The sequence below is a fragment of the Luteimicrobium subarcticum genome (assembly GCF_002798015.1).
In the GTDB taxonomy this organism is placed as follows: Bacteria; Actinomycetota; Actinomycetes; order Actinomycetales; family Cellulomonadaceae; genus Luteimicrobium; species Luteimicrobium subarcticum.
Genome location: NZ_PGTZ01000011.1, coordinates 1 through 115,343, shown reverse-complemented (window position 1 = coordinate 115,343; position 115,343 = coordinate 1). Strand labels below are relative to the sequence as shown.

The 115,343-nt window shown below is 73.0% G+C and carries 108 protein-coding genes, 1 tRNA gene, 2 pseudogenes and 1 riboswitch (1 of these 112 running past the window's edge); of the genes and pseudogenes, 78 read left to right on the top strand and 33 right to left on the bottom strand.

Features of this window, described 5'->3' with window-relative positions:
- Window positions 1-1,047 carry the beginning of an MMPL family transporter gene (locus CLV34_RS13980; protein WP_100350921.1) on the bottom strand. 1,215 nt of this gene lie to the left of the window's left edge, so the window shows 1,047 of its 2,262 coding nt (coding positions 1-1,047); its start codon is at window positions 1,045-1,047; its stop codon lies beyond the left edge, outside the window.
- A gap of 78 nt (window positions 1,048-1,125) precedes the next feature.
- On the opposite strand from CLV34_RS13980, the gene CLV34_RS13975 reads away from it, so the two are divergent.
- The 8 genes from CLV34_RS13975 to CLV34_RS13940 all read left to right on the top strand — a co-directional run bounded on the left by CLV34_RS13975 (window position 1,126) and on the right by CLV34_RS13940 (window position 9,619).
- A complete protein-coding gene (locus CLV34_RS13975; RefSeq protein ID WP_100351026.1) occupies window positions 1,126-2,544 on the top strand; it encodes a replication-associated recombination protein A in 1,419 nt (472 codons plus the stop codon).
- A 229-nt stretch (window positions 2,545-2,773) separates the two neighbouring features.
- Window positions 2,774-3,400 (top strand): 30S ribosomal protein S4, encoded by a 627-nt coding sequence (gene rpsD / locus CLV34_RS13970; RefSeq protein WP_100350920.1) that lies wholly within the window; start codon window positions 2,774-2,776, stop codon window positions 3,398-3,400.
- A 141-nt stretch (window positions 3,401-3,541) separates the two neighbouring features.
- Entirely contained in the window at window positions 3,542-3,943 is a 402-nt protein-coding gene (locus CLV34_RS13965; protein ID WP_100350919.1) for a DUF948 domain-containing protein, read from the top strand.
- Between the two features lie 32 nt (window positions 3,944-3,975).
- Complete coding sequence (locus tag CLV34_RS13960) at window positions 3,976-4,305, top strand: hypothetical protein (protein WP_157803863.1); 330 nt, start codon at window positions 3,976-3,978, stop codon at window positions 4,303-4,305.
- 72 nt (window positions 4,306-4,377) lie between these two features.
- Entirely contained in the window at window positions 4,378-7,086 is a 2,709-nt protein-coding gene (gene alaS, locus CLV34_RS13955; protein ID WP_100350917.1) for an alanine--tRNA ligase, read from the top strand.
- Entirely contained in the window at window positions 7,083-7,556 is a 474-nt protein-coding gene (gene ruvX, locus CLV34_RS13950) for a Holliday junction resolvase RuvX (RefSeq protein WP_100350916.1), read from the top strand. The genes alaS and ruvX overlap by 4 nt, the downstream gene beginning before the upstream one ends.
- A 36-nt stretch (window positions 7,557-7,592) precedes the next feature.
- Complete coding sequence (mltG, locus tag CLV34_RS13945) at window positions 7,593-8,753, top strand: endolytic transglycosylase MltG (protein ID WP_100350915.1); 1,161 nt, start codon at window positions 7,593-7,595, stop codon at window positions 8,751-8,753.
- The gene (locus CLV34_RS13940) at window positions 8,753-9,619 is read left to right on the top strand and encodes a shikimate dehydrogenase (RefSeq protein ID WP_100350914.1); all 867 of its coding nucleotides are present in this window, start codon (window positions 8,753-8,755) and stop codon (window positions 9,617-9,619) included. The genes mltG and CLV34_RS13940 overlap by 1 nt, the downstream gene beginning before the upstream one ends.
- 52 nt (window positions 9,620-9,671) lie before the next feature.
- On the opposite strand, the gene CLV34_RS13935 is transcribed toward CLV34_RS13940, so the two are convergent.
- Entirely contained in the window at window positions 9,672-10,262 is a 591-nt protein-coding gene (locus CLV34_RS13935) for a prepilin peptidase (protein ID WP_100350913.1), read from the bottom strand.
- A gap of 201 nt (window positions 10,263-10,463) precedes the next feature.
- On the opposite strand from CLV34_RS13935, the gene CLV34_RS13930 reads away from it, so the two are divergent.
- The 8 genes and pseudogenes from CLV34_RS13930 (at window position 10,464) to CLV34_RS13900 (ending at window position 17,913) form a co-directional block, all read left to right on the top strand.
- Complete coding sequence (locus tag CLV34_RS13930) at window positions 10,464-10,895, top strand: peptidoglycan-binding domain-containing protein (protein WP_157803862.1); 432 nt, start codon at window positions 10,464-10,466, stop codon at window positions 10,893-10,895.
- Between the two features lie 165 nt (window positions 10,896-11,060).
- The gene (locus tag CLV34_RS13925; RefSeq protein ID WP_157803861.1) at window positions 11,061-11,477 is read left to right on the top strand and encodes a peptidoglycan-binding domain-containing protein; all 417 of its coding nucleotides are present in this window, start codon (window positions 11,061-11,063) and stop codon (window positions 11,475-11,477) included.
- A 113-nt stretch (window positions 11,478-11,590) separates the two neighbouring features.
- Complete coding sequence (gene aroC / locus CLV34_RS13920; protein ID WP_100350910.1) at window positions 11,591-12,808, top strand: chorismate synthase; 1,218 nt, start codon at window positions 11,591-11,593, stop codon at window positions 12,806-12,808.
- Window position 12,809: 1 nt separating this feature from the next.
- A pseudogene (locus CLV34_RS17095) lies at window positions 12,810-13,310 on the top strand (shikimate kinase); the annotation flags it as partial.
- 156 nt (window positions 13,311-13,466) lie between these two features.
- Window positions 13,467-14,588 carry a 3-dehydroquinate synthase gene (gene aroB, locus CLV34_RS17090; protein WP_245859263.1) on the top strand — a complete coding sequence of 374 codons (1,122 nt, stop codon included), beginning with the start codon at window positions 13,467-13,469 and terminating at the stop codon, window positions 14,586-14,588.
- Between the two features lie 121 nt (window positions 14,589-14,709).
- Complete coding sequence (locus tag CLV34_RS13910; protein WP_100350908.1) at window positions 14,710-15,711, top strand: ABC transporter ATP-binding protein; 1,002 nt, start codon at window positions 14,710-14,712, stop codon at window positions 15,709-15,711.
- Window positions 15,708-16,502 carry an ABC transporter permease gene (locus CLV34_RS13905; protein ID WP_100350907.1) on the top strand — a complete coding sequence of 265 codons (795 nt, stop codon included), beginning with the start codon at window positions 15,708-15,710 and terminating at the stop codon, window positions 16,500-16,502. The genes CLV34_RS13910 and CLV34_RS13905 overlap by 4 nt, the downstream gene beginning before the upstream one ends.
- A gap of 13 nt (window positions 16,503-16,515) precedes the next feature.
- Window positions 16,516-17,913, top strand: a complete 1,398-nt coding sequence (locus tag CLV34_RS13900) for a sensor histidine kinase (RefSeq protein WP_100350906.1) — start codon at window positions 16,516-16,518, stop codon at window positions 17,911-17,913.
- Here the strand turns inward: CLV34_RS13900 and CLV34_RS13895 are convergent.
- The 3 genes from CLV34_RS13895 to CLV34_RS13885 are packed head-to-tail and all read right to left on the bottom strand — an operon-like array spanning window position 17,828 to window position 21,185.
- Window positions 17,828-18,622 carry a glycerophosphodiester phosphodiesterase family protein gene (locus CLV34_RS13895; protein ID WP_245859244.1) on the bottom strand — a complete coding sequence of 265 codons (795 nt, stop codon included), beginning with the start codon at window positions 18,620-18,622 and terminating at the stop codon, window positions 17,828-17,830. The two genes, CLV34_RS13900 and CLV34_RS13895, sit on opposite strands and share 86 nt — an antisense overlap.
- Window positions 18,619-19,668: an alpha/beta fold hydrolase gene (locus CLV34_RS13890; RefSeq protein ID WP_245859243.1), complete on the bottom strand. Its 1,050-nt coding sequence runs from the start codon at window positions 19,666-19,668 to the stop codon at window positions 18,619-18,621. The genes CLV34_RS13895 and CLV34_RS13890 overlap by 4 nt, the downstream gene beginning before the upstream one ends.
- Window positions 19,665-21,185, bottom strand: coding sequence for an MFS transporter (locus tag CLV34_RS13885; protein WP_245859242.1), 1,521 nt, complete (start codon window positions 21,183-21,185; stop codon window positions 19,665-19,667). The genes CLV34_RS13890 and CLV34_RS13885 overlap by 4 nt, the downstream gene beginning before the upstream one ends.
- A gap of 91 nt (window positions 21,186-21,276) precedes the next feature.
- Between CLV34_RS13885 and CLV34_RS13880 the strand changes: the two genes are divergently transcribed.
- The 29 genes from CLV34_RS13880 (at window position 21,277) to CLV34_RS13740 (ending at window position 50,601) form a co-directional block, all read left to right on the top strand.
- A complete protein-coding gene (locus CLV34_RS13880) occupies window positions 21,277-21,741 on the top strand; it encodes a type II 3-dehydroquinate dehydratase (RefSeq protein ID WP_100350904.1) in 465 nt (154 codons plus the stop codon).
- A gap of 57 nt (window positions 21,742-21,798) precedes the next feature.
- Window positions 21,799-22,446, top strand: coding sequence for a hypothetical protein (locus CLV34_RS13875; protein WP_100350903.1), 648 nt, complete (start codon window positions 21,799-21,801; stop codon window positions 22,444-22,446).
- Window positions 22,447-22,456: 10 nt separating this feature from the next.
- Complete coding sequence (locus tag CLV34_RS13870; RefSeq protein ID WP_100350902.1) at window positions 22,457-22,933, top strand: hypothetical protein; 477 nt, start codon at window positions 22,457-22,459, stop codon at window positions 22,931-22,933.
- A 54-nt stretch (window positions 22,934-22,987) separates the two neighbouring features.
- Window positions 22,988-23,551: an elongation factor P gene (gene efp / locus CLV34_RS13865; protein WP_100350901.1), complete on the top strand. Its 564-nt coding sequence runs from the start codon at window positions 22,988-22,990 to the stop codon at window positions 23,549-23,551.
- 1 nt (window position 23,552) lies between these two features.
- A complete protein-coding gene (nusB, locus tag CLV34_RS13860) occupies window positions 23,553-24,002 on the top strand; it encodes a transcription antitermination factor NusB (RefSeq protein WP_100350900.1) in 450 nt (149 codons plus the stop codon).
- Window positions 24,003-24,350: 348 nt separating this feature from the next.
- Entirely contained in the window at window positions 24,351-24,953 is a 603-nt protein-coding gene (gene pyrR, locus CLV34_RS13855; RefSeq protein WP_100350899.1) for a bifunctional pyr operon transcriptional regulator/uracil phosphoribosyltransferase PyrR, read from the top strand.
- Window positions 24,950-25,915: an aspartate carbamoyltransferase catalytic subunit gene (locus CLV34_RS13850; RefSeq protein WP_100350898.1), complete on the top strand. Its 966-nt coding sequence runs from the start codon at window positions 24,950-24,952 to the stop codon at window positions 25,913-25,915. Before pyrR ends, CLV34_RS13850 begins: the two co-directional genes overlap by 4 nt.
- Window positions 25,912-27,246: a dihydroorotase gene (locus CLV34_RS13845; protein ID WP_100350897.1), complete on the top strand. Its 1,335-nt coding sequence runs from the start codon at window positions 25,912-25,914 to the stop codon at window positions 27,244-27,246. Before CLV34_RS13850 ends, CLV34_RS13845 begins: the two co-directional genes overlap by 4 nt.
- The gene (locus CLV34_RS13840) at window positions 27,243-27,776 is read left to right on the top strand and encodes a PH-like domain-containing protein (RefSeq protein WP_245859241.1); all 534 of its coding nucleotides are present in this window, start codon (window positions 27,243-27,245) and stop codon (window positions 27,774-27,776) included. The genes CLV34_RS13845 and CLV34_RS13840 overlap by 4 nt, the downstream gene beginning before the upstream one ends.
- A 23-nt stretch (window positions 27,777-27,799) precedes the next feature.
- A complete protein-coding gene (carA, locus tag CLV34_RS13835) occupies window positions 27,800-29,047 on the top strand; it encodes a glutamine-hydrolyzing carbamoyl-phosphate synthase small subunit (RefSeq protein ID WP_170044703.1) in 1,248 nt (415 codons plus the stop codon).
- A gap of 4 nt (window positions 29,048-29,051) precedes the next feature.
- The gene (carB, locus tag CLV34_RS13830) at window positions 29,052-32,381 is read left to right on the top strand and encodes a carbamoyl-phosphate synthase large subunit (RefSeq protein WP_100350896.1); all 3,330 of its coding nucleotides are present in this window, start codon (window positions 29,052-29,054) and stop codon (window positions 32,379-32,381) included.
- On the top strand, window positions 32,378-33,250 hold the full coding sequence (pyrF, locus tag CLV34_RS13825; RefSeq protein WP_281255202.1) for an orotidine-5'-phosphate decarboxylase: 873 nt from the start codon (window positions 32,378-32,380) through the stop codon (window positions 33,248-33,250). Before carB ends, pyrF begins: the two co-directional genes overlap by 4 nt.
- Window positions 33,251-33,372: 122 nt before the next feature.
- Window positions 33,373-33,684 carry an integration host factor, actinobacterial type gene (gene mihF / locus CLV34_RS13820; RefSeq protein WP_100351020.1) on the top strand — a complete coding sequence of 104 codons (312 nt, stop codon included), beginning with the start codon at window positions 33,373-33,375 and terminating at the stop codon, window positions 33,682-33,684.
- Window positions 33,685-33,724: 40 nt separating this feature from the next.
- Window positions 33,725-34,279: a guanylate kinase gene (gene gmk / locus CLV34_RS13815; RefSeq protein WP_425436253.1), complete on the top strand. Its 555-nt coding sequence runs from the start codon at window positions 33,725-33,727 to the stop codon at window positions 34,277-34,279.
- A 77-nt stretch (window positions 34,280-34,356) separates the two neighbouring features.
- Window positions 34,357-34,647: a DNA-directed RNA polymerase subunit omega gene (gene rpoZ, locus CLV34_RS13810; protein ID WP_100350894.1), complete on the top strand. Its 291-nt coding sequence runs from the start codon at window positions 34,357-34,359 to the stop codon at window positions 34,645-34,647.
- A 44-nt stretch (window positions 34,648-34,691) separates the two neighbouring features.
- Window positions 34,692-35,948: a bifunctional phosphopantothenoylcysteine decarboxylase/phosphopantothenate synthase gene (locus CLV34_RS13805; protein WP_100350893.1), complete on the top strand. Its 1,257-nt coding sequence runs from the start codon at window positions 34,692-34,694 to the stop codon at window positions 35,946-35,948.
- Window positions 35,949-36,005: 57 nt separating this feature from the next.
- Window positions 36,006-37,238: a methionine adenosyltransferase gene (metK, locus tag CLV34_RS13800; protein WP_100350892.1), complete on the top strand. Its 1,233-nt coding sequence runs from the start codon at window positions 36,006-36,008 to the stop codon at window positions 37,236-37,238.
- Window positions 37,239-37,318: 80 nt separating this feature from the next.
- Entirely contained in the window at window positions 37,319-39,451 is a 2,133-nt protein-coding gene (locus CLV34_RS13795) for a primosomal protein N' family DNA-binding protein (protein ID WP_170044693.1), read from the top strand.
- A complete protein-coding gene (locus tag CLV34_RS17085) occupies window positions 39,448-41,328 on the top strand; it encodes a benzoate/H(+) symporter BenE family transporter (RefSeq protein ID WP_100350891.1) in 1,881 nt (626 codons plus the stop codon). The genes CLV34_RS13795 and CLV34_RS17085 overlap by 4 nt, the downstream gene beginning before the upstream one ends.
- A 195-nt stretch (window positions 41,329-41,523) precedes the next feature.
- On the top strand, window positions 41,524-42,480 hold the full coding sequence (fmt, locus tag CLV34_RS13785; RefSeq protein ID WP_100350890.1) for a methionyl-tRNA formyltransferase: 957 nt from the start codon (window positions 41,524-41,526) through the stop codon (window positions 42,478-42,480).
- Window positions 42,477-44,075 (top strand): RsmB/NOP family class I SAM-dependent RNA methyltransferase, encoded by a 1,599-nt coding sequence (locus CLV34_RS13780; protein WP_100350889.1) that lies wholly within the window; start codon window positions 42,477-42,479, stop codon window positions 44,073-44,075. The genes fmt and CLV34_RS13780 overlap by 4 nt, the downstream gene beginning before the upstream one ends.
- Before the next feature lie 25 nt (window positions 44,076-44,100).
- A complete protein-coding gene (gene rpe, locus CLV34_RS13775) occupies window positions 44,101-44,769 on the top strand; it encodes a ribulose-phosphate 3-epimerase (RefSeq protein ID WP_100350888.1) in 669 nt (222 codons plus the stop codon).
- An 86-nt stretch (window positions 44,770-44,855) separates the two neighbouring features.
- Window positions 44,856-44,996, top strand: a riboswitch (FMN riboswitch).
- Between the two features lie 98 nt (window positions 44,997-45,094).
- Window positions 45,095-46,270 carry a bifunctional diaminohydroxyphosphoribosylaminopyrimidine deaminase/5-amino-6-(5-phosphoribosylamino)uracil reductase RibD gene (ribD, locus tag CLV34_RS13770; RefSeq protein WP_100351018.1) on the top strand — a complete coding sequence of 392 codons (1,176 nt, stop codon included), beginning with the start codon at window positions 45,095-45,097 and terminating at the stop codon, window positions 46,268-46,270.
- Between the two features lies 1 nt (window position 46,271).
- A complete protein-coding gene (locus tag CLV34_RS13765) occupies window positions 46,272-46,979 on the top strand; it encodes a riboflavin synthase (RefSeq protein WP_100350887.1) in 708 nt (235 codons plus the stop codon).
- Complete coding sequence (ribA, locus tag CLV34_RS13760; protein ID WP_100350886.1) at window positions 46,976-48,304, top strand: GTP cyclohydrolase II; 1,329 nt, start codon at window positions 46,976-46,978, stop codon at window positions 48,302-48,304. Before CLV34_RS13765 ends, ribA begins: the two co-directional genes overlap by 4 nt.
- The gene (ribH, locus tag CLV34_RS13755; RefSeq protein WP_100350885.1) at window positions 48,301-48,765 is read left to right on the top strand and encodes a 6,7-dimethyl-8-ribityllumazine synthase; all 465 of its coding nucleotides are present in this window, start codon (window positions 48,301-48,303) and stop codon (window positions 48,763-48,765) included. The genes ribA and ribH overlap by 4 nt, the downstream gene beginning before the upstream one ends.
- A gap of 73 nt (window positions 48,766-48,838) precedes the next feature.
- Complete coding sequence (locus CLV34_RS13750; protein ID WP_100350884.1) at window positions 48,839-49,102, top strand: phosphoribosyl-ATP diphosphatase; 264 nt, start codon at window positions 48,839-48,841, stop codon at window positions 49,100-49,102.
- Between the two features lie 80 nt (window positions 49,103-49,182).
- Window positions 49,183-50,031, top strand: coding sequence for an ATP phosphoribosyltransferase (gene hisG, locus CLV34_RS13745; protein ID WP_100351017.1), 849 nt, complete (start codon window positions 49,183-49,185; stop codon window positions 50,029-50,031).
- A 93-nt stretch (window positions 50,032-50,124) separates the two neighbouring features.
- Entirely contained in the window at window positions 50,125-50,601 is a 477-nt protein-coding gene (locus CLV34_RS13740; protein ID WP_245859239.1) for a PH domain-containing protein, read from the top strand.
- An 81-nt stretch (window positions 50,602-50,682) separates the two neighbouring features.
- Here the strand turns inward: CLV34_RS13740 and CLV34_RS13735 are convergent, their stop codons facing one another.
- Entirely contained in the window at window positions 50,683-52,536 is a 1,854-nt protein-coding gene (locus CLV34_RS13735; RefSeq protein WP_425436252.1) for a DEAD/DEAH box helicase, read from the bottom strand.
- A gap of 267 nt (window positions 52,537-52,803) precedes the next feature.
- Here CLV34_RS13735 and clsA point away from each other — a divergent pair, with 267 nt between their 5' ends.
- The 10 genes from clsA (at window position 52,804) to phoA (ending at window position 60,835) form a co-directional block, all read left to right on the top strand.
- Window positions 52,804-53,400 (top strand): cardiolipin synthase ClsA, encoded by a 597-nt coding sequence (gene clsA, locus CLV34_RS13730; RefSeq protein WP_100350882.1) that lies wholly within the window; start codon window positions 52,804-52,806, stop codon window positions 53,398-53,400.
- On the top strand, window positions 53,397-54,239 hold the full coding sequence (locus CLV34_RS13725) for a DUF881 domain-containing protein (RefSeq protein WP_157803860.1): 843 nt from the start codon (window positions 53,397-53,399) through the stop codon (window positions 54,237-54,239). Before clsA ends, CLV34_RS13725 begins: the two co-directional genes overlap by 4 nt.
- Window positions 54,240-54,259: 20 nt before the next feature.
- Window positions 54,260-54,592, top strand: coding sequence for a small basic family protein (locus tag CLV34_RS13720; protein WP_100350880.1), 333 nt, complete (start codon window positions 54,260-54,262; stop codon window positions 54,590-54,592).
- 5 nt (window positions 54,593-54,597) lie between these two features.
- Window positions 54,598-55,482, top strand: a complete 885-nt coding sequence (locus CLV34_RS13715; RefSeq protein WP_100350879.1) for a DUF881 domain-containing protein — start codon at window positions 54,598-54,600, stop codon at window positions 55,480-55,482.
- 133 nt (window positions 55,483-55,615) lie between these two features.
- A complete protein-coding gene (locus CLV34_RS13710; RefSeq protein ID WP_100350878.1) occupies window positions 55,616-56,095 on the top strand; it encodes an FHA domain-containing protein in 480 nt (159 codons plus the stop codon).
- Window positions 56,092-56,841, top strand: coding sequence for a transcriptional regulator FtsR (ftsR, locus tag CLV34_RS13705; RefSeq protein ID WP_245859238.1), 750 nt, complete (start codon window positions 56,092-56,094; stop codon window positions 56,839-56,841). The genes CLV34_RS13710 and ftsR overlap by 4 nt, the downstream gene beginning before the upstream one ends.
- Window positions 56,842-56,857: 16 nt before the next feature.
- The gene (locus tag CLV34_RS13700; RefSeq protein ID WP_342747232.1) at window positions 56,858-57,337 is read left to right on the top strand and encodes a bifunctional nuclease family protein; all 480 of its coding nucleotides are present in this window, start codon (window positions 56,858-56,860) and stop codon (window positions 57,335-57,337) included.
- A gap of 141 nt (window positions 57,338-57,478) precedes the next feature.
- Window positions 57,479-58,060, top strand: coding sequence for a MerR family transcriptional regulator (locus CLV34_RS13695; RefSeq protein WP_100350876.1), 582 nt, complete (start codon window positions 57,479-57,481; stop codon window positions 58,058-58,060).
- Between the two features lie 62 nt (window positions 58,061-58,122).
- Entirely contained in the window at window positions 58,123-58,944 is an 822-nt protein-coding gene (locus tag CLV34_RS13690; protein ID WP_100350875.1) for an MBL fold metallo-hydrolase, read from the top strand.
- A gap of 157 nt (window positions 58,945-59,101) precedes the next feature.
- The gene (gene phoA, locus CLV34_RS13685; protein ID WP_100350874.1) at window positions 59,102-60,835 is read left to right on the top strand and encodes an alkaline phosphatase; all 1,734 of its coding nucleotides are present in this window, start codon (window positions 59,102-59,104) and stop codon (window positions 60,833-60,835) included.
- A 94-nt stretch (window positions 60,836-60,929) separates the two neighbouring features.
- On the opposite strand, the gene CLV34_RS13680 is transcribed toward phoA, so the two are convergent.
- The gene (locus CLV34_RS13680; protein WP_100350873.1) at window positions 60,930-61,199 is read right to left on the bottom strand and encodes a DUF7218 family protein; all 270 of its coding nucleotides are present in this window, start codon (window positions 61,197-61,199) and stop codon (window positions 60,930-60,932) included.
- A 164-nt stretch (window positions 61,200-61,363) separates the two neighbouring features.
- On the opposite strand from CLV34_RS13680, the gene CLV34_RS17360 reads away from it, so the two are divergent.
- Window positions 61,364-61,708 carry an Imm10 family immunity protein gene (locus CLV34_RS17360; protein WP_100350872.1) on the top strand — a complete coding sequence of 115 codons (345 nt, stop codon included), beginning with the start codon at window positions 61,364-61,366 and terminating at the stop codon, window positions 61,706-61,708.
- Between the two features lie 48 nt (window positions 61,709-61,756).
- On the opposite strand, the pseudogene CLV34_RS13670 reads toward CLV34_RS17360, so the two are convergent.
- Window positions 61,757-63,075, bottom strand: a pseudogene (locus CLV34_RS13670) (ISL3 family transposase).
- A 162-nt stretch (window positions 63,076-63,237) separates the two neighbouring features.
- Window positions 63,238-64,174, bottom strand: a protein-coding gene (locus CLV34_RS13665; protein ID WP_100350871.1) for an IS5 family transposase whose coding sequence is annotated in 2 segments (ribosomal slippage) — window positions 63,238-63,804 and window positions 63,806-64,174 — 936 coding nt in all. Because the reading frame shifts where the segments join, the coding sequence is not laid out codon by codon here.
- Between the two features lie 59 nt (window positions 64,175-64,233).
- Between CLV34_RS13665 and CLV34_RS13660 the strand changes: the two genes are divergently transcribed.
- Window positions 64,234-64,785 carry a DUF6328 family protein gene (locus CLV34_RS13660; RefSeq protein WP_245859236.1) on the top strand — a complete coding sequence of 184 codons (552 nt, stop codon included), beginning with the start codon at window positions 64,234-64,236 and terminating at the stop codon, window positions 64,783-64,785.
- Window positions 64,786-64,866: 81 nt separating this feature from the next.
- Here the strand turns inward: CLV34_RS13660 and CLV34_RS13655 are convergent, their stop codons facing one another.
- A complete protein-coding gene (locus CLV34_RS13655; RefSeq protein ID WP_100351013.1) occupies window positions 64,867-65,934 on the bottom strand; it encodes a tyrosine-type recombinase/integrase in 1,068 nt (355 codons plus the stop codon).
- 350 nt (window positions 65,935-66,284) lie between these two features.
- On the opposite strand from CLV34_RS13655, the gene CLV34_RS13650 reads away from it, so the two are divergent.
- Together CLV34_RS13650 and CLV34_RS13645 are read left to right on the top strand one after the other, a co-directional pair.
- Window positions 66,285-66,845, top strand: coding sequence for an isochorismatase family protein (locus CLV34_RS13650; RefSeq protein WP_100350870.1), 561 nt, complete (start codon window positions 66,285-66,287; stop codon window positions 66,843-66,845).
- Window positions 66,846-67,011: 166 nt separating this feature from the next.
- The gene (locus CLV34_RS13645; RefSeq protein WP_100350869.1) at window positions 67,012-67,305 is read left to right on the top strand and encodes a hypothetical protein; all 294 of its coding nucleotides are present in this window, start codon (window positions 67,012-67,014) and stop codon (window positions 67,303-67,305) included.
- 6 nt (window positions 67,306-67,311) lie between these two features.
- Here CLV34_RS13645 and CLV34_RS13640 read toward each other — a convergent pair whose 3' ends face one another.
- Window positions 67,312-69,711, bottom strand: coding sequence for an ATP-binding cassette domain-containing protein (locus tag CLV34_RS13640; RefSeq protein WP_100350868.1), 2,400 nt, complete (start codon window positions 69,709-69,711; stop codon window positions 67,312-67,314).
- A 283-nt stretch (window positions 69,712-69,994) separates the two neighbouring features.
- Here CLV34_RS13640 and CLV34_RS13635 point away from each other — a divergent pair, with 283 nt between their 5' ends.
- On the top strand, window positions 69,995-70,339 hold the full coding sequence (locus CLV34_RS13635; protein WP_100350867.1) for an RNA polymerase-binding protein RbpA: 345 nt from the start codon (window positions 69,995-69,997) through the stop codon (window positions 70,337-70,339).
- 90 nt (window positions 70,340-70,429) lie between these two features.
- Here the strand turns inward: CLV34_RS13635 and CLV34_RS13630 are convergent, their stop codons facing one another.
- The 10 genes from CLV34_RS13630 to CLV34_RS13585 all read right to left on the bottom strand — a co-directional run bounded on the left by CLV34_RS13630 (window position 70,430) and on the right by CLV34_RS13585 (window position 82,221).
- Complete coding sequence (locus CLV34_RS13630; protein ID WP_425436245.1) at window positions 70,430-71,209, bottom strand: polyprenol monophosphomannose synthase; 780 nt, start codon at window positions 71,207-71,209, stop codon at window positions 70,430-70,432.
- Window positions 71,206-72,777, bottom strand: coding sequence for an apolipoprotein N-acyltransferase (lnt, locus tag CLV34_RS13625; RefSeq protein WP_100350865.1), 1,572 nt, complete (start codon window positions 72,775-72,777; stop codon window positions 71,206-71,208). Before lnt ends, CLV34_RS13630 begins: the two co-directional genes overlap by 4 nt.
- 267 nt (window positions 72,778-73,044) lie before the next feature.
- Window positions 73,045-74,679 carry an amidohydrolase gene (locus tag CLV34_RS13620; protein WP_100350864.1) on the bottom strand — a complete coding sequence of 545 codons (1,635 nt, stop codon included), beginning with the start codon at window positions 74,677-74,679 and terminating at the stop codon, window positions 73,045-73,047.
- A 49-nt stretch (window positions 74,680-74,728) separates the two neighbouring features.
- Entirely contained in the window at window positions 74,729-77,614 is a 2,886-nt protein-coding gene (locus CLV34_RS13615; protein WP_100350863.1) for a DEAD/DEAH box helicase, read from the bottom strand.
- Between the two features lie 62 nt (window positions 77,615-77,676).
- Window positions 77,677-78,612 (bottom strand): diacylglycerol/lipid kinase family protein, encoded by a 936-nt coding sequence (locus tag CLV34_RS13610; protein WP_100350862.1) that lies wholly within the window; start codon window positions 78,610-78,612, stop codon window positions 77,677-77,679.
- Window positions 78,609-79,352 (bottom strand): twin-arginine translocase subunit TatC, encoded by a 744-nt coding sequence (gene tatC, locus CLV34_RS13605; protein WP_100350861.1) that lies wholly within the window; start codon window positions 79,350-79,352, stop codon window positions 78,609-78,611. The genes CLV34_RS13610 and tatC overlap by 4 nt, the downstream gene beginning before the upstream one ends.
- A 41-nt stretch (window positions 79,353-79,393) precedes the next feature.
- Complete coding sequence (gene tatA / locus CLV34_RS17080) at window positions 79,394-79,771, bottom strand: Sec-independent protein translocase subunit TatA (protein WP_100350860.1); 378 nt, start codon at window positions 79,769-79,771, stop codon at window positions 79,394-79,396.
- A 42-nt stretch (window positions 79,772-79,813) separates the two neighbouring features.
- Entirely contained in the window at window positions 79,814-80,152 is a 339-nt protein-coding gene (locus tag CLV34_RS13595) for a hypothetical protein (protein WP_100350859.1), read from the bottom strand.
- A 52-nt stretch (window positions 80,153-80,204) separates the two neighbouring features.
- The gene (locus CLV34_RS13590; protein ID WP_100350858.1) at window positions 80,205-81,200 is read right to left on the bottom strand and encodes a helix-turn-helix transcriptional regulator; all 996 of its coding nucleotides are present in this window, start codon (window positions 81,198-81,200) and stop codon (window positions 80,205-80,207) included.
- Window positions 81,193-82,221 carry a helix-turn-helix transcriptional regulator gene (locus tag CLV34_RS13585; RefSeq protein WP_100351012.1) on the bottom strand — a complete coding sequence of 343 codons (1,029 nt, stop codon included), beginning with the start codon at window positions 82,219-82,221 and terminating at the stop codon, window positions 81,193-81,195. Before CLV34_RS13585 ends, CLV34_RS13590 begins: the two co-directional genes overlap by 8 nt.
- Before the next feature lie 34 nt (window positions 82,222-82,255).
- On the opposite strand from CLV34_RS13585, the gene CLV34_RS13580 reads away from it, so the two are divergent.
- The 3 genes from CLV34_RS13580 to CLV34_RS13570 all read left to right on the top strand — a co-directional run bounded on the left by CLV34_RS13580 (window position 82,256) and on the right by CLV34_RS13570 (window position 85,873).
- On the top strand, window positions 82,256-83,419 hold the full coding sequence (locus CLV34_RS13580) for a DUF3866 family protein (protein WP_100351011.1): 1,164 nt from the start codon (window positions 82,256-82,258) through the stop codon (window positions 83,417-83,419).
- Window positions 83,420-83,486: 67 nt separating this feature from the next.
- Window positions 83,487-84,116, top strand: a complete 630-nt coding sequence (locus CLV34_RS13575; protein WP_157803859.1) for a TetR/AcrR family transcriptional regulator — start codon at window positions 83,487-83,489, stop codon at window positions 84,114-84,116.
- Between the two features lie 38 nt (window positions 84,117-84,154).
- The gene (locus tag CLV34_RS13570) at window positions 84,155-85,873 is read left to right on the top strand and encodes an MDR family MFS transporter (protein ID WP_100350856.1); all 1,719 of its coding nucleotides are present in this window, start codon (window positions 84,155-84,157) and stop codon (window positions 85,871-85,873) included.
- A gap of 65 nt (window positions 85,874-85,938) precedes the next feature.
- Here the strand turns inward: CLV34_RS13570 and CLV34_RS13565 are convergent, their stop codons facing one another.
- A complete protein-coding gene (locus tag CLV34_RS13565) occupies window positions 85,939-87,474 on the bottom strand; it encodes a UTP--glucose-1-phosphate uridylyltransferase (RefSeq protein ID WP_100350855.1) in 1,536 nt (511 codons plus the stop codon).
- 160 nt (window positions 87,475-87,634) lie between these two features.
- On the opposite strand from CLV34_RS13565, the gene CLV34_RS13560 reads away from it, so the two are divergent.
- The 3 genes from CLV34_RS13560 (at window position 87,635) to CLV34_RS13550 (ending at window position 92,345) form a co-directional block, all read left to right on the top strand.
- Window positions 87,635-90,136, top strand: a complete 2,502-nt coding sequence (locus tag CLV34_RS13560; protein WP_157803858.1) for a glycogen/starch/alpha-glucan phosphorylase — start codon at window positions 87,635-87,637, stop codon at window positions 90,134-90,136.
- A 97-nt stretch (window positions 90,137-90,233) separates the two neighbouring features.
- Window positions 90,234-91,631 (top strand): lipase maturation factor family protein, encoded by a 1,398-nt coding sequence (locus tag CLV34_RS13555; RefSeq protein ID WP_245859234.1) that lies wholly within the window; start codon window positions 90,234-90,236, stop codon window positions 91,629-91,631.
- A gap of 141 nt (window positions 91,632-91,772) precedes the next feature.
- The gene (locus tag CLV34_RS13550) at window positions 91,773-92,345 is read left to right on the top strand and encodes a Dps family protein (RefSeq protein ID WP_100350852.1); all 573 of its coding nucleotides are present in this window, start codon (window positions 91,773-91,775) and stop codon (window positions 92,343-92,345) included.
- Between the two features lie 45 nt (window positions 92,346-92,390).
- On the opposite strand, the gene CLV34_RS13545 is transcribed toward CLV34_RS13550, so the two are convergent.
- Entirely contained in the window at window positions 92,391-93,014 is a 624-nt protein-coding gene (locus CLV34_RS13545) for an L-threonylcarbamoyladenylate synthase (protein WP_100350851.1), read from the bottom strand.
- Window positions 93,015-93,166: 152 nt separating this feature from the next.
- On the opposite strand from CLV34_RS13545, the gene CLV34_RS13540 reads away from it, so the two are divergent.
- From CLV34_RS13540 to CLV34_RS13530, 3 genes are all read left to right on the top strand, one after another.
- Window positions 93,167-94,372, top strand: coding sequence for a Fic family protein (locus tag CLV34_RS13540; protein ID WP_100350850.1), 1,206 nt, complete (start codon window positions 93,167-93,169; stop codon window positions 94,370-94,372).
- A 130-nt stretch (window positions 94,373-94,502) separates the two neighbouring features.
- Window positions 94,503-95,693, top strand: a complete 1,191-nt coding sequence (locus CLV34_RS13535) for an LLM class flavin-dependent oxidoreductase (protein WP_100350849.1) — start codon at window positions 94,503-94,505, stop codon at window positions 95,691-95,693.
- Window positions 95,694-95,743: 50 nt separating this feature from the next.
- Window positions 95,744-96,400: a CE1759 family FMN reductase gene (locus CLV34_RS13530; RefSeq protein ID WP_211289466.1), complete on the top strand. Its 657-nt coding sequence runs from the start codon at window positions 95,744-95,746 to the stop codon at window positions 96,398-96,400.
- 20 nt (window positions 96,401-96,420) lie between these two features.
- Here the strand turns inward: CLV34_RS13530 and CLV34_RS13525 are convergent, their stop codons facing one another.
- Window positions 96,421-96,798 (bottom strand): DUF6804 family protein, encoded by a 378-nt coding sequence (locus CLV34_RS13525; protein ID WP_100350848.1) that lies wholly within the window; start codon window positions 96,796-96,798, stop codon window positions 96,421-96,423.
- Between the two features lie 129 nt (window positions 96,799-96,927).
- Between CLV34_RS13525 and CLV34_RS13520 the strand changes: the two genes are divergently transcribed.
- Window positions 96,928-97,001: transfer RNA gene (locus CLV34_RS13520), tRNA-Pro, on the top strand.
- Window positions 97,002-97,152: 151 nt separating this feature from the next.
- Here CLV34_RS13520 and CLV34_RS13515 read toward each other — a convergent pair.
- The 4 genes from CLV34_RS13515 to CLV34_RS13505 all read right to left on the bottom strand — a co-directional run bounded on the left by CLV34_RS13515 (window position 97,153) and on the right by CLV34_RS13505 (window position 100,599).
- Window positions 97,153-97,569: a DUF2510 domain-containing protein gene (locus CLV34_RS13515; RefSeq protein WP_211289462.1), complete on the bottom strand. Its 417-nt coding sequence runs from the start codon at window positions 97,567-97,569 to the stop codon at window positions 97,153-97,155.
- Window positions 97,570-97,795: 226 nt separating this feature from the next.
- On the bottom strand, window positions 97,796-98,626 hold the full coding sequence (locus tag CLV34_RS16485; RefSeq protein WP_157803857.1) for a DUF2510 domain-containing protein: 831 nt from the start codon (window positions 98,624-98,626) through the stop codon (window positions 97,796-97,798).
- Window positions 98,627-98,876: 250 nt separating this feature from the next.
- Window positions 98,877-99,458 carry a hypothetical protein gene (locus CLV34_RS16480; RefSeq protein ID WP_157803856.1) on the bottom strand — a complete coding sequence of 194 codons (582 nt, stop codon included), beginning with the start codon at window positions 99,456-99,458 and terminating at the stop codon, window positions 98,877-98,879.
- Window positions 99,459-99,771: 313 nt separating this feature from the next.
- Complete coding sequence (locus CLV34_RS13505; protein WP_100350846.1) at window positions 99,772-100,599, bottom strand: hypothetical protein; 828 nt, start codon at window positions 100,597-100,599, stop codon at window positions 99,772-99,774.
- A gap of 141 nt (window positions 100,600-100,740) precedes the next feature.
- Between CLV34_RS13505 and CLV34_RS13500 the strand changes: the two genes are divergently transcribed.
- The gene (locus CLV34_RS13500; protein ID WP_245859233.1) at window positions 100,741-102,030 is read left to right on the top strand and encodes an NAD(P)/FAD-dependent oxidoreductase; all 1,290 of its coding nucleotides are present in this window, start codon (window positions 100,741-100,743) and stop codon (window positions 102,028-102,030) included.
- Window positions 102,031-102,168: 138 nt separating this feature from the next.
- On the opposite strand, the gene der is transcribed toward CLV34_RS13500, so the two are convergent.
- From der to cmk, 3 genes are all read right to left on the bottom strand, one after another.
- Window positions 102,169-103,731: a ribosome biogenesis GTPase Der gene (der, locus tag CLV34_RS13495; protein WP_100350845.1), complete on the bottom strand. Its 1,563-nt coding sequence runs from the start codon at window positions 103,729-103,731 to the stop codon at window positions 102,169-102,171.
- A 101-nt stretch (window positions 103,732-103,832) separates the two neighbouring features.
- Window positions 103,833-104,510 carry a lysophospholipid acyltransferase family protein gene (locus CLV34_RS13490; RefSeq protein ID WP_100350844.1) on the bottom strand — a complete coding sequence of 226 codons (678 nt, stop codon included), beginning with the start codon at window positions 104,508-104,510 and terminating at the stop codon, window positions 103,833-103,835.
- Window positions 104,507-105,253: a (d)CMP kinase gene (cmk, locus tag CLV34_RS13485; RefSeq protein ID WP_100350843.1), complete on the bottom strand. Its 747-nt coding sequence runs from the start codon at window positions 105,251-105,253 to the stop codon at window positions 104,507-104,509. The genes CLV34_RS13490 and cmk overlap by 4 nt, the downstream gene beginning before the upstream one ends.
- A gap of 27 nt (window positions 105,254-105,280) precedes the next feature.
- On the opposite strand from cmk, the gene CLV34_RS13480 reads away from it, so the two are divergent.
- The 5 genes from CLV34_RS13480 to CLV34_RS13460 all read left to right on the top strand — a co-directional run bounded on the left by CLV34_RS13480 (window position 105,281) and on the right by CLV34_RS13460 (window position 109,170).
- The gene (locus CLV34_RS13480; RefSeq protein ID WP_157803855.1) at window positions 105,281-106,585 is read left to right on the top strand and encodes a hypothetical protein; all 1,305 of its coding nucleotides are present in this window, start codon (window positions 105,281-105,283) and stop codon (window positions 106,583-106,585) included.
- A gap of 64 nt (window positions 106,586-106,649) precedes the next feature.
- Window positions 106,650-107,093 (top strand): hypothetical protein, encoded by a 444-nt coding sequence (locus CLV34_RS13475; protein ID WP_100350841.1) that lies wholly within the window; start codon window positions 106,650-106,652, stop codon window positions 107,091-107,093.
- Window positions 107,094-107,262: 169 nt separating this feature from the next.
- Window positions 107,263-107,898 carry a zeta toxin family protein gene (locus tag CLV34_RS13470; RefSeq protein ID WP_100350840.1) on the top strand — a complete coding sequence of 212 codons (636 nt, stop codon included), beginning with the start codon at window positions 107,263-107,265 and terminating at the stop codon, window positions 107,896-107,898.
- Window positions 107,899-107,985: 87 nt separating this feature from the next.
- Window positions 107,986-108,273 carry a hypothetical protein gene (locus CLV34_RS13465; RefSeq protein ID WP_100350839.1) on the top strand — a complete coding sequence of 96 codons (288 nt, stop codon included), beginning with the start codon at window positions 107,986-107,988 and terminating at the stop codon, window positions 108,271-108,273.
- A 51-nt stretch (window positions 108,274-108,324) separates the two neighbouring features.
- On the top strand, window positions 108,325-109,170 hold the full coding sequence (locus tag CLV34_RS13460) for a hypothetical protein (RefSeq protein ID WP_100350838.1): 846 nt from the start codon (window positions 108,325-108,327) through the stop codon (window positions 109,168-109,170).
- A 273-nt stretch (window positions 109,171-109,443) separates the two neighbouring features.
- On the opposite strand, the gene CLV34_RS13455 is transcribed toward CLV34_RS13460, so the two are convergent.
- Both CLV34_RS13455 and CLV34_RS13450 read right to left on the bottom strand, forming a co-directional pair.
- Window positions 109,444-112,968: an RHS repeat-associated core domain-containing protein gene (locus CLV34_RS13455; RefSeq protein WP_170044690.1), complete on the bottom strand. Its 3,525-nt coding sequence runs from the start codon at window positions 112,966-112,968 to the stop codon at window positions 109,444-109,446.
- 153 nt (window positions 112,969-113,121) lie between these two features.
- Window positions 113,122-113,682: a recombinase family protein gene (locus CLV34_RS13450; RefSeq protein ID WP_100350836.1), complete on the bottom strand. Its 561-nt coding sequence runs from the start codon at window positions 113,680-113,682 to the stop codon at window positions 113,122-113,124.
- A gap of 340 nt (window positions 113,683-114,022) precedes the next feature.
- Here CLV34_RS13450 and CLV34_RS16475 point away from each other — a divergent pair, with 340 nt between their 5' ends.
- Both CLV34_RS16475 and CLV34_RS16470 read left to right on the top strand, forming a co-directional pair.
- Window positions 114,023-114,625, top strand: a complete 603-nt coding sequence (locus tag CLV34_RS16475; RefSeq protein WP_157803854.1) for a hypothetical protein — start codon at window positions 114,023-114,025, stop codon at window positions 114,623-114,625.
- Between the two features lie 391 nt (window positions 114,626-115,016).
- Window positions 115,017-115,193, top strand: a complete 177-nt coding sequence (locus CLV34_RS16470) for a hypothetical protein (protein ID WP_157803853.1) — start codon at window positions 115,017-115,019, stop codon at window positions 115,191-115,193.
- Window positions 115,194-115,343 lie beyond the last annotated feature (150 nt).

The following is a 115,343-nucleotide window of genomic DNA, read 5'->3' as shown; positions in this document are numbered from 1 at the left end:
CACGGCGGTCCCCGCGATGCCGATCGCGCGCATGAGCTCCGGCTTGAACACGGCGAGCGACGCGACCGAGATCGCGACCGTCACGGCGGAGAAGGCGACGGTCTTCCCGGCGGTCTCGAGGGTCGCGACGAGCGCGTCGCGCACCGGGCTCGCGCGGCGGCGCGTGCGGGGGGTGTCGTCGTCGGCGAGCCGCCGCGCGATCTCCTCGCGGAACCGGGAGACGACGAGCAGCCCGTAGTCGATCGAGAGGCCGATCCCGAGCACGGTGACGACGTTGATGACGGTCGCGTCGACGTCCATGAACGTCGTCATGGCGTACAGCACGCCGAAGCCGGTGCCGATGGACGCGAGCGCCCCCACGATCGGCATCGACGCGGCGAGGAAGCCGCCGAAGACCAGCACCATGATGACGAGCGCGACGGGCAGCGCGACGGCCTCGCCGGTGCGCAGGTCGTCCTCGAGCTGCTGCGTGATGGCGCTGACCGTCAGGTTGTCGTTGCCGACGAGCAGGGTCGCGTCCGGGGCGACGTCCGCGAGGTCCGTGCCGGTGTCGCGCAGCCGGTCGACGACGGCGTCGCGGGCCGCCGCACGCTCGTCCGGGGTGAGCCCGTCGGCGAGGTCGACCACGACGATGAAGCCGTCCTTGTCGCGCGCGATGAGCGGTCTGGCGGCGGGCGACGACGCGCCGTCGGGCAGCACGAACGGGTCGATGACGCTGTCGACGCCGGGGATGGCCTGCAGGTCGTCGTGCAGGCCCGACAGGGCGGTGCCCATGCCCTTGGTCGTGGGTGGGGCGTTGCCGACGAGGAGCGTGACGGAACCGCCGTCGGCGCTGTGCTCGTTCAGCAGCGCGGCGCCCTGCGCGCTCTCGGACCCGGCGACCTCGGGCGCACCGGAGTCGACGCGGTCGAACAGCGCCCCACCGCCGCCCACGCCGAGCGTCGCGAGGAGGTAGCACCCCACGGCGACGACGAGCCAGACGAACAGGGTGCGCCGGGGGCGGCGGGCGACGAGACGGCCGAGTCTTGCGAACACGAGGGTCAGCATCCCAGATCCGCGGGGGCGGGCGGGACCCCGCGGCGGTGCGGGGATGTCGTCCGCGGTGCGTACGCTCGAGGCGTGGACGTGCTCGGTGACCTCTTCGACGCGTCGGCGCGCGACACGTCGGGGCTCCCGGCGGTGCCGGCGTCGGCGCCCCTCGCAGTGCGCATGCGCCCCCGTGACCTGGGCGAGGTCGTCGGACAGGCGCACCTGCTGCGCCCCGGGTCGCCGTTGCGGCGCCTGGTCGAGCCCGCGGACGCGTCCCGCGCGGCGCCGTCGTCCGTCGTGCTGTGGGGACCGCCCGGAACGGGCAAGACGACGCTCGCCTACCTGGTGGCCCGGTCGTCCGGGCGCCGGTTCGTGGAGCTGTCGGCGGTGACGGCAGGCGTCAAGGAGGTGCGGACGGTCGTCGAGGACGCGCGCCGGCGGCTGGTCGCGGGCGGCGAGGAGACCGTCCTGTTCGTGGACGAGGTGCACCGGTTCTCGAAGACGCAGCAGGACGCGCTCCTGCCGAGCGTCGAGAACCGGTGGGTGACGCTCGTCGCGGCGACGACGGAGAACCCGAGCTTCTCGGTGAACGCGCCGCTGCTGTCCCGCTCGCTTCTGCTGACGCTCGAGCCGCTCACCGGCGACGACGTGCGGGCGCTCGTCGAACGGGCCGTGGTGGACGAGCGCGGCCTGGGGGCAGCGGTGACGCTCGACGACGACGCGCTCGACCACCTGCTGCGGGTCGCGGGCGGTGACGCGCGCAAGGCGCTCACGGTCCTCGAGGCGGCGGCGGGCGCCGCACTGTCGGACGACGGGTCGCGCGCGTCCTCGGGGGCCACCGGCGACGTCCCGATGGTGGACGTCCCCACGATGGAGCGGGCGATCGACGTCGCGGCGGTCCGGTACGACCGGGACGGCGACCAGCACTACGACGTCGTGTCGGCGTTCATCAAGTCGATCCGTGGCTCCGACGTCGACGCCGCGCTGCACTACCTGGCACGCATGGTCGCGGCGGGCGAGGACCCGCGCTTCATCGCGCGCCGCCTGGTGATCTCGGCGGCCGAGGACGTCGGCATGGCCGACCCGTCGGCGCTGCAGACCGCTGTCGCGGCCGCCCAGGCGGTCCAGCTCATCGGCATGCCGGAAGGACGAATCGTCCTCGCGGAGGCCGTCGTGCACCTGGCGACGGCGCCGAAGTCGAACGCCGCGTACCTGAGCGTGGACGCCGCGCTGGCGGACGTCCGGGCGGGGCGCATCGGTGTCGTGCCCGCGCACCTGCGCGACGCGCACTACGCCGGCGCCGAGAAGCTCGGGCACGGCGGCGGGTACGTGTACGCGCACGACGCCCCGCACGCGGTGGCGGCGCAGCAGTACCTTCCCGACGAGCTGGCCGGCCGGCGCTACTACACGCCCACCGACCGGGGATACGAGCGGGCCGTGGGGGAGCGGGTCGAGCGCGTGCGGCAGATCCTGCGGGGTGCGGGCGGGGCCGGGGAGACCGGCTCGCGGGACTGAGGAGAGACCTCGCTCTGGTAGGCTAGGGGGGTTGTCCCGCGTGGACGACCGATGCATGATCCTTTGCATCAACCCTGGGACCTCGGCCCTGCGGCACCTGCCAGAACCTCTCTCTCGCCCGGCGTGAGCAGCGGTCTGGAGCGGGAGCCCGTCGGCTGGTCCAGCACCGGGCGCGTGACGTGCCCGGCTGCGACGTTCAGATTCCACGACAGGAAGAGAAGGAACCACCGTGTCCTCTGTGACCCGTTCGCGCCGTCAGGTGCGTCTGAGCCGTGCGCTCGGCATCGCCCTGACCCCGAAGGCCGTCAAGCACTTCGAGAAGCGCCCCTACCCGCCCGGCGAGCACGGCCGCGCCCGCCGCCGCACCGAGTCCGACTACGCGGTCCGTCTGCGCGAGAAGCAGCGTCTGCGTGCGCAGTACGCGCTCCGCGAGAAGCAGATGGCTCGTGCGTACGAGGAGGCCCGCAAGGACAAGGGTCTGACCGGTGAGGCGCTCGTCGAGAACCTCGAGACCCGTCTCGACGCCCTCGTGCTGCGCTCCGGCTTCGCCCGCACCATCCTGCAGGCGCGCCAGGCCGTGACCCACCGTCACATCCTCGTCGACGGCAAGATCGTCGACCGCCCCTCCTTCAAGGTGAAGCCGGGCCAGACCCTCCAGGTCAAGCCGAAGAGCCAGGCCACCACGCCGTTCCAGGTCGCCGCTGCCGGTGCCCACCGCGACGTGCTCCCGGCGGTCCCGGGCTACCTCGAGGTCCAGCTCGAGAAGCTGTCGTCGCAGCTGGTGCGCCGCCCCAAGCGCGCCGAGGTCCCCGTGACCTGCGAGGTCCAGCTGGTCGTCGAGTACTACGCCCGCTGACGTCCTCGTCGCCCGCGACGGACGCCCCGCCGCAGCCTGCCGTCCTGGTGGTGCTGCGCGGGGCGTTCGTGCGTCCGGGTAAGGTTCCGCAAGGGTCCGTGCGGCTGCTCGGAGCCCGGCCACGCAGAGATGAGGGAGCACATGTCCGTCGGTGACGTCGCAGGGTTGATCGCCGCGATCGCGTTCGTCCTGCTGGTCGGTGTGCTCGCGCTGCCGCTGCTCAAGCTCGGCAAGGTCTTCGACGAGACCCGGTCGTCGGTCAAGCAGCTCACCGACCACTCCCTGCCGATCCTCGACGAGGCCGCCACGGCGCTCACGTCCGCCAACGGCCAGCTCGAGAAGGTCGACGTCGTCACGACGGCCGCCGCGCAGGTCTCCGAGAACGTCTCCGCGCTCACCGCGCTGTATGCGGCGACGGTCGGCCGACCCCTCGTCAAGGTCGCGGCGTTCAGCTACGGCGTGCGGCGTGCCTTCGCAACGGCCTCGGGTCGGCGTACGGCGTCGGCGTCGACCACGTCCGAGCGTGCCGGCGGCGTGCGGTGAGGCGCCTCTTCTGGGTGGGCGTGGGAGTCGTCGTGACCGTGGTCGTCGTGCGCGAGGGCCGCAAGGTCGTGCGGCGCTACGCCCCGACGCACCTCGTCGACCAGGCGGGCGACCGGCTCGGCGACGCCCAGGAGCGGGCGCGCGGCTTCGTCGCCACGTTCGCCGACGAGTTCCGTGTCGCACGCGCCGAACGGGAGGCCGAGCTCGAGGCGATGCTCCTCGCCGACGGCCAGCCCGACCCCGCCGCGGTCCGTGCTGCCCAGGCCCGGGGAGCGCGTCCCGGAGCTGCCTTCCACGCGCCCGACGAGGCCGACCTGCCGCAGGACCCGGACGACCCCGACAGCGGTTACGCGTTCTTCTGAGCGCGACCCGCCCCTGACTGCCAGAGCACTGAACTCCTGAACTCCTGAACTCCTGAACTCCTGAAGGACACCATGCGCACCGCCGAGATCCGCAAGCGTTGGCTCGACTACTTCGAGTCGAAGGACCACGCCATCGTGCCCAGCGTCCCGCTGGTGTCGCCGGACCCCTCGATCCTGTTCACGATCGCGGGCATGGTCCCGTTCATCCCGTACATCCTGGGGTCGCAGGAGGCGCCCTGGCCGCGCGCCGCGAGCGTGCAGAAGTGCATCCGGACGAACGACATCGACAACGTCGGGCGCACGACGCGCCACGGCACGTTCTTCCAGATGAACGGGAACTTCTCGTTCGGCGACTACTTCAAGCAGGAGGCCATCGCCTTCGCGTGGGAGCTCCTGACGACCTCGCAGGCCGAGGGCGGGTACGGCTTCGACGGGTCGCGCCTCTGGGTCACGATCTGGGACCAGGACGACGAGTCGTACGACGCGCTCACGAAGGGCATCGGCTTCGACCCGTCGCGGATCGTCCGCCTGCCCCGCGGCGAGATCTTCTGGGACACGGGCCAGCCGGGCCCGGCCGGCCCGTGCGCGGAGTGGCACTACGACCGCGGCCCGGAGTTCGGCCCCGAGGCGCTGCGCGGCGCGGTGCCCGAGTGGCCGGGCGACCCGCGCGCCGAGGACCGCTACATCGAGATCTGGAACCTGGTGTTCGACCAGTTCCTGCGCGGCGAGGGCACGGGCAAGGACTACCCGCTCCTCGGCGAGCTCGAGCACAAGAGCATCGACACGGGTGCGGGCCTCGAGCGCGTCGCCTACCTCCTGCAGGACAAGCAGAACCTGTACGAGATCGACGAGGTCTTCCCCGTCATCGAGCGCGTGCAGGAGCTCAGCGGACGCCGCTACGGCGCGGACCACGAGGACGACGTGCGCATGCGCGTCATCGCGGACCACGTCCGCTCGGCCCTCATGGTGATCGGCGACGGCGTCCGGCCGTCGAACGAGGGCCGCGGGTACGTGCTGCGCCGGCTGATCCGCCGTGCCGTGCGGTCCGTGCGCCTGCTGGGCGTCGACGAGGTGGCGCTGCCGTCGCTGCTGCCCGTCTCCATGGAGGCGATGAAGGCGTCCTACCCCGAGGTCGAGACCGACTTCCGTCGCATCAGCGACGTCGCGTACGCGGAGGAGGAGGCGTTCCGGCGCACGCTCGCGCAGGGCACGACGATCCTCGACACCGCGGTCCGTCGCGCGAAGAGCTCCGCGGGCGCCGGAGGTGCGCTGCTCGGCGGCTCGGAGGCGTTCGCGCTGCACGACACGTACGGCTTCCCGATCGACCTGACGCTGGAGATGGCGGCCGAGCAGGGTGTCGCGGTCGACGAGAAGGCGTTCCGCGACCTCATGGCCGAGCAGAAGCGCCGCGCGCGCGCCGACGCGCTCGCCAAGAAGACGGGCCACGCCGACCTGCGTGCCTACGAGGCGATCGACAAGGAGCTCACAGCTCCCGTCGAGTTCCTCGGGTACACCGACTTGACGGCCCCGGTGCGCGTCGTGGGTCTGCTCGTCGACGGCGTGCCCGCGCCCACGGCGAACGCGCCCGCGGACGTCGAGGTCGTGCTGGACCGCACCCCGTTCTACGCCGAGGCCGGCGGTCAGCTCGCCGACCAGGGCACGATCGTCCTCGACGGCGGCGCGACGGTCGAGGTCGACGACGTCCAGCGGCCGGTGAAGGGACTGTCGGTGCACCGCGGTCGCCTGGTCGAGGGCACCGTGACGCTCGAGGACTGCGGCACCGCGGAGATCGACAGGGCCCGCCGCAAGGCGATCAGCCGCGCCCACTCGGCGACGCACATGATCCACAAGGCGCTCCACGAGATCGTCGGCCCGGACCGCACGCAGGCGGGGTCGGAGAACGCGCCGAGCCGCGTGCGCTTCGACTTCCGCTCGCCGGGTGCGGTGCCTTCGTCCGCCCTCGCCGAGATCGAGGAGCGCGTCAACGAGCAGCTCGCCGAGAACCTCGACGTCACCGACCAGGTCATGCCGATCGCGGAGGCCCGCGAGCTCGGTGCCATGGCCCTGTTCGGCGAGAAGTACGGCGACCGTGTGCGCGTGGTCTCCATCGGCGGCGACTGGTCGCGCGAGCTGTGCGCCGGCACGCACGTCCAGCAGTCGGGGCAGATCGGCCGTGTCGCACTGCTCGGTGAGGCGTCCGTCGGGTCGGGTGTCCGGCGTGTCGAGGCGCTCGTCGGCGACGGCGCGTACGGCTTCCAGGCCAAGGAGCACGCGCTCGTCGGGCAGCTGACCCAGATCCTGGGCGCGCGCCCGGACGAGCTGGGGGAGCGGGTGTCCTCGCTCGTCTCGCGCCTCAAGGACGTCGAGAAGGAGCTCGCCGGCGTGCGCCAGGCGCAGCTGCTCGCTGCGGCCGGCACGCTCGCCGGTTCCGCGGTGGACGCGGAGGGCGTCCGGGTCGTGACGCACGACGCCGGTGACGTGGCGTCCGCGGACGACCTGCGAGCCCTCGTGCTCGACGTGCGGTCCCGCCTGGGCGACTCCGCGCCGGCCGCCGTCGCGGTCGCGGGGACGAGCAAGGGTCGACCGGTCGTCGTGGTCGCGACCAACGCGGGCGCCCGTGACGCCGGCGTGAAGGCGGGTGCGCTCGTGCGCGCCGCGTCGGGCGTGCTCGGCGGCGGCGGGGGCGGCAAGGACGACCTGGCCCAGGGCGGCGGCACCGACGCGGGCGCCGTGCCTGCCGCGCTGCAGGCCGTCGTGGACGCGGTGGCGACCCGGTCGTGACGGACGGCATCGAACGCGGACCGCGGCTGGCGCTCGACGTCGGCTCGGTGCGCGTCGGGGTCGCGGTGAGCGACCCCGACGGGCTCGTCGCGACACCCGTCGAGACGCTCGCACGCGACATGGCCGGCGCGACCGACGTCGCGCGTGTCGTGGACGAGGTACGCGAGCGCGGTGCACGTGTTGTGTACGTCGGGCTGCCGCGGCACCTGTCGGGGGCCGAGGGTGCCGCCGCCGCCTCGGCCCGCGAGTACGCTGTCCAGGTTGCCCGCGCGGTCGCGCCGGTCCCGGTGCACCTCGTCGACGAACGGATGTCGACGGTCAGCGCGCACCGGTCCATGCAGGCCGCGGGTCGACCCGGCCGCAAGCAGCGGTCTGTGGTCGACCAGGTGGCGGCGGTTATCATCCTCCAAGGTGCCCTCGACGCGGAGCGTCGTGCCGGTGCCCGCACGGGGGAGCTCGTCACGACATAGCGTCCCGACGCCGGACGCCCGACAAGGCAGGAGAGCATGACGGACCTCTTCTCGGCCCCCGCGCCGACGCAGACGCCGCAGCCCCCTCGGTCGCGCAGCGCGCAGCGCCGCACCCAGCGGGTCACCGCGGCGCAGCGTCGCCGTCGTCGGCGCCGTCGGACCGCGGTCCTGTTCCTCGCGCTCCTCGTCGTGGGCGGCGCCGGCTGGTTCGTCTACGACAAGGTCCTGCCGGGCGTCGACGGCTTCCACCTCGGGTCCGAGGCGAAGGACTACGCGGGGCCGGGCACCGGGTCGGTCGACGTGACGATCGAGAAGGGTGACACGGGCGCTGCGATCGCCCGGACCCTCGTCGCCGACGACGTCGTCGCCAGCACCAAGGCGTTCACCGACGCGTACAAGGCGAACCCGGCAGCCGCCGGCATCCAGCCCGGCGTGTACACGCTGCGCACGCAGATGAAGGCGTCGGACGTCGTCGCGCTGCTCGCCGCGCAGACCGGCCGCGTGTCGACCGTCCTCACCATCCCCGAGGGCTTCACCGTCGACCAGATCCTCGACCGCGCGAGCACCGTCGCGGGGATTCCCCGGTCGGACTTCACCAAGGCGATGAAGAACACGAAGGCCACCGGGCTCCCTGCCGTCGCGAAGAAGAACTACGAGGGCTGGCTCTACCCGGCCACGTACTCGTTCGACCCCGGTGTCACGGCGACCGACATCCTCAGCCAGATGGTGGCGCAGACGAAGACGGAGCTGAAGGACCTCAAGGTCCCGGCCTCGGAGCAGCAGGACGTACTGATCAAGGCATCCATGATCGAGCGCGAGGCCAAGGTTCCGGCCGATCAACCGAAGATGGCAGAGGTGATCAACAATCGTCTCAAGCAGGGCTGGACGCTCGGGATCGATGCCGCGGTGGCCTACGGCGCGGGCAAGTCCGGCACCGAGCTGACGAACGCCGACAAGGCGGATGCCAACAACAAGTACAACCTTTACGTGCTCACCGGCCTGCCGCCGGGGCCGATCGCCTCGCCGGGACGGTCCGCCGTCGAGGCTGTCGTCAAGCCGGCGACCGGTGACCTGATGTTCTGGACTGCGGTCAACCTCGACACCGGCAAGACCTTGTTCGCATCCAACAAGCACGATCACGATCTGAACGTCGCCAAGCTTCGTGCCTGGCAGGCTGCCAACCCGGGGAAGGGCTGATGCCCCGAGCGTGCCGTCGGGCGGCAGTTGTCGGACACCCCGTGGAGCACTCGCTGTCGCCTCTGCTGCACGCTGCGGCGTACCAGGCGCTCGGACTGGACGGGTGGAGCTACGGGCGTCAGGACGTGACGTCCGAGCAGCTCTACTACCTCTTGCGTGACCTGGACGACGACTTCGCCGGCCTGAGCCTCACCATGCCGCTCAAGCAGACGGTGATCGGGCTGCTCGACGAGGTGGAGCCGCTCGCCGCCGACCTGCGCTCGGTCAACACGGTGGTGTTCACGCGGGAGAAGAAGAAGCGCGTCTCCTGGGGCTTCAACACGGACGTCCACGGCGTGGTCGAGGCGCTGCGCGAGGGCTTCCGTGACGCCGGTGTCGACGGAGGCACCGAGGTCTCCGACGCCGCGGTGCTCGGCGCCGGGGCGACCGCCGCGTCGACCCTCGCGGCCCTGCAGCGGCTCGGGTGCGAGGCCCCGACGGTGTACGCGCGGTCGATCGCCAGGACGGCGGACCTCGCCGCCGTGGCGGAGCGGCTCGGCGTGCAGCCGTCGTTCGTGCCGCTGGACGAGGCGCCCAGCACGCTCGCCGGGCACGCGGTCCTCGTCTCGACGCTTCCGCCCGGCGCCGCTGACTTCTTGGTCCCCGCTCTCGCCGACCGCGCAGTCGCGGGGGTGCTGCTCGACGTGGCGTACGACCCGCGCCGCAGCCCGCTCTCGGACGCGTGGGCGGCCGCGGGCGGGGTGGCGGTCGACGGCGAGCGCATGCTGCTGCACCAGGCTTCCGAGCAGGTTCGGCTCATGACGGGCCGTCCCGGCCCCCTCGACGCCATGGACGCGGCCCTGGGCGAGTCGCTCGCCGCCCGCTGAGTCACGGTCCTGAGCTGCCGGTAGATCCCCGGCGAGCCGCCGTCGCGCTCGCTCAGGTCGACAGCGTCGCGACGAACCACCCCGCGACGAGGAACGGACCGAAGGGGATCGTCGCGCGCATGCCGGCGCGGCGCGTGACGACCAGGCCGACGGCCCAGAGCCCGCCGAGCAGGTAGCCGACGAACAGCCCGCCGAGCAGGGTCGACCATCCGTACCACGCCAGCGGCAGGCCGAGGAGCGCGACGAGCTTCACGTCGCCGAGGCCGATCCCCGCGCCGACGTACCAGAGCACGAGATGCAGCCCGGCAGCGGCCGCCGCACCCACGAGGGCGCGGACGGCCGCTGCCTGCTGCCCCGCGACGAGGCTCGGGACGACCACCAGGATCGCGGTCAGGGCGATCGACGGCAGGGTGATCGTGTCGGGGAGCCGGCGGGTGCGCGCGTCGACCACCGCCAGCGGACCGCTCACGAACGCCACCAGCACCACGGCTCCGACGACCGGCGCCGACCACGTCGCCCGACCGGTGACGACCGCTGCGAGCACGCCCAGCGTGACGCCGACGACGCCGCCTCGGTGCAGCTCGCCGAGGGCGCGGGCCAGCAGCCCGGCACGCTCTGGGAGCAGGGCGCGAGTCACGGTCACGCGGCCAACCTAACGGCTCCGGGGCGTCGTCGTGAGGATCGGCTCGCCTGCCTGTGGACACCGACGCACGGAGCTCCCCGCGACCGGGTTGTCCTGCCGCAAATCACCCACTAGGTTCGTAAAGCCTCGTTCAACCCTCATCGGATGAAACGGGGATCTCGGCCCGTCGACGAGGACGGGCTCCGAACCAGGGGAGTACCGATGAACATGTCTTCGATCCGGTCCGTGCGGCGTCTGGCCGCCGTCCTCACCGCCATGGTGGCCCTGCTCGCGGCCGGTCTGCTGACCGCGACACCGGCGTCCGCCGTGGGCTACTCGTGCGACTCGGTCGTCGCGGCGTCCGACGGCAGCCACCCGCAGCCCACCTACGACAGGCGCACGTACGCGTGCTACATGTCCTCGACGCGGGGAGAGCCTGTCGCGATCAAGCGCCTGCAGGCGGCCCTCGCGATCTGCTACGACCAGGACGACCTTGTCATCGACGGGGTCTACGGGCCCAAGACCGCCGCGGCGCTCAAGGTCGCGCAGCGCAAGCTCAAGGTCGACGACGACGGCCTCTATGGCCCGGAGACCGCCGTGCGGATCCTCTTCCCGCTCTTCCCGTGGCTCGTCAAGGGCCAAGCCTGCCTCTGACGGACCGGCACGGGGAGCCGACGTCGCTCGCGCACGACACACGCGGACCGCTTGATTGTTCGCGGGGCTGCGATATACGTTACGTAACGTGCATCAGGCACATCACGGATGATTTGTGACATCCAGCTCGTCACCGGTGACGAGCTCGAGCAAAGGGGAACACGCATGAAGCACTCCGTCCGTCGGCTCGTCACCGTCCTCGCCACGACGGCCGCGCTCGCCGCTCCGGGCGTGGCGGCAGCCACCTCGGCATCCGCCGCGACCTACACCTGCAACGACTCGTACGGCGGTGCGGTCGGGCAGGCGATCAAGCCCGCGTACCACTCGGGGTCGAGCTACATCACGTCGTGCTACATGGCCCCGGGCGCTGACAACGACGGCGTCTACGCGCTCCAGCTCGCGCTCGTGCTCTGCTACGACCGTGACATTGCGACCGACGGGTCGTACGGCCCGGCCACGAAGGCAGCCCTCAAGTACGCCCAGGGCAAGGAGCACGTCACGGCCGACGGCTTCTACGGACCTGCGACCGCCTCGGTGCTGCACTTCGCCACCCACGACGGCGTCCGTCGCGTCGTCTGCTGACGACCGGCTCGTCCACGACGGGGTGCTCCGCGACACATCGCGGGGTGCCCCGTCGCCGTTTCATCTCGCGGAACGCGCGCGGGCGCTCGGCGGGCCCGTGGGAGGATTGCAGCATGCTGCGTTGGTTGACCGCTGGTGAGTCGCACGGCCCCGCTCTCGTGGGCGTGATCGAAGGCCTCCCGGCCGGTGTCGAGATCGTCAGCGACGACTTCCGTTCTGCGCTCGCGCGCCGCCGCCTCGGCTACGGCCGGGGTTCGCGCCAGAAGTTCGAGCAGGACGAGCTGACCGTCCTCGCAGGACTGCGCCACGGCGTCACGCAGGGTGGCCCGCTGGCCGTCCAGATCGGCAACACCGAGTGGCCCAAGTGGGTCGACGTCATGTCGGCCGACCCGGTCGAGGCCGAGGCGCTGCAGGTCGACGCCGGTACGGGCGACGTGCGGGAGATCGCCCGCAACAAGCCGCTGACGCGCCCCCGCCCGGGGCACGCTGACCTCATCGGCATGCGCAAGTACGGCTTCGACGACGCGCGCCCCGTGCTCGAGCGGGCGTCCGCGCGCGAGACCGCGACCCGCGTGGTCCTCGGGACGGTCGCCGCCAAGCTCCTCGAGCAGGCGCTCGGCGTGCGGCTCGTGTCGCACGTCGTCGCGATCGGCTCGACCGACGTCCCCGACGACGCCGCGCTGCCCACCCCGGACGACGTGGCAGCGCTCGACGCCGACCCCGTGCGCTGCTTCGACGCCGCGTCGTCGGCCGCGATGGTCGCCGAGATCGACGAGTGCCACAAGGACGGCGACACCCTCGGCGGCGTCGTCGAGGTGCTCGCCTACGGCCTCCCGTCCGGCCTCGGCACGTACGCGCACAGCGACCGCCGCCTCGACGCGCGCCTCGCGGGCGCCCTCATGGGCATCCAGGCCATCAAGGGCGTCGAGGTCGGCGACGGGTTCCGCACCGCGCACCGCCGCGGCTCGCAGGCGCACGACGAGATCGTCCGCGGTGAGGACGGCCGCATCCTGCGCAGCACCAACCGTGCCGGCGGGGTCGAGGGCGGCATGACGAACGGCGAGGTCCTGCGGGTCCGCGCCGCCATGAAGCCCATCTCCACCGTGCCGCGGGCGCTCGCCACCGTCGACGTCGCCACCGGCGAGGCCGCGCGCGCCCAGCACCAGCGCTCCGACGTGTGCGCCGTCCCGCCGGCCGCCGTGGTCGCCGAGGCGATGGTCGCGCTCGTGCTCGCCGACGCCCTCCTCGAGAAGTTCGGCGGCGACTCGCTCGCCGAGGTCCGCCGCAACGCGGAGGCGTACGAGGCGTCCATCCCCGAGCTCCTGCGCTGACATGGGGGCGCGACCCGTCGTCGTGCTCGTCGGCCCCCCGGCGAGCGGCAAGACGACCGTGATGCAGCGCCTCGCGGCGCTGCTCGGGCTCGACTCGCGCGACACCGACCACGACGTCGAGGCAGCCGCGGGCACCACCGTCGCCGCGATCTTCGCCGAGCACGGCGAGCCCGAGTTCCGCGCCCGCGAGCGTGCGGCCGTCGCCGCGGCGCTGGCCGGGCACGACGGCGTCCTCGCGCTCGGCGGGGGAGCGGTGCTCGCCGCCGAGACGCGCGAGCTGCTCGCCGCCTACGGTCGCGACGGCGGTGCCGTCGTGTTCCTGGACGTCGACGCCGAGCACGTCGCCGAGCGCATCGCCGCCGACACCACGCGCCCGCTCCTCGCGGGCGACGGCCTGGTCCGCTGGCGCGACCTCATGGCCGCCCGCCGCGCCTGGTACGAGGAGGTCGCGACGCTGCAGGTGGCGACGGGACGTCCGGTGGACGCCGTCGTGGCGGAGATCGTCGAGCACCTGCGCACCGCGCCCGCCCGTGAGGGCGCCACCACCACCGGGACGACCGGCAGCACGACGACGGAAGGCAGCAGCGTGAGCGACACCGAGCAGACCCCCCAGGAGCAGCCCGCGGAGCGTGCCGGGGCGGGGGCGCGCCGAGTCACCGTGACCGGCGACCAGCCGTACGACGTCGTCGTCGGGTCGCACCTGCTCGGTGAGCTCCCCGCGCTGCTCGGCGAGCGTGTCACCCGCGTCCTCGTGGTCCACCCGCCGACTCTCGAGGCGTCCGCCGAGGCGGTGCGCGAGGACCTCGAGGCCCACGGCTACCAGGCGATCATCGCGCAGGTCCCGGACGCCGAGGAGGCAAAGTCCGCACAGGTCGCGGCCTTCCTGTGGCAGGTGCTCGGACAGTCCGACTTCACGCGCTCCGACGCCATCGTCTCGATCGGCGGCGGCGCCACGACCGACCTCGCGGGGTTCGTCGCCGCGACCTGGCTGCGCGGGATCGCGGTCGTCCACCTGCCCACGACGCTGCTCGCGATGGTCGACGCGGCGGTCGGAGGCAAGACGGGTATCAACACCGCCGAGGGCAAGAACCTCGTCGGCGCGTTCCACCCGCCCGCCGGGGTGCTGTGCGACCTCGCGACCCTCGAGTCGCTCGCCCGCTTCGACTTCGTCGCCGGGCTCGCCGAGGTCGTCAAGACCGGCTTCATCGCGGACGAGCGCATCCTCGAGCTCGTCGAGGAGAACGCCGCGGAGCTGGCCGCGTGGGGCACCTGGGGTCCGGGCGAGGGTCCGTCCGACCACCTGCGGGGTGTGGTCGCCGAGCTCGTCGAACGGTCCGTCACGGTCAAGGCGCGCGTCGTCGGCGAGGACCTCAAGGAGTCCGGCCTGCGCGAGATCCTCAACTACGGGCACACGCTCGGCCACGCGATCGAGCTCGCCGAGCGCTACGCGTGGCGGCACGGCGCGGCCGTCTCGGTCGGCATGGTGTTCGTCGCCGAGCTGGCACGGCTCGCCGGCAAGCTCGACGACGACGTCGTCGACCGGCACCGGTCGATCCTCACGTCGCTCGGCCTGCCCGTGACCTACCGGGGCGACCGCTGGGACCAGCTCCTCGGCGCGATGCGGCGCGACAAGAAGTCGCGCGGCGACCTCCTCCGGTTCGTGATCCTCGAAGGGGTCGGCCGTCCGACGCGCCTCGAGGGCCCGGACCCGGCGCTGCTCCAGGCCGCGTACGCGGAGATCTCCTCAGCCGCTCCGGGCGCACGGACGATCTCCCTCTGAAGCGGGAGTCCACCGATCGGTGGACTCCCGGGTCCACCGCATCGACCACCACCGCAACCGGCCGGCCGATGCGGGCGGATGCGCGGAAGCCGGAGGCTGGAGGCGACCGAGAGGAAGCCCCATGCCACCCACCCCGCAGTCCGTGCACACCCCGTCCCGACCCCCGTCCGCCGTCGTCGAGATCGACCATCTCGCCAAGTCGTACGGCGCCACGCGAGCCGTCGTCGACGTCAGTCTTGCCGTCGACGACGGCGAGATCTTCGGCATCCTCGGCCCCAACGGGTCGGGCAAGACGACCACCGTCGAGTGCGTCTCGGGCCTGCGGCGACGTGATGGCGGCACCGTCCGGGTGCTCGGCCTCGACCCTCTGCGCGACCGGGCCGCGATCCGCTCGCAGGTGGGCGTCCAGCTCCAGGAGGCTGAGCTCCCCGCAAAGCTCACGGTGCGCGAGGCGCTCGCCCTCTACGCGTCGTTCTACCCGTCCCCGGCCGACTGGCGCGAGCTCGTCGACGTGCTCGGTCTCGGGCCGAGCCTCCGGACCCGGTTCGGCAGCCTCTCCGGGGGGCAGCAGCAGCGGTTGTCGATCGCGCTCGCCCTCGTCGGCAACCCGCGTGTCGCGATCCTCGACGAGCTCACGACCGGGCTCGACCCTGCGGCGCGGCGCGAGACCTGGGACCTCGTCGAGCGGGTGCGCGAGCGTGGGGTCACCGTGCTCCTTGTCACCCACTTCATGCAGGAGGCCGAGCGCCTGTGCGACCGGCTCGCCGTGATCGACGCGGGTCGCGTCGTCGCGGTCGACACCCCGGCGGGGCTCGTGGACCGGCTCGGCACGCGGCAGGAGCTGCGTTTCCGTCCGTCGCAGCCCTTCGACGAGTCGCTGCTCGCGCGGCTCGACCCCGTCGCCGATGTCGTACGGCGCGGCGCCGAGCTGCGCGTGGCCGGCACGGGCGACGTGCTCGGGGCGGTCGTCAGCGCGCTCGCCCGCGCGGGTGTGGTGGCCGAAGGGCTCCGCGTGCTGCAACCCGACCTCGACGACGCCTTCCTCGCACTCGTCGGCGGGCACGACCCTCTTGCTACCCCCGACCCGGTCACGACCACGACCACCACCCAGGAGCGACCATGACGACGCCCACCCTCCTGCCGCGGCCCCTCGATCCGGCCCGTGCCTCCTCGGCCCGCGTCTTCGGCCGGCTGCTGGGCAGCGAAGCGCGTCTCGCCTGGCGCTCCGGCGCGGCGGTCTTCTGGTCGGCCTTCCTCCCGCTCGGCGGTCTCGTGGTGCTGGGCGCGGTCCCGGGCACCCGCGCACCGCAGCCCGGCCTCGGCGCAGCGAGCGTCCTCGACACGTACCTGCCGATCCTCATGATGTTCTCTTTGTGCATCAGCGTCGTGACGCTCATGCCGCCCGTGCTCGCGGGGTACCGGGAGAAGGGGATCCTGCGCCGTCTCTCCACGACCCCCGTGTCGCCGGGCCGGCTGCTCGGCGCGCAGGCCACGATCTACGCCGGACTCGGGGTGGTCGTCTCGGTCGTCCTCCTGGTCGTGGGTGTCGTCGCGTACGACGTCGACGCGCCTGCACGGTTCCTCGGCTTCGTCCTGGCGCTCGCGCTGGTGGGAACGGCAGTGACCGGGCTGGGGGTGGTGGTGGCGGCGCTCACCCCGAGCGGCCGGGCCGCCAACGCCTGGTCGACCCTGCTGTTCTTTCCGCTGATGTTCTTCGCCGGCCTGTGGGTCCCCCGCGCGTCGATGCCGTCGGGTCTTCGCACCGTGAGCGACTGGACGCCGCTCGGTGCAGGCGTCCGGGCGGTGCAGGCGACGGTCGACGGCCGCTGGCCGCCGGCGCCGAGCCTCCTCGTGCTGGTGGGCTGGACCGTCGCCTGCACGGGTGTCGCACTCCGCACCTTCCGGTGGGAATGACACGATCGTCCCCATGAACCATCGTGCCGAGGCCGTGGCCGACCGATCGTCCGGGTCCGAGGACCCGTGGCGCGCGCGCCTCGACAGGGTCGGCCGTCGTCTCCTCCTGCCGACCCTCGCGGTCTCGTCGCTCCTCGCGACGATCTCCGCGCGGGCCGGGTACGGGACCCCGCACCAGCTGCGGACGGCGCTGGCGGTCGCCGCGGCGGTGGCCGTCTGGGTGGTTCTGGTGCCGCAGCGGGCTCGCCGCCACGGCGTCGCGGGGGACCTCGCCGTCTTCGTCGTCCACGTGGCGTTCGCGGCGCTCCTCGTCGCGCTCAACCCATGGTTCGCCGTGTTCGCGTGGACGGGCTTCGTCGTCGCGGACGAGCGCGTACCGCGTCGGTGGTTGCCGTGGTGCGTCGCTCCCGTGGCCTTCGTCCTCGCGGCCTCGCAGACGGGCGGCTACCCGGACGACGTCGCGAGCTGGCTCACGTGCCTGCTCGTCGCCGCCGTCAACTACGGCATCAGCGTCAGCCTCTACGTGATCATCGAGCGCGGCGTCCAGCGCAACGGGGAGCTCGCGGAGGCGAACGCCCGGCTCGAGGCGGCGATCACGGAGAACGCCGGCCTCCACGCGCAGCTCGTGGTGCAGGCCCGCGAGGCGGGCGTGCGCGACGAGCGGCAGCGGCTCGCCGGGGAGATCCACGACACGCTCGCCCAAGGGCTCGCCGGCATCGTGACCCAGCTCGAGGCGGCGGACGGTGCGTGCGACGCCGCGGTGCGCAGCGCGCACTTCGACCGGGCGCGAGCCCTCGCGCGCGAGAGCCTCGCCGAGGCGCGGCGGTCGGTCCGCGCGCTGCGTCCCGAGCAGCTCGAACGCGCGACGCTCGCGGTCGCGCTCACCGAGCACGCGGCGGACTGGGCGTGCGGCTCGGGCACCACGGCGCACGTCGAGGTCACCGGCACGGCGCGGCCGCTGCCCGACGAGACCGAAGCCGTCCTGTTCCGGGTGGCGCAGGAGGCGCTCACCAACGTCGCGAAGCATGCCCGCGCGTCACGGGCAGCCGTCACGCTCACGTACCTTCCCGACGTCGTGCTCCTGGACGTGCGGGACGACGGCGTCGGGATCGGCGCCGGGGACCTCGACGGTCTCGCGACCTTGGCGCCGGACCGCTACGGCCTCGCCGGGATGCGTGCCCGGCTGAATCGCGTCGGGGGAACCCTCACGATCGAGTCCGTGCTCGGCGACGGTGTCGCGCTGAGCGCGTCCGTGCCCACCGGGGCTGATCCACCGGGGATCTCTCAGATCGTGCGGGCCGGCTGCCCGTCGACTGGCTGGGAGCTCACGTCCACAGTCCTCGGTCGACGAGCACCGCACGCAGCAGGTCGGCGCGGTTCGTCACGATCCCGTCGACGCCCAGGTCAATGAGCCGGTGCATGTCGTCGGGGTCGTCGACCGTCCACACGTGCACCACGCGGCCGGCGTCGTGCGCGGCCGCGAGCGTGCGCACGTCGACGACCGTCAGCGGACCCGACCGCTCCGGCACCTGGAGGGCGTCGACGTCGCGCAGCGCGGTGCGCACCACCGGCCGGCCAGGAGCCCGCAGGCGCGCCCCGACGACGAACGCCGCGACCTCCGCCTGACCTGCCGACGTCGTGACGGGACGCGAGAGCAGCGCGACCGTGCGACGCCGGCGGCGGGCCGAGAAGGACGTGACGCACACGCGCTCGTGCGCCCCGGTGCGCTCGATCGCCGCCGCCACGGGCGCCACGGCCCCGTCGGCCTTCACGTCCACGTTGACCCGCAGGTCGGGCCACGCCCCGAGCAGGTCTTCGAGCAGCGGCACCGGCTCGCGCCCGCCGATCCGGGCCGCGCGCACGACCGACCAGGGCAGGTCGCGCACCTGCCCGTGCGCGGTCGTGGTCCGGTCGAGCGTGGCGTCGTGCAGCGCGACCGCGACACCGTCGGCCGTGGCGTGCGCGTCCGTCTCGACGTACCGGAAGCCGAGGTCGCGCGCTGCGGCGAACGCGACCATCGAGTTCTCGAGCCCGTCGAGCGAGAAGCCCCGGTGGGCGAGCGCCACGAACGGGACCTCCAGGTACGGCGAGCCGGTGCGCCCGCGCGGGGCGTCCGTCACCGGCCGGTCCGGGGGAGCTGGGCGTCGAGCCAGCCGAGCATGCCGTCGAGGTAGGCCCGCCGAGGCTCGTCCGCGGACAGCGTCAGGTCGTGCACCCCGCCGTCGACCACCAGCTCGTCCACGTGCGGGCCGAGCCGTGGGCCGAGCCGCGCGATCGACCGGACGTCCAGCACCGTGTCCTCGCGGTCGAGCCCCGGGTTGTCGGGGGTGTCGGCGCCCGACCGCGCCGACCGCGCCACCAGGACCGGCACGTCGATCTCCAGCCCGCGCACGACGCGGGACTGCCCGCGACGCACCGCGCGCAGCCACCCCATCCGGACGGGGACGCCGTCGGGACGCTTGAGCGTGGGGTCGAAGTCCCACCGTCCACCGTTCGCGGCGAGCAGGTGCGTGGCGTACCAGGACGTGCCCGTGGCCAGCACCGCGAGCGGGCGGTAGGGGGCCGCGAGGTCGACGACGGACGTGCCGAGGGTGCGCACCGCCCACGACGCGCGCAGGTCGAGGAACGGGCTGTCCAGCACCAGCGCGTCGACCGGACCGGTCGCCGGGACCGAGGAGCCCCGCACGGAGTGGGCCCACAGGGCGGCGACGAGCCCGCCCGTGGAGTGCGCGTGCACGACCACCGGGAGTCCCGGGTGCAGCGTGCGGGCGAGCGCGACCGCGGTCGCCAGGTCGCGTGCGGGCTCGGCGAGGTCGTCGGTGTAGTGGGGTACGTCGCCGGGCCGCAGGGACCGTCCGGCACGCCGGACGTCGACCGCGAGGAACGCCCAGCCCGCGGCTCCGAGCGCGTCGACCAGGTGCGTCTGGAAGAAGTAGTCGTTGTACCCGTGGACGTGCACCACCACACCGCGCGGGCGCGCGGGCGTGGTGGCCGGACGGACGACGGTCAGGACGGGAGCGCCCGCGCCGTCACGGCGATCCGGGGGCTGCGACGCGGCACCCGCAGTGAGGGTCACGCTGCGGTATCCGTCGAGAAGGGCGTCGTCCTCCCAGGCGGGGAGACGAGAGGAGACGGCGGCGCCGACCACCAGCGCGGGTCCGCTCACGCCACCTCACCTGCCCCCTCAGGCACGACGTCGCCTGCCACGTCACTCGCCACGTCAAGGTGGCCGTCGACGCCACGACCCGCCGGGAACCGCACGAGCAGCAGCAGGACGAGACCCACGCCCACGACCGCCACGATCCCGACGATGCCCCAGTACTGGTGCCCGGTCGCCGCGACCACGGTCGAGAACGCGAGCGGTGCGAGGAAGCTCGCGGCGCGACCGGTCGTGGCGTAGAGGCCGAAGGTCTCGGTCTCGTGCCCGGGAGTGCTGAGCCGTGCGAGCAGGGCGCGGCTGGCCGACTGCGCCGGTCCGACGAACGCGCACAGCGCGAGCCCGCACACCCAGAACGCGCGCGTGCCGCCGTCGTGCAGGACGAACACCGCGAGGCCCGCGACGACGATCCCGGCGAGCGACGTCACGACCACACGCCGCGGTCCGACCCGGTCGTCGAGCCAGCCGGCACCGACCGTGCACAGGCCGGCGACGACGTTCGCGGCGATGGCGAACACGATGACCTCGCTGTCGCTGAAGCCGAACGTGCCGGACGCGATCACAGCGCCGAACGTGAACACGCCCGCGAGACCGTCGCGGTAGACGGCGCTGGCGACGAGGTAGCCGAGCAGGTTGCGGTCGGTACGCCACAGCCGGACGACGTCGGCGGCGAGGCGCCGGTACGCGTCCGCGAGCCGGCGCAGACCGCGCGGGGCGACGCTCGACGGCGCCTCCGCGGCCTGCCCGGTCGCGGGCCGCCCGGTCGCGCGCTCCCGCACCACGGCGAGCACGGGGATCGCGAACACGGCGAACCACACGGCCGAGAGCAGGATGCTCACGCGGACGTCCATGCCGTGCGCGTCCGTGACGCCGAACCAGCCGACGTCCGGGTTGATGAACCCCACGAAGAGGATCAGGAGCAGGACGATGCCGCCGACGTAGCCCGCGCCCCACCCGAGCCCGCTGATGCGGCCGATGGTCCGCGGTGTGGAGATCTGCAGCAGCAGCGCGTTGTACGCGACCGAACCCAGCTCGAAGAACACGTTGCCCGCGGAGAGCAGGGCGACCCCGAGCACGACGGCGTGCGACAGCGACCCGGGGACGGGCTGCACGAAGAACATCCCGACCATGGTCGCGACGGTCAGCCCGGTGCTCGCCGCGAGCCAGGGCTTGCGCCGGCCGGACGCGTCCGCGAGCGTGCCGAGCGCGGGGGCCAGCAGGGCGACGAGCACGCCGGCGACCGACAGCCCCCACCCCAGCCAGGCGGAGTGCTGCGCCGTGACGTGGTCGACGTCGGTGACGCCGGCCTCGACGAACGTGTCGCTGGTGATCCAGCGGGTGAACACGAACGTCGTGACGACCGCGTTGAAGGCGGCCGACCCCCAGTCCCACAGCGCCCAGGCCGCGACCTGGCCGCGGGCGGCGCGGCCGGTCGCGGGCACCGCGCCGTCGCCGTCCTCCGGGTTCGAGGCGTGCCGGGACGTGCCGGTGGGCGGCGTCGTCGCCACCTCGTCGGGGGTGCTCACCCGGGCATCGTAGGGGCTGGGAGAGCGCCATGGGACGCGGTCGGCGGACTGTGGACGCGCCCGCGCACGCCCGTCGCCTAGGCTGCCAGCCATGACGCGCGTGCTGATCCTCAACGGACCCAACCTCGGCCGGCTCGGTGTCCGGGAGCCGGACGTCTACGGCGCTCTGTCGTTCGACGACCTGCGCGAGCGCGCCACCGCCTGGGCGGGGGAGTCCGGCCTCGACGCGGAGGTGCGGCAGACGGACGACGAGGCCGAGATCGTGCGCTGGCTGCACGAGGCGGTCGACGCCGGGGCGCACGTCGTGCTCAACCCCGCGGCGTTCACGCACTACTCGTACTCGCTGCGCGACGCGGCGGCCCAGGTCACGAGGGCGGGCCTGCTGCTCGTCGAGGTGCACATCTCGAACCCGATGGCTCGCGAGGAGTTCCGGCACACCTCGGTCGTCGGTCCGGTGGCGACGGGGACGGTCGCCGGGTTCGGGTTCGACTCGTACCGGCTGGCCCTCGCGGCGATCGCGGGGCGGCTGGCGGCGGACAAGCCTGCGACGGCGTAGACACCCCGACAAGCCCTGGCGCTTGTGCTCGATGCGACAAGCGCATAGGCTTGTCGCATGTTCGTCCTGACCGTCGACCAGCGCCGGAGCCGCCGCGGCACCGACCTCGTGCCCGAGCTCCTCTCCGCGCACGAACGCATCGCCCGGCCCGGCGACGGCGTCGTCCTCCCCCTCGAACGGACCGTCGGCGACGAGGCGCAAGCCCTCCTCGACGACGCCGCGCTCGTCGTCGACACCGTGCTGCAGGTCGTCCGGGACGGGCGCTGGAGCGTCGGGATCGGCGTCGGCGGGGTCGACACGCCGCTGCCCGGCTCGACGCGCGCGGCACGCGGACCCGCCTACCTCGCCGCACGCGACGCCGTGGAACGTGCCAAGCGGCGGCCGGGGGCAGCGCGCATCGCGGTAGAACTCGGACTGGATGCCGGCAGCGGGGGAGGGGACGGCCCGCCGGCCTGGGAGCGTGCCGCCCGCGACGCCGAGGCGCTGCTCGTCCTGCTCGGAGCCGTCGTCGCGCGGCGCACCGACGCGGGCTGGGAGGTCGTCGACCGCCTCGCCCGCGCGGGTGCCACCCAGGGTGACCTGGCCCGCGACCTCGGCGTGTCGCAGCAGGCCGTGAGCCAGCGTCTCCTCGCTAGCATGTGGCCCGAAGAGGCCGCGGCACGTCCGCTCGCGGCCCGGCTGCTCCAGGAGGCTGACCGGTCGTGAGCGTGACCCCGTGAGCGCCGGAGAGGTGCTCGCGACCGCGGGCGTCGCCGTCGGTTCGCTCGTCCTCAGCGTGCTCGGCGGCCTCTGGCTGGTGCCCGCGATCCTGCGGGCTGCGGCCCGCACCGGCGGCGCGGAGGCGGACGCGGCCCACGCGGCGAGCGCCGCTCCGCCTCTCGACCACGAGGTGGACGCACCGGCAGCCGACGCCGGCACGCCGGACAGCCCGACGAGCCCCGCCGCAGTGCTCGCGCTGCGCGGCGGCACCTGGATCGGCGTCCTCGAACGCCTCGCCGTGACCGGGTGCGTCCTCGCGGGGTTCGCCGCAGGGGTCGCGGTGATCGTCGCGATCAAGGGCCTCGGCCGGTACCCCGAGCTGCGCGACAACCCCGGCGTCTCGGAGCGGTTCGTCGTCGGGACGCTCGCCTCGCTCGTCTGGGCCGGGTTCGTCGGCTGGCTCGGCCTGTGGGCCCTCGGGCACGTCGGGTAGGATCGACTGGCCCCGCAGCGGGCCCACCGACCTCCCCCGACCGGAAAGCAGATCGTGGCGACCACCAACGACATCAAGAACGGCACCGTGCTGAACCTCGACGGTCAGCTCTGGACCGTGATCGAGTTCCAGCACGTCAAGCCGGGCAAGGGCGGCGCGTTCGTCCGCACCAAGCTCAAGAACGTGCTCTCGGGCAAGGTGGTCGACAAGACGTTCAACGCCGGCTCCAAGATCGAGACCGCGAACGTCGACAAGCGCGACATGCAGTACCTGTACAACGACGGCGACGACTTCATCTTCATGGACACCGTCACGTACGACCAGCTCCCGGTCTCCACGGCCGTCGTGGGCGGTGCGTCCGACTACATGCTCGAGAACCAGAACGCGATCGTCGCGACGCACGACGGCGTCCCGCTGTTCATCGAGCTCCCCGCGTCCGTGGTCCTCGAGGTCACGTACACCGAGCCGGGCCTGCAGGGCGACCGCTCGACCGGCGGCACCAAGCCCGCGACCCTCGAGACCGGCGCGCAGATCCAGGTGCCGCTGTTCCTCGAGTCGGGCACCAAGGTCAAGGTCGACACCCGCGACGGGTCGTACCTGGGCCGCGTGAACGACTGACGTGGGCGCCCGTACCAAGGCGCGCAAGCGCGCGGTCGACGTCCTCTTCGAGGCGGACCAGCGCGGCGTCCCGCCCGTGACCATGCTCAGCCAGCGGGTCGCCGTCCCGGGCACCCAGACGAGCCTGCCGCAGTACGCGGTCGAGATCGTCGAGGGCGTGGACGCCCAGCGCGAGCGCATCGACGAGCTGCTCGAGACGTACTCGCACGGCTGGACGCTCGAGCGCATGCCCGCGGTCGACCGCGCGATCCTGCGCGCCGGGGTCTGGGAGATCGTGTTCAACGCCGACGTCCCGGCCGCTGTCACGCTCGACGAGGCCACCGGCCTCGCGAAGTCCCTGTCGACCGACGAGTCGCCCGCCTTCGTCAACGGTCTGCTCGCCCGGATCGCCGACCTCGGTCTCGCCGAGCCGGCCGCATCCGCGGAGCCCGCAGGCTCCGACGACGCCTGACCGCACGGCACGACTGCACCCGCACCCGCGCCCCCGCCCCCTCCTGGGACGGGGGCGCGCGTCGTGCGGGACGCAGCCACGTCCCGGACGACGACGCCCGCATCCGCGCCCGCGCTTCGACACCTACGACGCGTCCTGGTGCCGTGCTGCCCCCGACGGGCCGTCGCGGCCGTGATGTGAGCCACCTCGCGCCGGGGGCGACGGGGCGCGTGCGTCGCCTCCGGTAGACTGCCGGACGGTGGCGCACGGCGCCCCCACCCTGAGCAAGGCCTCGCGTCACCCCACATCGCGCATATGCCGACGTTCCTTTAAGACCCGTCCAGCGAGGCGGGGAAGGAGGTCAGATTCATGAGTCACACCGACCAGGGCACCCGTGTGCCGCCGGAGCCGCACCCCGCGAACGGGGCGAACGGTTCCGTGGTCCTCGGCCACGCCGAGATCCAGCGGGCGCTGACCCGCATCGCCCACGAGATCGTGGAGCGCAACAAGGGCGTCGCCGACGTCGTGCTGCTGGGCATCCCCAGCCGCGGGGTCCCGCTCGCCCGCCGCCTCGCCGAGCGCCTCGCGACCATCGAGCCGGCGGGAGCGCCCGTCGGGAGCCTCGACGTCACGATGTACCGGGACGACCTGCGCAGCCACCCCACGCGTGCCATCGGGCGGACCGACGTGCCCGGCACCGGCATCGACGGCAAGGTCGTCGTCCTGGTCGACGACGTCCTGTACTCGGGCCGCACGATCCGGGCCGCGCTGGACGCGCTGAGCGACCTCGGGCGACCGCGGGCGGTGCAGCTCGCCGCACTGGTCGACCGCGGCCACCGCGAGCTCCCGATCCGGGCGGACTTCGTGGGCAAGAACCTGCCGACCGCGCACACCGAGCGCGTGCGCGTGCGGCTCACCGAGACCGACGGCGAGGACGCGGTCCTGATCGAGTCCGGGGAGGGCACCCGATGAAGCACCTGCTGTCGACCGCCGACCTGTCCCGCGCGGACGCGGTGCACGTCCTGGACACCGCCGCCGAGATGGCGGCCACCCAGTCGCGGGAGATCAAGAAGCTCCCGACGCTGCGCGGCCGGACCGTCGTCAACCTGTTCTTCGAGGACTCGACCCGCACCCGCATCTCGTTCGAGACGGCCGCCAAGCGGCTGTCCGCTGACGTCATCAACTTCTCCGCGAAGGGCTCGAGCGTCTCCAAGGGCGAGTCGCTCAAGGACACCGCGCTGACGCTGCAGGCGATGGGTGCCGACGCGGTCGTCTGCCGGCACCAGGCGTCGGGCGCGCCGCACCTGCTCGCGCACGCGGGCTGGCTCGACGCGGCCGTCGTCAACGCGGGCGACGGCACGCACCAGCACCCCACGCAGGCGCTGCTCGACGCCTTCACGCTGCGCCGCCACCTCGTCGGGGGAGCGCAGGGGCCGACCGCGGGCAGCGGGTCCGACCTCGCGGGGCTGCACGTCGCGGTCGTCGGTGACGTCCTGCACTCGCGGGTCGCCCGGTCGAACGTGTCGCTCCTGACCACGCTGGGGGCGCGGGTCACGCTCGTCGCCCCGCCCACGCTCGTGCCCGTCGGCGTCGAGGCGTGGCCGTGCGACGTCTCCTACGACTTCGACGGCACGCTCGCGGACGGCAAGCCCGACGCCGTGATGATGCTGCGCGTGCAGCGCGAGCGCATGAGCGGCGGGGGCGGGTTCTTCCCGAGCCCGCTGGAGTACTCGCGAGCCTACGGCCTCGACGCCCGCCGCCTCGCGACGCTGCCGGACCACGCGATCGTCATGCACCCCGGCCCGATGAACCGCGGCCTCGAGATCTCCGCCGACGCGGCCGACTCGCCGCGCGCGGTGATCGTCGAGCAGGTCGCGAACGGCGTCGCGGTCCGCATGGCCGTCCTGTACCTCCTCCTGGAAGGGAACCGATGAGCACCACGTACCTCCTGCGCGGCGTCCGCCCGCTGGGCGGCGACCCGGCCGACCTGCTCCTGCAGGACGGCGCGATCCGCCGGATCGAGGACACGATCGACACGGACGGCCTGCCCGAGGGCACCGTCGTGATCGAGGCCGACGGGCTCGTCGCCCTCCCCGGTCTCGTCGACCTGCACACGCACCTGCGCGAGCCGGGCCGCGAGGACACCGAGACGATCGCGTCGGGCACCCGGGCCGCGGCCGCGGGCGGGTTCACCGCCGTGCACGCGATGGCGAACACGACGCCCGTCGCGGACACCGCCGGGGTCGTCGAGCAGGTGTGGCGCCTCGGTCGTGACGCCGGCTGGGTCGACGTGCACCCGGTCGGCGCGGTGAGCGTCGGCCTGGCGGGCGAGCAGCTCGCCGAGCTCGGCGCGATGGCGCACTCCGCCGCGCGCGTGCGCGTGTTCTCCGACGACGGCAAGTGCGTGTGGGACCCGGTCCTCATGCGCCGCGCCCTCGAGTACGTCAAGGCGTTCGACGGGGTCGTCGCGCAGCATGCCCAGGAGCCGCGCCTCACCGAGGGCGCGCAGATGAACGAGGGCGTCGTGTCCGCCGAGGTCGGCCTGCAGGGCTGGCCCGCGGTCGCGGAGGAGGCGATCATCGCGCGCGACGTCCTGCTCGCGGAGCACGTCGGCTCGCGCCTGCACGTGTGCCACCTGTCCACCGCCGGCTCGGTCGAGCTCGTGCGCTGGGCCAAGGGCCGCGGCATCGACGTCACCGCCGAGGTCACGCCGCACCACCTGATCCTGACCGACGAGCTCGCACGCGGCTACGACCCGCGGTTCAAGGTCAACCCGCCCCTGCGCACCCAGGCGGACGTCGACGCGGTCCGCGAGGGCCTGGCGGACGGGACGATCGACATCGTCGCGACCGACCACGCCCCGCACGCCCGCGAGGACAAGGACTGCGAGTGGGCGGCGGCCGCGTTCGGCATGACCGGCCTCGAGACCGCCCTGTCGGTCGTGCAGCAGACGATGGTCGACACGGGCCGCATGACGTGGGCGGACGTCGCCCGGGTCATGTCGACCAACCCGGCGCGCATCGGCCGCATCGACACCGGTGAGCACGCGCAGGGACGCCCGCTCGAGGTCGGCGAGCCCGCGAACCTCGTGCTCGTCGACCCGGCCGCGGTGCGCACGGTCGACGGCGCGCAGCAGCAGACCGCGAGCGTCAACACGCCGTTCGCCGGGCACGAGCTGCCGGGACGCGTCGTCGCGACGTTCCTGCGCGGCCGGGCCACCGTGCTCGACGGTGCGCCCGTCGAGACGGTGGGAGCGGCACGATGAACCTGCCCATGCCCGTCGCGGTCGGGATCTGGATCGTCATCGGGATCGCGCTGTTCGTCATCATGTGGCGCGGCTGGAGGCATCGCGAGCGCCGCGGCGCGGCCCTCGTGCCCGACCTGCCGCCCGTCCCGGCCACCGGTGACCTCGGCACGACGCGCACCGGCGAGATCGCCGGCGTGTACGTGTCGAGCACGACGGCGGGGGACTGGCTCGACCGGGTCGCCGCCCACGACCTCGGCTACCGCTCGCGCGCGGTCGCCCAGGTCTTCGACACGGGTGTGCTGATCACGCGGGAGGGCGCCCACGACGTGTTCGTCCCCGCGGACCGGCTCGTCGACGTCACCACGAGCCCGGGCATGGCCGGCAAGTTCGTCGGCAAGGACGGCCTCGTGGTCGTCACCTGGGAGGCGCCCGGCGCCACCCTGGACACTGGACTGAGGACCCAGCACCCGGGCGACCGGGCCGTGCTGGTCGACGCGGTGCGCGCCCTGCGCGACGAGACCGCGTCCACGACGGAGGAGAAGCAGTGAGCACAGCGACCACGGACACCACGGTGGGCACCGCCTCGACCGGAACCGCGACGACCGCCCCCGCCGACGCTGCGGACGGCACGGCGCTGCTCGTCCTCGAGGACGGGCGCACGAGCCGCGGGCGCGCGTACGGCGCGCGCGGCACCACCGTCGGCGAGATCGTCTTCAACACCGGCATGACCGGCTACCAGGAGACCCTGACCGACCCGTCGTACCACCGGCAGATCGTCGTCATGACGGCCCCCCACATCGGCAACACCGGGGTCAACGACGAGGACCCGGAGTCGGGTCGCATCTGGGTGTCGGGGTACGTGGTGCGCGACCCCGCGCGGCGGTTCTCGAGCTGGCGCGCGGACCGCTCGCTCGACGCGGAGCTCGCCGCGCAGGGCGTCGTCGGCATCAGCGACGTCGACACGCGGGCGCTGACCCGCCACCTGCGCGAGCTGGGCGTCATGCGCGCGGGCATCTTCTCGGGCGACGCCCTGTACCGCGACGGCGTGCGCCGCACGACGGACGACCTCGTGGCCGAGGTGCGGTCCGCGCCGCAGATGGAGGGCGCGGCCCTCGCCGCCGAGGTGAGCGTCGACGAGGCGTACACGGTCGAGCCGCTCGGCGAGCACGCGGGCTCCGAGCCCGTCGCGACGGTCGTCGCCGTCGACCTCGGCATCAAGGCCATGACGCCGTACCGGCTCGCCGAGCGCGGTGTGCGCGTGCACGTCGTGCCGGCCACGACCACGATCGAGGAGGTCGAGGCGCTCGAGCCCGACGGGGTGTTCTTCTCGAACGGGCCCGGCGACCCGGGCGCCGCGACCACCGAGGTCGAGCTGCTCCGCGCCGTCCTCGACCGCAGGATCCCCTACTTCGGGATCTGCTACGGCAACCAGATCTTCGGCCGCGCGCTGGGCTTCGGCACGTACAAGCTCGCGTACGGGCACCGCGGCATCAACCAGCCGGTCATGGACCGCACGACCGGCAAGGTCGAGGTCACCGCGCACAACCACGGGTTCGCCGTGGACGCGCCCCTCGACGGCGAGCCCGTCGCGCCGTTCGACGGCGGCCGGTTCGGCCGGGTCCGCGTGTCCCACGTGGGCCTCAACGACCAGGTCGTCGAGGGCCTCGAGGCGCTCGACCTGCCCGCCTTCTCCGTCCAGTACCACCCCGAGGCCGCGGCCGGACCGCACGACGCGTCGTACCTGTTCGACCGCTTCCTCGACCTCATGAGCACGCACCGGACGCGCGCCACCTCCACCACGACCGAGCAGGAGAGCTGATCCCGTGCCGCGCAGAACCGACATCCAGAGCGTCCTCGTCATCGGCTCGGGCCCGATCGTCATCGGCCAGGCCTGCGAGTTCGACTACTCGGGCACCCAGGCGTGCCGCGTCCTGAAGGAGGAGGGCCTGCGGGTCGTCCTCGTGAACTCCAACCCGGCGACGATCATGACCGACCCGGAGTTCGCCGACGCGACCTACGTGGAGCCCATCACCACCGAGGTGCTCACCACCATCATCGCGAAGGAGCGCCCGGACGCGCTCCTGCCGACGCTCGGCGGGCAGACCGCGCTCAACGCGGCCATCGCCCTGGACGAGGCGGGCGTGCTCGAGGAGTACGGCGTCGAGCTCATCGGCGCGAACATCCCGGCGATCCAGAAGGGCGAGGACCGCCAGCGCTTCAAGGACGTCGTCGCGAAGTGCGGCGGCGAGTCCGCGCGCTCCGAGATCATCCACACGATCGACGAGGCGGTCGCGGCCGCCGAGACCCTCGGGTACCCGATGGTGGTCCGTCCGTCGTTCACGATGGGCGGCCTCGGGTCCGGCTTCGCGTACGACGAGGACGACCTCCGCCGGATCGTCGGCCAGGGCCTGCACTACTCGCCCACGACCGAGGTGCTCCTCGAGGAGTCCATCCTCGGCTGGAAGGAGTACGAGCTCGAGCTGATGCGCGACAAGCACGACAACGTCGTGGTCGTCTGCTCGATCGAGAACGTCGACCCGGTCGGCGTGCACACGGGTGACTCGATCACCGTCGCCCCCGCGCTCACCCTCACGGACCGCGAGTACCAGAAGCTGCGCGACATCTCGATCGCGGTCATCCGCGAGGTCGGCGTCGACACCGGCGGCTGCAACATCCAGTTCGCGGTCGACCCGGCGACGGGCCGCGTCATCGTCATCGAGATGAACCCGCGCGTGTCGCGCTCCTCGGCGCTGGCGTCGAAGGCGACGGGCTTCCCGATCGCGAAGATCGCCGCGAAGCTCGCCGTGGGCTACACGCTCGACGAGATCCCGAACGACATCACGCAGGTCACGCCCGCGAGCTTCGAGCCCACGCTCGACTACGTGGTCGTCAAGGTGCCGCGGTTCGCGTTCGAGAAGTTCCCCGCCGCGGACGACACCCTCACGACCACCATGAAGTCGGTCGGCGAGGCCATGGCGCTCGGCCGGAACTTCACCGAGGCGCTCGGCAAGGCGCTGCGCTCGATCGACAAGTCGGGCGCGGTGTTCCACTGGGACGGCGAGCCCGTCGCCGGCGCCGACCTCGACGCGCTCCTCGCGACGATCGGTCGCCCCACCGAGAACCGCATCATCGGCGTCCAGCAGGCGCTGCGGGCCGGGGCGACCGTCGAGCAGGTCTTCGATGCCACCAAGATCGACCCCTGGTTCCTCGACCAGATCCAGCTCGTCAACGAGGTCGCCGCCGAGGTCGCGGCCGCGGACGCGCTCAGCCACGACGTCCTGCTGCACGCCAAGCGGCACGGGCTCTCGGACGCCCAGATCGCGCGCCTGCGCGGCCTCGGCACGGCCGGCGAGGCCGTGGTGCGCGAGGTGCGCCGCGCGCACGGGGTGCGCCCGGTCTTCAAGACGGTCGACACGTGCGCCGCGGAGTTCAAGGCCACCACGCCGTACCACTACTCGTCCTACGACGAGGAGTCGGAGGTCGCGCCGCGCGAGCGCGAGGCCGTGATCATCCTCGGCTCGGGCCCGAACCGCATCGGGCAGGGCATCGAGTTCGACTACTCGTGCGTGCACGCGACGCTCGCGCTCGCCGAGCAGTACGAGACCATCATGGTCAACTGCAACCCGGAGACGGTCTCGACGGACTACGACACGTCCGACCGGCTCTACTTCGAGCCGCTGACCTTCGAGGACGTCCTCGAGGTCTACGAGGCGGAGGTCGCGGCGGGCCCGGTCAAGGGCGTCATCGTGCAGCTCGGCGGCCAGACGCCGCTCAGCCTCGCGAAGCGCCTCGAGGACGCCGGCATCCCGGTGCTCGGCACGAGCCCGGAGGCGATCGACGCCGCCGAGGACCGCGGCCTGTTCGGCCAGGTGCTCCTCGACGCGGGGCTGCCCGCCCCGGCGTTCGGCACGGCCCGCTCGCTCCACCAGGCCCAGGACGTCGCCACGTCGATCGGTTACCCGGTGCTCGTGCGTCCGTCGTACGTGCTGGGCGGCCGCGGCATGGAGATCGTGTACTCGGAGGAGCAGCTCACCGGCTACGTCGAGCGTGCGCTCGCGGCCGCCGACGAGGCGGCCGGCGGCGCGCTGCCCGCACCGCTGCTGATCGACCGCTTCCTCGACGACGCGATGGAGATCGACGTCGACGCCCTCTACGACGGCACGGAGATGTTCCTCGGCGGCGTCATGGAGCACATCGAGGAGGCCGGCATCCACTCGGGCGACTCGGCGTGCGTCCTCCCGCCGGTGTCGCTGTCGGTCACCGAGATCGAGCGCATCCGGCGCTCGACCGAGGCGATCGCCAAGGGCGTGGGTGTGCGCGGCCTGCTCAACGTGCAGTACGCGCTCGTCTCCGACGTCCTGTACGTGCTCGAGGCGAACCCGCGCGCGTCGCGCACCGTGCCGTTCGTCTCGAAGGCGACGGGTGTCTCGCTCGCGAAGGCGGCGGCGCGCATCATGGCCGGCGAGACCATCGCCGACCTCAAGGCCCAGGGCGTGCTGCCCACGGACCGCGACGGCACGACGATCGACCTGTCCGACCCGATCGCGGTCAAGGAGGCGGTGCTCCCGTTCAAGCGCTTCCGCACCGCGGACGGCGTGGCCGTCGACACGGTCCTCGGCCCGGAGATGCGCTCGACGGGTGAGGTCATGGGCTTCGACGTCGACTTCCCGACGGCGTTCGCGAAGTCGCAGGCCGCCGCGTTCGGCGGGCTGCCCGAGTCGGGTCGCGTGTTCGTGTCGGTCGCGGACCGCGACAAGCGGTCCGTCGTGCTGCCGATCAAGCGGCTCACGGAGCTCGGCTTCGAGATCCTCGCGACCGAGGGCACGGCGCTCGTCCTGCGGCGCAGCGGCATCCCCGCGACCGTGGTGCGCAAGTACTCGGAGGGTCGCGGCGAGAACGGCGAGCCCACGATCGTCGACCTCATCACCGAGGGCCAGGTCGCGATGGTCGTCAACACCCCGAACGGGCAGGGCGCCCGCGCCGACGGCTACGAGATCCGCGCCGCCACGACCGCGGCGGACAGCCCGATCGTCACGACGGTCCAGCAGCTGTCCGCCGCGGTGCAGGGCATCGAGGCGCAGCTCGCCGGGCCGTTCTCGGTCGGCAGCCTGCAGGAGCACCTCGCCCGGCACACCGGCAAGGCGTCCGCGTGACCGCGGCGCCGGCGGCGGGGCGCGCACCCTTCGGTGCGCGTCTCGCCGCGGCCATGGACGACCACGGTCCGCTGTGCGTCGGCATCGACCCGCACGCGGGCCTGCTCGACGCCTGGGGCCTGACGGACGACGCCGCCGGGCTGCGCGAGTTCGGGCTGCGCGTGGTGGAGGCCGTCGGAGGACGCGTCGCGGCCGTCAAGCCGCAGGCAGCGTTCTTCGAGCGGCACGGCTCGCGCGGCGTCGCGGCGCTCGAGGAGGTCGTGGCCGCCGCCACGGCCGCGGGCACGCTCGTCGTGATGGACGCCAAGCGCGGCGACATCGGGTCGACCATGTCGGCGTACGCCGAGGCGTTCCTGCGTGACGGTTCGCCCCTCGCGGCCGACGCGCTGACCGTCTCGCCCTACCTCGGGTTCGGGTCGCTCGACCCCGCGGTGGAGCTCGCCCGCGCGACCGGCCGCGGCCTGTTCGTGCTGTGCCTCACCTCGAACCCCGAGGGGCACGAGGTCCAGCACGCGCGCACCCTCGACGCCGGCGCGACGGTGGCCGCACGGATGGCCGCGCACGCGGCTGCCCTCAACGCGGACGCCGAGACGCTCGGCTCGATCGGCCTCGTCGTGGGTGCCACCATCGGTGACGCCGCGGCGCGGACCGGCACCGACCTCGCCGCGGTCAACGGGCCGCTGCTCGCCCCGGGTGTGGGGGCGCAGGGCGCGGGTGCGCGTGAGCTCGCCGAGGTCTTCGGCACGGCGCGCCGCCAGGTCCTCGCGTCGTCCTCGCGCGGCGTCCTGCGGGCCGGTCCTGACGTCGCGGCCCTGCGGTCGGCGGCTCGCACCGCGTCCGACGAGGCCGCCGCGGCCCTGCGCGGCTGACCGGTCGGGATGGTGACGAAAGCCGCGACCTTCCGCCTGGCGTTGCAGGTCAGAGGTGGCCTGGTTACGTTCGAGGGAAGCACATGCCGACCGGCAACCACCGTCCTCGAAGGGTGACCACCGTGGCACTTCCGACCCTCACCCCTGAACAGCGCGCCGCGGCCCTCGAGAAGGCTGCGGCTGCGCGCCGCGCGCGGGCGGAGGTGAAGAACCGCCTGAAGTACTCCAAGGGCTCGCTGGCCGAGGTGATCGAGCAGGGCCAGAAGGACGACGTGATCGGCAAGCTCAAGGTCGTCGCGCTCCTGGAGTCCCTGCCCGGCGTCGGCAAGGTCAAGGCGCGTGCGATCATGGAGGAGGTCGGGATCGCCGAGACCCGCCGCGTGCGTGGCCTCGGGCCGCACCAGGCGAAAGCACTCATCGAGAGGTTTGGCTGACATCACTGCTTCAACCCCCACCCCCTCGCACCCGGCTCGTCTGACGGTCCTCGCGGGTCCCACCGCCGTGGGCAAGGGGACGGTGTCGGCCGACGTCCGTGCCCGGTACCCGCAGGTCTGGCTGTCCGTGTCCGCGACGACGCGTGCCCCGCGGCCCGGCGAGGTCGACGGGGTGCACTACCTGTTCGTGTCGGACGCCGAGTTCGACGACATGGTCGCCCACGGCGACATGCTGGAGTGGGCGGTCGTGCACGGTCGCAACCGGTACGGCACGCCTCGCGGTCCGGTCGAGCAGCGCCTGGCCGCGGGCGTCCCGGTGCTCCTCGAGATCGACCTGCAGGGTGCGCGCCAGGTGCGCGACGCCACGACCGACGCGTTCTTCGTGTTCCTGGCGCCGCCGAGCTGGGACGAGATGGTCCGCCGGCTCGTCGGCCGCGGCACCGAGACCCCCGAGGAGCAGGAGCGCCGGCTGAGCACGGCGCGCGTCGAGCTCGCCGCCGAGAGCGAGTTCGACCGGACCATCGTGAACGACGAGGTCCACCGCGCGACCGACGAGCTCGTGGCGGTCATGGGGCTCACGCCCGTCACCGCGTAGAATGGTCTCTCGAACCCCCACTGATCACCACACTGATCACCACTGATCACACCCCGCTGACCACACAGGAGGACTCTGTGTCCGGAACTGTCGCTGCCCCCGAGGGCATCACCGACCCGCCGATCGACGCCCTGCTCGAGCGTGCCGACTCGAAGTACGCGCTCGTGATCTACGGCGCGAAGCGCGCCCGTCAGATCAACTCGTACTACTCGCAGCTCAACGAGGGCCTGCTCGAGAACGTCGGCCCGCTCGTCGAGGCCCGCCCGCAGGAGAAGCCGCTGTCGATCGCGCTGCGCGAGATCAACGAAGGCCTGCTCACCATGACGGAGACCGAGACCGCCGCCGAGGACGAGCAGCCCGCGCTCTGACGCCAGGCTGCCCAGTCCACCGCGGCTCTCCCGTCTGCCCTCCCGTGCGCATCGTCCTCGGCGTCTCCGGCGGCATCGCGGCCTACAAGGCCGTCCTGGTGCTGCGGCTCCTGCGTGAGCAGGGGCACGCGGTGCGTGTGGTGCCGACCGAGGCTGCGCTGCGGTTCGTCGGTGCTCCCACGTGGGAGGCGCTGTCGGGCGAGCCGGTGAGCACGACCGTCTTCGACGACGTGCCCGGTGTGGCCCACGTGGCGCTCGGGAAGGGCGCCGACCTGGTCGTCGTGGTCCCCGCGACGGCGGACCTGCTCGCGCGGGCCGCCACCGGCCGCGCGGACGACCTGCTGACGGCGACGCTGCTCACCGCGCGCTGCCCCGTCGTCATGGCCCCGGCCATGCACACCGAGATGTGGGAGCACCCCGCGACCGTCGCGAACGTGGCGACGCTGCGCGAGCGCGGCGTGCACGTCCTGGACCCCGACTCGGGGCGCCTGACGGGCGCCGACACCGGCCCGGGTCGCCTGCCGGAGCCCGAGGACGTCGTCCGGTTCGCGCTGGGCGTCGCCGGGCGCCCGTCGTCGAACCCTGACGGCACGGACGGCGCTCCCGGCGCCCGACCGCGGACCGGCACGGTGCGCGACCTCGAGGGGCGCGTGGTCGTGGTGTCCGCCGGCGGCACCCGTGAGCCCATCGACCCGGTGCGGTTCCTCGGCAACTCCTCGAGCGGCAAGCAGGGCGTCGCCCTGGCGCGCGCGGCCCGCGCACGCGGCGCCGAGGTCGTCCTGGTGGGCGCCAACCTCGCGCTGCCGCCCGAGGGTGTGGGCACGTACGTGCCGGTCGTGACGACGGCGGAGCTGCGCACCGCGGTGCGCGCGGCGGCGTCGGACGCGGACGTCGTCGTGATGGCGGCCGCGGTCGCCGACTTCCGTCCGGCGCACGCGCCGGACGCCAAGATCAAGAAGGTTCCCGGGCGGGCCCCCGCGCCGATCGAGCTGGTCGAGAACCCCGACATCCTGCGCGAGCTCGCGACCGACCGGCTGCGCGCGGGGCAGGTCGTCGTGGGCTTCGCCGCGGAGACCGGTGACGCGGACGGTGACGTGCTCGACCACGGCCGGGCCAAGGCGCGGCGCAAGGGCGCCGACCTCGTGGTCGTCAACGCGGTGGGCGGCGGACGCGGCTTCGGCACGGACGACAACGACGTGACGGTGCTCGACGCGGCCGGCGACGTGGTCGCGACGGCGCACGGGTCGAAGGACGAGGTGGCGCACGCGGTGTGGGACCTCGTCGCGAAGCGTCTCGCCTGACGAAATCGTCCGTCCGTGATGCGGACATCCGTGGTGGTCGCTTGTAGCCTGGCCGGTATGAGTCCCGCGCCCTCGACACCCGCCACGACAGGCCTGCGCCTGTTCACCTCCGAGTCCGTCACCGAGGGGCACCCCGACAAGGTGTGCGACCAGATCTCCGACGCCATCCTCGACGCGATCCTCGAGCAGGACCCGTCCGCGCGCGTCGCCGTCGAGACCATGGTGACCACCGGGCTCGTGCACGTCGCCGGCGAGGTCACCACCGAGGCGTACGTCGAGATCCCGCAGGTCGTGCGCCGCGTCGTCAACGAGATCGGCTACACGTCGTCCGCGATCGGCTTCGACGGCGAGTCGTGCGGTGTGTCCGTGTCGATCGGCCAGCAGTCCCCGGACATCGCGCAGGGCGTCGACAAGTCGCTCGAGCACCGCGACGACACGACCGACGTCGACCCGCTCGATGCGCAGGGCGCCGGCGACCAGGGGCTCATGTTCGGCTACGCGTGCGACGACACCCCGAGCCTGCTCCCGCTGCCGATCTGGCTCGCGCACCGCCTCGCCGAGCGCCTCACCGCGGTGCGTCGCGACGGCACCGTGCCCGGGCTGCGCCCCGACGGCAAGACCCAGGTGACCGTCGCGTACGACGGCGACCGGCCCGTCGGCATCGAGACGGTCGTCGTCTCCACGCAGCACGACGAGGACGTCACCGAGGACGCCCTGCACCGCCTCGTGCGCACCGAGGTCGTCGACGTGGTCCTCGACGCGCTCGAGCTCGCCGACGGCACCCGCCTCGGTGCCCCGAAGAACGTCTACGTCAACCCGACGGGCAAGTTCGTGATCGGTGGGCCCAAGGGCGACGCCGGGCTCACGGGCCGCAAGATCATCGTCGACACGTACGGCGGCATGGCCCGCCACGGCGGCGGAGCCTTCTCGGGCAAGGACCCGTCGAAGGTCGACCGCTCGGCCGCGTACGCGATGCGCTGGGTCGCCAAGAACGTCGTCGCCGCGGGCCTCGCCCGGCGCTGCGAGGTCCAGGTCGCGTACGCGATCGGCAAGGCGCACCCCGTGGGCCTGTACGTCGAGACGTTCGGCACCGAGACCGTGCCGGTCGACCGCATCACCGCGGCGATCCAGGAGGTCTTCGACCTGCGGCCCGCCGCGATCATCCGCGACCTCGACCTGCTGCGCCCGATCTACCGCCGCACGGCGGCCTACGGGCACTTCGGGCGCGACCTCGACGCCCTGACGTGGGAGCGGACCGACCGCGCCGACGCGCTGCGCGCCGCGGTCTGACGGCCTCGACACCCCTGACAGCGAGCCACCCGCACGCCGGCGCGAACGGTCGTGCGGGTGGTTCGTGATGGGATGAGCGCGTGACCACCCAGGACGAACAGCTCACGCTGCCCGGACTGGACGCGGTCGGCGCGTCTCGCGCCCCGTCGCGGCGCCGCGCCGAGGGGGGCGCCGCGCTCGCCGAGCACCTGCCGGTCGCGCGGGTCGTGCTCGACCTCCAGCCCGCGCACCTGGACCAGGTCTTCGACTACCTCGTGCCGGCCACCATGGACGCGGACGCGCAGCCGGGCGTGCGCATCAAGGCGCGCTTCGGCGCGCAGGAGGTCGGCGGCTACCTCGTCGAGCGCGTCGCCGAGACGGACTACGCGGGGCGCCTCGTCCCGCTGCGCCGGGTCGTGTCGTCCGAGCAGGTGCTCACTCCCGACGTGCTGCGGCTCGCCCGCGCCGTCGCGGACCGGTACGCCGGAACCCTCGCGGACGTCCTGCGGCTCGCGGTGCCGCCGCGGCACCAGGCGGTCGAGCGCCGCGAGCGCCCGGCACCGTCCGACGGGCCGGACGAGCCCGGCGCGGAACCGGACGCGAGCGCGAACGCGAACGCGTGGGCGGCGTACCGGGGCGGGGGAGCGCTGCTCGGTCACGTCGCCGCCGGTCGCGGGGTCCGCGCCGCCTGGACCGCGCTGCCCGGCGCCGACCCGCTCGTCGCGTCCGGCACCCACTGGTCGGCCGCGCTCGGCGACCTGGTCCGGGCGGCGCACGACGGCGGCCAGGGCGTCCTCGTGGTCCTGCCGGACGCCCGCGACGTCGCACGTCTGGCACGCGCGCTCGACGCCCGGGGGCTGCGTGCCTGGACGCCGGCGCACGGCGGCGACGTCGCGCAGCTCCTCGCCGACGACGGCCCCTCGGCCCGGTACGGGCAGTTCCTGGCCGTGCTGCGCGGCGAGGCGCGGGTCGCGATCGGCACCCGGGCCGCCGCGTTCGCGCCGGTGCACGACCTCGGGCTCGCCGTGTGCTGGGACGACGGCGACGAGGCCCACCGGGACCAGCGCGCACCCTACCCGCACACCCGGGAGGTGCTGGCGCTGCGCTCGGAGCTCGCGGGCTGCGCGTTCGTGGTGGGGTCGACGTCCCGCACGACGACGACGCAGGCGCTCGTGCGGCGCGGTTTCGCGCGCGACGTCTCGGCCGACCGGGCCACCGTGCGCGCCGCGGCGCCACGGGTGTCCGCGCTGACGTCCGAGGCGCTCGCCCGCGAGGGTGCGGCCGCGGCCGCCCGTCTGCCGGGGGCCGCGTTCCGGGCGGTGCGCGAGGCCCTCGAGGACGGCCCCGTGCTCGTCCAGGTGCCGCGCCGGGGTTACGTGCCCGTGGTCGCGTGCTCGCGGTGCCGCACCCCGGCCCGCTGCACCGAGTGCCACGGGCCGCTCGCCCTGGTGGCGGGGCGCGAGGACCCGCGCTGCGGCTGGTGCGGGCGCCTCGCCACCGGCTGGTCGTGCGACGAGTGCGGGGGGCGCGCCCTGCGCGCGGTCAGCGTGGGGACGGACCGCACCGCCGAGGAGCTCGGCCGGGCGTTCCCGCTCGCGGCCGTCCGGGTCTCGAACGCGGGGCGGGGGATCGTGGACGTCGTGCCCGGGCGACCGGTGCTGGTCGTCGCGACCCCCGGGGCCGAGCCGGTCGCCGAGGGAGGGTACGGGTGCGCCCTGCTCCTGGACGCCGAGGCGAGCACACGCCACGAGGGCCTGGGCGTCGAGCAGGGGGCGCTCGCCCGCTGGCTGGCCGCCGCGGCCCTCGTCCGTCCGGCGGCGCAGGGCGGACGCGTGCTGCTGGTCGGCGACGCGGCACCGACGCCCACGGACGCCCTCGTGCGCTGGGACCCCGCGGGGTTCGCGGACCGCGAGCTCGACGTGATCGGCGAGCTCGGGCTGCCGCCGGCGGTCCGGATGGCGTCGGTCACCGGGGACCGGGCGGCGGTGACCGCCGTGGTGTCGCGGGTGACCCTGGCCACCGGGGACGCGGTGCTCGGGCCCGTCGAGCTGGACGACGAGGGCGACGGGACGCTCGCCCCGTCCCTCGCCCGGACCGTGCGCGTCCTCGTGCGGGTCGCGTGGGACCAGGGGCCCGAGCTCGCGCGCGAGCTCGCGGCGTCGCTCGCGGTCCGCAGCGCGCGCAACGAGTCCGGCAGCGTGCGCGTCCAGGTCGACCCGCAGGAGATCGCGTGAGCGACGACCGCCGTCGCGCGGTCGTCGCGGGGCTCGTCACGGCGCTCGTCGGTTTCTCGAGCACGTTCGCGGTCGTCCTCGCCGGCCTGCGGACGGTCGGCGCCACGCGCGAGCAGGCGGCCTCCGGCCTGCTCGCGCTGTGCGTCGCCCAGGGCGTCGGGATGGTCTGGCTCAGCCGGCGGCACCGGATGCCGGTCACGCTCGCGTGGTCGACCCCCGGGGCGGCCCTGCTCGCCGGTGCCACTGCCGTGCACGGCGGCTGGCCCGCCGCCGTCGGCGCGTTCGCGGTCACCGGCCTCCTCCTCGCCGCGTCCGGGTTGTGGCCGCTCCTCGGCGCGCTGGTGGCACGCATCCCGGCGTCCGTCGCGCAGGCGATGCTCGCGGGCGTCCTCCTGCCGCTGTGCGTCGCCCCGGTGCACGGGCTGACGGTGTCGCCCGCCGTCGTGGCACCGGTGGTCGTCGTGTGGGTGGTGCTGACGCGGTGCGCGCCACGCTGGGCGACTCCCGCGGCGCTCGTGCTCGCGCTCGGACTCGTCGCGCTCTCCGCGACCACGGGGTGGCTCGCGCCGCCCGGCCACGACGTCGCCGCGGCTGACCTCGTCCCGCGGCTCGTGTGGACCACGCCGACGCTCACCTGGCAGGCGGTCGTCGGCCTCGCGGTCCCGCTGTTCGTCGTGACGACCGCGTCGCAGAACGTCCCCGGCGCCGCGGTCATGGCGTCGTTCGGCTACCGGGTCCCGTGGCGGGGCACCCTGGGGTGGACGGGCGCGGCGACCGCCCTGGGAGCGCCGTTCGGGGCGCACGCCGTGAACCTCGCGGCGATCACGGCAGCGCTCGCCGCCGGCCCGGACGCCGGCCGCGACCCCGCCCGCCGGTGGCGTGCCGCGACGACGGCCGGGTGGGCGTACCTGGTGCTCGCGGTCGCCTCGGGTGCCGTGGCCGCTCTCGTGGCGGCCGCGCCCGCCGGGCTCGTGGAGAGCGCCGCCGGGCTCGCGCTCCTCGGGACGCTCGGCGCGGCTCTCACGGGGGCGCTGCGCGACGAGCGGGGCCGCGCGAGCGCCGTCGTGACGTTCGTCGTCGCGGCCTCCGGCGTGACCGTCGGCGGGATCGGCGCCGCGTTCTGGGCCCTGGCCGCCGGCGTCGTGCTGCACGCCCTGTGGCGGCCGCGCACGGACGCTCCCCGGCATGACGAGGACGTGAGCCGAACCGACCACGACCCCCCGCGCACTGCCGACGCGCCCGTCCCGTCCGCCGAGGACGCCCGGTGCGACACCGTCCTGTTCGACCTCGGTCAGGTGCTGGTCGGGTGGGACCCGCGCGGCGCGCTCGCGGGCGCGCCCGGCGTGAGCGCGTCGGAGCTCGACGCGTTCCTCGGGGGACCGTTCGTCGACCTGAACCGCCGGCTCGACCGCGCCCCGACGTGGGACGCGCTGCGGGCCGACGTGACCCGTTCCGCGCCCGAGCACGTGGCACTCATGGACTGGTACGTCGCCCGCTTCCCGGCGGCGCTGCGCGGTCCGGTCCCCGGGACCCCGGAGCTCGTCGCGGAGCTGCGCGAGCGCGGCGTCCGGCTGGTCGGGCTGACGAACTGGTCCGGCGACCTGTTCCGGCACGCGGTGCCCGCCGCACCGGCGATCGGGCTGCTCGAGGGGGTGGTGGTCTCGGGGCACGAGGGTGTCGCGAAGCCGGACCCGGCGATGTTCCGCGTCGCCGTCGACCGGTTCGGGCTCGTTCCCGCCCGCACCGTGTTCGTCGACGACGCGGCGGCGAACGTCGAGGCGGCGGCCGCGCTGGGCTTCCGGGCCGTGCGGTTCACCGGCGCGACGGACCTCCGCGCGACGCTCGCGGACCTCGGCCTCGTCGAGGGTGCACCCTGATGCCCGCCCGCCCGCCCGTCCCGGGGGACGTCACCCGCCCGGCCTGACCTTCGACCCGAGGGTGAAGGTTCACGACCTTGACCTTCCACCTGAACCTGAACCTGAACCTCCGCCTGAACGCGGAGCACGCCCCCGAGCACGACCGCCGAGCGGCCGCACCCGCCCGGTCCGGGCCCGCCAACTAGACTCACCGGCATGCGCCTCCTCTTCGCCGGGACCCCCGACGTCGCCGTCCCGTCCCTGGAGGCGCTCCTCGCGTCCCACCACGAGGTCGTCGCCGTCCTGACGCGTGCGGACGCCCGCGCAGGCCGCGGACGCTCGCTGCGTCCCAGCCCGGTGCGGGTGCGTGCCGAGGCCGCCGGCCTGCCGGTCATCACCGACCGGCCGCGCACGGAGGGCTTCGCCGACCGGGTCCGCGACCTGGGCGTCGACGCGGCGGTCGTCGTCGCGTACGGGGAGATCCTGCGCCGCGACGTGCTGGACGCCGTCCCGCACGGCTGGGTCAACGTGCACTTCTCGGTCCTGCCCGCGTGGCGTGGTGCGGCTCCCGTGCAGCGTGCGGTGCTCGCGGGCGACGAGGTCACGGGCGTGTCGACGTTCCTGCTGGAGGAGGGGCTCGACACCGGGCCCGTCCTCGGCACGATGACGGAGACGGTCCGCCCGCGCGACACCTCGGGCGCGCTCCTCGAGCGTCTGTCGACCGCCTGCACGCCGTTGCTGCTCGCGTCGCTGGGCGCCCTCGAGGACGGGACCGCGACGCCCGCGGCCCAGCCCGCCGAGGGGGTGAGCCTGGCCCCCAAGCTCACGGCCGACGACGCGCACGTCGTGTGGACGCACCCGGCCCTCGGGGTCGACCGCCGGGTGCGGGCCTGCACGCCCGCGCCGGGCGCGTGGACGACCCTGCCCGACGGCACGCGGCTCGGGCTCGGGCCGGTGAAGCCACGCCCCGACGTCACCGACCTCGACCCCGGGCAGGTGCGCGCCGGCAAGCGGGAGGTGCTGGTGGGGACCGCCACGCACGCCGTCGAGCTCGGGGAGGTCTCGCCCGTGGGCAAGAAGCAGATGGTCGCGGCCGACTGGGCGCGCGGCGCCCGCCTCGACGACACGACGGTGCTCGGTGCGGCCCCGGCGACCGTGGGAGCGTCGGCGTGAGCGGGCGGACGGGTGGCCGAGGCGGCGAGCTCCGCCGCGACCAGGGGGGCGACGACCGGCGCGACCACCGCGGGCGCCAGCGCGGCGCCGCCCGTGCGCGCGGCGACCGGGGCGCGTCGGCGCAGGCGCCGTCCCAGCGCGGCAAGCGGTCCGACCCCGCGCGCACGGCGGCGTTCGACGTGCTGCGCCAGGTCGACCACTCCGACGCCTACGCGAACCTGGTCCTGCCCCCGATGCTGCGCGAGCGCGGCGTACGGGGCAGGGACGCCGCGTTCGCGACCGAGCTCGCCTACGGCACCCTGCGGCTGCGCGGCCGCTACGACGCGGTGCTGTCGCGCTGCTCGTCCCGGCCCCTCGCCGAGATCGACGCACCCGTCCTGGACGCGCTGCGCCTCGGCGCCCACCAGCTCCTCGGGATGCGGGTGCCCGGGCACGCCGCCGTCTCGGAGACGGTCGCCCTGGTGCGCGACCAGATCGGCGCCGGCCCCTCGCAGTTCGTCAACGCGGTCCTGCGACGCGTCAGCGAGCGCGAGCTGGACGCCTGGCTCGACGAGCTGCGTGCGTCCGCGCCCGACGAGACGACCGCGCTCGCGGCCACGCAGAGCCACCCGGCGTGGGTCGTCCGGGCGCTGCGCGACGCCCTGACCTCGAACGGCTACCCGGCCGACGACCTGCCCGGGCTGCTCGAGGCCGACAACGTGGCCCCCCGCGTGACCCTCGTGGTGCGCCCGGGACTGGCCGACCGGGTCGAGGTCGCGGACTCCGTGCGCGGAGTGGACGCCCAGGGCGGCCCGGGCGGGCGCGGACCCCGCCCCGCGGCGGGACGCTGGACGCCCACCGCGCTCGTCCTGCCCGGCTCCGACCCCGCGGACGTCCCCGGCGTGGCCGAGGGCCGTGTCGGCGTGCAGGACGAGGGCAGCCAGCTCGTCACCCTCGCGATGGTCACCCCGACCCTCGACCCGGACCCTCGGGGTGCCTCCGGGGACGCGGCGGACGCGCCCGGGGAGCGCTGGCTCGACCTGTGCGCCGGCCCGGGCGGCAAGAGCGCCCTGCTCGGCGCCCTCGCGCTGCAGCGCGGTGCGCGGCTGGTCGCGAACGAGGTCGCGCCGCACCGCGCCCGCCTCGTCGAGCGGTCCGTGCGCGCGGTGCGCGACGCCGTCGAGGAGGTCCGCACGGGCGACGGACGCCTCGTCGGCGAGCAGGAGCCCGCCTCCTACGACCGGGTGCTCGTCGACGCGCCCTGCACGGGGCTGGGCGCGCTGCGCCGGCGCCCGGAGTCGCGCTGGCGCCGCACCCCGCAGGACCTCGCCGGTCTCGCCGCGCTGCAGCGCGAGCTGCTCGCCAGCGCCCTCGACGCCGTGCGCCCCGGCGGAGTGGTCGCGTACGTGACGTGCTCCCCGCACCTCGCGGAGACCCGCGCGGTGGTGGACGACGTGCTGCGCCGCCGCGACGACGTGGAGCGGCTCGACGCCGCCGCCGCGGTGCGCGAGGTCGCGGGCGCCGGGATCCCGCTCGCGGACCGCACCGACGTGCAGCTGTGGCCGCACGTGCACGGCACGGACGCGATGCACCTGACGCTGCTGCGCCGCCGCTGACCCGGGCGCGCCCTACGCTGGGCCCATGCCGTCCGCACAGATCTCCCCGAGCATCCTGTCCGCCGACTTCGCGAACCTCGAGCGCGACCTGCACAAGATCGCGACCGCGGACTGGGCGCACGTGGACGTCATGGACAACCACTTCGTGCCCAACCTGACGATCGGGCTGCCCGTCGTGGAGCGGCTCGCGCAGGTCTCGCCCGTCCCCATCGACACGCACCTCATGATCGCGGACGTCGACCGGTGGGCCCCCGCGTTCGCGGAGGCCGGCGCGCAGTCCGTCACGTTCCACGCGGAGGCCGCCCAGGCGCCCGTGCGCCTCGCCCGTGAGCTGCGCCGCCTCGGCGCGCGCGCCGGGCTCGCGCTGCGGCCCGCCACCCCGATCGAGCCGTTCGTCGACCTGCTCGCCGAGGTCGACATGGTGCTCATCATGACCGTCGAGCCCGGGTTCGGCGGCCAGTCCTTCATCGAGGGCACCCTCCCGAAGATCCGCCGCACCCGCGAGGCCGTGTCCGCGGCGGGCCTCGACGTGTGGGTCCAGGTGGACGGCGGCGTCTCCCGGTCCACGATCGAGCGGGCCGCCGACGCCGGCGCCGACGTCTTCGTCGCCGGGTCCGCCGTGTACGGGGCGGACGACGTCCCCGCGGAGATCGAGACCCTGCGGGCGCTCGCGAGCGCCCACGTGCACCCGTAGCGCGCAGTTCACGCCCGTCCACGTGACGGGACGCACGCCTCACGGTGCCCGGCCACGACCCACGTCGTGGCACCATGGTGGTGAGCACGTGCTTCGGGGTCGGTGAAATTCCGAGCCGGCGGTGACAGTCCGCGACCCGTGCGCCCTCCGCCCCGGCGGCAGAGCGCCCGGTTGACCTGGTGGAACTCCAGGACCGACGGTGAGAGTCCGGATGGGAGAAGACGCGTGACGGGGACCCTCCACAGGGTTCCCGGGTGCTGGTGCGCCGTCGTGGCGCCCCGCACGTCCCCGGAGCGCCGTGCGCCGCACGAGCACCGGAGGGACGTTGACCACCGCAGCACCCCCGCCTGACGCGTCCCGCGCCGACCCCGCCGCCGCGACGCTCGCCGCCGCGTTCGCCCCCTGGTTCGCCCCCTGGTTCGACCGGGCCGTCGCGCTCGCCGCCCGCGGCCCCGCGCACGGCCCCAACCCGCGCGTCGGGTGCGTCTTGCTCGCCCCTACGGACAGCAGGGTCAGCAGGGACGGCACCGGCTCGACCCCCTCCCGCGTCGTCCTCGCCGAGGGGTACCACCGCGGCGCCGGCACCCCGCACGCCGAGGCCGACGCCCTCGCACGCGCCCGCGAGGCCGGGGTCGACGTGCGCGGCGCCACCGCCGTGGTCACCCTCGAACCCTGCAACCACACCGGACGCACCGGACCCTGCTCCGTGGCGCTCGCGGACGCCGGCGTCGCCGAGGTCGTCTACGCGGTCGCGGACCCGAACCCGACGGCTGCCGGCGGAGCGGCGTACCTGCGCTCGCGCGGCGTGCCCGCCGCCCTGGTGCCCCACGGCGGGGCGGCCGAGCTGAACCACGCGTGGCTCGCGTCCGCCGCGTCCGGGCGCCCGTACGTGATCCTCAAGCTCGCGACCACGCTGGACGGACGGGTCGCCGCCGCGGACGGCACGAGCCGGTGGATCACGGGCGCGGCCGCGCGCGAGCACGCCCACGAGGTCCGCGCCCGCGTCGACGCGATCGCGGTCGGCACCGGGACGGTCGCCGCCGACGACCCGTCCCTCACGGCGCGCCGCCCGGACGGGTCGCTCACGGACCACCAGCCGCTGCGCGTCGTCGTGGGCCGCCGTGCCGTGCCCCCGGACGCCGCGCTGCACGGCCCCGGCGGTGAGCTCGTCGCACTGCCCACCCACGACGTCGCCGAGGTCCTCGCCGCGCTGGCCGGGCGCGAGGTCCGCACGCTCGTCGTCGAGGGCGGACCGCGCCTCGCGGCCGCGTTCCTCGCCGCGGGGGTCGTCGACGAGGTCCACCACTACGCCGCGCCCGTCCTGCTCGGCGCCGGCCGGTCCGCGACCGAGGCCTTCGGCGTCGCCACCCTGGCCGGCGCCCCCCGCTTCCACCCCCACCAGGTCATGCCGCTCGGCGACGACGTCCTCACGGTCGTCCGTGCCGCCGACCCCCCCACGACTCCCCGCCCCACCCGACCCGCACCGGCCCAGGAGGTCTGACATGTTCACCGGCATCGTCGAAGAGGTCGGCCACGTCGTCGACATCGCGTTCCCCGACGGCCCCGAGGCCGACGCCGTGCTCACCGTGTCCGGCCCCCTCGTGGCGTCCGACGCCCGGCACGGTGACTCGATCGCCGTCGACGGCGTCTGCCTGACCGTCACGTCGCTCGGCACCGGCGACGACGTGGGCACGTTCACCGCGGACGTCATGCCGGAGTCGCTGCGCCGCACCGCCCTCGAGAAGCTCGCACCCGGCGCACCCGTGAACCTCGAGCGGGCCGTGCGCGCCGACACCCGGCTCGGCGGCCACGTCGTCCAGGGTCACGTGGACGGCGTCGGCACGATCCGCGAGCGCCGCCCCGGACCTCGCTGGGACGACGTGACGGTCGCCGCCGACGAGAGCGTCACCCGGTACCTCGCCGAGAAGGGCTCCGTCACCGTCAGCGGCGTGTCCCTCACGGTCACCTGGGTCGCCGACGACGCGTTCGGCGTCTCCCTCATCCCGACCACGCTCGCCGACACCACCCTGGGGCGCCTCGGCGCGGCCGACCTCGTCAACCTCGAGGTCGACGTCCTGTCGAAGTACGTCGAACGGCACGTCACCCGGCTCGCCCAGGGGTCCGCGACCGGCCGCCACTCCGCGGCCGTCACCGCCGACCCGTCCGCGCAGGACGACACGCAGGACGACACGCAGGAGGCCCACGCATGAACGACGTCCGCCTCGCGTCGATCGAGGACGCGCTCGCCGAGATCCGCGCCGGGCGCCCCGTCCTCGTCGCCGACAACCCCGAGCGCGAGAACGAGGTCGACGTCGTCCTGGCCGCGCAGAGCGCCACCAGCGAGTGGGTGGCCTGGACGATCCGGCACTCCAGCGGCTACCTGTGCGCGCCCATGCCCGCGGCCCGTGCCGACGCCCTCGACCTGCCGCTGATGGTCCCGCAGTCCCAGGACCCGCGCCGGACCGCCTACACCGTCACGGTGGACGCCGCGACGGGCGTCACCACCGGCATCTCGGCCGACGACCGCACCCGCACCCTGCACGTCCTCGCGGACACCGCCAGCGGTGCCACCGACCTCATCCGACCGGGCCACGTCCTGCCGCTGCGGGCCGTCCCCGGTGGTGTGCTGCACCGCGGCGGCCACACCGAGGCCGCGGTCGACCTGTGCCGTCTCGCCGGCGTGGGGGAGGTCGGCGCGATCGCCGAGCTCGTCCACGACGACGGCCGCATGATGCGCCTCGGCGACGCCGCCGGCCTGGCCGCCCAGGCCGGGCTGCTCGTCATCACCATCGCGGACCTCGTCGCGTGGCGCCGCGAGCACGACCCCGTCGTCGACACCGCGGACGCCGCCGACGGCGGGGCCGAGGCGGCCCGGCCCCGCGTGCGCGCCACCACGCACGCGTTCCTGCCGACCGAGCACGGGCACTTCCGCGTGCACGGGTACCGCGACCTGCGCACCGGCGCCGAGCACGTCGCCCTCGTGCCTGCGAACGCCCCCCTGGAGCCCGCCGACGTGCCCGTCGTGCGCGTCCACTCCGAGTGCCTCACCGGCGACGCGTTCGGCTCGCTGCGCTGCGACTGCGGCCCCCAGCTCCACGAGGCCATGCGGACCGTCGTGCGCGAGGGCGGCGCGATCGTGTACCTGCGCGGCCACGAAGGACGCGGCATCGGCCTGCTCGCCAAGGTGCACGCCTACGCCCTGCAGGACGCAGGCCTCGACACCGTCCAGGCGAACCTCGAGCTCGGGTGGCCCGCCGACCGGCGCGAGTACGGCGCCGCCGCCGCCATCCTCGCCGACCTCGGCCTGCACCAGGTCGAGCTCCTCACCAACAACCCCGCCAAGACCACCGGGCTGACCGCCAGCGGCATCGACGTCCCGCGCACCCGTCGCCTCGAGGTCGGCCGGTCCGTCTACAACGACGCGTACCTGCGCACCAAGGCGCAGCACATGGGCCACGCGCTCACCCTCGAGCACGACACCAGCCACGACAGCACGCACGACAGCACCCACGACACGCAGGAGGACCCCGCATGAGCGGCGCCGGAGCACCCACCATCCACACCGACGGCCAGGGCCTGCACGTCACCCTGATCGCCGCGTCCTGGCACACCGAGGTCATGGACGGCCTCCTCGCGGGCGCCCGCCGGGCGCTCGCGGCCGCGAACGTGACGGACGTGCGCGAGATCCGCGTCCCGGGCACGTTCGAGCTGACGGTCGCCGCGGCGCGCGCCGCGGGGACGTCCGACGCGGTCGTCGCGCTCGGCGTCGTGGTGCGCGGCGGCACACCCCACTTCGAGTACGTGTGCCAGGCCGCCACCCTGGGCCTGACCGACGTCGCGGTGCGCACCGGCAAGCCCGTCGGCTTCGGCGTGCTCACCTGCGACACGATCGAGCAGGCGCTCGACCGGGCCGGCCTCGAGGGCTCGCACGAGGACAAGGGCGCCGAGGCGGCCGAGGCGGCCGTCGCGACCGCCGTCGCCCTGCGCGGCGTCTGACCGTCGCGGGCGCACAGTCCCGAGGACCGGACCGTGCGCCCGCCCACCCGCCGCGCCCGCTAGCCTGGACGGCGTGAAGACGTTCGAGGACCTGTTCGCCGAGCTGTCCGACAAGGCCCGGACACGCCCCGAGGGCTCCGGCACCGTCAAGGAGCTCGACGCCGGGGTGCACGCCATCGGCAAGAAGATCGTCGAGGAGGCCGCCGAGGTGTGGATGGCCGCCGAGTACGAGTCCGACACCGCCGCGGCCGAAGAGATCTCCCAGCTCCTGTACCACCTGCAGGTGCTCATGGTCGCCAAGGGGCTCACCCTGCAGGACGTGTACCGCCATCTGTGAGCGGCGTCCGCACCCGGCCCGGCCGGCGCGCGACCGCCGCGCACGACGTCCCGCCCCCGCACCCTGACCGAGGAATCACCGTGCTCCGCATCGCCGTCCCCAACAAGGGATCCCTGTCCGAACCCGCAGCCGCCATGCTCCGCGAAGCCGGCTACCGCCAGCGCCGCGACCCGCGCGAGCTCGTGCTCGCCGACCCCGACAACGACGTCGAGTTCTTCTTCCTGCGACCCCGTGACGTCGCCGTGTACGTCGGGGCGGGCACCGTCGACGTCGGCATCACCGGCCGCGACCTCATGATCGACTCCGGTGCAGACGCCGTCGAGCACCTGCCCCTCGGGTTCGCCCGCTCCACCTTCCGGTTCGCGGCCCCCGTGGGCACCACCGAGGACCTCGCCGGGATCGCGGGCCGGCGTGTCGCCACCTCCTACCCGGTGCTCGTGGGCGGCTACCTGCGCGAGCACGGCGTCCAGCCGTCGGCCGTGGTCCGCCTCGACGGCGCCGTCGAGTCGTCCGTCCGCCTCGGCGTCGCCGACGTCATCGCGGACGTCGTCGAGACCGGCACCACCCTGCGCGCCGCCGGCATGGAAGTCTTCGGCGAGCCGCTGCTGCGCTCCGAAGCCGTCCTGATCCGCCGCGCCGACCACGACGCCCCCGCCGGGCTCGAGGTCCTGACCCGCCGCCTCCAGGGCGTCCTGACGGCCCGCGAGTACGTCCTCATGGACTACGACTGCCCGGTCGACCTCGTCGAGCAGGCCGTCGCGATCACCCCCGGCCTCGAGTCGCCCACCGTCTCGCCGCTGCACGACAGCTCATGGGCCGCGGTGCGTGCGATGGTGCCGCGCTCCCGCACCAACCAGGTCATGGACTCCCTGTACGACCTGGGAGCCCGGGCGATCCTCGTGACGTCCATCCACGCCTGCCGGCTCTGAACCCCCGCACCGGCGGCGCGCGGTGCCGCCCCGGCGTGGGCACCCGCACCGTGACAGCCTGAAGGGGAGCGCGGCATCCGCCGCGCGCCGGAGGTGAGAGTCACGCCGCACACCGACCGCCCGGCCGACGCGTGGCTGTACGCGCCGTTCCGGCCCCGGTTCGCCCTGTTCGCCGGCGCCCTGACCGCGACCGTCCTCGTCGGCGGGTGCGCGTTCGTGGCGCTCGCGGCCCGCCAGACCGGCTTCGACAGCGGGCAGCGGGTCGCGATCGTCGTCGTGGGTCTGCTCGGTGCGTGGTTCCTCGAGCTGCTCGTCAACACGTCCGCGCGCCCCACCCCGGACGGTCTGACCGTGCGCAACGTCGTGCACCGGCGCCGCCTCGAGTGGGCGGAGGTCGTGGCCGTCCGGTTCGCGCCCGCCGACCCCTGGGTGGTGCTCGACCTCGCGGACGGGACCACCCTCGCCGTCATGGCGGTGCAGCGCGCCGACGGCGCGCGCGGGGTCCGCGACGCGAACCGTCTCGCCCGCCTCGTCGCGCTGCACGGGGAGGCGCCCGACCGGGCACCGTGACGCCCCGACGCGAGGGCCGGAGACGCACGAGGGGCCGCGACGCGTGCTGCGTCGCGGCCCCTCGTGGCCCTGCCCCGTGCGTCAGTCCTGCGGGCGGCGCCGCGGCGCCGGTGCACCCTCGTCGATCGTGATGCGCAGCGCCCGGCCGCCCACGCGGGCCCGGCCGATCCGCTCGAGCGCCGGCTCGTCGAGCGGCGTCGCGATGTCCACCAGCGAGAAGTGCGGGAAGATGTCGATCTTCCCGAGGTCCTTGCCGGACAGGCCGCCCTCGTGCGTCAGGGCGCCCACGATGCCGCGCGGCTGCACGCCGTGCTTGTGACCCACCGCGACCCGGTACCGGGTGCCGACCGGGTCACGACGGATCCCGCGCGCGCCGTCACGTGCCCCGTCGCGGGGGCCGCGGGCGTCCCGCCGGCCCCGCCCGTCGGCGTCCGACGCGGGGGAGTGGCGGTGCCGCCCGTCGCGGCGCCCGTCGTCCTCGCGGTGCGCCCGGCGTGCCGCGGCGGCCAGCTCCGCCGCCTCCTCCTCGGCCGCGAGCGCCTCGCGGGACCGGGGACCCCGGTCACCGACGAACAGGGCGGCGAGGGTCGCGGCGAGCTCGACCGCGTCGACGTCCTCGTGCTCCGCCAGGTGCTCGCGCACCAGGTTCACGTACAGGTCCAGGCGACCCGCCTCGTGCCGCTCCGCGACGTCGCCGAGCATCTTCTTGACCTTGTGCGCCGAGACCTCCGCCGGCGACGGGATCGCGACCTCCTCGAGAGGGGTCCGCGTCGTCCGCTCGATCTGGCGCAGCCGCCCCCGCTCGTGCGGCGTCACGAAGCTCAGGGCCTCGCCCGACCGGCCCGCGCGACCCGTGCGACCGATGCGGTGCACGTACGCCTCCGGCTCGCCAGGCAGGTCGAAGTTCACGACCAGGCCGATGCGGTCCACGTCCAGGCCGCGCGCCGCGACGTCCGTGGCGACCAGCACGTCCACCTGACCCGAGCGCAGCCGCTCCACGATCTTCTCGCGGTCCTTCTGCGCCACGTCGCCCGAGATCGTCGCCGCCGCGATACCGCGCTCGATGAGCGCCGTGCCGACCTCCTCCGCCGCACCGCGCGTCCGGCAGAACACGATCGCCGCGTCCGCGTCCGACGTCTGCAGCACCCGCACCAGCGAGCCCGCCTTGTGGCGGAACGGCACGATCGCATACGTCTGGCGCACGCTCGTCACCGTGGACGACTGCCGCGCCACCGCGATCTCCACCGGGTTGTCCAGGTGGTGCTGCGCGACCCGGCGGATCGGCTCCGGCATCGTCGCCGAGAACAGGGCGACCTGACGGCCCGTGCGCGGCGCGAACCCGAAGATCTTCTCGACGTCCTCCGCGAAGCCCATCCGCAGCATCTCGTCCGCCTCGTCCAGCGCGAGGAACCGGATCCCGTCGAGCTTCAACGACCCGCGCTCCAGGTGGTCGATCACACGACCCGGCGTGCCCACCACGACCTGCGCCCCCCGCTGCAGCGCCCGCTGCTGCGGCAGGTACGGCGACCCCCCGTACACCGAGATGACCTCGATGCCCGGGGTGGTGCGCGCAAAGCTCTCGATCGCGTCCGCCACCTGCATCGCCAGCTCACGCGTCGGCGTCAGCACCAGCGCCTGCGTGGCCCGCAGCCCCGCGTCCACCCGCGCCAGCAGCGGCAGCCCGAACGCCGCCGTCTTGCCCGTGCCGGTCTGCGCGACACCCGTGATGTCACGCCCCGACAGCAGCGCCGGGATGGCCTCCGCCTGGATCGGCGACGGCGTCTCGAAACCGAGCGCCTCCACCGCCTCCAGCAGAGCGGCAGGCAGTCCGAGATCCTTGAAGGACGTCTTCGCCGCGGCCTTCGTCGTCGTCGCAGCCGACGCCGACGGCTCAGCAGCAGAAAGGGGGGCGCTCGCGGGCGCGCTGGCAGGCATGGTCATGTGCAGAACCGTTCGTTCGGGGGATCGCATGCGACGGTGGCCGCTGTCGCGTCACCCACACGAGAGAACGAGGCCGGCCCGCGGCCCCGAGAGGGCCCTGCGGAAGCTGCGACCTGCACGCGCCACGACGGGCGCACCAGAACGGGTCTGCGACGACTGCGAAAAGAAGTCGCCCTCATCCTACCCGCCCGGCACCGCACCCCGCCGTGGCCGCCGTCACACGTGTCCGGGCACACACCCTCGTCCTCGTACACTGACCCCGTGACCGACGACGACGTGAGCACGCGGGTCTGGACGGTCCCGAACCTCATCAGCCTGGCACGACTCCTCCTCGTGCCCGTCTTCGCCGTCCTCATCGTCGGCCACCACGACATCTGGGCCGTCGCCGTCCTCGCCGTCTCCGGAGCCACCGACTGGCTCGACGGCGTCATCGCCCGACGCTTCCACCAGACCAGCAAGCTCGGCCAGATGCTCGACCCCGCCGCCGACCGACTGTTCATCCTCGTCACCCTCGTCGGCCTCGCCTGGCGCGACGTCATCGGCTGGTGGCTCGTCGCCCTCATCGTCGGCCGCGACATCCTGCTCGCCTGCTACCTGCCCGCCCTCGCCCGACGCGGCTACGGGCCCCTCCCCGTCAACTTCATCGGCAAAGCCGCCACCTTCGCCCTCATGTACGCCTTCCCGCTCCTCCTGCTCGCCCAGGTCGACGGACCCGTCGGCACCGTCGCCCTCGTCATCGGCGCCGCCTGCGCCGCCTGGGGAGTCGCCCTCTACTGGTGGGCCGGCCTCCTCTACGTCCGCGGCGCCCGCGCCATCCTGCGCACCCCCAGCACACCCGCCCCCGGCGCCGCCGCATGAGCACCCCACCCCGCACCACCCCGCGCACCCGCCGCCCCGACGAGTCCATGACCCTCATCACCGAGGTCATGAACCACCCCCTCGACCCCGGATACGCCGAAGCCGCCGCCCGCCGCGACACCCGCACCCGCCGCCCCGCCGGACACCTCGCCTACGGCCTCGTCGCCGTCGCCCTCGGCACCCTCGCCACCGTCGCCGTCATCAGCCTGCGCGCCCCCTCACCCGCCGTCGTCGCCGCCCGCGACGTCCTCGTCAAGCAGATCACCGCACGCCAGGCCCACGCCGACCAGCTCACCCGCGACATCACCGACGCCTCCGACACCATCGCCGCCCTCCAGTCCCAAGCCCTCGCCGAGAGATACCCCGGGCTCCTCAAGACCATCGAGGACGACTCCGTCGCCTCCGGCGCCGCCGCCGTCACCGGCCCCGGACTCGTCGTCACCCTCACCGACGCCGACGACGCCGTCGACACCGACGGCACCGTCGACGCCGACAAACGCGTCCAGGACAGCGACCTCCAGCTCGTCGTCAACGCCCTGTGGGCCTCCGGAGCCGAAGCCATCTCCATCAACGGCCAACGCCTCACCGCCACCACAGCCATCCGCTCCGCCGGCAGCGCCGTCCTCGTCGACTTCGTCGGCCTCGCCTCGCCCTACACCGTCGACGCCATCGGCGACCCCGACGACCTGCACGACCGCTTCGCCGCCTCCACCGCCACCGACCAGCTCGACGTGCTCCAGGAGTCCTACGGCATCCGCACCACCACCAAGACCGCCGACCACCTGGCGCTCGCGGGCGGGGGCGCCTCCACGCTCTACTCGGCGACCCCCCTAGACTGAAGCACTCCAAGGAGGATGAGTTGATCGCATTCGTCGGGTTGGTCATCGGGGTCGTCGTCGGGCTGATCCTGCAGCCGACCGTCCCCGTCCAGCTCCAGCCGTACCTGCCGATCGCCGTGGTGGCAGCGCTCGACGCCCTGTTCGGGGGCCTGCGCGCCAAGCTCGACGGCATGTTCGACGACCGGGTGTTCCTCGTCTCGTTCCTCTCGAACGTCGTGGTGGCCGCCCTGATCGTGTTCCTCGGCGACCAGCTCGGCGTCGGCGCCCAGCTGTCCACAGCGGTCGTCGTCGTCCTCGGCATCCGGATCTTCTCGAACGCCGCCGCGATCCGCCGCCACATCTTCAAGGCCTGACGCGCATGCCCGACGAGCACGTGCCCGACGACGTCCCGTCCCCGGACCGCGACGTGCCGAGCGACTCACCCCACGCCAGCGACGTCCACCCCCGGCACGCCGCCGAGGGAGGTGACGAGCAGGCGTCCGACGACGACGTCCCCGGCCGCGGCACCCCCGGGCGCCGCCACACGTTCGCCTCGCTGCTGCGCCCCCGGCTCAACACGTCCCAGCTGATCGTCGCGGTCCTGTGCGCCGCGCTCGGCTTCGCTTTCATCGTCCAGGTCCGCCAGAACCAGTCCGACAGCCTGTCGTCGCTGCGCCAGTCCGACCTCGTGCGGCTCCTCGACGACGTCACCCAGCGCAGCCAGGCGCTCGAGCGCGAGTACTCGTCGCTCCGCGTCACCCGTGACGAGCTGCAGGCCGGGTCCGGCAGCCAGCAGGCCGCCATCAAGCTGGCGAAGGACCGCGCCGCGACCCAGGGCATCCTGTCCGGCCGGCTTCCCGCCCAGGGCCCCGGGGTGACCCTCACCATCGAGGAGGGCACGCAGACCGTGGGGGCCGCGACGATGTTCAACGTGCTCGAGGAGCTGCGCAACGCGGGCGCGGAAGCCGTCCAGATCAACGGAGTCCGGCTCGTCGCGTCGAGCTGGTTCGCGCTCGCCGGCAACTCCCTCGTCGTCGACGACGTCCCGGTCACGTCCCCCTACACGTGGGTCGCGATCGGCGACCCGGACACGCTGGCCCCCGCCCTCGGCATCCCGGGCGGTGCGCTCGCGGCGGTCCGGAGCCAGGGGGCGACGGCCGAGGTGAAGAGCGCCACGAAGGTCGAGGTCACGGCCACGCGCGAGCCCGAGGACCCGAAGTACGCGACACCCGTGCCCGTGTCGACCGCCGGGACGAAGCGGTGACGCGGCACGCCGAGCAGGAGGGCTGCCCCCCGCCGGGGGTTCGGCCTAGTGTTGGAGCAGGCGTCACCCCTGGTGGGCGCCTGGAGCAGCGTGGCACGTCACGTGCCCGAAGCACACGTCCCGAGGAGGCGTCATGACAGATCCGGGTGCAGGAACGCCGGGCACGTTCGGACCGGACACCACCGCGACCTTCCGTCGCGCGGACGGTGGTCCCGACGACGTCGCCGCGACCCCCGGACTGACGTCCGAGGAGTCGAGCACCGTCGCTGCGCTGCCGTGGGGGTCGGCGCTCCTCATCATGCGGCGTGGCACGTCCACCGGGGAGCGCTTCCTGCTCGACGCCGACCGCGTCACCGCCGGCCGCAGCGTCCACGCCGACATCTTCCTCGACGACGTCACCGTGTCGCGCAAGCACGCCGAGTTCGTCCGCGAGGACGGCCAGTTCCTCGTGCGGGACATCGGCTCGCTCAACGGCACCTACGTCAACCGGAACCGCATCGACCAGATCGCTCTCGCGACGAACGACGAGGTCCAGATCGGCAAGTTCCGCCTGTCGTTCCACGCGAGCCCTGCCCGCCGGCCCGGCACCGAAGGGCAGGCGGGGCCCGCGTGAGCGCCCCGGCCACGGCGCGGGGTGACGGGCCGGACGACGCGCCCACCACGCAGCCGTGGCCGCGCGGCGCATCCCGCGCCGCCACCATGCGGATCTCCGACGTGCTGCGCGCGCTCCAGGGGGAGTTCCCCTCGCTGTCGCCGTCCAAGCTCCGCTTCCTCGAGGACCAGGGCCTCGTCGTGCCCGTCCGCACCGCGGCCGGCTACCGGCAGTACAGCGCCGCCGACGTGGAGCGGATCCGGTTCGTCCTCGCCGAGCAGCGTGACCGCTACCTCCCGCTCAAGGTCATCAAGGACCACCTGGCGGCACTCGACTCGGGTGCCGAGAACCGGTCGCCGGTCCCGGGCGGCGTCGTCCGGGGCGGGTCGGCGTCGCCGGGCGACCGGCCCACGGTCCGCAGCCTGGCCGCGCTCGCGGCCGTCGAGCCCGCCGTCGTCCAGGAGCTCGTCACGACCGGCGTGGTCCGGCCCGGCCCGGACGGCGAGGTCGACGCGTGGGCTGTGGAGATCACCCGGGTCGTCGCGGCACTGGGGGAGTTCGGCATCGAGCCCCGTCACCTGCGGCCGTTGCGCGCGTCCGCCGACCGGCACGTCGCGCTGGTCGACCAGGTCGTCGCGCCGTGGCGCAGCCAGCAGTCCCCGGCCGCCCGGACCCGCGCGGAGGAGCTCGCGACCGAGGTGGCCGACCTGTGCACGCGCCTGCACGCAGCCCTCGTGCGCCAGGGGGTCGCCGACCTCACGCCCTGAGTCGTACCGTGGACGGGTGGCAGACGCTCCGATGGTGCCCGTCGAGCTGCTCGGCGTCCGGCAGTACCGCGGTCAGGAGATCGTGGTGCTGCTCCTCGACGCGGAGGCGGAGCTGGTCGTGCCGATCACGGTGGGGCCGCGCGAGGCGTCCGCGATCGCCTCGGCCCAGGCGGGCGTCGTCCCACCCCGACCCATGACGCACGACCTGCTGCGGGACCTCCTGCGCGCCGCAGCGGTCCGGCTCGACCGGGTCGAGATCGTCGCGCTGCGGGACGGCGTGTTCCACGCCGAGCTCGTCCTCTCGAACGGCGCGCGCGTCGACTCCCGCGCCTCGGACGCCATCGCGCTCGCCGTCCGGACCGCGAGCCCGCTGCTGTGCGCCGGCGAGGTCGTCGCGACAGCCGGCATCGAGGTGATGGACAATGAGCAGGCGGGCACGGTCGAGGAGTTCCGCACCTTTCTCGAGCACGTCGAACCCGAGGACTTCGAGGTCTGAGGGCCCGTGGGCCGGCCGACGTCGCGCAGGACGCGGCGGCGCGACGCGCCGGACGGGCACGGTGATTGAAGTCGGTCGGGCCCCGGCCTACCGTGAAGAGCACGGCGGGCGCACGAGCGCCCTACCCATCTGGAGGCCAGCGTGAGGACTGACGGCGACGCCACAGCGAGCCGCCCGCCGGTGCCCCAGGGGGCCCAGGGTCTGCTGTTCGGCGAGGACGTGTCGGAGCAGGACGAGACCACGGGGTACCGCGGTCCGACGGCCTGTCGCGCGGCAGGGATCACGTACCGGCAGCTCGACTACTGGGCGCGCACCGGGCTGGTGGAGCCGAGCATCAAGCCCGCGCACGGGTCGGGCACGCACCGGCTGTACGGGTTCCGCGACATCCTCGTGCTGAAGGTCGTCAAGCGCCTCCTCGACACGGGCGTGTCGTTGCAGCAGATCCGCTCGGCCGTCCAGAGCCTGCGCGAGCGGGGCATCGAGGACCTCGCCGGGATCACCCTCATGAGCGACGGCGCGAGCGTGTACGAGTGCACGACGTCCGACGAGGTCATCGACCTCGTGCAGGGTGGCCAGGGCGTCTTCGGTATCGCGGTGGGTCGCGTCTGGCGCGAGGTCGAGGGGACCCTCGCGGAGCTGCCGACCGAGTCGGTGACGGACGGGCCGGCCGTGCAGGTCGCGGACGAGCTCGCCGTGCGGCGCGCCGCGCGCACCGCCGGCTGACACCTCTGCCCGCCCGGCCGGGCCACCTGGCGAGTCGAGCCGCCGGTCGACAGACTGACGGCATGAGACTCGAGCACCTCGGCCACTCCAGCATCCGGCTCTCCGGCGACCCGTCCGACGGGTCCGGTGTCCTCGTCGTCGATCCCGGGGTCTTCTCCGTGCCGTCCGCCGACGCGGTGGTCGACGGCGCCGACGCGATCCTGGTGACGCACGAGCACGTGGACCACCTCGACGTGCCGCGCGTCGCCCCGGTGGTCACGGACCGCCGGCTGCCCGTGTGGGCACCCCAGGGCGTCCTCGACGTCCTGGCCGACGCCGGCGTCCCGGCCGACCTGCTGCACGTCGCGGCGCCCGGCACCACGACGACAGTCGCCGGGCACGAGGTGCTCGTGGTCGGCACCGGGCGGCACGAGGCGATCCACGCCGACGTCCCCGTGCCGTCGAACGCCGCGTTCCTCCTCGACGGCGCCGTCCTCGTCACCGGGGACGAGTACGCGGACCTGCCCGCGGGGTTCGACCTGGACGTCCTGCTGCTGCCGGTGGCCGCGCCGTGGCTCCGCTTCGGCGACGCCGTCGACTACGCGCGTGGCCTCGCACCCCGACGCGTCCTGCCGGTGCACGACGTGTTCCTCTCGGACGTGGGTCGCGGGTTCGTCCTGCGGACGCTCGGCCCGGACGCGCTGGGGGCGGGGCACCGGTACGAGCTCGTCGACGCCGCGGGGGAGCCGCTCGACGTGAGGCCCCGGCCTGACCTGCACGCCGACGCGGTCGCCGCGAGCGTCCTGCACGACCACCCGGAGTATGCGGAGCCCGTGCTGCTCGAGGACGACGAGACGGTGCCGCCGCGCCCCGAGGAGGCGGTGGCGGACGCGGAGCGCGTCTGAGCATCCGCTGGACCCCGCAGCACAGGGCAATGCTGGGCGTCGCCACGGCGACGGCCCGGCGACGCCCAGCATTGCCCTGTGCGTCGCCCGACGGACACCCTGTTCCGGTCGACTGGCCCCGCGGCGGTACGCCGCGCCAGTCGACGAAGGGAAAGTCATGCGACACGCCACGCAGCCGGGCGCTCGCCGGGCCGCGCTCAGCATCGCGCTCGCCGCCGGACTCGTTGCCGTCGGGACCGCGGGAACCGCGCTCACCACGGACCTCACGGGGCACGGCGACGCCCGCCGGACCGACGGGGACCGCACGGCAGCGGTCCGCGGCGCGATCGACGGCAGCACCGCACATAACGTCATCCTGCTCATCGGGGACGGCATGGGCGACTCCGAGATCACGGTCGCGCGGAACTACCAGTACGGTGCCGCGGGCCACCTGCCCGGCATCGACGCGCTGCCCCTGACCGGCTCGTACACGACGTACGCGCTCGACAAGTCGAACGGCAAGCCGGACTACGTGACGGACTCCGCCGCGTCTGGCTCGGGCTGGTCGACCGGCACGAAGACGTACAACGGTGCGATCTCCGTCGACATCGACGGCAAGGACCAGCGCACGCTCCTCGAGATCGCCCGCGCCAACGGCCTGCGCACCGGCGACGTCACGACCGCGGAGATCCAGGACGCCACCCCGGCCGTCGAGGTCGCGCACGTGACCGACCGGTCGTGCTACGGCCCGTCCAAGACGACGACCGTCTGCCCGACGAACGCCCTCGAGAAGGGCGGCAAGGGGTCGATCACCGAGCAGCTCCTCGACGCGCGCCCCGACGTCACGCTTGGCGGCGGCTCGGCGACGTTCGCCGAGACCGCGAAGGCCGGCCAGTGGCAGGGCAAGACCCTCCTGCAGCAGGCGAAGGACCGCGGCTACCAGGTCGTGTCCGACGCGACCGGGCTCGCCGCGGTCTCCACCGCGAACCAGAAGACCCCCGTGCTCGGACTGTTCGCGTCGGGCAACTTCCCGACCCGCTGGACCGGCCCCGCGGCCACCCACACGGGCGGCACCGAGCCCGCCGTGCGCTGCACCCCGAACAGCGGCCTGCCCGCCGGCCAGCCCGACCTCGCCACCATGACGAACAAGGCGATCTCGCTGCTCGACGACCGCTCGTCCAAGAAGGGATTCTTCCTGCAGGTCGAGGGCGCCAGCATCGACAAGCAGGACCACTCCGCCAACCCGTGCGGTCAGATCGGTGAGACGGTCGACCTCGACGAGGCCGTGCAGGCCGCGCTCGCGTTCGCCAAGAAGGACGGCCACACCCTCGTCGTCCTCACGGCCGACCACGGCCACTCGAGCCAGATCGTCTACCCGAACACGACCACGCCCGGCCTGACCCGCACGCTCACCACCGCGGACGACCAGCCGATGACGGTCGCGTACGGCACCGCCGACACCGGCGGCTCGCAGGACCACACCGGCACCCAGGTCCGCATCGCGGCGTACGGCCCGCGTGCCGCGAACGTCGTCGGCCTCACCGACCAGACCGACCTGTTCTTCACGATCCGCGACGCCCTGCGCCTCGACGCCGACAAGGCGTCCCCGGAGCACGCGACCGTCGACAACGTCAACGTCACCGACGGCGCACGCCTCAAGGGCAAGCAGACCGTCCGCGTCACCACCAACGTGGAGCCCAAGTACACGTACATCGAGCTCAACCGCGGCGGAACGTGGATCACCGACAACACCAAGGCGCCCGGCAGCACGCAGGCCGGCACCCGCCCGACGCTCGTGCTCGACACGCGCGACCACCCGGACGGCGCCTACCAGCTGAAGATCGACGTCGTGGGCTACGACGGCGTGACCAGCGAGAAGATCGTCCCGATCACCATCGCGAACGGTCGCTGACCCCGCACACGGCGGACGGGGTGTCGCCTGCACGTGCAGGCGGCACCCCGTCGTCGTCGTTCCGGTGTTGCTCGGCGTCACGCTGACTCGGGGCTCAGTGCCTCCGCAGCGCGTCGACCAGCTCGGCCTTCAGCATCGTGGAACGCCCGGCGACACCCAGCTCCGCGGCACGGCGTCGCAGCTCCGGCACCGTCCACTCCTCGTACGGAGCGGCCTCGCCGCCCTTGCGCCCTACCTCCGCACGCGACGACGACGCCGCGGCGTTCGCGATCCGCGCGCTCTTCTCCTTGGACGCCCCCTCGTCACGCAGCGTCTCGTAGAGCTCCTTGTCCTTGACGCTCGGTCCCGGGTCCCGTCGTGGCATACCTGCCCTCCGTCCGTCGTGGGTCGTGCGGCGTCGGTCGTGCGGCGCCCTCACCGTCCGACGATGCGCGGGCGCCGAGGTCCACGCACGTCAGCGCCCGCAGCCCGTCGCCCTGCGACTAGGGCGTGTCTCCTTATTCGAAGTGATCGCCCTAGGATTCGCTTGTGATCAAGGTCGGCTTCATTCGTAGCGAGGATCTCAACTGCGAGGCACTGGTGCTGTTGGACGTGGAGTCTGGAGACACGATCGAGATTCAACGCTCGATCGTAGAAGATGACGCTCAGGCCGTATCTCTGGGCCAAGACACCTACGCGATCGTGCGTGATGCGAGTGCCGTGCACTATGGCGGGCTGGCTCAGTTCGAAGTGCAGCGCAACGTTCTCGTGCTTGATCTCGAACCGGGTGCGGCAAGTGTGCTCGAACTGCCTGATCGGGTTGAGCTTGTCGTGGACGATGCTGGAATCAGCATCATTGAGCAGCACCTGCCCCGGCTCCTGGCCCGTGAGTGAGAGCACTCGGACGCCCGTTTTAGGGGCTCTTCGCCGATCTGGTGGGGATCAGGTCGTGAGCCCGCCGGCGGCGAGGAGCATGCGAGTCGGTAGTTGTCGCGGTTGCGGTAGCCGCGGGCGAGGCGGCGGTGGAGCTCGATGAGTCCGTTCACGGCCTCGGTGGGTCCGTTGTTCGCGCGGCCGGTCGTGAAGTAGGCCAGGAACGCGTCCCGCCATCGGCGCAGGGTCCGCCCGAGGCGCGCGACCTCGGGGATCGGGCAGGTGTGGAAGGTGGCCAGGACCTTCTCGGCCCGGCGCCTGCCCTCGGCCAGGTCCGAGGTTCGGTAGGCGGCTCGCAGGTCCTGGGCGCACTGCCAGGCGAGGAACACTTCCTCGTGGGCTTCGTTCGCTTCGATCGCGCGGGTCAGGCGCGCCCACTGGTTGTCGGTGAGGTTCTCGGCCCCGGCGCGCAGGATGGTCTGGATGCCCAGCAGCGGGTCGCCCTTGCGGCCCCGGTGCCCGGTGGTGTCCTGCTGGACCCGGCGGCGGACCTCGTCGACCACGGCGGTGCCGAGCTTGACCACGTGGAACGCGTCCAGGACCGCGACCGTGTCGGCGAGCTGGTCGTCGATCGCGGCCTTGTAGCCGCCGAACGGGTCCAACGCCGCGACACCGATGCCTGCCCGGAAGTCTGCGCCGCGTGCCTCGAGCCAGTCGGCGTAGGCCTTCTTCGAGCGGCCCGGCACCAGATCCAGCAGCCGGGCACGCACCTTGCCCTGCTCGTCGCGGGTCAGGTCGACCATCCCGGTCAGCTCCTTGGGCCCCTTCGTGCGCAGGTCGCCGTGGTGCCACACGTGCTCGTCCACGCCCAGGGACGTGACCCCGGCGAAGCGGGACTCGTCCCCGGCGAGGCGCTCGAGCTCGGGACGCACGGCCCGCCAAAGCGCCCACCAGGACACCGCCAGCCTGCGGGCCAGGCCGGCGATCGTGGCGTGCTCGCGGCGCAGCTGCCCGATCGCCCACGCCACCGCCCGGGTCGTGATCGAACCCCTCGCAGCAACCAGGACCGGGACATGTTCGGCGAACGACCCACGCCCACAGGCGGCCTCGGGGCAGCGCCAGAACCGTTGCCGCCACACCACTCGCACCCGGGCATCACCGTGCGGCACGTCGTGCAGAACGCGCCTGCGCCGTCCCCGGCTCGGGGCCACGACCCCGCAGTCCGGGCAACCCATCAGCTGCCACGGCGTGGACACCGTCACCGTCATCGACGCGTCGGTCCGCTCGACCGACTCCACATGCAACCCGGACAGCCCGAGCAGCACGTCACAACGGTCACAAGGATCAGTAGTAATGGGCGCGCCAGCGCACCCCGTAGCGTTGGACAACGTCGAGGTCCTCGAAACAGGTCAGGTTGCTTGGTCGCTCCTGATCATCGGGGACCTCGACCCCTACACCCAGCCCGTCACCCGGCCCGCGTCACTCCCCACCGGATCGACGAAGAGCCGTTTTAGGGTGACGGCCCGGCCTGGAGGACCTTGGAGGCGCGACTACAAACTGCGTAGCCAGGCGAGGCAGGCGCACAGGATGACGGCGGCGCGGTAGGTGATGGCGAGCTTGTCGTAGCGGGTCGCCAGGCCGCGCCATTGCTTGGCCAGGGCGAAGGAGCGTTCGACGACGTTGCGGCCTTTGTAGGTCTCGGTGTCGAGGCTGGGAGGTCGTCCTCCGGTGGGCCCCTTGCGTTTGCGGGCGGCGATCTCGTCCTTCTTCTGCGGGATGACGGCCCGGATACCGCGCCGTGACAGCTCGCGCCGGTTGACCCCGGTGGAGTAGGCGCGGTCGGCGACCACGGCGTCGGGGCGGGTGCGCGGGCGACCCGGACCGAGGCGTGGGACGCGGATGTCGGCCAGGACCTCGGTCAGCATCGCGCCGTCGTTGCGCTGCCCGCCGGTGACCACGACCGCAAGGGGGAGCCCGTTGCCGTCGACCGCGGCGTGGATCTTCGTGGTCAGCCCACCACGGGACCGCCCGATGCCGTGACCTGCGGGTTCACGTTCCCCGCCGAGCGGACTCGCAACGAACCCCGCCGGAAGTTTCGTGTAATTCGCCCTCGCCCCCTGTGTCCTGGTCCGGGCGGGTCGTGTTCGTCGCGTGCTGGTGCGCGCGGTTGATCGTGGCGTCCACCGAGACCGTCCAGGCGATCTTGCCCTCGACGTCGGCCTGCGCGAGCAACGCCGCGAGGACCTTGTCCCAGGTGCCGTCCTGGGCGTAGCGGCGGTGCCGCTTCCACGCCGTCTTCCACGGCCCGAACTCCTCACGCGGCAGGTCCCGCCACGCGATCCCGGTCCGGTACCGGTAGACGATCCCCTCGACCACGCGGCGGTCGTTGCGGAACGGGTGACCACGACGGCCCTCGTTCGAAGGCAGTAACGGAGCCACCCGTTCCCACTGGGCATCAGTCAACGACTCGAACCGCGACGAACTCACCGGCCGATCCTGCCGCGCGCCTCACCAGAACAATGGGAGACACGCCCTAGCGTGGGAGCGTGCGCGACGCAGCGACCGGCGACGAACCCGGCAACCACCCCGGCAACGAGCCCTCCCGGGCATCGACGACGGACGACCGGCACGAGACACCCACCGAGCGCATGGACCGCAACTGGTCCGAGCTGCTCCAGGAGCTCCGCGTCACCCAGACCGGTTCCCAGGTCCTCACCGGCTTCCTGCTCACCGTGCCCTTCCAGCAACGGTTCACCGAGCTCGAACCGCTCGAGGTCGACGTCTACCTGCTGCTCGTCCTGCTGTCCGTCCTGTCGACAGGGCTCCTGGTCGCCCCCGTGAGCCTGCACCGCTTCATGTTCCGACGGCACCTCAAGGCCGAGACCGTCACCCTCGGGCACCGCCTCGCACGGACCGGCCTCGCCGTGCTCGGCCTGACGATCGTCGGCACCGTGTACTTCCTGTTCGACGTCGTCGTCGGCCGCGCGGCGGGAGCGGCGGCTGGCGGCTGCGTCCTCGCGGTGCTGGCCGTGCTCTGGGTCGTCGTGCCGTGGCTCGCCGCACGCCAGGCTCCCGTGCGCCGCGACGACGAGTCCTGACCCCGGGCCGACACCCCGGTGCCGGCCCCGGGCGCCGGAGCGGCACTCGCTGGTGTCCGGGCGGGGCAGACGTCGTCCCGCTCAGGCGGACGTCCTGGCGTCCGTCGTGCCGTCAGGGCCACCGGCCGAGGCGGGGAGCAGCGGGTGGGCCGCGATCGCGGCCGCGAGCTCACCCTCGATCCGGTCGAGGTAGACGCCCGTCGTGGCGATGGACGCGTGCCCGAGGAGCTCGGCGACGACCTTGACGTCCCATCCGTGCGCGACGAGCAGCGTCGCGGTGGTGTGCCGCAGCGCGTGCGGGGTGGCGCCGCGGCGCAGGTTCGCCGGGACGCGCGCCATCGCCCGGTTGAGCAGGGCGCGGACGGTCTGGGGGTCGACGCGGCGGCCGCGCCACGACAGGAGCAGCGCGCGTTCGGCGTCCGGCCCGGTACCGCGGGCGGCGAGGCGGGGACGCAGGTCGGTCAGGTACTCGTCGAGCGCGGCCTCCAGGGGAGCGGACAGGCTGACGGTCCGCACCACGCCCCCCTTGCCGCGGATCCGCCAGCGGGCGGCGCCGGGCTCGCGGACGACGTCTGCCAGGTCGGCGCGGGCGAGCTCGGAGACGCGGGGTCCGACGACGAGGAGCAGCGCCAGGACGAGGCGGTCGCGGGCTGCGAGGTCCTGGTCAGGGCGCGCGGCGGGCGCGGGGTCGGCCGCCAGGAGGGCGCGCGCGGTGGACTGCGTGAGGGCCGTGCGCTCGACCCGCAGCCCGTCGCGGTCGCGGGCCGGGGGAGCGGCCCACTGGAACGGGTTGGCCTGGACCCAGGCCTGTCGGGTGGCGTGCGCGAAGAACCGTGAGACGGACTGGCGGAACCGGTTGACGCTCGCGGTCGCCTTGCCCGGGCCGCCCTCCTTGCGCGCGGCGTCGCGGTACCGACCGTCGGGGGCGGTCTGGTAGCGCACCAAGAGGTCGTCGACGTCCTCGCCCTCGATGTCGTCGAGAACGGTGGCCGGCCCCGCCAGGCGCGCGAACTCGCGCAGGTCGCGGTGGTAGGTGTCGCGCGTGGTGCGGGCGAGGATGCCACGCACCGTCTCGGAGTCGACGGTCGCGAGGTATCGGCGCACGGCCTCGCCGACCTCGATGCGGTCGACCGGGGGAGGGGAGGCCACCTTCTCGTCGTCCTTCCTGTTCGGTGCAGCGGGGTGCGGGATGCTCGTCACGGGGCCGTGACCAGCGGGAACATGCCGCCGCACGGCTCACGCCAGCGGCCGCTCCCGTCTCTGCAGACTAGGGGGAGGTGCCGACAGGGAGGCGGACGTCGCTGACCTCGGCGCAGATCGGACAAACCATTCTGTTGTGCTAGACAACATTGTTTCCGGCGGAAGCCCGTCGTGCCCGCGACAGCGCCCGACGGAGCCTGGTCGATGTCGGACGCCCGGCCTACCGTGGAGCCGGACGCGCACCGCGGCGTGTCCGTCCCACCGGACGTCCCGTCACACCGGAACCAGGGGAGCACCTGATGACCACGCTGGAGAACCGCACGGGCACTGCGCTCGTCGTCGTCGACATGCAGAAGGGGGTCCTGTCCGACGCGTACGAGCGCGACGCCGTCGTCGCCAACGTCGCGGCGTGCGTCGAGAAGGCCCGTGCGCAGGGCGTGCCCGTCGTCTGGGTGCAGCATTCGGACGACGAGAACCTGCCGCGCGGCAGCGAGGCCTGGGAGTACGTCGACGAGCTCCGGCGCGCGGACGACGAGGCGCTCGTCCACAAACGGTACGCGGACGCGTTCGAGGAGACGGACCTGGAGGACCGGCTCGCGGGGCTCTCGGCAGGGCGACTCGTCGTGGCGGGCGCCCAGACGGACGAGTGCATCCGAGGCACGCTGCACGGCGCCGTGGTGCGCGGGTACGACGCGACGCTCGTGTCGGACGCGCACACCACGGAGGATCTCAGCGAATGGGGCGCTCCGACGCCGGACCTGGTGATCGCGCACACCAACCTGTACTGGCAGTTCCACAAGGCGCCGGGTCGGACGGCGGGCGTCGTGACGACCGAGGAGCTCGATTTCGCGGCGTCGTGACGTGCGCGCCGGGCCAGCCGTCGACCGTGGGCCGACGCGACCGGTCGGGGAGCCTTCTCGGCAGTGCGAACGCGCCGCTCTTCGACGCGTAATGACATAACGTACCTTATCGGCGCACCAGAGATCCTGCTGGATCACCGCCGCTCAGGGCGAGGCGTCGGGCGCCATGCTCGAGACCCCGGACTCGCTGCGGCGCGAGCTGACGACCGGGACGCGGCTCGCTCTCGCACACGCCGACGGCAGCGCGGTCGCGATGCTCAAGCACCACGCCGGCGCGCGCGCCGCGGAGACCCGCAACATCGCGATCTACGAGCACCTGGGCATGGCGATCGTCGGTCGTGAGAACCGCCGGAGCCTGACGGGCGCCGTCATCCCCGTCGTTCTCCTGCGCACGGTCTGGAGCGACACGAGGCACCGCTCCCCTGGCCGCCGACCTCGTCGTCGAACGCGTGTTCGATGACGTCGCTCACGCGCCGACGTACCGGGCCAGGTGCTCACCCGTCAGCGTCGACCGTGCGGCGACGAGGTCGGCGGGGGTGCCTTCGAAGACCACCTGTCCCCCGTCGTGCCCGGCGCCCGGGCCGAGGTCGATGATCCAGTCCGCGTGGGCCATCACGGCCTGGTGGTGCTCGATCACGACGACCGACCGGCCGGAGTCGACGATCCGGTCGAGCAGGCCGAGGAGCTGGTCGACGTCGGCAAGGTGCAGTCCCGTGGTGGGTTCGTCGAGCACGAACACGTCGCCCTTCTCGCCGAGGTGGATCGCGAGCTTGAGGCGCTGGCGCTCGCCACCGGACAGCGTGGTGAGCGGCTGGCCGAGCCGGACGTAGCCGAGACCGACGTCCACGAGCCGTTCGAGCACCTTGTGGGCGGCGGGCAGGTGCGCCTCTCCCCCGCCGAAGAACTTCTCGGCGTCGGTCACCGACATCTCGAGGACCTCGCTGATGTCCTTGCCGCCGAGGGTGTACTCGAGGACCTCCGCCTGGAAGCGTCTGCCTTCGCAGACCTCGCAGGTGGTCGCGACCCCCGCCATGACGGCGAGGTCGCTGTACACGACGCCGACGCCCTTGCAGGCCGGGCACGCGCCCTCCGAGTTGGCGCTGAACAGTGCCGGCTTCACGCCGTTCTGCTTCGCGAACGCCTTGCGGATCGGCTCCAGCATGCCGGTGTACGTGGCGGGGTTGCTGCGGCGGGAGCCGCGGATCGGCGTCTGGTCGACGACGACCGCGCCGTCGCGGCCGGCCACGGACTCCTGCACCAGGGAGCTCTTGCCCGACCCTGCGACGCCCGTGAGCGCGACCAGCACCCCCAGGGGCACGTCGACGTCCACGTCGCGCAGGTTGTGGCTGCTGGCGCCGCGCACCGCGACGGACCCGGTCGCGGCCCGGACCGCGTCCTTGAGGCGGGCGCGGTCGTCGAGGTGGCGCCCGGTCACGGTGCCGCTGGCCCGCAGGCCGGCGACCGTGCCCTCGAACACGACCTCGCCGCCGGCGCTTCCCGCTCCCGGGCCGAGGTCGACGACGTGGTCGGCGATCTCGATCGTCTCGGGCTTGTGCTCCACGACGAGCACGGTGTTGCCCTTGTCGCGCAGCTGGAGGAGCAGCTCGTTCATGCGCTGGATGTCGTGCGGGTGGAGCCCGATGGTGGGCTCGTCGAACACGTAGGTGACGTCGGTCAGCGGTGAGCCGAGGTGCCGGATCATCTTGGTCCGCTGCGCCTCACCCCCCGACAGCGTGCCCGCGGACCGGTCCAGCGAGAGGTACCCGAGCCCGATGTCGACGAACGACTCGAGCGTGTCCCGGAGAGATCCCAGCAGCGGAGCCATCGACGGCTCGTCGATCTCACCGACCCACCGGGCGAGGTCGCTGATCTGCATCGCGCACGCGTCGGCGATGCTCACCCCGGCGATCTTCGACGAGCGGGCGCCCTCGTTGAGGCGGGTGCCGTCGCACTCGGGGCACGTCTGGAACGTGATGACCCGCTCGACGAACGCCCGCACGTGTGGCTGCATCGCGTCGACGTCCTTCGACAGCATCGACTTCTGGATCTTGGGGATCACGCCCTCGTAGGTGACGTTGATGCCCTCGACCTTGATGCGCGTCGGCTCCTTGTACAGGAGCGCGTCGAGCTCCCGTTTCGTGAACGACCCGACGGGCTTGTCCGCGTCGAAGAACCCGCAGCCGCGGAAGATGCGCCCGTACCAGCCGTCCATCGAGTAGCCGGGGATCGTCAGGGCGCCCTCGTTGAGGGACCTGCTCGCGTCGTACAGCTCCGTGAGGTCGAAGTCCTGCACCGACCCGGTGCCCTCGCACCGCGGGCACATGCCTCCCGTGACGCTGAAGGCGCGGCGCTCCTTGGTGGTCCGGCCGCCCTTCTCCATCGTGACGGCGCCTGCACCGGACACGGAGGCGACGTTGAAGCTGAAGGCCTGCGGCGACCCGACGTGCGGTTGCCCGAGCCTGCTGAACAGGATGCGCAGCATGGCGTTGGCGTCCGTCGCGGTGCCCACGGTGGAGCGCGGGTTGCCGCCCATGCGCTCCTGGTCGACCGTGATCGCGGTGGTCAGCCCGTCGAGGAGGTCGACGTCCGGGCGGGCCATGGACGGCATGAAGCCCTGGACGAAGCTGGGGTACGTCTCGTTGATCAGCCGCTGCGACTCGGCGGCGACCGTCCCGAACACGAGCGAGCTCTTCCCCGAGCCCGAGAGCCCGGTGAACACCGTGAGGCGTCGCTTCGGAAGGTCCACGCTCACGTCACGCAGGTTGTTGACGCGTGCGCCGACGACGCGGATCCGGTCGTGGCTGTCGGCAGCCGCAGACGACGGGGTCGCAGGTGCGGACTCGGGATCGGGGATGGTGCGGGTCATCGGTCTCCGTCGGTCGATGGTCCGGTCGGCCCGGTCGGCGTGTCCTCGGCCCGGTGCGGTCGACAGCCTGTCACCCGGTATCGTAGAACGGCCCCCGGGACGTCTGCGGACCTCGCCGGCCCCGGAGCCCCCTTCACCAGACCTTCACTCTGACAGGTGTGCCGGCTGGAACACTGATACAACGTTACGCGTTGGTATCGAACAGAAGGCGACCGTCGGGCGTGCCCTCGCCCGCCGCCAGAACACCCGTACCACTCCCCCGTCTACCCCTGGAGGACATGACATGGCAGACCGTTCGCTGCGCGGGATGAGCATCGGTTCGAAGAGCATGGAGTCCGACGAGGGCGTGGACTTCGCGCCGCGGTTCCAGGCCCACTACGACTGCCCCAACGGGCACACGATCATCCTGCCGTTCTCGGTCGAGGCCGAGGTGCCGGCGACGTGGGAGTGCCGGTGCGGCGAGGAGGCGCTGCTGCGCGACGCCGAGCGTCCTGAGGCGAAGGCCACCAAGCCGCAGCGCACCCACTGGGACATGCTGCTGGAGCGTCGCACCATCAAGGAGCTCGAGGAGCTCCTCGACGAGCGCCTCGAGCTGCTGCGCGCAGGCAAGCTGCGCCGCTCCGCCTGACACCTGCGGCCCGCGAGAACCGCGGGCGTACGTGACGACGAAGGGCCCCGACCGCGACGGTCGGGGCCCTTCGTCGTGCGTGGTGCCGCGTCAGGACACGTCGGCGGGGGCTTCAGCAGACTTCCCGGCAGACTTCTTGAGGAGGCCCCTGACCTGCTCGGTGCGGTGCTGCGCGCCCCACACGGCGACCTTGACGAACGCCTCGCGGATGATCGAGCCGCTCATCTTCGACTCCCCCACCTCGCGCTCGACGAACGTGATCGGCACCTCGACGAGGTGCCCGCCGCCCCGGATGATCCGCCACGTCATGTCGACCTGGAACGAGTAGCCGCGCGAGTCGATCGCGTCGAGGTCGAGCGCCGCGATGATCTTGGTGCGGTACGCGCGGAAGCCGCCGGTCGCGTCGTGGATCGGCATGCCGATCGCGAGCCGCGCGTAGACGTTCGCACCGCGGGACAGCACCTCACGGTTCCAGGGCCAGTTCACGACCCGCCCGCCCGGGATCCAGCGCGACCCGACGACGCCGTCCACGGCCGGGTCGTCCAGCGCGGCGAGCAGCCGCGGCAGGTCCTCGGGGCGGTGCGACCCGTCGGCGTCCATCTCGACCACGACGTCGTAGCCGCGGTCGATCGCCCACCGGAAACCGGCGATGTACGCGGTGCCGAGGCCGAGCTTGCCGGTGCGGTGCAGCACGTGGACGGCGTCGTCCTCGGCTGCCCAGGCGTCCGCGATGTCGCCCGTGCCGTCGGGGCTGCCGTCGTCGACGACGAGCCAGTCGGCGGACGGTACGGCAGCCCGCAGGCGCTCGTACGCGACGGGAAGGGACTCCCGCTCGTTGTAGGTCGGGGTCACGACCAGGACGCGTGTCACGATGGCTGCCTCTCCGCGGCGCGCGTTCGGCGCCGTGCCAAAGCCCCGATCATGCCACCCAGGACCACGACGACGCCAAGTCCGAGGGTTGCGACCGTCGGCCAGTCCCCCGCCCGCACCGCCGGGGTGACGGACGTCCGCAGCGGGAGCGTCGCGACCATCTGCGCGGGGACGAACAGGCCGGTCTGCTGCTGGACGACGCCCGACGGGGTGATGACGGCGCTCACGCCGACCGTCGAGACCTGCACGGTGGCGCGTCCCGTCTCCATCGCGCGGAAGCGCGACATGGCGAGCTGCTGGGTCGACTCGGGCCGGTACCCGAAGGACGCGTTGTTCGTCTGGACGACGAGCATCTCGGCGCCGTGGTCGACGGACTGCTGCACGATCGAGTCGTAGGCGATCTCGAAGCAGATGACGTCACCGAGGACGACGTCGCGCCCGAGCCGCTCCGACGGCAGGGTGATGACCGCCGGGTCGTGCCCGGCGAGCATGTCGGTCTGCACCTCGTCGACGGACTTGGAGAACTTCCGCACGAAGTCGCGCAGGGGGATGTACTCGCCGAACGGCACCGGGTGCTGCTTGGCGTACCGGTCGATGACGCCCTGCCCGGGCGCCCACAGCAGCCCGACGTTGTAGCGCCCGCCTGTCGCGGGGTACTCCTGCGCCCCGACGAGGATGGGCGCGCCGACGTCCGTCGCAGCCCGGTCGACGGCGGCGCCGACCGCCGCGTCGGCCTGCGGGTCGTAGTCCGACCCGTTCTCGGGCCACAGCACGACGTCGAGGTCGCCCTGGTCGACCTGGTCCAGCAGGGCCTCCGTCCCGGCGAGGTGGTTGCGCAGGACCTCGCCGGCGTTCTCGAACGCGTCCGCGCCCGGCTTCGACACGTCGCCCTGCACGGCGCCGACCTTCAGGGTTCCGTCCTGTGCGGCGACGTCCAGGTCGACGGCGAGCGGGGCGACGAACAGCGCGGCGGCCACGAGCACGGCGACCGACAGGCCGATGAGGCGCAGGCGGACGGCGCGCACCATCCCGAGCCCGACGAGCGTGCCGATGACGGCGGTGACGAGCGAGACGAGGACGGTGCCGCCGACGGGTGCGAGCCGGGACAGCGGCGCGTCGACCTGGGAGAACGCGAGGCGACCCCACGGGAAGCCGCCCCACGGCCAGCCCGACCGCAGCGCCTCGACCGCGGTGAACAGCACGGGGAACGCGACCACGTCCCACCACCCGCACCGCGCGAGCGGGCGCCAGCCACGTGCGATCGTCCACGCGACCGCGAAGCCGGCCAGGAGCACGGCCTCCGAGACGCTCAGCGCCAGCCACGCGACCGTGCCGGCGGCGAACTGCGACCACGTCAGGTGCAGCAGGAAGAAGCTGAGCCCGAACACGAGGCCCATGAGCGCGTTCCACACGATCCCGCGGCGCAGCAGCGCGACGTACAGGAGGCCGACGCCCACGTAGGCCATGGCCCACAGGTTCGCGTCGGGGAACGCCAGGAAGAGCGAGAGCCCGCCGCCCGCTGCGGCCAGCAAAGAGACGAGCCGGGACGGGATGGGTCGGTCGCGCACGGGTGAAGGCTACGGCACCCACCAGGGAGAGAAGCCGACCCGCGCGTCCTTCGTGCCGTACCCCGACGCCACGCACGGGGCACGTTTTCTACTGAACGCGCGGGCCGACCCGTCGGATCACTCCGAGGACCGAGGGGCGGACGTGGTGGTCGTGGCATCCCCCCAGGGCCCGGAGGCCAGCTCACCGGTCGAACCTAGCGCGGACGGCCTCGAACCTCAAGACGGGACCGGTGCGTGAGCTCCCGCCGCGACGGTCAGCGGGACGGGTCAGCCGAGCTCGTCGTGCAGGACGACGCCGTCGCGCACGGTCTGCAGGCAGTGCGGCGGCTCGAGGTCCGGGCTGAGGTCCGGCAGCAGGGGCGTGCCGGCACGCGCCTCCGCGCTCCAGGACGACAGCCCGCGCGGCGCCGCCTGCACGGTCAGGTGCTCGGCACGCCAGACCGCGAGGTGCGCCGGCGCGCCCACCCGGAGCTGCCCGACACCGTCGTGGCCGGACAGGCGCCACCCGCCGCGGGTGTGCGCGTTGAACGCCGCGCGTGCCGACACCCGCTGCTCGACCTGCGGGTGGTTCGTGGCGGCGCGCACCGCCCCCCAGGGGTCGAGCGGCGTGACGGGGCTGTCCGACCCGAGGGCGACGGGCACGCCCGCCGACACGAGGTCCGCGAGCGGGCTCAGGGCGGCCGCCCGCAGCGGTCCCACGCGCTCCGCGTACATCCCGGCGTCTCCGCCCCACGCGCCCACGAACGCCGGCTGCACGCTCAGCGAGATCCCGAACACGAGCAGCTCGGCCAGAGCGCGCGCGTCCACGAACAGCGCGTGCTCGAGCCGGTGCCGGACTCCCGTGACCGCGGCCGCGCCGTGCACCTCGGCGACGATCTCGAGACCCAGCAGGAACTCGTCCATGGCCCGGTCGCCGATGACGTGGAACCCACCGCCCACCCCGGCGGCCGCGACCGCCACCAGGTGCGCGCAGATCTGCTCCGCCGTGAGGTACAACGAGCCCGTCCCGCGCGCGGGGTCGTCCGCGTACGGGGAGCGGAGCGCCGCCGTGCGCGAGCCGAACGACCCGTCGACGTTGAGGTCCCCGCCGATGCCCGCGAGACCCGGCACGGTCGCCAGGAGGTGACGGGCGTCGTCCGCGTCCGCGCACAGCTCGCCCCGGTACCCCACGACGAGCGGCAGCCCCGAGTCCGCGCGGGCGGTCGACGCGACGAGCTCGGCGAGCCCCTCGCGGGTGTCGAGCGACGGGGCGCTCATCTCGTGCACCGCGACGACGCCGCGCCGCGCCGCCTCCTCGAGGACCGCTCGGTACAGAGCGGTCCGGCGCGCCGGCGACACCTCACGCGCCGCGTCCCGCGCCCGGTGGTGCGCGTCACGCAGCACGTGCCCGTCCTCGGACCACCCGTCGAGGGACCGCAGACCGAACCTCTCGGCGAGCGTGGTCGTCACGACGGCCGAGTGCACGTCCGCGCGCGCCGCGTACACGGGCGCACCGTCGCACGCCGCGTCCAGCTCGTCGCGCGTGAACCGGCGCCCCTCCGGCCACCGGGTCTCGTCCCAGCCGTGCGCCGAGAGCACCTCGCCCGACGCGGCATCGAGCCGCTTCGCCGCCCCGGCCAGCCGGTCCAGGGCCTCCGTCAGGGACCGCACCCCCGCCGTGGGCGACAGGTCGACGCCCGTCCCCGCGAACGCCGTCTCGAGGACGTGCACGTGCGAGTCGACGAACGCGGGCGTCACGAGCGCGCCGTCGAGGTCGACCACCCGGTCGGCACGGGACGCGAAGCCCGCCGCGGTGTCGTCGGCGCCCAGCCACGCCACGACCCCGTCGTCGACGAGAAGGGCCTCCGCGAACGGGTCCGCCGGACTGTGGACCACACCGCCGCGATACAGGATCGAAGTCACCCCTGGACAGTAGGCCACCGCGACCACGGACGACGCACCGGGCCGGACGTCACACGCTCGAGTACGCCACCACCCCGCGCCGCAGCGCCTCCACCGCCTGCCCCGCCGTCGCCCGCAACGCCCCCGTGGGCGCCGCCTGCGACACCTGGTCCAGGACGTCGATGACCTGCTTGCACCAGCGCACGAAGTCACCGGCCGCGAGCTCGGTGCCCTGCAGCACCGCGTCCAGCCGGCGCCCGTTCGCCCACCGGTGGATCGGGGCCACCAGCCCGAGCTCGAGCTCGCTCGTCGCCTCGACACGGTGCGCCGTCTCGAGGTCGTCGAGCTCCGACCACACCCGCGTCGTCGCCTCCAACGCCTTCGCCAGCCGGCCCTGCGGTCCGCCCGGCACGTACGGCTCGGCGTCGTCGCGCCGCCCCCCGTACACGACCGCCGAGACGACCGCCGCCAGCCCTGCCGCGTCCAGACCGTCCCACGCGTGCCGACGCAGGCACTCCGCGAGCAGCAGGTCGTTCTCCGCGTAGAGGCGCCGCAGCCAGCGGCCGTCCTGCGTGACCCGCAGGCCGCCGTCGTCCGTCGGCGCCAGGTACTTCAGGGTGCGCAGCACGTCGCAGGTGCGGTCGAACACCTTCGCGATCGAACCCGTCCGCGACTCGATGCGCCGCACCAGCGCACGGTGCTCGCCCGCGAGCCGCTCGTACCGCTCACCCCAGCGGGCGTGGTCCTCGCGGTCCGGGCAGCCGTGGCACGGGTGCGCCCTGAGCGCGCTGCGCAGGCGTGCGAGCTCGGCGTCGTCCGCCGCCGTGGACCGGCGCTCGCGGGCGCCGCGCGCCCCCGCCCGCCCCTGGGTGAGCGCGGCACGCATCGACGACTGCAGGTCGCGGCGCTGCTGCGGGTTGCGCGCGTTGAAGCCCTTGGGGACGCGCACCTGCCCGACGACCTGCACGCCCGCGGCCGCGTCGGCGACCGTGAGCCGCTTGACGCGCCCCTCGGACGTCAGGACGGTCGGCGTCGGACCCTCGAACCCGGCGGTGGCCTGGCCCTGCGCGACGACGACGACGTGCCCGGCACGGCGTCCCGACGGCACCTCGACGAGGTCGCCGGGGCGCAGCCGCTCGAGCTGGTTCGACACCTCGGCGCGGCGCCGCTGCGACGCGGCGCGCGACAGGTCCGTCTCGCGGGCCGACAGCGCGCGGCGCAGCCCCAGGTACTCGGCGAAGTCACCGCGGTCGCACGACATGGCCTTCGCGTAGCCGTCGAGGGCCTCCGCGTGCGCCTGCGCCTGCTTGGCGAGCCCGACGACGCCCCGGTCCGCCTGGAACTGTGCGAACGACGTCTCAAGGACCTCGCGCGCCCGCTCGCGCCCCACCTGCGCGACGAGGTTGACCGCCATGTTGTACGTCGGCCGGAAGCTGGACCGCAGCGGGTACAGGCGCTTGGATGCGAGGCCCGCGAGGGCGATCGGGTCGAGGCCCGGGTGGTCCACGACGGTCGCGTGCCCCTCGACGTCGATGCCGCGACGGCCCGCCCGCCCGGTGAGCTGGGTGTACTCCCCCGGCGTGACGTCGACGTGCGCGGTGCCGTCCCACTTGACGAGCTTCTCCAGCACGACGGTGCGCGCCGGCATGTTGATGCCGAGCGCGAGGGTCTCGGTCGCGAAGACGACCTTCACCAGGCCCCGGCTGAACAGCTCCTCGACGGTCTCCTTGAACAGCGGCAGCATGCCCGCGTGGTGCGCCGCGACCCCACGGGCGAGCGACTCGACCCACGTCCAGTAGCCGAGGACGTCGAGGTCCTCGCTCGGGATGGTGGCGCACCGCTCCTCGACGACAGCCCGGATCTCGGACTCCTCCGCAGGGCTCGTGAGCCGCAGGCCGGCCGCGAGGCACTGCTGCACGGCCCCCTCGCAGCCCGCGCGCGAGAAGATGAAGTAGATCGCGGGGAGCAGGGCGTCGGCGTCCAGGGTCTCCACGACCTCCCACCGCGGCGCACCCCGGCGCACGCCCGGCGGCGGACCGCCTCGGTGCTGGCCGCCGCCACGCTCCGGCCCCTTGCGGCGCCCGCGGCCGGGGCGCCCGGGCGCCCCCTGCGACCCGCGCGGGGCCGAGCGCATCGCGGCCATCAGCTCGGGGCTGATCGGCGGGTTCGTGCCCGGGTCCGTCGGGTCGACCGACCCGGCGTACAGGTCGACCAGGCGCGGGCCCGCCGGGCGCGACCCGTCGGCCTCCCGTGCCGACCGCCCGAGCACGACGTGCTGCCACAGCGGCACGGGCCGGTGCTCGCTGACCACCACCGCGGTGTCGCCGCGGACCATCTCGAGCCAGTCGCCGAACTCCTCCGCGTTCGACACGGTCGCGGACAACGACACGAGCTGCACGTCGTCGGGCAGGTGGATGATGACCTCCTCCCACACCGGTCCACGGAACCGGTCGGCGAGGTAGTGGACCTCGTCCATGACGACGAACGCGAGCCCGTCGAGCGTCTTCGACCCCGCGTACAGCATGTTGCGCAGCACCTCGGTGGTCATCACGACCACGGGCGCCTCACCGTTGACCGTGGTGTCTCCCGTGAGGAGCCCGACCGAGTCGGGGCCGTAGCGGCGCACCAGGTCGGCGTACTTCTGGTTCGACAGCGCCTTGATGGGGGTCGTGTAGAACGCCTTGCGGCCCGCCTGGACGGCCAGGTGGACGGCGAACTCCCCCACGACGGTCTTGCCGGCGCCGGTGGGCGCGGCCACGAGCACGCCGCGGCCCTCCTCGAGGGCGCGGCACCCGTCCACCTGGAACGGGTCGAGGTCGAAACCGAGGAGCTCGCGGAACCGTGCGAGCTCCGAGCCGGCGTCGCGTGCGCGCTCGCGGGAGGCGGCGTACCGCTCGGCGGGAGACCGCTCCGCCTCGTGACCAGTACCGGCGTCCGTGCTGTGACCCGCGTGCATGCCGCCAGCCTATGCGGTGCCGCCGACGACCGGGCCACGGCGAGGGCGTCGTCAGGCTGACGTCAGGAGAGGACGCGCAGCGCCCCGGGCTCGACCCGGACCTCGAGCGGCAGGGTGCCGACGGCCTCGCCGTCGGCGAACGCGGGCGGCGGCTGCGCGCCGTCGGACGTGGCCTCGACCCGCACGACCGTCGCGGGCGCCACGGTCACGGCGGGGTGGGCCACGTGCCGCCCCGCGTACGTCAGCGGGAAGACCCGGGCGGCGGCCGCACGGCTGAGCGGACCGGCCAGGACCACGTCCAGCAGGCCGTCGTCGACGCGTGCGTCGGGGGCGATGCGGATGCCTCCGCCGATCGCCGGACCGTTGGCGACCGCGACGAGCGTGCCGGGCGACTCCCAGACGGTGCCGTCGGAGGTGACGCGGTAGCCGAAGGGGACGAACCGGCGCAGCTCCGCGAGGGCCGCCACGGCGTACTTCGCGCGACCCCGCGGGCGGCGCATGCCGTTGGCTCGTGCGTTGACGGCGGCGTCGAGGCCCGCGGACAGCACCCCGCAGAACCAGCGTTCGGTGCCACCCTCGACGTGGCCACCCTCGAGCGCCCGCACCCGCGCGGCGTCGACCGTCCGCCCGCCCAGCTCGAGGGTGCGCAGGATCGTGGCGACGGCGCCGTCCGGGTCGCGGACCGGCAGACCGAGCGCGCGGGCGAAGTCGTTGCCGGACCCCGCGGCGACGATCCCGAGCGGCGTCGACGTGCCGGCGACCGCGTTCACCCCGAGGTGGACCATCCCGTCACCGCCCACGACGACGAGCCCGTCGAGGTCGCCGTGCTCGCCCGCGACGGCGGCTCGCGCGCGGGCGAGCGAGTCGGCGAACGTCGCGCCGGAGAGCTCCACGACCTCGACGCCCCGCTCGCGCAGCCGGGCGTGCACGCGCGCACCCACCCGGTCGGCGCGCCCGCGGTCCGCCGTCGGGTTGACGACGACGCCGAGACGCGTCACGCGGCGAGCCGTTCGGCCTGCGCGCGGTCCGCCCGACGGTCGCGCAGCGCCGCGACGCCGACCGCAGCGAAGTACAGGACGCACATGGGGATCGCGACGAGGATCATCGTGAACGCGTCGGGCGTCGGGGTCATCACGGCGGCGAACAGGAAGATCACGAAGACAGCCCACCGCCAGCCGGCCAGCCAGGTGCGCGCCCGGACGAGCCCGAGATAGCTCAACGCCACCATCAGCACGGGCAGGACGAAGGCCAGGCCGAACGCGAGGATCAGGCGCATCACGAAGCTGAGGTAGGTCTGCGCGTCGACGATGTTGCTCGCGCCCGTGGGCACGAAGTCGGTCAGGAGCGTGACCGCGCGCGGCAGCAGGAGCCACGCCAGGTAGGCGCCCGCGGCGAACAGCGGCACGGCCGCGGCGAGGAACCCGACGGCGTGCCGGCGCTCCTTGCGCGTCAGGCCAGGGGTGACGAACGCCCAGAGCTGGTAGAGCCACCACGGGCTGCTGAGCAGCACGCCGAGGAAGAGCGACACCTTGATCTGCATGTCGAGGGCACCGGCCAGGGCGGTGAAGTTCAGCCGGACGTCCTTGCCGGCGACGGCGGCCGCGTCCAGCAGCGGGCGTTGCAGCGCCTCGAAGACCGGCTCGAAGCAGAACCAACCCGCGACCGCCCCCACGACGATGCCGAGCACCGCGAGCACGACCCGCTTGCGCAGCTCGCGCAGGTGGGCGAGGAGGGGCATCCGCCCTTCGGGGTTGGTCTGGCGCGAGGTACGCGCCACCGTCAGCTCGGCGACGTGGTGCCGGTGCCCGGCGTCTGCGGCGCCGACGTCGGGGGCTGCGCACCCGCGTCGGGCATGCCGGCCGTGGGTGCACCGGTCGCGGGCGCGGTACCCGGGACGGGCTGCGCCGGGTCGGTGATGACGGTCGGCGGTGCCTGGTACACCATGCCGGGCAGGACCGGCGAGGCCGGGGCGGCGCTCGCGGTCGTGGCCGGCGGGGCGACCGGCGCCTCGCCGGGCTTGTCGTCCGTGAGGTCCTTGACCTCGGCCTTGAAGATCTTCAACGACTGGCCGACGCTCTTGGCCAGGTCGGGCAGGCGGCGCGCGCCGAAGAGCAGCAGCACGACGAGCAGCAGCACGACGTAGTGGATCGGCTTCATGGTGCCAGGACTCCTGAGATCGCTGAGGAACGTTCCGTCAGTCTAGTCGCGGGCGTGCACACGGTTGAACGCAGCCCACCGACGGTAGGTCGCCTCGTGCGACGTGCGGCGCTCGTACCGGCGGACCAGCCGCTCGACGCGCAGGCGGGCGACCTCCGCCCGCAGGTCGGCGAGGTCGTCGTCGAGCTGGGGCACGATGTCCGGCCGCTCCGCGCGCGCCGCCTGCGCCGCGCGCAGCGCCGCGTCGAACCGGTCGAGCACGACGGACGCCTCCCCCAGCGCCCGCAGCAGCGCCGTCCCGGACCGCCACAGCCGGAGCAGCACGAGCGCCAGGACGACGACGGCGCCGACGCCCAGCACCCACCACAGGACGGTGAACACGGCGGTCTCCTTCGGGTCGGGGGGCGCTGTCCGGACGGTGCGACGCTCGCGGTCAGGCGCCGGCGCCGCCGGACGCCGGGTCGGCGTCGGGCGTCAGGCGAGCGTACGCGGCCAGCGCGGCGCGCGCCGACTCCGCCGCGTCGACGGCCGCCCAAGCGGGTTCCACGTGCCGCACGTGCCCCGCGACCTGGAGGAGCAGGTGCCGCAGCCACACGGTGTCCGCGACCCGCAGGACCACCTCGAACGTCCCGTCGTCGAGGTTGCGCACCGAGTCCACGGGGACCTCCTCGGCGACGCGGCGCGCGGGCGCGTCCAGCACGAGGCGCACGAGCTCGCCCGACGGGTCGGGCACGAAGTCCACGACGTCCCGCACCGCGCGGTGCGTCGCCACCGGGACGTCCACGACCTCGGCCTCCAGCACGCGATCCAGGCGGAACGTGCGCTGGTCCTGCGCCCGGTAGCACCACGCGAGCAGGTAGGTGTGCTCGTCCTGGGTGACGAGCCGCAGCGGGTCGACCTCGCGCTGCGTCGCGACGTCCGACGCGGTGACGTACCGGATCCGCAGCCGCCGGCCGCGGGCCAGGGCGTCACGCACCGTGGCGAGGACCTGCGGGGCGCCGTCGAGGGTGAGCTCGACGTCGACCGCGGCCGCGGCCTCGCCCGTCGCGTCGGTGAGCTTGGCGAGGACCGCGTCGAGCGCCCGGGCGGACACGTCCCCCGAGACCGCGACCGTCGCCCGCATCGCGCGCAGCGCCGCGAGCAGCGCGACCGCCTCCCGCGTACCGAGGCGCAGGGGCCGCGTCATGCCGCGCGCCTCCGTGAGCCGCACGACCCCGCGCTCGAGGGACGCGGCGTCGAAGTCGATGAGGTCGTCCGGCCAGTACCCCGGCGTGCCCGACACCCACAGGGCGTCGACGTCCTCGAGCACCTGCTGCGGGGTGACGCCGAACCGGGTCGCGAGGTCGTCCACGGTGACCGCTCCCGCCGCGTCGAGGAACGCCACGATGCCCAGCAAGCGCACCAGGCGCTCGTCCGCGCGCTCAGCCATCGGTCCCCTCCGTCGCGTCCGAACCAGCCGCCGCCCCACCGTCCAGCGCGGCCGCCTCCTGCAACCTCGCCACCACCGCTGCACGCAGGTCGGGCGGCCCGAGCACCACCACCACGTCCCCGTACCCGGCGAGCTCGTCCGCGAGGGCGGCGCGCGACGTGAACGGCACGACCACCAGGTCGCGCCGCCCGTCGAGGTCCGTGCCGCGCGGCGAGACCGCTCGCGCGCGCACGGCCCCGGCGCGCTCCGGCACGACCGCGAGACGCGCCTCCCGCACCTCGCCCGACCGTCCCGAGAGCGCCGCGTCGACGTCGACGTGCTCGGGCGGCACGAACGCGCCCGGCGTCCCCGTCACCCGCACCGTGCCCTCGACCCGGCTGAGACGGTACGACCGCGGCGCACCCCGGTCGCGGTCGCGCCCGATGAGGTACCAGCCGCCGCGTCGCGCGGCCAGGCGCCACGGCTCGACCTCCCGCTCGCGCACCTCGCCCGTGTTCGCCGCCCGGTACGTGAACCGCACCACGCGGCGCCCCTGGATCGCGTCCAGCAGCGGGACGAACGCGCGCCCCGCGGCCCGCACCCGCGGCGAGAGGCCCGCCACGGCGTCCGTGCCCGCCTCTCCCGAACCCGGCGACCCGCGACCCGCCGCGCGGATCTTCGTGAGCGCCCGCGCCGTGTCCACCCGCAGCGCCTTGTCCTGCCAGAACTGCGCCGCGAGAGCCAGCACACCGAGCTCCGCGGGCGTGAGGTCCAACGGCTCGAGCGTGTACGCGTCGAGGTCGATCCGGTAGCCCACGTCGTCCGAGTGACCGCCCGCGTCCACGGTCACCACCGGCACCCCGAGGTCGCGCAGCGTGTCCTTGTCGCGCTCGAACATCCGCTCGAACGCGTCGGCGGACGGGGCGTCCCCGTACCCGGACACGCCCGAGCGCACCTGCTGCTTGCTCATGGACGTCGGCGTGTTCACGAGCGCGATCACCAGGTTGAGGAGGCGTTCCGCGGGAGGGGTCTGCGAGGGCATCGGCACCACGCTATCGGGCGGTAGCGTGTCGCACGTGATCCAGTGGCGTTCCGGCACGGTGGTGTCGCACGGTCGAGCCTGGCCCGGGTGCCAGGAGCTGGTCGTCGACGTCCCCCCGGACACGGACGACAGGGCCGGCACCACCCTTTCCACGCAGGCACCCGTCAGGGCGCTCGCGTACACCGACGTGGTCGGCACGCCCCGGCCCGGCGACCGGGTGCTCCTCAACACCGGCGCTCTCTCTCGCGGCCTCGGGACGGGCGGGTACGCCCTCGTCGTCGCCGTCCCCGACGCGCTCCCCGCCGACGCGCCCCCCGCGCCCGGCCACCTCGTCAAGGCCCGGTACACCCCCCTGCAGACCCTCGTCCTGGGCGTCGACGAGCAGGAGTCCGCCCACCACACCATGCTGCGCGACGCCGACGACCTCGCCGCGCTGCCGGTCGTCGTGGCCGACCTGCACTCCGCCCTGCCCGCCGTCGTCGCCGGCGCACGGCACGCCGCCGCCCGCGCCGGACGGCCCCAGCCCCGCGTCGCCTACGTCATGACGGACGGCGGCGCGCTGCCCGCCGCGTTCTCCCGGACCGTCGCGACCCTGCGCGAGCGCGGGTGGCTCGAGGCGTGCATCACCGTCGGGCAGGCGTTCGGCGGCGACCTCGAGGCCGTCACGACCCACACGGGGCTCCTCGCCGCCCACCACGTCGTCGGGGCCGACCTCGTCGTGGTCGCCCAGGGGCCGGGGAACCTCGGCACCGGCACCCGGTGGGGCTTCTCGGGCGTCAGCGCCGGCGAGGCCGTGAACGCCGCCGCGACGCTCGGTGGACGCCCCGTCGCGTCGTTGCGGGTGTCGGGCGCCGACGAGCGGGAGCGTCACCGCGGCGTCTCGCACCACTCCCTGACCGCGTACGGGCGCGTGGCGCTCGCCCCCGCGGACGTCCCCGTGCCGGTCCCCGACGACGTCGTCGGCACGCTCCCCGGCTGGCCCGACGACCTGACCCGCACCGTGCACGAGCAGGTGACGGCGCTCGCGGACGCGGGTCACCGAATCGTCGGGGTGCCGGCGGACGCCGCGCTCGCCGCCGCCCTCGAGGACGTCCCGGTGCGCCTGTCGACCATGGGGCGCGGCTTCGGGCAGGACCCGGCGTCGTTCGTGGCGGCCGCCGTCGCGGGTCTGCACGCGGAGGCCCTGCGCGCCGTGTGACCCACGTCACGCGCCCGGTCTCGGAAATGCACCGGGTGCACTCTTGCACGGGGTGCAAGATATTCCGGTGACCGCCACCACCCCGCCGTCCGTCGCGGACGCCACCGACCCCGCACCCGGGGTCCGCGCGCGCAAGAAGAGCGCGACCCGGGACGCCCTGTGCACGGCCGCCCGCCGCCTCGTGCGCGCCCACGGCCTCGACGCGGTCACCGTCGAGCAGGTGTGCGACGAGGCGGGCGTGGCCCGCCGCACCTTCTTCAACTACTTCGAGAAGAAGGAGGACGCCGCCCTCGGCTGGACCGGCACCCTCGCCCCGCCCGAGGCGCTCGCGGCGTTCGCGGCAGGCGTCCCGCACGGCAACCTCCCCGACGACCTCGCCGCCCTCGTCCACGCGATCCTCGTCACGGCCGAGTTCGAGCCCGGCAGCGCCGTGGAGAAGATGGAGCTCGTCGAGCAGGAGCCCAAGCTCCTCGCCCGTCAGATGTGGTGGTTCGAGCGAGAGCTCGACGGCCTGCGCGACGCCGCGCAGGAACGCCGCACGGCCGACGTCCACCTCGACCCCGACACCGTCGCCTTCGCGGCGATGACCTTGCTGCGCACGACCGCGCGCCTGTGGGAGCACGACCCCCACGGGCCCGTCGTCGAGCACCTGCCCGCCGCCCGCGTCCAGCTCCACCAGCTGTTCGCCCGCGCCTGACGGCCCACCTCGACCCCGACACCACCGAAGGACTCCCCATGCCCTCGAGCACCACCCCCGACGCGACCGCGTCGGGCAGCGCGACGGACAAGCCCGCCGGGCCCGTCGTCGTCCTCAACCAGCGCACGATCTGGGTGATCTTCTCCGCGCTCATCGCCGGGATGTTCCTGTCGTCCCTCGACCAGATGATCGTCTCGACCGCCATGCCGACGATCGTCGGCGAGCTCCACGGCGTCGAGCACCAGGCGTGGCTCGCTACGTCGTACCTGCTCGCCATGTCGATCGTCATGCCCCTGTACGGCAAGTTCGGTGACGTGTGGGGCCGCCGCTGGCTGTTCCTCATCGCGATCGGCGTGTTCACCGTCGCGTCGGCCGGCGCCGGGATGTCGACGTCCTTCGGCGAGCTCGTGTTCTTCCGCGGCCTGCAGGGCGTCGGCGGCGGCGGGCTGGCGATCCTCGCCATGGCGATCATCGCGGACATCGTGCCCGCCAAGGACCGCGGCAAGTACATGGGCCCGATGGGCGGCATCTTCGGTCTCGCAGCCGTCGCCGGCCCGCTGCTGGGCGGCTGGTTCACCGAGGGCCCCGGCTGGCGCTGGTGCTTCTGGATCAACGTCCCGATCGGGATCGTCGCGTTCGCCGTCGCGTTCAAGGCGCTGCGCCTGCCCTCGCACCACGCGAAGAAGCCCGTGGACTGGCTCGGCACCGTCACCATGGCCCTGGCGACCACGGGCATCATCGTGGCGGCCTCGTGGCCCAGCCTGTCGAGCACGAGCGGCTACGACTGGGGATCGCCGGGCCTGCTCGGCACCGTCGTCGCGACGCTCGTCCTGGCCGTGGTGTTCGTCCTGGTCGAGCTGCGCGCCGAGGACCCGATCCTCCCCCTGCGCCTGTTCAAGAACAGCACCTTCACGCTGACGACGGCCATCGGCTTCGTCATCGGCGCCGGCATGTTCGCGGCCATCCAGTTCCTGCCGACCTACCTGCAGATCGTCAAGGGCGAGGGCGTCACGGCGTCCGGACTGCTGCTCATCCCGATGATGGTCGGCATGATGGGTGCCGCGATCGTCTCCGGCGCCCTCATCTCCAAGCGGGGCAAGTACCGCGCGTACCCGATCGTGGGCCTCGCGGTCGCGTCCGCGGACCTGGCGTGGCTCACCACGCTCGCCGTCGACACCACCCTGTTCGTGTTCGGCGCCATGATCTTCGTGTTCGGCCTCGGCATCGGCCTGGTCATGCAGAACATCATCCTGGCAGTGCAGAACTCGGTGGACCCCCGCGAGATCGGCGTCGCGACGAGCGCGAACTCGTACTTCCGGGAGATCGGCGCGACCCTCGGCATCGCCGTGGTGGGCACGATCTTCACGTCCCGGCTCACCGAGCGTCTGGGCGACGTGTTCGCCCAGGCCGGCGCCACCGGGCAGACGGGCGGTGCGGACTCCTTGACGCCCGACGTCGTCAAGCAGCTCCCCGAGCCGCTGCACAGCGGGGTGCTCAACGCGTACGTGGACGCCCTCGCTCCCACCTTCTGGTACCTCGTGCCGATCGGGATCCTCGCCCTCGTCATGGCGTTCTTCCTGCCCCAGCTCACGCTGTCCGACACAGCCGGGATGGTGGCGCGCGGCGAGGCACGGGTCGAGGGCGACGACGACCACACGCAGGTCCACCCGCCGGCCGCGACCGGTGGCGTGGCCGCCGAGGTCGCCCCGGCGGCGATCATCGACCACGCCGGACGGGCCGTCGGCTCGGGCGGCTGATCCGGGCCGTCCCGGGACGACGAGGGGCCTTCCGACATCTGTCGCAAGGCCCCTCGTGCCGTCGGTCAGGCGTCGACGGGTTCGTCGGTCGGCTGGTCGGTCGGCTGGTCATCGACGGGGTCCTGCGACCGCGCGGCATGCTGCGGCTGCACCTCGCCCGGCTCCGTGAAGTCGAGCTCGTCCGGCACCTCGGTCTTCTCCAGCGGCTCCACCACTCCGTCGGCCCCGACGGTCGCGTCGTCCGCGACCTGCGCGGGCTCCCCGGGGTCGGCCAGCGACGCCGCCCCCACGGCCGACACCGCGACCCCGAACGTCCAGTCGCCCCGCACCACCAGCGACTCGGCGAGCACCAGCGACGGCGGGCCGGCGGGGAACCGGGCGTCGAACTCCCGCAGCGTCTTGAAGTGTGCCGGGTCGAGATCCACGAAGGGCTCGGGCGTCAGGGCGTGCACCGTCGAGTCGTCCCGCACCTCGTACACGTCCGAACGCAGCAGCAGCAGGTCGTTCGTGGTCTTCACCGGCAGGAACCGGGTGCGGTCCACCTCGACCACCGCGGCGTCGTCGAACAGCTCGATCGCCGCACCCATCGCGGTCTCCACCTGCACCACGGGCGTCGACGACGCGTCCGTCGGGTCGACCGTCTTGTCGTTGCGGATCAGCGGCAGCGGCAGCACGCCGTCGTGCTCGTCGAGCAGCGCCGCCAACCGGTCCAGGTCGAGCCACAGGTTGTTCGTGTTGAAGAACCGGTGCCGCGCGATGTCGCCCGCGGCCTCCTTGTCCTCGTTCGCGACCTGCGCGGTCTCCCGCAGCACCAGGCGCCCGTCCGACGCCCGCACCACCAGGTGACCCCCCTTGCGGTCCGCGGGGGTGCGCTGCGCCACCTCGGCCGCGAACCCCGCCCCCGTGCCCGCGAACCAGCCCGCCATGCGCGGGTCCGGGAACGCCCCCAGGTTGTCCGCATTCGACACCGACGCGTACCGGAACCCCGCGTCCCGCAGCGCGGCGAGCACCCCCGACGCGACCAGCGCGACGTACAGGTCGCCGTGACCCGGCGGGCACCACTCGAGCTCCGGGTCCGCCGCCCACTCCACGGGCGTCAGGTCGTCCGCGCGCAGCTTCGGCTCACGGTTCTGCAGGAAGTCCGCCGGCACGCCCTCGACCGCGAGGTCGGGGTACCGCTCGAGGGCCGCCAGGGTGTCCTCACGCGTCCGGAAGCTGTTCATCAGGACGAGCGGCAGCCGCACGCCGTGGCGCTCGCGGGCCGCGAGGACCTGCCCGGCGATGAGGTCGAGGAACGTGTCGTCGCCCCGCACGGGCAGCAGGGACTTGGCGCGGTCGATGCCCATGGAGGTGCCGAGACCGCCGTTGAGCTTGATGACGGCGGTCGCCGCGAAGGCCTCCTGGGCGACGTCGTCGGGGACGTCCAGCTCGTCACGCACCGGCACGTCCTCGAGGGGCCGGACGTCCGCCTCGGAGATCGTGCCCGCCGCCCCCCGCTCGAGCTCGTGGTACAGGCGGGTGAACGCCTCGATCGCCTGGGTCGGTACGCCGACCTCCGTCATCTTGTCCCGCGCGAGCGCGAGACCGTTGCTCTCCGTCATGTCCCTGATCGTAGGGAAGTCGGGGCACCGTGGCTCACCGTGGCGCGCCGCAGACGGCCCGCGCACCCGCGTGTTCACCCGCCGGGCACCCCCGACGGGGACGTGCGTCCCGGAACCCGCGGACACTCCACCCTGCCCACGGCGGTCACCGGTCGGTAGCGTGGGGCGGGTGACAGACACCCACGCCGCCCCCACCCCGTCGTCGTTCGCCGAGGAGTTCCTCGACGAGCTGCACTTCGAGCTCGGCGTCAGCCGGGAGACCGCTTCACCGACCGACCTGTACGTCGCCCTGGCCCGCGCGGTGCGCCGCCACCTCGTCGAGGGCTGGTTCGACACGCTGTCCACGCAGCTGGGCGGCGACTCGAAGTTCGTCGCCTACCTGTCCGCGGAGTACCTGCTCGGCCGACAGCTCGAGAACGCGCTGCTCGCCACCGGCCTGACCGAGGTGGCCCGCGACGCCCTCGACGGCCTCGGCCTGTCGCTCGACGAGCTCTCCGAGCAGGAGGTCGAACCAGGCCTCGGCAACGGCGGCCTCGGCCGCCTCGCCGCCTGCTTCATCGACTCGCTCGCCACCATGGACGTCCCCGCCGTGGGGTACGGCATCCGGTACGAGTACGGCATCTTCCGTCAGACGTTCGTCGACGGCCGCCAGGTCGAGCAGGCCGACGACTGGTTGGCGCTCGGGTCGCCCTGGGAGATCCCGCACCCCGAGATGGCCGTCACCGTCGGGTTCGGTGGCCACACCGAGGAGCCCGCGGGCACCGGTGAGGGCACGGCCGACGGTGCGCCCGGCCCGGACGCCCGCCAGTGGGTGCCCGGCTGGACCGTCGAGGCCGTCCCGTACAACTACCTCGTGCCCGGGTACGGCACCCGCAACGTCAACACGCTGCGCCTGTGGAGCGCCCGCGCCACCAAGGCGTTCAACCTCGAGATCTTCAACTCCGGCGACTACGAGGCCGCCGTGCGCGGCCAGACGTACGCGGAGAACATCTCCAAGGTCCTCTACCCGGAGGACTCCACCCCGCAGGGCAAGGAGCTGCGCCTCCAGCAGCAGTACTTCTTCGTCGCTGCGTCCCTCGCCGACACCATCGCCCGGGCACTCGGCGACGGCGACCTGCACGCCCTGCCGGACCGCGTCGTCTTCCAGCTCAACGACACCCACCCCGTCATCGCGATCCCCGAGATGATGCGGCTCCTCGTCGACGTCCACGGGCTCGGCTGGGACGAGGCGTGGGACCTGACGCGCCGCAGCTTCAACTACACGTGCCACACCCTGCTGCCCGAGGCCCTCGAGATCTGGTCCGTCGACCTGCTCGGCCGGCTCCTTCCGCGCCACCTCGAGATCATCTACCGCATCAACGAGGAGTTCCTCGCCTCTCTGCGCGACAGCGGCGGCAACGAGCTGCAGGTGCGCCGCATGTCGATCATCCAGGAGCAGCCCGAGCGGGCCGTCCGCATGGCCTACCTCGCCACCGTCGGCTCCACGAAGGTCAACGGCGTCGCCGCCCTGCACTCCCAGCTGCTGCGCGACGCCGTCCTGCACGACTTCTCCGACCTGTGGCCCGAGAAGTTCACCAACGTCACCAACGGCATCACCCCGCGCCGCTTCGTCCGCCTCGCAAACCCCGGCCTGTCCGCCCTGCTCGACGAGACCGTCGGGACCGGCTGGGTCAAGGACCTCGACCAGCTCCGCGGCCTCGAGGCCCACGCCGAGGACCCCGAGTTCCGCCGCGGGTTCCGCGACGTCAAGGCTGCCAACAAGCAGCGGCTCGTCGACCTCCTCGCCACCCGCGACGGCCTGCACCTGCCCACCGACGCCCTCTACGACGTCATGGTCAAGCGCCTGCACGAGTACAAGCGCCAGATGCTCAAGGTCCTGCACGTCGTCACCCTGTACGACCAGGTCCGCAGCGGCGCCCTCGACCCCGCCGACGTCACCCCCCGCGTCGTCGTCTTCGGCGCGAAGGCCGCCCCCGGGTACCGCATGGCGAAGGACATCATCGCGCTCGTCAACGCCGTCGCCGCCACCATCGACGCCGACCCGGCGCTCGCGGGCCGCCTGCAGATCGCGTTCCCGGCGAACTACAACGTGACGCTCGCGGAGAAGCTCATCCCGGCGGCGGACCTGTCGGAGCAGATCTCGCTCGCCGGCAAGGAGGCGTCGGGCACCGGCAACATGAAGTTCGCGCTCAACGGCGCCCTGACCATCGGGACGCTCGACGGCGCGAACGTCGAGATCCGCGACCTCGTCGGCGACGACAACTTCTTCCTGTTCGGGATGACGGAGCCGGAGGCGGAGGCGCTCGGCCAGGCCGGGTACGACCCCGGGTCGTTCTACGAGCAGGACCCGGCGCTCAAGAGCGCGATCGACCTCATCGCCTCGGGGGCGTTCTCGCACGGCGACCCCACGGCGTTCGAGTCCATCGTGTCGGACCTGCTCTGGAAGGACCGGTTCATGGTCCTCGCCGACTACCGCGCCTACCTCGACGCGCAGTCCCGCGTGGAGGCCGCTTACGCGGACCCGGACGCGTGGACCCGGTCCGCGATCCTCAACGTGGCCCGCAGCGGCTTCTTCAGCTCGGACCGGTCGATCCGCGACTACCTGGACCGGATCTGGCACGCCCCCGCCGTGCCCGCCCGGTCGAACGGCCTGCGCGACTGAACCGAGGTGGCGAGACGTAGAGTGGTCCGACAGCCTCTTCACGCACGACTACGACGCGGCGCGCCAGGTCCTGCAACGCGGGACCGGCGCGCTGCTCGTGGTCGCGTTCGCGTCCGCCGCCGCCCAGTTCCCGGCGCTGCTCGGTGAGCGCGGGCTGCTGCCCGTTCCCCGGTACGTCGCGCGGACCGCGCACCTGGCGCGCCGCCACCGCACCCCCAGCCTGTTCCGGCTGCGGTACGACGACCGGCTCCTGCGTGTCGTGGCATGGACCGGCGTGGTGCTCGGCGCGAGCGTCGTCGTCGGGCTCCCCCAGGCCGGCCCGTGGTGGGTCCCCACCCTCGTCCTGCTCGCCTGCTGGGGCGGCTACCTGTCGATCGTGGCCGTCGGGCAGACGTTCTACGGCTTCGGGTGGGAGACCCTGCTCTGCGAGCTGACGTTCCTCGTCGCCTGGTGCGGGTCGGACGACGTCCCCGTGCCGGTCCCGGTCGTCGTGGTGCTCGCCCGGTGGCTCCTGCTGCGCCTCGAGCTCGGCGCCGGGCTCATCAAGCTCCGCAGCGGCGACCCGTCCTGGCGGGACCTCACGGCGATGCAGTACCACCAGGAGACCCAGCCGATGCCCGGGCCGCTGAGCTGGCACGCCCACCACCTGCCGGGGTGGTGGCACCGCACCGAGGTCGCGGGCAGCCACGTCGCCCAGCTCGGCGCGCCCCTGCTGCTGCTCGCCCCGCAGCCTGTGGCGTCCGTCGGCGCCCTGGTGATGCTGGTGACCCAGGTCGCGCTGATCACGACGGGCAACTACGCGTGGCTGAACGCGGCCGCGGTGGTGCTGGCGCTCGCGGTGGTCGACGACGTCACGTGGGCGCGGCTGCTGCCGTGGGTGTCGCCGACGGGCCCGGACGGAGACGGCAGCGGGCCGTCCGGGGCGGTGCACGACGTCCCCGTCGCGTTCGTCGTGGCCGTCGTCGCCGTGACGGTGGTGCTCGTCGCCCGGTCGTGGCCGCCGCTGCGCAACCTCTTCTCGTCGCAGCAGCTCATGAACGCGAGCTTCGGTCGGTGGCGGTTCGTCAACGCGTACGGCGCGTTCGGGTCGATGACGAAGCGACGCTTCGAGGTCGTCGTCGAGGGCCAGGGTGACGCGGGCACCTGGCACGAGTACGTGTTCCGGGGCAAGCCCGGTCCGGTCGGGCGGCGCCCCCGGCAGGTCGCGCCCTACCACCTGCGGCTGGACTGGCTCATGTGGTTCCTCGCCCTGCGCGGGTACGACGACACGTGGTTCGACACGTTCCTCGGCCGGCTGCTCGCCGCCGACCGACCCACGCTGCGCCTGCTCGCGCACGACCCGTTCGACGGCGCCCCTCCGGTCGCGGTGCGGGCGCGGCTCTTCCGCTACCGGTACACGACGCGCGCCGAGCACCGCGCCACCGGGGACTGGTGGACCCGCGAACCGGTCACCGACCTGGTGCCTCCGCTCACGAGGAGGCCGGCGGCCCGCTGAGCGCCTCGGCCCGGCACAACACCCGCCGGCGCTCGCTGACTGCGAACATCGCCCGCCGCACCCGGTTCCGCCGTGCGACGACCGGTCCGGCCGGGCACGGTGGGAGGGAGGCGCGACGCACGCGCCACGGAAGGAGCACCGATGGCCACGTCGAAGCCGTCCTACACCGTTCCCGGCCTGTCCCTCGAGGACGGCGCCAAGGTCGCCGCGATCCTGCAGGAACGACTCAACTCGCTGAACGACCTGGCCCTCACGCTCAAGCACGTGCACTGGAACGTCGTCGGGCCGCACTTCATCGCCGTGCACGAGATGATCGACCCCCAGGTCGACGCCGTGCGCCTCATGGTGGACGCGATCGCCGAGCGCATCGCCACCCTCGGCGTGTCCCCGCAGGGCACCCCCGACGCGATCGTCGCCGGCCGCACCTGGAAGGACTACAGCCTCGGCCGCGCATCGTCCATCGCGCACCTCGGTGCGCTCGACGAGGTCTACCAGGGCGTCATCTCCGACCACCGCAAGGCGGCCAAGGACACCGAGGACCTCGACGACGTGACGAACGACCTCCTGGTCGGGCACCTGCACGACCTCGAGCTGTTCCACTGGTTCGTCCGCGCCCACCTGGAGAACGCCGGCGGCGAGCTGTCGACGTCCGGTGAGGACACCGAGACCGCGGCCGCCGAGGCGGCCGAGGCGCTCGCCGTCACCGAACCCTGACGGCAGGTCGCGCGAACCGGGGCCGGTGGCCCCGCGCCGACGAGGTCAGCCCTCGAACGGCGCGGGGTCGCCGGCCCCGACGCGTACCACCTCGGGGTACCCGGACGAGAAGTCGACGACGGTCGTCGGTTCGGTCCCGCAGTCCCCCGCGTCCACGACGGCGTCGACCTGGTGGTCGAGCTCCTCCTTGATGGTCCAGCCGTCCGTGGGCGGCTCGTCCTGGTCGGGCAGCAGGAGCGTGCTGGACAGCAGCGGCTCGCCGAGCGCCCGGACGATCGCCAGCGCCACCGGGTTGGCGGGGATGCGCACGCCGACCGTCTTCTTCTTCGGGTGGGCGAGCCGTCGCGGCACCTCGGGCGTGGCCTTGAGGATGAACGTGTAGGCACCCGGCGTCGCGGCCCGGATGGCACGGAACGCCGCGTTGTCGATCCGCACGAAGTGGCCGAGCTGCGCGAAGTCGGCACACACGAGCGTGAAGTCGTGCCGCGCGTCGAGGTGGCGCAGGCGGCGGATGCGGTCGGGCCCGGTCCGGCTGCCGAGCTGGCAGCCCAGGGCGTAGCAGGAGTCGGTGGGGTACACGACGAGGTCGTCCTCGCGCAGGAGCGCCGCGACCTGGGCGATCGAACGCGGCTGCGGGTCCGTCGGGTGCACGTCGAAGTAGCGCGCCATGAGAGGGAGCCTAGGGAGGACGCGCCCCTGCGTCCTGGCGGAGCCTTCACGGCGACCGGCACACACGAAACCCTCTGCCTTATCCTTCAATAAGGGCTATGCTTGATGAAGGCTAGATCCCAGACTTCATGACACGCAGGGGGAACTGCAGGATGACGACGCACTCGTGGCCCGCCCTCACGTACGAACGCGTCCCCTGGCACATCGCACCCGAGATCGAGCCCCACCTCGACATCTGGCAGAAGCGGCGCATGGAACGGCCCTACCGCGCCGCCGTCGTCCCCCGCATCGCCGACCTCTCCCCCGCCGCACACCTCAGCCGCGACACCCTCGAGCTCGTCGAACGCACCAGCACCCTCATGCTCACCTTCGACGCCGAGTCCGCCACCCTCCCCGTCGCCATGCCCGCCGTCCTCTTGCGCTCCGAGGCGGCGTCGTCCTCCCAGATCGAGCACCTCACCTCCAGCGCCCGCAACGTCGCCGTGGCCGAGCTCGGGCTGTCCTCGCGGGAGAACGCGCAGGTCGTCGCCGCGAACTCGCGCGCGATGCGGCAGGCACTCGCGCTCGACGACGACCTCGACGCCGCGGCCGTCCTCGCGGTGCACCGCGCGCTGCTCCAGGACAGCGCCCCCGAGATCGCGGGACGGCTGCGCGACCGCGCCGTGTGGATCGGCGCGAGCACCCTCAGCCCGCACGACGCCGACTACGTCGCCCCCCGCGCCGACGCGGTCCCCGCCGCGCTCGACGACCTGTGCGCCTTCGCGCGCCGCGCCGACGTCACCGGCCTGCTGCGTGCCGCCGTCGTGCACGCCCAGTTCGAGACCGTCCACCCGTTCGAGGACGGCAACGGACGCACCGGGCGTGCCCTGATCCACACCGTCCTGCGGTCTGCCGGCCTGGTCACGCACGCCACGGTCCCCGTCTCTGCCGGCCTCCTCGGCAACGTCCAGCGCTACTTCGACGCCCTCACCGCCTACCGCGACGGCCACCTCGACCCCCTCGTCACCGAGGTCGCCCACGGCGCACGGGCCGCCGTCGCGAACGGACGGGCGCTCGCGGCCCAGGTCGTCGAGCTGCGCGACCGCTGGCGCGACACCCTGACCGTGCGGTCGGACTCGACCGCGTGGCGGCTCGTCGACCACCTGTTCACGCAACCGGTGGTGAACGCCGCGCACGTCGCGTCCGCGCTCGGGGTGTCCGACCGCGGTGCGCGCAACGCCGTCGACGCCCTCGAGCACGCCGGCGTGCTCACACCCGTCACCGTGGGGCGGCGCAACCGGGTGTGGCAGGCGCCCGCGATCCTTGCCGCGATGGACGAGTTCGCCGCGCGGGCACAGCGTCGCGGGGTGCCCGGGTGAGCCGTCCCGCGTGACGGGACGCGTCCGACGGCGCACGCTGGTGGTCGGGGAATAGGGCCGCCCGACGGGCGGTTGAACGCGTCGATAGATGCAAACGCATCGATCTTGAGTTCTCCCGAGGAGCGCGGACATGCAGTTCGGAATCTTCACCGTCAGCGACGTCACCACCGACCCGGTCACCGGTCACACCCCCGACGACACCGAGCGCGTCCGCAACATGCTCACCATCGCGAAGCACGCCGACGAGGCCGGGCTCGACGTCTTCGCCACGGGCGAGCACCACAACCCGCCGTTCGTCGCGTCGTCCCCGACGACGATGCTCGGCTACCTCGCCGGCGTGACGAAGAACATCACCCTGTCGACAGCGACCACCCTCATCACCACCAACGACCCCGTCCGGATCGCCGAGGAGTACGCGATGCTCCAGGTGATCAGCGACGGACGCATGGACCTCATGATGGGCCGCGGCAACACCGGGCCGGTGTACCCGTGGTTCGGGCAGGACATCCGCAACGGCATCCAGCTCGCCATCGAGAACTACGCGCTCGTCCGCCGGCTGTGGACCGAGGACGTCGTCGACTGGAAGGGCCGGTTCCGCACCCCCTTGCAGGGCTTCACGTCGACGCCGCGCCCCCTCGACGGCGTCCCCCCGTTCGTGTGGCACGGCTCGATCCGCTCCCCCGAGATCGCCGAGCAGGCCGCCTACTACGGCGACGGGTTCCTCCACAACAACATCTTCTGGCCCATGAGCCACACGAAGCAGATGGTGCGCTTCTACCGGGAGCGCTACGAGCACTACGGCCACGGCACCGCCGACCAGGCGATCGTCGGCCTCGGTGGCCAGTTCTTCGCCCGCAAGGACTCCCAGAAGGCGTGGGACGAGTTCCTCCCCTACTTCAACGAGGCGCCCGTGTACGGCCACGGTCCGTCCATGGAGGACTTCACGCGCGAGACGCCGCTCACCGTCGGCTCGCCCCAGCAGGTCATCGACCGGTACGCGGCCTTCCGCGAGGACGTCGGCGACTACCAGCGCCAGCTGTTCCTCGTCGACCACGCCGGGCTGCCCCTCAAGACGGTCCTGGAGCAGATCGACATCCTCGCCGAGGACATCGTCCCCGTGCTCCGCGCCGAGGCCGACAAGCACCGGCCCGCGCACGTCCCGTCCGACCCGCCCAGCCACGCCCAGCGCGTCGCCGCAGCGCGCGACGCCGGCGTCGAGGGTGCCGCGCACGTCGGCGGCACCGAGGACCGCTGGACCGGGCGTCGCGCCGAGGACGCCGACACCACCGAGGGAACGGATCTCCTCGAGGAGGCGTTGTGACCACCGTCGACACCCATGTGACGATTGACTCGGTCAACCACGGAGGGAACATGCCCATCAGCGCCCGACGGCTCGTCGTCGTCTCCGCCGGCCTCAGCCAGCCGTCGTCCACGCGCCTCCTCGGCGACCGCCTCGCCGACGCGACCCGCGCCGCGCTGGCCGACCTCGAGCCCGGCGCACCCGACGCCGAGATCCAGGTCGTCGAGCTGCGCGACCACGCCCACGCGATCATCGACACGATGCTCACCGGGTTCGCCACGGGCGCGCTGGCCGACGCGATCGACGCCGTGACGCACGCCGACGGCGTGATCCTCGTGACGCCGCTGTTCACCACGACGTACTCGGGGCTGTTCAAGTCGTTCGTGGACGTCCTCGACAAGGACTCGCTGACAGGGATGCCCGTGCTGCTCGGCGCCACGGGTGGGACCGCGCGCCACTCGCTCGCGCTCGAGTACTCCCTGCGGCCCCTGCTCACGTACCTGCGGGCGGACGTCGCCACGACGTCCGTGTTCGCCGCGACCGACGACTGGGCCGACGCCCGCGACGACACCGCGACCGGCGGGCCGCTCCCGGACCGCATCCGACGGGCGGGCCGCCAGCTCGCGTCCCTCGTGGCAGCGCGTGCCGTCGCCGCGGACGCCGCACCGCGGGACGAGTTCTCGGCGACGCCGTCGTTCGAGCAGCTCCTGGGCGGGTTCCCGGGCTGAGACGCCGGCTCCGGGCGCCGCTACCGCTGCTGGTCCGGGACCTTCACCAGGACGCCGACCGTGACCAGCAGCGCGGCAGCCGCGAGCTCGGCAGCGACCCACCACGCGTCGCCGAAGTGGAACGGCGCCACCGGGTTCCACAGGACGGCGATCGCCACGAGGGGCGCGACCCAGACGAACGCCTTCGCCTGCACGGCGAACACGATCATGATGAGCGCCAGGATCGCGACGACGTACCGTACGACGGTCATCCCGCCCGAGTCCGGCTCGAACGCGATCCCGATCACCGCGGCGACAGCCGCCAGCACTCCGGGGACGAGGGCGAGCCGGGCGGTGCCGTCGTCTCCGTAGCGGTCGTTCGGGCGGCCGCCACGCGGGGCGGGGTTGCGCGTGCTCACGTCCCCGACCCTATCCGCCGGCGACCGCGACCCCGGCCGATCTCGGTGGGACCCGTGTCCGCCGGGCGGTCGGCGTGCCGGACGACGTCCGACGTGGGGTAGTATTTCCGAGGCCCCACGGGGTCGGAACGGGCTGTGGCGCAGCTTGGTAGCGCACTTGACTGGGGGTCAAGGGGTCGCAGGTTCAAATCCTGTCAGCCCGACCGTGTGATGTCTCAGGACATCGAGGACACTCGGACCTACGAATTCGTAGGTCCGAGTGTCCTTTTGTTGTGTCCGGGCGGCCCTTCCCCCTGGCGTCCGTGCTTGTCGTTTGTTCTTGGATTCCGCGGTGTATCGCGCTTGGCACACTATTTATTCGATGACGGACACTCGTGCCGTCGCAGGTCTGGTCGCCGGCGTCCATGCGGATCCGTCCCACCACCGCAGGTCGGGCCCGCCGGCGGGGTCCGGGTACCAGCCCGGCCAGGGACTGACACCGCTGCGCCTGCCCCACCCGAGCAGGACGACGCCCAGCACCGTCCCCGCGCCGACGAATCCGACTGCCACTCCCCCGAGCAACAACGTCGCCGAGCTCGGATCACCCGTCGGGCAGGAGGTGAAGCCGGTGTCTCCCCCGAGGTACTCCTCCCGCGTCATGACCACCCCGTACGCGACGACCTGGCCCCGGTGGAGCCGGGACACGTCCGGGATGGTGTCCCACGCGCCGTAACAGCCGTTCGTGGCGACCACCTGGACCGGTCGGACGCCCGCCGGGAGCTCACGGGTCACCGTGAACCCCGGTGGGGCCTCGCCGACGTGGAGCCCGTGCGCCCGGTCCCCTGCCCCGTCCTGGGCACGCGAGAACGCGGCCTCAGCTGCCGCCGGGTCACCCACCGTGGAGACGCCCGCCGCGATGAGGAGGAGCCCACCGACAGACAGCAGCAGCGCGACCAGACCGCTCGGCCACCGCCGTCGAACGCGCCCGTCGTGCTCGACGGCAGCTCGGCCAGAGCGCTCACGACGTCCGCCGGGAGCGGCGGGGCAGTGTCGCCAAGGACCACACCGCACCGTCCCACCACCGCAGGTCGGGCCCGCCGGCCGGGTCCGGGTACCAGCCCGGTGGCCCGGTGCGCACCGGACGCCGTACCCGTAGCACCAGGGCGACGACGAGAAGCGCGCCCCCGACCCCGCCGGTCACCAGGGCGACCACGGCCCACCGTCCGGTCCGCTCGTCGTCGCCGCACGGCGTGTACCCGCCGGTGCCGTGGGCGAGGAACTCCTCGCGCGTCAGCGCCGGCTCGTCCGCGTACGCGACGACGTCGTCCGCTCCGAGCCGCGTCACGGACGGGATCTCCTGCACGCCGCCGAAGCACCCGTTCGAGAGGAGCAGGGCCCGCGCCGTCGCCGGCGACCGCTTCCCTGTGGTCGTGACCGTCCACCCGGGCGGCGCCTGCCCCAGCCGGAGATCGGAGGGCCACGTCGTCCGCGCCTCAGCGGTCCGTGTCGCCGTCCAGAACGGCCGTGCGGACTCGCCGGTGGCGAAGAGCTCGATGACGGTCGTCTCGCGTTCGTCGGCCGGCGCAACGAGCACCCGGACGCCGCCGTCCGCGCCGCGGGCGAAGCCTGCCGACGCCGTCGCAGGGTCCGAGGGCACGAAGGCCGCGAACCCCTGCCCGAGCGTCAGGCATCCGGCGGCGAACAGGCTCGCAGCGATGCCGCAGACCAGGCTGCCGATCCGGACGACCTGCTTGCGACGTGCCGGCGCCCGCGGTCCGACGTCGACGGGGCGCGCGTGCGGAACGTTCGTACCGGACGTGCGGGGGGCACTGCTCTCAGGAGCGCTCACGCCGTGAGTGTGGCGGACGCCGCACAGGCTTCGACCCGGAGGGGTCGACTCCGCCGCCCGATCGTGACGTCGCACGCCTCCGGCGTGACGCACCCGTGACGCGATGCCTGCCGGCTCGATGCCCCTCCCCCGTCGGGGCTGGTCTTCTCGGGTCGGTGTCGCGGGTGTCTTGCGCGCTTGGCACAGTATTTTCACTGTCTGCGAGCGCCGTCGTTGGTCGTCGGTCGTCGGTCGTCGTCCGTCGTCGCGCTCAGCGGCGCGCCATGGTCGCGTCGCGTCCTCTCCCCGGCCGGAGCGCGAGACCGAGCGCGAGGACCGTGACGCCGGCCGCCCCGGTAGCGGCGGCGATCTTGGCGGAACGCAGGGCGGACACGAACCAGGCGTCGCCGCACGGCGAGAACCCGCCGGTCCCCTGCGCGAGGAACTGCTTCTCAGGCTCTGCCGGGACGTCCTCGTACGCCACGACCTGCTCTTCCTGGAGGCTCGTCGGGGTCGGAACGTCCTGGGGGCTGCCATAGCAGTCGTTCGCCAGGACGACCTGCGTGGCACGGTCGGGCGAGCGCGCCGTGGACCGGATGACCGTCCATCCCGGCGGTGCCTGGCCGAGGGCGAGGTCGCCGTCCCACGTCGGCGGGGCGGTGGGTGTCCGGACGGCCTCCCAGGTCGGCCGTTGCGCGGTCGGCGCGCCGTAGAGCTGGAGTCGGGTGGCCTGGCATTGGTCCGCCCGCGCGACGACGACTCGGACCGTGCCGTCGTCGCCCCGTGTGAACCCGACGCTCGCGGTCTCCGGGTCGGACGGTCCGAGCACCCCGATCCCTCCCCCCAAGGTCATGAAGCCGAGGGCGCAGGCCAGGAGCAGCGGTCCGAGGACGACGCACGTGATGGCGATCCGTTGGCGGGCGGGTGCCGACGTCGCCAGTGCGAGCGGGGTCGTCGTGGGGTACCGCGGGAGCCGGCGCTCGCTCGTCGGTGTGTCTCCGGGGGCTTCCGGGTGCCGACGAGACGTCCGGCTACCGGGGTGCGGTGTGTCCACGTGCTCAGCGTGGTGTGCGCGTGGCCCACATGACCAGCGCCGAGGCCCGATCGTGATCCCGCACGCTGTGACGTGACGAGCCTGCGACGGGCAGCGTCCGGTGCCCCCGGGATCAGGGGTACAGGACGTGCTCGTCGAGCGCTCCGGCCGGGACCTCGACCGAGACCTTCGCGCCCCAGCGGGAGTACGTGAAGACGTTCCTGGCGCCCTTGACGTCCCAGCGGATCCGGGCGGGCAGGCCGTCGTCCCCCACGAGGACGTCGACGTCGAAGGTCGTGGGCAGCATCGGCAGCGACGCGGCGCCGACCTGGGCGGTGAGGATCTTCTTCATCCCGGCGCGGGTCACGGTCAGCGTCCACGCGGTGACGGGGCGTCCCCCGAGCGTCGTCGGCGTCGCGGACGGCGCGAGGTCGGTGGCGGAGTCCGCGAGCGCCGCGGTGAGGGTGGCGGGGTCGATCTGGTCGACGAACCCGCCGTATCCCTCCCCCAGGGGGCTGGACGCCTTTCCGGGTTTGACGATGAGGTAGCGGTGGTTCACGTGGGAGCCGATGTCGAGGTAGAAGGTGCCGTCCTTGACGACGACGTGGCTCGCTTCGGTGCCTGCGGGGGTGACGGCGGCGACGAGGTCGGGGTCGCCGAGCCCGGTGAGGTCGGCGCGGACGGTGAGGTCTTGCCCGCGTTGGACCATGGGGCCGGTGACGCGCACGGAGGTCTGGCGGGCGACGGTGTCCGCGAGCGCCGTGGTGAACGCCTGGGGGTCGGGTGGCGTGGTGGCGGTGGGGGTCGCGGCGTGGGCTGTGCCGGCGGTGGTGCCGGCGGGGTCACCGGTGGGGGTGGTGTCGGTGCCGCTGCACGCGGTCAGGGTGAGCGTGAGGGTGAGCGCTGCGCCGGCGAGGGCGATGGTCGCTCGTGCCGGGAGGGTGCGCGGGTGGCGCGTCATGCGGTGGGTCTCCTGGTTCTCGGGTGGGCGACGTCGACAGGGTACTGGCTGGGCGGTGTGGTCCAGCGTCCGGGCCGCGCGGGGGCGGGGTGGCGCGCCTAGCGTGGTGGGGGTCCGGTTGGTGCGTGCGAGGAGGCTGCGGTGCGGTTCGACTACGACTACGTGATCGTCGGTGGCGGGATGGCGGCGGACGCCGCGGTCCGCGGGATCCGGGAGGTCGACCCGGACGGGTCGGTCGTGGTGCTGGGCGAGGACGTGGACGCCCCGTACGAGCGTCCTCCGTTGTCGAAGGACCTGTGGCGGGGTGGTGAGGACGACCCGCGGGACCCGGAGGACGTGTTCCTGGGGACGGCGGACGTCCCGGGGGTGGACGTGCGCACCTCGACCCGGGTGACGTCGGTGGACCGGGAGGCGCGGACGGTCGTGGCGAACGACGACGACGTGTACGGGTACCGGGCGCTGCTGCTCGCGACGGGGGGCCGGCCGCGGGAGCTGGGGTCGGTGCCGGGGGCGCACGTCGTGTACTTCCGCACGATGGGTGACTACCACCGGCTGCGGTCGTTGGTGGAGCCGACGGGGAACGGGACGCCGCGGCGGGCGGTCGTGGTGGGTGGCGGTTTCGTGGGGACGGAGCTGGCGGCGGGTCTGGCCATGGTGGGGGCGAAGGTCACGTACCTGACCCCGGCGGAGGTGGTGGGCGCGGCGACGTACTCGCCGACGTTGGCGCGGCGCATCGAGGCGACGTTCGAGGAGCACGGCGTCGAGGTGGTGACGCGGGCGCGGGCGCAGCGTCTGGAGCACACGGGGGCGGACCCGGTGGTGGTGCACGTGACGGTCGCGGGTGACCCGGTGACCCTGGCGGCGGACGTGGTGGTGCTCGGTCTGGGGATCGAGCCGAACGTGGAGCTGGCGGTGGCGGCGGGCCTGGACGTGTCGGAGGACGACGGTGGCGTGGTGGTGGGCGCCGACCTGCGGACGGCGGACCCGGCGGTGCTGGCGGCCGGGGACGTGGCGTCGTACCCGGACACGCTGCTGGGGCGGCGCCGGGTGGAGCACGCCGACCATGCGCAGGTGTCGGGTCGGGCGGCGGGCCGGAACATGGCGCACGCGGCGCGCGGGGAGGACCTGGAGCCGTACGAGCACACGCCGTTCTTCTGGTCGGACCTGTTCGACCTGGGGTACGAGGCGGTGGGCGACCTGGACGCGTCGCTCGACGTGGTGGAGGACTGGGCCCCGGGCGCGGAGGGCGAGACGGGGGTCGTGTACTACGTGGGGACGGCGGACTCCGGCCCGGAGGGCGGGTTGCGCGGGGTCCTGCTGTGGAACGTGTGGGACTCCACGGACGCCGCACGGGCGCTGCTGCGCGATCTGGGGGCCGCGGGGTCGGTGACGGGTCCGGACGACCTGCGAGGCCGTATCCCGACGTCCTGACGGCTCCTGGGGCCCTCTGAGCACTCTGCGAGTACTGGCGCACGGTCGGCGGCGGGCGGCGGCGAGCGTGCTGGGCAGGACAGACGGACGGGGCGGGGGCGCAGGCTCGGTGCCTGCTCCCCCGCCCCGTCAGCGTGGTCAGCGCTTGCGCTTCTCCCGGACGCGCACGGAGATCGAGATGGGCGACCCCTCGAACCCGAACGTCTCGCGCAGGCGACGCTCGATGAAGCGCCGGTACCCGGCCTCGAGGAACCCGGTCGCGAAGATCACGAACCGCGGCGGACGCGTGGACGCCTGGGTGGCGAACAGGATGCGGGGCTGCTTGCCGCCGCGCAGCGGGTGCGGGTGGGCGGCCACGAGCTCGCCGAGGAACGCGTTGAGGCGTCCCGTCGGGATGCGGGTGTCCCAGGACTCGAGCGCGGTCTCGAGGGCGGGGACGAGGCGCTCCGCGTGCCAGCCGGTCTTCGCGGAGATGTTGACGCGGCGGGCCCACTGCACCTGGACGAGGTCACGCTCGATCTCGCGCTCGAGGTACTGGCGACGGTCGTCGTCCATGAGGTCCCACTTGTTGTACGCGAGGACGAGGGCGCGCCCGGAGTCGACGACCTGCGTGATGACGCGGGTGTCCTGCTCGGTGAGGGTCGAGGACGCGTCGAGGAGCACGACGGCGACCTCCGCCTTCTCGATCGCGGCCTGGGTGCGCAGCGACGCGTAGAAGTCCGCGCCCTTGGTCTGGTGCACGCGGCGGCGGATGCCGGCGGTGTCGACGAACCACCACGGGACGCCCTTGAGCATGACGAGCTCGTCGACCGGGTCGCGGGTGGTGCCCGCGGTCTCGTGCACGACGACGCGCTCGGAGCCCGCAACCTTGTTCAGCAGGGACGACTTGCCGACGTTGGGGCGACCGACGAGCGCGACGCGGCGCGGGCCCTGCGGCAGCGGGACCCCGTGCGCGGACTCGGTCGGCAGGGCGTCCATCGCGGCGTCGAGCAGGTCGCCGGTGCCGCGGCCGTGCAGCGCGGAGACGGGGTACGGCTCACCGAGGCCGAGGTTCCACAGGGCGGCGGCGTCGGCCTCCGCGCGGGGACCGTCGACCTTGTTGGCGCACAGCACGACCGGCTTCTTCGACTTGCGCAGCAGGCGCACGACGTCCTCGTCGGTGGACGTCGCACCGACGGTGGCGTCCACGACGAACACGACGGCGTCGGCGAGCTCGATCGCGACCTCGGCCTGCTCGGCGACGCGCGCGTCGATCCCGGCGACGTCGACCTCCCAGCCGCCCGTGTCGACGAGCGTGAAGCGCCGCCCGGCCCACTCCCCCGGGTACGACACGCGGTCACGCGTGACACCGGGCACGTCCTCGACGACGGCCTCGCGGCGGCCGAGGATGCGGTTCACCAGCGTCGACTTGCCGACGTTGGGGCGTCCCACGATCGCGAGGACGGGCAGCACCTCGGGAGCGCCGCCCTCGTCGAGGTCGAGGTCGCCCGTGCCGAGGAGCGCGATGTCCTCGTCGTCGAGCTCGTACTCGCGCAGCCCCGCGCGCAGGGCCCGCTCCCGGACCTCGTCCTGCTCCGCGTCGGCGGGCTCAGCAGGCACGGCAGGCTCAGCAGGCACGGCAGCGTCATCGGGCGAGGGGGCGACGGGGACGTCGTCCTGCTCGGACGCGGTCGAGGAGCCGAAGTCGTCGGGGGTGGTCATGCCTCGATTCTCCCAGGTCCGGGCGCCTTCCCACGACACGACGACCGAGACGGGCGCCGGGACCGCCGCCAGGGGGTGGGTGCGGGCGGGTGTCGCGGGCGTCAGGAGCCGGTCGTCCGCCCGTCCGCGGCCGACCGGGCGACGGCCGCGACGTGCGCCGCGAGGGCGTCGTGCAGTGCCGCGGCGGCGTCCGCGAGCGCCTGCCGTCCGCTGACCCCGGGGGTGCGCGCGACGGTGACAGGGGCGCCGTACTCGACGTGCAGGCGGGCCCGGGGTGCGGGGACGTGGTTCTTGCCGCGCCCGGTGGGACGGGTGCCGAGGATCGCGGTGGGCACGACGGGTGCCCCGGACTCGAGGGCGAGCCACGCGAGGCCGCCGCGGGTGGCGTCGACGGAACCGGTGCCGCGCGTGCCCTCGGGGAAGATCCCGACGGCGTCGCCGCGGCGCAGCAGCCCGAGGGCGGTCGTCAGGGCGGCGCGTCCTGTGCCGCGGTCGACGGGGACCTGTCCGGCGTGGCGCAGCACCCACCCGACGGGACCGGTGAACATCTCGTCCTTGACGAGGATGTGCAGGGGGCGCGGCGTGATGCCGAGCAGGACGGGCCCGTCGACGACCCCGGTGTGGTTGCCGGCGACGATGACGGGACCGTCGGTGGGCAGGTGCTCGGCGCCGACGACACGGGTCGCCCACAGGCCGCGGGCGAGGGCGCGCCCGACCTGCCGCGACCAGCGGGGGCCGCGGGGCGACGGCAGGTCGGGCGTGCGGCGGGCCTCGGTCACGCGCCGGGCTGCGCGGTGGGCTGCACCGTGGGGCGGGTGGCGTCGGCGATCACGGTGAGGACGGCCTCGACGGTCTGGTCGAGGTCCAGGTCGGACGAGTCGACGGTGACGACGCCGTCGGCGGCGACGTGGAAGGTCGAGACGGTGGAGTCGTCGGCGTCGCGGCGCACGACGAGGTCGCGGGTCGCCTCGACGGCGGCGGCGCCGGCGTCGCCGTGGAGCTCGGTGGCGCGGCGGGCGAGGCGGGCCTCCTCGGACGCGGTGAGCAGGACGCGCGCGTCGGCGTCGGGGGCGACGACCGTGGTGATGTCGCGGCCCTCGGCGACGATCCCGGCACCGCCGGAGAACGAGCCGCCCTCACGCTCGGCGTCGATGGCGGCGCGCTGGAGGCGGCGCAGCTCGGCGCGGACGTCGAGGTTGGTCGCGACGGCGGACACGGCCGCGGAGATACGGTCGGTGCGGATGTCCGCGCCGACGTCGATGCCGTCGACGTGCACGGCCGGTGCGGCCGGGTCGACGCCCATGACGAGCGGGAGGGCCAGCACGGCCGCCGTGACGGCGGACGCGACCTCGGGGTCGTCGGTACGGGTGAGGTCGATGCCCTGGTGCAGGCACCACCATGTCGCGGCCCGGTACATGGCGCCGGTGTCGAGGTAGGCGAGGTGCAGGTCGCGGGCGACGGCCTTCGCGACACTGGACTTGCCGGAGCCGGAGGGGCCGTCGATGGCGATGACGAGGGTCACGGTGGTCCTGTTCTGGTGGTGCGGATCATGTCCGCCCGACAGGCTACCCGTGCTCCCAGCACGTGCCGACGGTCTGCGCGGTTCGACGCCGAGAAGGGGCGCCTGTTCGCCGCGGCCCGGTCCGGGCAGGTCGCGGTGCTGATCGGGTCGACCGCGAAGATGGGCGTGGGGACGAACATCCAGGACCGGGCCGTGGCGCTGCACCACCTGGACTGCCCGTGGCGTCCCGCGGACCTGCAGCAACGCGACGGGCGCATCCTGCGGCAGGGCAACCAGAACCCCGAGGTGCAGATCTACCGGTGGGTCGTGGAGCGGTCGTTCGACGCGTACTCGTGGCAGACCGTCGAACGCAAGGCTAAGTTCATCGCGCAGATCATGCGCGGGCGGCTGGACGTGCGCGAGATCGAGGACATCGGTGACACCGCCCTGTCGTTCGGGGAGGTCAAGGCCCTGTCGTCCGGCGACCCGCTCGTCATGGAGCGCGAGCAGGCCGCCGCCGACGTCCTACGCCTCGAACGCCTCGAACGGGCCTGGCACCAGAACCGCGGCGCCCTGACCCACACCATCACGACCGGGCGGGTCACGGTCGCGGCCGCCGACCGCGACATCCCCCGCCTCGAACAGGCCGTCGCGGCCACGCGCTCGACCGCGGGTGACGCGTTCGAGATGAGCGTCGCCGGGCAACCCCCGGCACGGTCCCGGGCTGATGCCGGCGCGCAGGTCGCCCGCTGGGTGCGGGTCCGCGCGACCACGATCCTGTCCGCGCGCCGCGACGGCGACGTCCCCCTCGGGACCCTGGCCGAAGCGGGCGGGCACACCATCGAGGCGGCCGCGCGCGGCGCCGCGCTGGGCCGGTCCGCCGCGCTCGTCCTGTCGATCGCGGGCGCACCGCGCACGACCTGGACCATCCCGCTCGACGACCTCGAGGGGACCGGGGTCGGCGCCGTCCGGCAGATCGAGAACCACCTGACCAAGCTGCCCGCCGACCTCGCCGCCCTGATCGACGAACGCGACCGCACCACCCGGGCCATCACCGGCGCCACCACCGAGCTCGACCAGCCGTTCAAGCACGCCGGCGCCCTCACCGACGCCCGGGCCCGCCTCGCCGACGTCGAAGCCCAGATGACCATCACCGACAACACCCCGGAACCCGCGCCGCCGGCGGCCGCGGCACCCGAACCCGCGGGACCGGGCACCCTCAGCGACCGCATCGACCAGCTCACCGAACGCGCCCGCGACCTGCGACACCACACCGCCACCCCGGCCAGCGGGCACGAGCACCACGCCCCGCCCGTCGCCGCACCGACCGTGACGGGCCCGCAGATGTCCTGAGGGTCCGCTCGCCGCCCGAACACCCAGGGTATAACCTGCGGTTGTTGGCCAGGGAGGGAGAGTCATGGACACGATGGACGAGATCCGCGAGCTGCGGGTGCTGCGGGCCAGGCGCGACCTGGCGCCGGTCGACTACGCGCGGGCGGTGCGCCGCCTGGTCCGGGCGGGGCAGGTCACGCAGGTCGAGCTCGCCCGGGAGCTCGCTGTGTCGCAGGCCGCGATCAGCAAGCTCGCCGGTTCGGTCGAGGACGTGGACCCGCAGTTCCACGGCGCCTCGCCCTACGAGATCGCGCAGCGGTACGCGGCCGGCGAGATCGACCGCGACCGGATGATCGACGAGCTGACCCGGTGGCCCTACGACCCGAGCCCCGCACCCGTGGACGACTACGACGCCCTGATGGTCAAGGAACCCGGGTCGCACACGATCGGTGAGGTCGGGCGGGCGATGGACGAGCAGCTGATCGACGAGGACGCCTACGTCCAGATCGCGCGCGCCGTCACGTCCTGATTGGACGCTGAGGTGCGCGTACGGAATCCTCGGGGCGCGTGAGCGATACCGACGCGGACGTCACCCGGCACCAGGAGCACGTCCGGGAGATGGTCGTCCGCGGCGGCCCGCTGGACACCACGGACCGAACGCCACCACGGCGAACACCGAGTGGTTCATCGGCGCCGACGTGGACGCGGCGACACCGTCGCGACGTCGCCTGCACCGGCAGCTCATCGACGAGCACCGTGCCCGCCAGCCCGGCGCACAGGTCGGCCACCGGGCGCTCGTCATGGCCGGGCCGCCCGGCGCGGGCAAGTCGCGCATGCGCCAGCAGCTCCTCGACGACGAGAGCGCGTGGCTGCGCATCGACCCCGACGAGTTCAAGGAAGCCCTGCTCAGCCAGGCCATCGCCGACGGGTCCTACGACTCGTTCATCAAGCCGGCCGCGATCGCGGCCGCCGAACAGGCCGGCGACCCGTTCTACCCCCTCGAGCTCAGCTCCCTGGTCCACGTCGAGTCGTCCTACCTCGCGATGCGGGCCCGCGAGGAAGCCATGCGCGAAGGGCTCAACGTCATCATCGACTCCGTCCAGGCATGGCCAGAAGCAGCCGAACGCCTCGGGCGCGAGCTCACCGCCGCCGGCTACACCATCGACGTCGTCGACGTCGAAGTCCCCTTCGAGGTCTCCGAAGCCCGCATCCGCGGGCGCTGGCGCCACGACTACGTCCAAGCCCTCGAGAACGGCGACGCCCACCACCTCGGCGGCCGCTGGGTGCTCGCACGTCAGAGGCCGGTGTGGCCGGCGGCCGAGCAGTGCACCTGACTTGGTTCCGGTCCTAACCTTGAACACCCACGTCAGCGAACGGGTCATTCGGCGTGGTCGGGGCGACGTCACCGTACTCTCGAACACATGTTCGGCCGCGCACCCCTACCGCCATCGCAGGCGTCGTACGCCTGGACGGACCAGGTGCAGCAGACCGTCCTCAACGCCCACCCAGTACCCGCCAGGCGCGCCCAGATCGACATGCCCTCCGTCCGCGTCACCGCTCGCGTCATCTGGTCAACTGACGGCGAGGAAACCATCGCCGGTACCTCTGACGCCTACTGCGGACGACTCATCCTCGTCCACACCCGCGAGCTCCGCTTGGATGTCCGCTCCATCTGGCTCGATGTCACGGACGTCGAGCGGCATATCTAGGCTGTTGGTAGCGCGTAACTCAACGACAGCGGCCACCCGTACGCTCACGGAATGCCTGACCTAAATGATCCGCCGCGCGAGCTCGCCAGCACCTACCTCAAGTTCGCAGGTTTCTGGCCCGCGGGCCCCAAGCTGCAGCGCGCGCTACTGGATTTCACCTCGCGCCAGCCGGTGCTGTCGACCGGAGCTGCCGCGTGGATGAAGTCGTTCGCAAGGGCTTTCGTGCCCATGTCGCACAACCTGTTCCGCGGTCTGAACGCTGCTGCCATGTTCGCGCAGTCGCTACCGGCCAACCTGCGCGAGGTCGGCTCCGACCTGAAGATCATGGAGATCATTGAGATCGGCCGCGAGGAGGGCATCGGCCTGTACGGGGCGCCGCGCGCTTCGCTCGTCCGTCGCCTGCAGAACGCCCCCGATGTGGCGGCTCGTCGACGGCTCCTCGGGACCGAAGCCCGGAACATCTTCGACGATTGCGACGCCGTCCTCGAGCAGACGACTCCGCCCAAACTCGGATTCGCGGTGGTGATGGTGCGGGACGCGATCGCCGCGGCGCGTGATGGCCACTGGATCTCCGCCCAAGCAGGTGCGACTGCCGCCCTCGACGGCGCCGCCCGAACCGTGCTTGCTGACAAGCGGATCCGTGAAGCGGTGACGCGCACGGGCCGCATCACGCGCCGCGACGAAACCGTGTTTGACGAGTTCAAGGTTATACAGGCGATCGCGTTGATGCCCGTCTACGGCGCGCACCCGAACTACCGCTACGACGACATCGTCCCCTCGAACTACTCACGACACGCCACCGCGCACTCTGCAGCACGGCGCCAGTTCAGCAAGCGGAACACCGTCCAAGCCATTCTCGTAACCACCAGCCTGCTCGCTTGGGTCGACGACCTCTAGAGCTGCCTCTAGCCATCGGCACTGCTTGAGAGCCCCCATCAAACCCGGGGCTCTTCACTATTCCCGGCTCTTGAGCACCTGGTCAATGACCACCGAAAATGCCACGCCGAATCCGACGAGAATGGGCAGGACCCAGAGTCCGGTTGCACCAGTAATGAGCGCGCTCACCAAAGCGACACCCCCACCCAAAACGAAGAAGCACAAGAGTGCGAATCCTGGGACCGTCATCCCGAGGACGCGTCGCGACTTACCCAATCTGCACTCCCATCCCCGTCAAAGCGCACCAGCCAACCCGGCGAGTCCACCGCCAAGGAGGCCAAACGCTCCAAGCGCGAAGCCTGATACAGCCCCGTCGGCAGCACCCCCTGCCAAGCTACCTCCCGACAAGCCAGCGGTGATGGCTCCACCAATCCCACCGCCGAGACCACCCCCGACCGCTGCTCCGATGAAGCATCCCACGGAGGCAAGGCCTGCGGTAAACACTGCAGCAGTGCCACAGAGTGCTGTCCCCACAAACCCGCCCACGACACCGCCAACCGCGCCACCGACAAAGTTCGCGATGGAAAACTGGCCACTAGGGTCAACCAACATGACAGGGTTTCCGCTCGCGTAGGCGTACGGGTTTGCTTCGTGACCGGCTGGGTCGAACTGGGTGAAGCTGCCGAGTGTGGCGTCGTAATACCGCGCACCGAGCTTGTAGATATTGACGGTGTCCTCGTACCCGTTAGCGAACCTTACGGTGTTGCTAGTGACGGCCGACCCCGTCGAGGTGAACCGTCGTTCACCAAAGGGGGTGTAGGAGTAGCCGCCGCTCCAGGCGCCGGTCCCGCTGAAGATCCCGATGACTGATCCAGTGGCGTCGAGCACGTAGTAGTGGGGTGAAGTGCCGTTGTAGCTGATCGCGGTCCCGTTGGGGTCGCGCGGCCAGTTGTAGGCCGTGGTTCCGTTGAGTGACCTAGCCAGCCCTGCTGAGGTGGACAAGAATCCCGTCGTCCCGGCCTGGAGTCTGGTTCCGTTGCCTGGGCCGAAGACGGTGTTCGCGGTCGTCCCGGAAGTAGCGGCCTCGAGGCGGTCTCCGTACGTGTAGGTCTGTCCGGTGATGCCGTTGCGGGTGAGCTCGCCAGCAGCGTCGTACGTCCACGTCGTCGTGTCGGCAGAGGTGGAGGTGATCTGGTTAGCGGCGTTGATCGTGTATGTCGTCGATCCAGAGGTGGAGCCGGTGTTGCCGGATCTTGTCTGGGACGTACGGTTGCCCGACTTGTCGTAGGCGTAGGCCCAGGATGCGTTCGTCGTCGACCCGCTCTTTTCGACAGCCTTCGTGAGCCGGGACTTGGAGTCGTAGGAGTAAGTGGTCACCGCCCCGGCGGGGATTCCTTGCTCGATGTAGCTGGTGCGGGTCTGGATGAGGTCCGTGTCGGCGCCTGACGAAGAGTAGGCGTACCCCACGTCAGCGACGACTGTCCCGCCGCCGTCCTTTGCTGTGATGCGGGTCGGCCGCCCGGAGGCGTCTCGAGTGGTGTCCTGGCGGGCACCGCCTGGGAAGATTCGCGCGATCTCTTGGCCGTTGCTGTCGTACTTGAACAGGGTGCAGCCGGAGTTCGCTGCGGGGTTCCCGCTGCTCGGGCACGTCCCGCCAGCCTCCCGGATCTGGGTGACCTTGTTGGTCTTGTCGTACGTGTACGTCAGCGTGGAGCCGGTGGCGTCGCTGGTGAGCATGTTGCCGTTGGCGTCGTACGTCATCGTCACGGTCGCGCTGATGCCGCTGCCACTGGGCGTGCTGACCGTCTGCGCGGTCTGCTTGCCGAGCAAGTTGTATGAGTAGGTGATCGTCGCGCCCGTGCGAGTGTCGGTCTTGCTCGCGAGTGTGCCGTCAGCGTTCCAGACTTGGGTGATCTTCTGCCCGTTGGCGAATTTCATGGTCAGGATGTTGTTGAAGTTGTCGTACGTGTATGTCGTGGCATGACCGTTGCCGTCCGTCACCCCCGTGACGCGATTCCTCTCGTCGTACTGGTACGTCGTTGGCCCAAGTGGGGCCGGCGGGGTCAGCGTGGCGAGATTTCCGTGGTCGTAGGCGTACTTCGTCACCTTGCCATTGCCGTCCGTCGCGGTGCACACCTGCCCTTGGGCACCCCCGCACACCGTCCCGTTCCCGTTCTCCCTGGTGTAGGAGATGCTCTCGGCGGTGCCACCACTGGTCGTATCCGTTGACTTGGTGAGGTTGCCGGCCGCGTCGTACGTGGCAGAGCGCTTGTTCCCTGACGGATCGATCGTGCATTTTGCCTGGTAGGCGTCTCCGGTCGTGCCGGCTGGGCAGTTGGTTCCTGAGGTGTAAATCGCCTGGGCCGCGGCGCCAGTGGGGAGCGCGACCTTGGTAGCGTTATTGTTGGAGTCGTAGGACGTAGTAGTTACATGACCGGCTCCCCCGCCTGTGCTGAAGCCATCGGTGCTCGTGGCGACATCGCTGTTGGCGGTGTAGGTGAGCGACCTCGTCTGGCTGAGCTGGTCGGTGACTTTGGTTACCCGGTACTTCGAGTCGACGTCGTACGTGATGGTGTTACCACGCGGATCCGTGACGGTCGTCCCAGCGGAGCTGTAGGCGTACGCCGTGACGACGGAAGTCTCGCCGCTGCGGGACTGGGTGACCTTCGTAACGCGGTTCGCGGAGTCGTAGGTGAACGCGATCGTCCGGTCAGGAGTTGACGACGGCTGGGTGCCGGCGTAGGGGTAAGTGGTGATTTGGGTGATGTGCCCCTGCGTATCGTAAGTGACGGTCCACTGCTCGCCGCTCCGGTGGTAGTTGTTCACACTGGGTAGGACGTGGCCGTTCACGCTCGTTAGTGTGTTATCGGGTTGGCGCGCGTACTCGACTGTATCGAGGCCGTTATGGGACGCGCCCACCTGGGTAGTGCTAGCGAGTAAAGCGGCCGGGTGATCGGCGAAAGTCTGGTACCCGAACTCCAGGTCGTCCTTGCCGTCGGCGAAGTTCTGCCCTACGCCGGGACCGCTCTGGAGTATGTAGCCGGAAAGTCCGTCTGCGGCACCACCCTTCCAATACTTGTACTCGGAACCTACGTCGTTGCGGTCTGTGTGGTTCGTCAGCCAGCCTGAGCTGTTGAACTGAAGCTTCTGTCCGGTGCGGTTGTACTTGACCGTCCAGGTGCCGTCACTGTTCTTCTTCAGAGACGCGTTCACTCCTGCTGGGGCAGTCCACGAGGTGCCTGAGCCGGTGAAGTCCCAGTGTTCACCTGTACCGTCGTAGAAGGTGACCTTGGTGCTCGTGATGTCTAGGCCGGTGAGGTCCCAGTCGGTCGCCCAAATACCACCCGCCGCCCCCTTGGACGGGACACTTTGGGAGTTGAAAACGAGGGAGGCTGAGGGCGCCACACCGGGACCAGCGACTGCGCCGAGCAGTTCCTTGATGAACAGGTTGCCGGAGCCCACGTTTACTTTGATGGCGAGCTCGCCGTTTCCGCCGCCTGCCCAGAACTGCTGGAACGTGTAAGAGCCATTGTCCCCGGCCGCCTCGTCCGGCGCTGGTGCCGCGACGTTGGGCTGGACCGCCTCCGAAGCTGAATCACCGCTCCCCAGACCTGATCCCATCGCACTCGCCGGCGGCGACCACGGGCGGGTTGGCGTTGGCCCCGGAACGGTCTTTACCTTCTTGGCTCCCGGCGGAAGGCTCTCCGGCTGCGTCGACGCTGCCGCAGTCCTAACCCGAACTGGGGTGGCTGTGCTTGAGGCTGCTGGCACGACGATGGCCGAGAGGCTCATCGCTCCGGCAGCAAGCACGGTAATCACACGTGACGTATTCACTCGAGACTCCCCCTGGCGGCGAACGGCGACGTTGCTCTGTCCCTGGCGCTCCTGTGCGTCGTCAATGACGGTAGCCCTGGCGATCGAAAATTCGCAACAGGGGGAACGTAATACCTTGCGCGACTTCCCCATCCCGCTTCATGAAGCAGAGCTGTGGCGACGGATCGTCGACTCTGACACACCCAAAGCGCGGGCGACGAGGGCGACGGGCTGACCGGCGTCCAGGGACGAGCGCGCGGCCGCAAGCCGATCGGGTGTCATGACCGTGGGGCGCCCACCGACTCGTCCGCGTGCCCGAGCCGCGGCGAGCCCGTCGAGAGTGCGCTCCCGGATCAGGTCCGCCTCCATCTGTGCCATCGCACCGAGGACGTGGACGACGAACCGGCCCGACGACGTCGAGGTGTCCAGGGACTCGGTGAGCGACCGGAGCGTGACGCCCCGGTCGTCGAGATCGCGCACGAGCGCCGCGAGGTGTGCGGCGGACCTCCCCAGCCGATCGAGGCGCACCACCACCAGCGTGTCGCCCGCCTGAACCTGGCCCAGGATCCGCACGAGCTCGGGACGGTCATCACGCCGGCCCGACCCCGTCTCGCGCGCGATCCACCGCGCATCGACGCCCGCAGCGACGAGGGCATCGACCTGGACGTCAAGGCTCTGCCCCGTCGTGGAGACCCGGGCGTACCCGAAGACATGACTCATGCCCCGAGACGGTACCGAAAACCTCCCCCGGACCTTCTGACAGACACCAGGTTTTGAGAGTGGTTTTTGACCGGCGTGTCGCCCGGCGTGTCGCGGTCGTCGGCGTGTCGCTCAAAAACGGTCGATTCTGCGCGCCTGAGATCTGGCGTCTGTAGGTATCGCTGGGAGGCGAGCTAGCGCGTCGCGCGTTAGGTGCCCGAGGCAGTTAGGCGCCGGGATTGTTGCGTAACACAAACGTTACCGGCATTTACTTGGTGCGGCTCTTGCTGAGTCCTAACCTCACTCCCGCCGGGCCCGGCGCAAGTGCATGACAACTTCTGAAGCAAGGGATTTCGGAACCATGCAGATTCGCAACACCACCCGCTACGCAGCAGTAGGGCTCCTCGTCGGCGCGTTCGCTATCGGAGTGCCGACGGGCCTGGCCCAGGCAGCAATCGCGAGCCCGTGTGTCAACGTCGCGCCTGACGGAACCACGCAGGCCAGCCAGGCGTCCGAGAGCGTGACCCCGGACGCCAACTGCTGCATCCCGGACTCGTACTCGATCACGTCGTCGTCGACGACTCGCGTGCCGTTCACGGGTACGGGACTGAAGATCTTCCGGGACGGCCCGGGCGGCACTCTGACGGTCTCGCACTCGTACTCAGGCACTGCCAGCGCATCGACGACGGTCGGAGGAAGCGTCGAGATTGGCGCCGTCTGGGCCAAGGCAAAGGTCGAGGTCTCCGGCACCATCGTGGAGTCCAACAGCACGTCCGACACCAACACCTACAGCCACAACATCACGTCCGGCAAGTACGGGAACGTGCAGTACGTGAGCTACGGCTACAAGGTGAACTTCAAGAAGGTCCACACCTCGACGACGTGCTCGACCACCACGACGACGGGAACCATCACGTACCCGAGCACGACCGAGGGTTGGTACTACTGGGAGACTTCGTCCTGACCTAGCAGGTCGGCTGGGCGGGTTGGAGTGGTCGCTCCAACCCGCCCTGTCGAAGCGAGGCGGCCATGAGAAGGAGGATCGAGTGAATCGAACACGAGGGTTGCTTGCGGGCAGCGCGTTCGTCGTACTCGCGCTGGCGGGATGCACCGGCCACGACGGGTCGCCCACTGCTGCGAGCCCGCCGTCACCGGGAGCACCTGCTGTCCAGGTGCCAGTTCCCACCCCGACGCCGGTACCTGCGACACCGCCATCGACACCAAGAGGAACGATTGCGTCCGCGAGTCTGGCCGGTTCAAAAGCGTCGGATCCGGAAGTCAGAGGCAAGGCGCAGCCGAATCAGACCTATCTGACGCATGTTCAGTGCTACGGCGCGCCTCATGGGACGTCACGCGTGACAGTGCGCAACGATCGAGGTGCGGTGCTGATGACGGCCGACGTGCCATGCGACGGGAACGAGATCGCCGATGGCCTTGGCCGCTTCACGTCAGTGACTGCCGTCGCCCTGGATATCGCTGCCCTACCGAGCGGCGCCACCGCCGCGTACGCGTACATCGCTCCTGCAGGCTGACGCCGTCGGGCAGCCGCACTAGCGAGCTGCCCGACGGCTCGCTTACGGGCCCTACCCCCGGTTTGTGGACACGGGGTGTGATTACGCGGCGGTCGCCAGCGTAGCGGTCGAGGCGGCTTGCTCGTAGACGTTCGGGGCCTGGTAGCCGCA

Coding starts and splice junctions, on each gene's coding strand:
- CLV34_RS13965 (WP_100350919.1), top strand. CDS start 3,542: ATGTCCGTCGGTGACGTCGCAGGGTTGATCGCCGCGATCGCGTTCGTC.
- alaS (WP_100350917.1), top strand. CDS start 4,378: ATGCGCACCGCCGAGATCCGCAAGCGTTGGCTCGACTACTTCGAGTCG.
- mltG (WP_100350915.1), top strand. CDS start 7,593: ATGACGGACCTCTTCTCGGCCCCCGCGCCGACGCAGACGCCGCAGCCC.
- CLV34_RS13940 (WP_100350914.1), top strand. CDS start 8,753: ATGCCCCGAGCGTGCCGTCGGGCGGCAGTTGTCGGACACCCCGTGGAG.
- CLV34_RS13930 (WP_157803862.1), top strand. CDS start 10,464: ATGAACATGTCTTCGATCCGGTCCGTGCGGCGTCTGGCCGCCGTCCTC.
- CLV34_RS13925 (WP_157803861.1), top strand. CDS start 11,061: ATGAAGCACTCCGTCCGTCGGCTCGTCACCGTCCTCGCCACGACGGCC.
- aroC (WP_100350910.1), top strand. CDS start 11,591: ATGCTGCGTTGGTTGACCGCTGGTGAGTCGCACGGCCCCGCTCTCGTG.
- CLV34_RS13910 (WP_100350908.1), top strand. CDS start 14,710: ATGCCACCCACCCCGCAGTCCGTGCACACCCCGTCCCGACCCCCGTCC.
- CLV34_RS13905 (WP_100350907.1), top strand. CDS start 15,708: ATGACGACGCCCACCCTCCTGCCGCGGCCCCTCGATCCGGCCCGTGCC.
- CLV34_RS13900 (WP_100350906.1), top strand. CDS start 16,516: ATGAACCATCGTGCCGAGGCCGTGGCCGACCGATCGTCCGGGTCCGAG.
- CLV34_RS13880 (WP_100350904.1), top strand. CDS start 21,277: ATGACGCGCGTGCTGATCCTCAACGGACCCAACCTCGGCCGGCTCGGT.
- CLV34_RS13875 (WP_100350903.1), top strand. CDS start 21,799: ATGTTCGTCCTGACCGTCGACCAGCGCCGGAGCCGCCGCGGCACCGAC.
- pyrR (WP_100350899.1), top strand. CDS start 24,351: ATGAGTCACACCGACCAGGGCACCCGTGTGCCGCCGGAGCCGCACCCC.
- CLV34_RS13850 (WP_100350898.1), top strand. CDS start 24,950: ATGAAGCACCTGCTGTCGACCGCCGACCTGTCCCGCGCGGACGCGGTG.
- CLV34_RS13845 (WP_100350897.1), top strand. CDS start 25,912: ATGAGCACCACGTACCTCCTGCGCGGCGTCCGCCCGCTGGGCGGCGAC.
- CLV34_RS13840 (WP_245859241.1), top strand. CDS start 27,243: ATGAACCTGCCCATGCCCGTCGCGGTCGGGATCTGGATCGTCATCGGG.
- metK (WP_100350892.1), top strand. CDS start 36,006: ATGAGTCCCGCGCCCTCGACACCCGCCACGACAGGCCTGCGCCTGTTC.
- fmt (WP_100350890.1), top strand. CDS start 41,524: ATGCGCCTCCTCTTCGCCGGGACCCCCGACGTCGCCGTCCCGTCCCTG.
- rpe (WP_100350888.1), top strand. CDS start 44,101: ATGCCGTCCGCACAGATCTCCCCGAGCATCCTGTCCGCCGACTTCGCG.
- CLV34_RS13765 (WP_100350887.1), top strand. CDS start 46,272: ATGTTCACCGGCATCGTCGAAGAGGTCGGCCACGTCGTCGACATCGCG.
- ribA (WP_100350886.1), top strand. CDS start 46,976: ATGAACGACGTCCGCCTCGCGTCGATCGAGGACGCGCTCGCCGAGATC.
- ribH (WP_100350885.1), top strand. CDS start 48,301: ATGAGCGGCGCCGGAGCACCCACCATCCACACCGACGGCCAGGGCCTG.
- CLV34_RS13735 (WP_425436252.1), bottom strand. CDS start 52,536: ATGCCTGCCAGCGCGCCCGCGAGCGCCCCCCTTTCTGCTGCTGAGCCG.
- CLV34_RS13725 (WP_157803860.1), top strand. CDS start 53,397: ATGAGCACCCCACCCCGCACCACCCCGCGCACCCGCCGCCCCGACGAG.
- CLV34_RS13715 (WP_100350879.1), top strand. CDS start 54,598: ATGCCCGACGAGCACGTGCCCGACGACGTCCCGTCCCCGGACCGCGAC.
- CLV34_RS13710 (WP_100350878.1), top strand. CDS start 55,616: ATGACAGATCCGGGTGCAGGAACGCCGGGCACGTTCGGACCGGACACC.
- CLV34_RS13690 (WP_100350875.1), top strand. CDS start 58,123: ATGAGACTCGAGCACCTCGGCCACTCCAGCATCCGGCTCTCCGGCGAC.
- phoA (WP_100350874.1), top strand. CDS start 59,102: ATGCGACACGCCACGCAGCCGGGCGCTCGCCGGGCCGCGCTCAGCATC.
- CLV34_RS13680 (WP_100350873.1), bottom strand. CDS start 61,199: ATGCCACGACGGGACCCGGGACCGAGCGTCAAGGACAAGGAGCTCTAC.
- CLV34_RS13650 (WP_100350870.1), top strand. CDS start 66,285: ATGACCACGCTGGAGAACCGCACGGGCACTGCGCTCGTCGTCGTCGAC.
- CLV34_RS13645 (WP_100350869.1), top strand. CDS start 67,012: ATGCTCGAGACCCCGGACTCGCTGCGGCGCGAGCTGACGACCGGGACG.
- CLV34_RS13640 (WP_100350868.1), bottom strand. CDS start 69,711: ATGACCCGCACCATCCCCGATCCCGAGTCCGCACCTGCGACCCCGTCG.
- CLV34_RS13635 (WP_100350867.1), top strand. CDS start 69,995: ATGGCAGACCGTTCGCTGCGCGGGATGAGCATCGGTTCGAAGAGCATG.
- CLV34_RS13615 (WP_100350863.1), bottom strand. CDS start 77,614: ATGCACGCGGGTCACAGCACGGACGCCGGTACTGGTCACGAGGCGGAG.
- tatC (WP_100350861.1), bottom strand. CDS start 79,352: ATGCCCCTCCTCGCCCACCTGCGCGAGCTGCGCAAGCGGGTCGTGCTC.
- tatA (WP_100350860.1), bottom strand. CDS start 79,771: ATGAAGCCGATCCACTACGTCGTGCTGCTGCTCGTCGTGCTGCTGCTC.
- CLV34_RS13590 (WP_100350858.1), bottom strand. CDS start 81,200: ATGGCTGAGCGCGCGGACGAGCGCCTGGTGCGCTTGCTGGGCATCGTG.
- CLV34_RS13585 (WP_100351012.1), bottom strand. CDS start 82,221: ATGCCCTCGCAGACCCCTCCCGCGGAACGCCTCCTCAACCTGGTGATC.
- CLV34_RS13570 (WP_100350856.1), top strand. CDS start 84,155: ATGCCCTCGAGCACCACCCCCGACGCGACCGCGTCGGGCAGCGCGACG.
- CLV34_RS13565 (WP_100350855.1), bottom strand. CDS start 87,474: ATGACGGAGAGCAACGGTCTCGCGCTCGCGCGGGACAAGATGACGGAG.
- CLV34_RS13550 (WP_100350852.1), top strand. CDS start 91,773: ATGGCCACGTCGAAGCCGTCCTACACCGTTCCCGGCCTGTCCCTCGAG.
- CLV34_RS13545 (WP_100350851.1), bottom strand. CDS start 93,014: ATGGCGCGCTACTTCGACGTGCACCCGACGGACCCGCAGCCGCGTTCG.
- CLV34_RS13540 (WP_100350850.1), top strand. CDS start 93,167: ATGACGACGCACTCGTGGCCCGCCCTCACGTACGAACGCGTCCCCTGG.
- CLV34_RS13535 (WP_100350849.1), top strand. CDS start 94,503: ATGCAGTTCGGAATCTTCACCGTCAGCGACGTCACCACCGACCCGGTC.
- CLV34_RS13530 (WP_211289466.1), top strand. CDS start 95,744: ATGCCCATCAGCGCCCGACGGCTCGTCGTCGTCTCCGCCGGCCTCAGC.
- CLV34_RS16480 (WP_157803856.1), bottom strand. CDS start 99,458: ATGACCTTGGGGGGAGGGATCGGGGTGCTCGGACCGTCCGACCCGGAG.
- CLV34_RS13505 (WP_100350846.1), bottom strand. CDS start 100,599: ATGACGCGCCACCCGCGCACCCTCCCGGCACGAGCGACCATCGCCCTC.
- der (WP_100350845.1), bottom strand. CDS start 103,731: ATGACCACCCCCGACGACTTCGGCTCCTCGACCGCGTCCGAGCAGGAC.
- CLV34_RS13480 (WP_157803855.1), top strand. CDS start 105,281: ATGTCCGCCCGACAGGCTACCCGTGCTCCCAGCACGTGCCGACGGTCT.
- CLV34_RS13475 (WP_100350841.1), top strand. CDS start 106,650: ATGGACACGATGGACGAGATCCGCGAGCTGCGGGTGCTGCGGGCCAGG.
- CLV34_RS13465 (WP_100350839.1), top strand. CDS start 107,986: ATGTTCGGCCGCGCACCCCTACCGCCATCGCAGGCGTCGTACGCCTGG.
- CLV34_RS13460 (WP_100350838.1), top strand. CDS start 108,325: ATGCCTGACCTAAATGATCCGCCGCGCGAGCTCGCCAGCACCTACCTC.
- CLV34_RS13450 (WP_100350836.1), bottom strand. CDS start 113,682: ATGAGTCATGTCTTCGGGTACGCCCGGGTCTCCACGACGGGGCAGAGC.
- CLV34_RS16475 (WP_157803854.1), top strand. CDS start 114,023: ATGCAGATTCGCAACACCACCCGCTACGCAGCAGTAGGGCTCCTCGTC.